The sequence below is a fragment of the Streptomyces sp. NPDC049887 genome, from assembly GCF_040656535.1.
Taxonomy (GTDB): Bacteria; Actinomycetota; Actinomycetes; order Streptomycetales; family Streptomycetaceae; genus Streptomyces.
Genome location: NZ_JBFAMM010000018.1, coordinates 1 through 115343 on the forward strand (window position 1 = coordinate 1; position 115343 = coordinate 115343).

Sequence of the window (115343 nt, forward strand, 5' to 3'; positions counted from 1 at the left end):
GCCCGCGAACCCTGGCAGCCCGGCGACCTCATGCTCGTCGACAACATCCGCACCGCCCACAGCCGCGAGCCCTACGACGGCCCCCGCGAGATCCTGGTCGGCATGGCGGCCCCGCAGAAGCTCGCCGACGACTCGTCGGCGGGCGGACGGGACGCGCGATGACCTCTGCGACCTCCGGTTCCCCCTCGGGCCGGACCGGTTCGGGCCACGGGGCCGCGTCCGCCACCGCGACCCGATCGAATCCCTCCGCCACCGCGACCGTACCCAGCAGCAGTTCCGTCTCCCGGGAGTCCTCCATGTCCCAGCCGACCGCCGTGCCGCCGTTCGCCGTGATCTCCGGCGCCCAGGTCCAAAGTGCCCTGCAGAATCGCGAGAAGCAGATCACCGATCTCGTCGAGGCCACGTACCGACTGCATGCCGCGGGTGACTCGGTGAACCCGCCCTCGTACTTCCTCCGGTTCCCCGACCGTCCCAATTCCAGGATCATCGCGCTGCCGGCCTCGATCGGCGGTCACGTCCGTGTCGACGGCCTCAAGTGGATCTCCAGCTTCCCCGACAACGTGGCGGCCGGTATCCCCCGGGCCTCGGCCGTGCTGATCCTCAACGACCACGACACCGGCTACCCCTTCGCCTGCCTGGAGAGCTCCATCATCAGCGCCACCAGGACCGCCGCGATGGCCGCGCTCGCCGCCGACCGGCTCGGCCGCGCCCTGCCCCAACGGCCGGCGCGGGTGGGGTTCTTCGGCACCGGACTGATCGCCCGCTACATCCACACCTTCCTCGCCGGCACCGGCTGGTCCTTCGACGAGATCGGCGTGCACGACCTGTCGGCCGACAGCGCCGCCGGGTTCGCCGGATACCTCCGGCAGACCGGCACCCCCGGGCGGGTCACCGTCCACCAGGACCCCGAGGAGCTCATCCGCTCCAGTGACATGGTCGTCTTCGCCACCATCGCAGCCAAGCCGCACGTCACCGACCCGTCCTGGTTCGGCCACAACCCGCTGGTGCTGCACGTGTCCCTGCGCGACCTCGCCCCGGAGATCCTGCTCGCCTCGGCCAACTTCGTCGACGACGTCGAGCACTGCCTCAAGGCCGACACCTCCCCGCACCTGGCCGAGCAACTCACCGGCAACCGGGACTTCCTCACCGGCACCCTCGCCGACGCCATGGCCGGCAAGGCGCAGGTGCCCGACGACCGGCCGGTGGTCTTCTCGCCCTTCGGCCTCGGAGTGCTGGACCTCGCCGTCGGCAAGTACGTGTACGACGAGACGGAACGCGCCGGTCGACTGCACGTCGTCGACGACTTCTTCCACGAACTGCGCCGTTACGGCTGAGGTTCCGACCCGCGCGGCCCGCCGGCTCCGTGCCTGCGGGGCCGCGCCGGGCAGCGGAAGCCGAACGGGTGAGGTCGCGGGCGCGTGCCCCGGGCGCCGGTACGGCCGGGCGGGCATGCCGCGTAAGGAGTAATGGGCAGTCCGCACCCATCGACCGTGTCACGCTGGGAGGATTCCGCAGCCGGTCACCCGCAGGACCAGGATGCCCGCGGCACGACGAAGGACACCACCTCGCATGAGCTCCGCACCGACCACCGCCGACGCGGTGCGCAGGCATCCGGTGCCTCGGGGGCGTCCGCCTGTGCCCGAGCCGTTCCTCGCGCCGGAGCCGAGACGGGAGTCGGGCCCGGGACCGGGATCCGGACCTCCGGTCGGCCGTCCCGGCAGGGTCCCGGCCGCCGGGCCGTCGTGATGGACGGGAAGGAGCCGCCGCAGCCCGGCGACGCACACCCGCCGCCTCCCGGCGACGACGGCTACACCGTCCCCGAACTCGGCCGGATCGCGAGGCAGTTCCAGGAACTGGTCCGGTCCAAGGACCGGCTCGAGGGCCTGCTCGACGCGGTGATGGCCATCAGCCGGGAGGTGGAGCTGCCCGCGGTGCTCCGCCGCATCGTCACCACCGCCATGGACCTCGTGGGTGCCCGCTACGGCGCACTCGGTGTGCTGCACGAGTCGGGCGGGCATCTGGAGCAGTTCATCACCGCCGGCCTGTCCGAACAGGAGCGCGCCGACCTGGCGGGCGTCGACTTCCCCCGTGGCAGGGGCGTCCTCGGCCACCTCATCCACCACCCCCAGCCGCTGCGCGCCGACGACATCGCCGCCCACCCCTCCTCGGTCGGCTTCCCACCGGGCCACCCGCACCTGCGCACCCTGCTCGGCGTCGCCATCAGCGTCCGCGGCGAGATCTACGGCGACCTCTACCTGTCCGAGCGGCGCGACGGCCGGCCCTTCGACGCCCACGACGAGAACATCGTCATCGCCCTGGCGAGCGCCGCCGGCATCGCGATCGAGAGCGCCCGGCTGTTCGAGCAGGTCCGCGCCCGGGCCGAGCAGTTCCAGCGGCTCCTGCTGCCGCGACTGTCCGACCTGAGCCCGTTCGAGGCCGCGGCCGTCTACCGGCCCGCCACCGAACCCAACTCCGTCGGCGGGGACTGGTACGACGCCATCATGCTGCCGGACGCCGCCGTCGCGGTCGTCATCGGTGACGTGGTCGGCCACGACCTGCACGCAGCGGCCGCCATGGCCCAGACCCGCAACATGCTGCGGGCCCTGCTTTTCGACCGGCGCACCCCACCCAGCGCCGTACTCGCCCAACTGGACCGAACCCTGCAGGCCATCACCGACAACCCCGTCACCACCACCAGCCTGGCCCGCATCGAGCCCGAGGGATCGGCGTGGCGGCTGCACTGGAGTTCGGCGGGTCATCTCCCGCCGCTGCTGGTCACCCCCGACGGGCAGGCGCGGTACCTGTACGCCGACCCCGGAGTGCCCCTCGGCGTCGACACCTCACTGCCCCGCCCCGACCACACCCACCCCGTGCCCCCGGGCGCCACCGTGGTCTTCTTCACCGACGGGCTGGTGGAACACCCCGCCCACCCCATCGACCGCAGTCTCCGGGACCTCGCCGAACTCGCCGTCACCCACGCAGCGCTCCCCCTGGAGGAGTACGTCACGGCGCTGGCCGACAACCACCCGAGCGACGGCCATGACGACATCGCCCTCCTCGCTCTCCGCACTCCGGCCTCCGGAGCGGGGCCGTAGCGGTCCCACTCCGCGCGAGTTCCCACTGCGCGCGTGCCGCTGCGCGGGGCGCCATGGGGCCGTCCCCGGAGGTGCGGGCTTCCGCGGTGTGCGCCCGCGGCCCGAGCAGTCCCCGGCCGTGACCAGGAGGCACCACCCCGGGTCGACGACCGGCCGTCCGTCGAAGGAGGCGCGGTCACTGCGTCACCCCCGAACCGTCTCCGGACGGCCCCGCACCGCACGGCCGCACTCGGGGCGGGGCGAGGCGGGGCGGGGCGACGGGGAGAACGCGTCCGGCGCGGCGAAGGGTTCAGCCGGTGGGCGCCTGGTAGAGACCGCGGCCTGCTCGGTGGGCGCGTGAGGTGGCGACGAGCCGGTCGAGGGTGCTGCGCACGGTGTTGATGTTCCCGGCGCTGTCGTCACGGCCGAGCGCCCGGGCCACGTCCCGGGCCCGCAGGGCGGTGTCCGCGTGACGGGTCAGCACGGCGACGACCTGCTCGGTCAGACCTCCGGACTCCTGGGCCGCCTCGCCCGCTGCCGTGTTCGCCACCGACTTCTTCGCCGTGCCCTCGGCCTTCGCCTTCGACTTCGCGGACTTGGCCGATGTGGTGGACGCCTTCTTCGCCGGACGTCGCCGGGAGTCGGAGGCGGCCGGCGGCTTGGCCTTGGACGGCTTCGAGGCCGCGGCGCTCTTGCGGGAGACACGAGGACGGCCGGACTTCGCCGCGGTCCCGTCCTCGACCGCGGAGGGAAGTTCACCCGTGTCATCCGGGACGGCCGACTCGGTGACGGGTTCCCCGGCCGCGGGGGCGACGTCCGTGACGGGCCCGGCCGGCTCCTCCTCGGCGACGGGGGCCGCCACGACCGGCTCGGCGCCGCGCGGCGCGGGGACCACCGTCGCCGACAGCGCGTTGAGCGCCGCCAGAGCCGCACGCACCGTCTCCAACCGCTCGGAGACCGCGGCGAGTTCCTTCTGCAGTGTGATCTGCTGCTCCTCCAGCTGGGGAAGCTCCGCCTGCAGCAGTGCGGTTGTCGCTTCGATGCTGTGTGTTGCGGTGGGCGTCGATGTCATGGTGCTCTCCTGACGCGGCTGTGCCTGCTGCCGGTGGTGGGAATGTTGTGATGCAGGGTACGCCGTTCGCCCGGAGTTCGGGGCATGTGGCGGTGACACCGTCCCTGAGTTCGAGAACACGATCGAGTGCGGTGGGACCGTCATCCACCGCGGGCACCGGGGTGTTGTGCCGGATTCCCGCCCGTTGGGCACCCGTCCCTGCACCGGTGCGGACCCTCGCTGCGAACACGTCCTGCCGTTGCGTCGCGCTGAGTTGGCCTTCGCCGGGAAGGCGCCCCAACAGCTACCTGCCCCTGGCGCCCTGCGGCAGTGTGCGGCGACGGGGACGACCGTCGTGTCACCGCGCCGGGGGACGGCCGCGGTGCTCAGAAGCCGATACGGGCGGCGACGGGCAGGCGGTCGCTGCCCGTCACGGGCAGCGACCAGACCTCCGCCACCGTGGCGTTGCGCGCCATGACCTGGTCGATCCGCGCCATCGGAAAGAACTCCGGCCGGCTGAACGCCATGCCCGTACGCGGCGGACCCAGTCGCGCAGAGCCGGGAAGGCCGACGCGAGCCAGGGGAGGAACGTCTCGAGGAGACTGCCCGGGTGGCCGGCCACGTCGGGCACCGCCGAGTGGAACGCCAGCAGCAGGCGAGGAGCACGGAGACCAGAACCGGCATCGCGCCCAGGGAGCGCACTCCGCTCCGGCGCCGCGCCCGGCCCCGGGGCAGGGGTGTTCGCCGTGCCTCGCCGAGTCGCGGGGACGTTCACCGGCGCACCCGCCCGGTTCCTCGTCACCACCGGGTCGCTCTCGCCCGCCACAGCCCGCTCCCCGCTCTTCGCCCGGGATCGTCCCCCTCGGCCGTCGTCCCCTCGCGGCCGGTCGTGATCGGCGACGCGTGCGGGCCCGCCTCCGGTTCCCACCGCCTGCCGGCCGGGGACGGCCCGGTGACAGCGCCGCGGTAGGGAGCTGCCGGCCCGTGCCCGGACGATGCGGGAGACGGACCTGGAGGACGGCATGGGCGAGGGTGTGACCGGAACCGCGGCGCGGGAGCCGGCAGTGCGCGGACCGCGCCGGCCCCGAGCCGCGCGGCGCACCGTCGCGGTCCTGGGAACCGGTGTCTTCGCGATGGGTACCGACATGTTCGTCGTGGCCGGAGTGCTCGGCGGCATCGCGACGGACCTCGGCGTCAGCGTCGGCAGCGCGGGACTGGCCGTGACGGTGTTCGCACTGGCGTACGCGGTGGGTGCGGTCCTGCTCGCTCCGTCGCTCTCCGTGCGGCCGCCCCGCCGTGTACTCGTCGTGTCCTCGGCGGCTTTCGCGGTGCTGAACGTATCGGCGGCCCTGGCGCCCGCACTTCCCGCGCTTCTCGCGGCACGGGCGCTGGGAGCGCTTGCCGCGTCGGCCTATGTGCCCGCGGCGTCCGCGGCCGCCGCCGCCGTCATGCCGGCGAGCCATCGAGGGCGCGCGCTCGGCACGATCGTGGGTTGCATGTCGGCCGCGACGGTACTCGGGGCTCCTGCCGGAGTCCTGCTGGCGTCGATGCTGTCCTGGCGGGCCGCGTTCGCCCTGCCCGCCGTCCTGGCCGCCGTCACCGGCCTGCTGCTCACCGGCGACGTGTCGCGCCCGCCCGCGCGCCGGGAACCGCCCGAATGCGGGGAGCCTTCCGCGTCCGGCGGCGAGGTCCCGGGTCCCGGGGGCGCCGGGCGCCGCGGCCGGCAACGGGTGTCACCCCGCCAACGGCAGCCCCGGCCACGGCCGTCCCTCCGTCACCGGCCGCCCCTCCCGCATGCCGACCCGGAGCTGGGCGCCCGTCGCCGTGCGGCGGTACGGGCACGGCTCCGGCCGATGGGGTCCCCGGCGGTCGCCGCGACGCTTGTCGTGACGTTCCTGCTGATGACCGCCTCGTACAGCACGTACACCTATCTCCCCCAGTTGCCGGCGGCCGCGGCGGTCCCGCTGGGGAGCGGGCTGTTCATCGCGGTGTTCGGCCTCGCGGGTACGGCGGGGACCTGGTGGGGAGGCTCGGCGGCCGACCGGCGCGGCCCGGGCCGCGTGGTGGGGCCGGCACTGGTCGTCTCCGCCGTCGCCTTCGCGGTGCTTCCGCACGCGACGGCGGTGGTCGCGGTGGTCACCGTGGCGGCCTGGGGAGTGGCGGTGTGGGGGTTCGTCCCCGCGCAGCAGCACCGGCTCATCGGCCTGGGCACGGCAGCGCCGCCGCTGCTGCTGGCGCTGCACAGCGGCGCCGTTCACCTCGGGTCCGCGGCCGGCTCGCTGCTGGGCGGGCTCGTCGTCGACACGGCGGGAGCGGCACGGCTCTGGACGGTCGCGGTCGTCTGCTGCGGAGCCGCCTGGGCCGTGCACACGGTCCTCGTCAGGACGGTCCTCGTCGGAAAGGAGAAAGGATCATGACCACGATCGAGACCGCGACGGAGGTCGCCGGGCTGGGAACGGTACTCGGAGTCTGGGCGCACCCGGACGACGAGGCGTACCTCTCCGGTGGGCTGATGGCGCTGGCCCGCGACGGCGGATCGCGCGTGGTGTGCGTGACCGCGACCCGCGGAGAGCGAGGTACGGAGCACCCGGAGGTGTGGCCGCCCGACCGGCTGGGCGCGGCCCGTACGCGCGAGCTGGGGCACTGCCTCGCGATCCTCGGCGTGCACGAGCACCATTGGCTCGGTCATCCGGACGGGCGGTGCTCGGCGGTGCCCCGCCCGCGCGCGGTGGCGCGGCTGCGGAACCTCATCGAACGCGTACGGCCCGACACCGTGCTCACCTTCGGCCCGGACGGCATCACCGGCCATCCGGACCACCGGGCGGTCTCGGCCTGGACCACGGCCGCGTTCGGGCAGGCCGCCCCGGCCGGGGCGAGGCTGCTGTACGCCACGTTCGCCGCCCGGCGGGGCCCGCGCTGGGCAACGCTGAACGAGCGCCTGGGGATCTTTCCGCCGGGCCTTCCGGTGCTCACCCCCGACCATGAGCTGGCGGTCGACGTGGTGCTGGACGCCGGCACGGCGGACCGCAAGGTGCGCGCGCTGGCGGCGCAGCGGACCCAGACGGCAGAACTCATGGCGCTCCTGGGGCGGGAGCGTTTCACGGCCTGGGTCGGTGACGAGTCGTTCGTCGAAGCCGAGGACGCCGAGGACGCCATGGAGGCGTGGGAGGCGGGAGACGTGCTGGATGCGGCGGACGCGGGAGGTGCGGCGCGCGCGGCGGGGGCAGCGCGCCTGGGCGGGAGCGGCTGCTGACCCGCCTGCCGGGATCGCGTAGGGCCGCCGGGGAGCGCCGACGAGTACCACCCGCCTCCGCGCGGCCGGCCCCTCGGGAAGGCCGGTGCCGTCGCCTCACGGCCGCGCGGCCCCGGACAGGTTCCGCTCGATCGCCCCACGGGCAGCGTCCAGCACCGCCGCCCGGCCGACGGCGGGAGCGCCGCGGAGCGGCATGCCGGACGTGACGGGCCGGTCATGCGGTCCGCCGTCTTCCCGGTGCGCGGCGTGCCTTTCGGGGCCCTCCAAGGCGTCCTCCGCGGCGTCCTTCCCGGCACCTTCCACGGCGGGCGCGTCGGGAGCCGCGTCGGCGGCCGTCTCGATCAGCGCCGCGGTCTCCTCGTCGCCGAGCCGGCGGAGAAGTCCGGCGAGGTTGCGCAGAGTGACCCAGAGGTGGGTCCAGTTGCCGTTGCGGGCGAAGTAGTCGATGACCTCCCGGTAACCGCCCAGGGCCTCGTGCACCCGGCCGGTGCGGGCACGCAGCGACAGCAGCCCCACCGTCGCGACCCCGACGAGGAACGTCGCCCCCGAGGCGCGGGCCAGTTCGACGGCTCGTACATACCGCTCCTCCGCCGCGTCGTTGTGCCCCGACAGACTGTCGATCTCCCCGGCGACATAGGCACCCCACGCCTGCATCGAGGGTGAGACCGCACCGGCCAACCCCCGCTCGTTCAGTCGGCGTGCCTGGTCCGTATCGCCCGCGTAGGCCATGGCCAGGGCCGCGATGCCCAGGTTCTCCCGTTGCGGGCCGACGAGCGCGACGGCTGCGAGGGAGTGCTCGACCACGTCCTCGTACGCGCCACGGGCCAGGTCGGCCACGGACAGGACCGACAGGCAGCGCCACGCGCCCGTGGTTCCGGTCGTCCGTTCCAGCCCGGTGCGGGCGAGCAGGTCGGCCCGGCGGTACTCCCCGCGGTGGTAGGTGGCTTCGGCCGCCGTCCCGAGTACCTCGCCGGCCAGGGGGTGGCCGTCGAGTGCGTCGTCCGCGGCCAGTTCCACCGCCCAGTCCCGGATTTCGACCAGGTCGCGGTAGGTGACGGCGTCATAGAGGGCCGTGACGACGGCGGCGGCGTCGTCCACGGCCCCCCGGGCCCGGGCCAGTCGCCAGGCCGCCCGGAGGTTGGGGAGTTCCCGGCGCAGCGCGCTGTCGGCCTCGCCCTCCCTCCCGGAGTCCAGGGTCCGTCCGATCCACGCCGTCAGCCCGCGGGCCCAGGCCAGCAGCCGGCCGGCCGCGGCGTCCTCCTCCCCGGCTGCCGCGAGCCGGTCCAGGGCGAACGCCCGCAGTGTCTGCAGCATCCGGTAGCGGGTGGCGCGTTCGAAGGAGGCTTCGATCATGGAGGCGTCGACGAGCCGGGCCAGTGCGGCTCCCGGGTCACCGCCGAGGCGCAGGTCGTCGGCGATCCGCTCGGCGGTGTCGGGATCGACACCGTCGGGGAAGACCGCCAGATGTCTGAAGAGCCGCTGCTCGTCCGCTGTCAGGAGTTCGTACGACCACTCGAGCGTGGCCCGCAGCGTGCGGTGCCTGCGGTCGGCGCTCGATGTGCCACCCGCGAGCAGGTCGAGCGAGCGTTCGAGCCGGCGCTGCAGGTCTTTCAGGGAGAACGTCGACAACCGGCCCGCCGCCAGTTCGATGGCCAGCGGCATCCCGTCGAGCCTGCGCACGATCCCCGCGACCGTCCGCAGATCCTCCTCGGTGGGCGGCGGACCGGGCCGGACACGGCGGGCCCGCTCCAGGAACAGGGCGGAGGACGGGACCCGGGCGGGGTCGTCACCGGGCCGGGGGAGGGCGAGGGGTGCCAGCCGGTGGAGGTGTTCCACGGGCAGGCCGAGGGGCTCGCGGCTGGTCGCCAGCAGGGTGGTCCCGGGGCAGGCGGTGAGGATGGTGTCGACGGCGTCGCGGACACCGTCGAGCAGGTGCTCGCAGTTGTCGACCACCAGGAGGCCGGGGTGGTCGGCCAGTACGGCGAGGCAGGCGGCGAGCACGTCGCCCCGGTCGACCTTCAGATTGAGTGCCGTGGCCAGAGCGTGCGCGAGGGCGGCGGAGTCCGTGACCGGGGCGAGCCTCAGCACCGCCGTCGCGCCGTTCTGCCGCGCGACCTCCAGCGCGAGCCGGGTCTTCCCGACACCGCCGGGCCCGACGAGTGTGACGAGTCGCTCGGCCGCGAGCAGTTCCCGCAGGGCCCTGAGTTGCGGTTCGCGGCCGATCAGGGCGGTGGCCGCCCGGTCCGGCGAGTCGGGTGCCGCCGGCGGGCCCGGTGGCCCCGTCGTCTCGGGTCGCTGCGGGGAGGGCGGTCGCTCCGCTGCTGCGGCCGGTTCCCCGGTCTGCCGTGCGGGCCCGGACGGCGTCGGCTCGGCGGTTGCCGGGGGCGCGGTGCTCGGCGGCGGAGGATGCGCGGGCGTCTCCGGTGCGGACGCCGTCTCCGGTGCGGACGCCGTCTCCGGTGCGGACGCCGTCTCCGCGAGGTGCGCCGTCTCCGTGAGGGGGACGGGGCCGGCGACGGGCACGGCGCCCGTGAGGATGTCGTGCTCGGTCGCGTCCAACGCGGGGGAGGGGTCGAGCCCGGTCTCCTCGATCAGCCGGCGCCGGTACTCCCGGGCCGTGCGCAGTGCCCGGGGCGCCTGTCCGGTCGCCGCGAGGGCCCGCATGAGGAGCAGGACGGCGGGCTCGCGCAGGGGATCGGCGGCCGAGGACGCGGCCGCCAGGCCGACGACCTGTTCGGCCCGGCCCGCGGCGACGGCCTGTGCGATCAGGGCGTCGGTCACCTCCTGCCGCAGCCGGGCGCAGTCCTCGACCGCGGCCGCGATCGGCCCGACGCCGGTGAGGTCGGGGAGGACGGGCCCCCGCCACAGTTCGTGCGCCTGGCGGAGCCGTGCGTAACCACCGGCCCGATCGTGCTGTGCCGCCGCGAAGAGCGCACGCGCCTGGGCCAGGTCGAGTTCGCCTTCCCCGAGGACGAGACGGTAGCCGTCGTGCCGGGTCTCGAGCCGGTCCGAGGCGGCGCCGAGGTGGCCGCGCAGCCGGGAGACGTGGTTGTGCAGGGCCTGGCGGCCGGAATCGGGTACCTGCGCCGGCCACAGCGCGTCCACGAGACGGTCGACGGTGACGATCCGGCTCTCGGCGAGGGCGAGCAGTGCGAGCACGGCCCGGCGTTTCGGCCCGGGCACGTCCACACCGGCGCCGTCGACGAGGAGCCGCAGGGGCCCGAGTACCTCCACCCGGACCGACGGCGGCTGACACTCGACTGCCATGGGACCCCCGGTACGAGGACGAGAAGCGGAAGGACGGACGAGGACGCTGAGGGGAGGCGAAGGGACGGGGAACACGACCGGGCAGCGGGCACGAGCGGAGCGCCGGTGGACGGTCAGGACGAGCGGGCCGCCGTCGAACCCCGGTCACCGGGACGGCCCGGTCAGGGGCGAACCCCGTTCACCAGGACGAGGCCCGGGAACGGGTCGTGCCTGTTAGCACGACGATAGTCCGTGCGAGGGCCGTGACAGGCGACGCGCCGAGGCTTTCTCCCGTGGCCGGTACGGGCCGGTCACGGGAGGAGAGGAGCCAGTGATGGATCAGGACAAGGTGACGGCGTTCCTGGAGCGGTTCGTGAGCGACCTCGGTGCCACCGGTGCCGCGGGTTCCGTGGTGATCGGCCACCGACTCGGCCTCTACCAGGCCCTCGCGGACGGCCCGGCGACCCCGGAGCAGTTCGCCGAGCGCACCGGATGCCACCAGCGGTACCTGACCGAATGGCTGTGCGGCCAGGCGGCGGGCGGCTACGTCGAGTACGACCCCGGAACGGGGACGTTCTCGCTGACCGAGGAGCAGGCGTACTGCCTCGCCGACCCGGAGGGCCCCAATCTGGCTGCCGCGTTCCGCGTGGTGCTGGGCTATCTGCGGGCCGAGCAGCGGATCACCGAGGCGTTCCGGACCGGTGAGGGGGTCGGCTGGCACGAGCACGACGAGGACGTCTTCATCGGGTGCGACGCGTTCTACCGGCCCGGATACGCGGCCGAGCTCGTCCGCACGTGGATTCCGGCGCTGGACGGGGTCGACGCCAGGCTGAGCGCGGCCGGCCGGGTCGCCGACCTGGGCTGCGGCCTGGGCTCGTCGTCGCTGCTGATCGCGGAGGCCTACCCGCGGACCACCGTCTCCGGCTCCGACTACCACACGCAGTCGGTCGAGCTGGCCCGGAAGAAGGCCGCCGAGGCGGGTGTCTCGGACCGGGTGTCCTTCGAGGTGGCCACGGCGCAGACGTTCAGCGGCACCGGATACGACCTCGTGGCGATGTTCGACTGCCTCCACGACATGGGCGACCCGGTCGGCGCCGCGCGCCGGGTGCGCCAGGCCCTGGCCCCGGACGGCACCTGGCTGCTGGTCGAGCCCGCGGCCTCCGACCGCGTCGAGGACAACCTCAACCCCGTCGGACGGCTGTTCTACAGCGGTTCCACGTTCCTGTGCGTGCCGAACGGCCTGTCGCAGCCGGGCGGCTACGCCCTCGGCGCCCAGGCCGGTGAGAGGGCGATCCGCGAGATCGCCACGGAGGCGGGCTTCACCCGCTTCCGGAAGGCCGCGCAGACCGGCTTCAACGCCGTGTACGAGATCCGGCGGTGAGCCTCCCGGCCGGGCGAGGACCTCGAACGTCGCCCGGCAACTCGACGGCCGCCCAGGCTGGACGCTCGGCCGGGACATCCCGGCCGAGCGTCCAGCGTGATCCACTCACCCCCTGGAACCAGTCGGTGCTGCAGAGACCCCTGGAACCCGAGCCCCACCGCAGGGGCCCACGCGTGGGCGCCGGGGATCGACCTCAGCGCAGTGCCCTGGCCCGGTCGAGGGCGGCGACCCCGACGGCGGCGAGGCCGATCTGGATGAGCCATTCGATCCAGTCGACGCCGTCGGTGTCCGCGACACCGAGAGCCGCGGCGATCGCCGTACCGATCAGTGCGGCGACGATGCCGACGAGGATCGTCCACAGGATGCCGATGCGCTGCCGCCCCGGCAGCACGAGCCGTCCGAGCACACCGACGACGATGCCGATCACGATTGCGCTGAGGATGCCGGAGATTTCCATCGCTGTCCCTCCCGAGTGTCCTGGACTCCGTATGCCCCTCATTCCCCCGCACACGCGTCCGTCGAGGCGCGCGGGGCCGCAGCGGCCGGTCGAGTCGTCCACCGCCCGTCCGCTCTCGGTGGCGGGTCCCCGACCGGGCCACGGCCCGGTCTCCCGAGGTGTCGTCTCTGCGGCCCCGTCCGCGTGCGAGCCGGGTGCGGGCCGGCGGCGCGGGACGTTCCCGCCCGACCCGGTCGTGGGCCGATGGCCGTCCCGCGCGAGCGCGCCGGCACACGCGCTCCAGGGCCTCCGCCCGCTACCCGGCCGGAGCGTTCTGCCCCAGGCGGGCGCCCAGGGTGGCGGCGAAGTCCTCGGCGCGGGCCAGCTGGACCCGCAGCTTCTCCACCTGCTCGGTGGCGGCCTGCTGGTAGCTCCGTACGCGGTCCAGGAGGGCTTCGCGCTCGTCGGCCCCGAGGGCGGTGCCGGCGTCGAGGCGGTCGGTGGCTTCCAGCAGGTCGCGCATCTGCTCCAGGGTGAAGCCGAGGGGCTTCATACGGCGGATGACCATGAGCCGGGCGACGTCGGCCTCGGTGTAGAGGCGGAACCCGCCCTGGGAGCGGGCGGAGGGGACGACCAGGCCGGTCTCCTCGTAATGCCGGATCGTGCGCAGGGACAGCTCCGTACGCGCGGCGACCTCGCCGATCTGCATGTGCCTGCCGTCCACGCCCGTGATCCTCCGGCCCTTCTCGCCGTCGGCGGTCTCGGCCCGGATGGGCGCCGCCGATCCCTACCCTAACGTTAGGGTAGAGTTGCCGGTGGTGAGGGCGGCCTTCCGCGTCCTCGCCGCTGCCGTGTCGGGGCCGATGGCGCCCCCGGCGAGCATCCGAGTCCCGCAGGAGAGAAGTGTGCGCGAGCCCTTGATGCCCGGCGCCGCCGCCTGCCCGCCGTGACGCTTCGCCCCCGGGTGTGAGGTGGGGCCGCGCAGGCCCGATCCACCCTTCTCCGACCTCCGGTTCCGCATGGCGCGGAGCCGCCCCGCCGGGTACCGGCCCGGCCCCTCCGCATCCTCCCGCACGCCCCGGCCCCGACGCCGGGGGTGTGCCCGAGCACGACGGGTTCCTTCTCCCTTGTCTTCTGCCGCCACTGCTGTGTCCCCGGCCGCGCGTCTGCGCGGACTGAAGCCCGACTGGATCTCCGACCCGAGGGTCTGGCGCACCGAGGTCCTCGCCGGCCTGGTCGTCGCCCTCGCGCTGATCCCCGAGGCGATCTCGTTCTCGATCATCGCCGGTGTCGACCCGGCGATCGGCCTCTTCGCCTCCTTCACCATGGCCGTGGTGATCTCGATCGTGGGCGGCCGGCGGGCGATGATCTCCGCCGCGACCGGCGCCGTCGCCCTCGTCATCGCCCCGCTCAACCGTGAGCACGGTCTGGGCTTCCTGGTCGCCGCCGTCATCCTCGCCGGCGTCTTCCAGGTCGTCCTGGGTGCGCTCGGGGTCGCCCGGCTGATGCGGTTCATCCCCCGCTCGGTGATGGTCGGGTTCGTCAACGCGCTCGCCATCCTGATCTTCATGGCCCAGGTCCCCGAGATGACCGACGTGCCGTGGGCGGTGTACCCGCTGATCGTCGGCGGTCTCGCCATGATGGTGTTCTTCCCGAGGATCACCACCGTGATCCCGGCACCGCTCGTCTCGATCGTCATCCTGACCGTGATCACCGTGGGCGCGGCCGTCGCGGTGCCGACCGTGGGCGACAAGGGCGCCCTGCCGTCCTCGCTGCCGGTACCGGGCCTGCCCGACGTGCCGTTCACCCTGGACACGCTGACGACGATCGCCCCCTACGCGTTCGCCATGGCGCTGGTCGGCCTGATGGAGTCGCTGATGACGGCCAAGTTGGTCGACGAGATCACCGACACCCGCTCCGGCAAGACCCGCGAGTCCATCGGCCAGGGCATCGCCAACATCGTCACCGGCTTCTTCGGCGGCATGGGCGGTTGCGCCATGATCGGCCAGACCATGATCAACGTGAAGGTCTCCGGGGCGCGCACCCGCCTGTCGACCTTCCTCGCGGGCGCGTTTCTGATGGTGCTGTGCATCGTCTTCGGCCCGGTCGTCTCCGACATCCCCATGGCCGCCCTGGTCGCCGTCATGATCATGGTGTCGTTCGCGACGTTCGACTGGCACTCCATCGCGCCGAAAACCCTCAAGCGGATGCCCGCCGGCGAGATCGCCGTCCTGGTGATCACCGTCGCCTGTGTGGTGTCCACCCACAACCTCGCCGTCGGCGTGGTCGTCGGCTCCATCACCGCCATGGTCATCTTTGCCAAGCGTGTGGCCCACCTCGCCGAGGTCACCGCCGTGACGGACCCCGACGGCACCACGGCGGTCTACCGGGTCACCGGAGAGCTGTTCTTCGCCTCGTCCAACGACCTCGTCGGCCAGTTCGACTACGCAGGCGACCCGGACAGGGTCGTCATCGACCTCAGCGCAGCACACGTCTGGGACGCCTCCTCCGTCGCCGCCCTCGACGCCATCGAGACGAAGTACGCCCAGCGAGGCAAGACCGTCGAGATCACCGGCCTGAACGACTCCAGCGCCGCCCTCCACGGCAAACTCACCGGCGAACTCTCCGGCAGCCACTGACCCACGGCACCCGGACCGTGAGAGGGCCCCGCCGGGCGCCGGGGCGGAAAGGGCCCGAGCCGGGGCAGCCGGACGGATGAACGGGCACGTTCTCGGTGTTTCGGAATTGAATCCGCGTCAGGCCGGAGGCGATTCTGTGCCGCACCCGAGGAGCCGACGGCATCAGGCGAGGAGAACATGCTTTCCCTTCCCAAATGGGGTGTGGTGGCGGCTGCGGCATTGTCCGTGGCCGCCTTCGTCAGCCCCGTCTCCGCATCCGACAACCCCTCCGACCCGTACCGCACCGCGGCACTGCCCCGCGTCCAGGTCATCAGTCTGACGTCGACCGGCACGGGAACGACGATGGTCGACAACGGAACCCCCGGACCGGGGGTCGGTGACCAGATCGTCATCACCGCCGATCTCTTCCGCAACGGAAGGAGCTACGGCACCGAAGCCGCCGTCTGCACCCGGGTGGCACCCGCGACCACGCACTGCACCGGCACGTTCAGCCTCCCTCTCGGCCAGGTGACCTGGCAGCACCTCAAGACCACTCCCACGGGCACCCCGCCCAGCGACTTCGACGTGGCCGTCACCGGCGGTACGGGTGTCTACCGGACCGCACGCGGCCACGCCCACATCGGCCGCATCGCGGAGGAGGGCGGCTCCTTCACCCTGTACCTCGTGCACTGACCTCCCGGCCCCGCCCCGGGTATCGGCCGGGGGCGAGGGCGGGGCCGTGCGGCCTGCGACGGAGGCGGCCGTGTGCGCGGGCGGTTGGTCCGGAAGGGTGCGGGCCCGGACAAGGATGCGCATCCGCGGGACGGGACGGGCGGGCCACCCCGGCCCGGCAGCCGGGTCCGCCCGCAGCGGGAACGGATCCCCCAGCGGCGATCGCCGTGGACCGTACCGTGACGGCGCCGCAAGCCGCGCCACCGCGCTGTCCCGGTGGCGCAGGCGTGGACCGGGGCTCGGCCGGCCGGTCTCAGACCCTGCGCCACCGGGCCATCAGGAACGAGAAGACACCGAACAGGACCAGCCCCGTGGCCGTCGCGACCAGCAGCCAGGGGCCGGCGGCCGTCGTGGCGAAGGTGCGGAGCGTGTCGTCGAGCCCCTTCGCGTCGGACGGGTCGTACGTGACCGCCGCGCGGGCGGCGAAGCCTCCCGCCACCGCGTAGACCAGACCCCGGGCGACACCACCGGCCACGCCCGCCACATCCATGGCGTTCCGGGACCACCGGCCCATGGCCCCCGTCCTGAGGTGCTTGCGGTACTTCCGCAGAGCGGCACGCACACCGATCCACACACCGGCGCACGCGATTCCGACACCGCCGAGAGCCACGATCCACTGGCCGGCCGGAAGTTCGAGGGCTCTGGCGGTGATGTCCCGGGACTGCCGGTCGCTCGAACCCGAGCCCCGGTCCCCGACGGCGAAGGCCAGCACCGAGTAGGCGACGAAGGCGTAGAAGACACAACGCGCCGCCGACAGGGCGCGCTTGCGGGCCTTGCGCCCGTCGGGGCCGGCCGCTCCGAACGCCGCCTCCGACAGTCGCCAGAGCACCATGCCGATCAGACCGACACCCACGGCCCACAGCAGAACCGCGCCGAAGGGCTGCGCGGACAGCTCCTCCAGCGCGCCGCCGCGGTCGGCCTCACGCCCACCGTCCGACCCGAGGGCCACCTGCAGGGCGAGCACACCGATGAGCAGATAGATCGCCCCGCGTGCCGCGAGCCCCCAGCGCGCTCCGGTCTCCACCGCGTCGCTGCGCGCCGCGCGCTGTGCCACCGTGCGGCTGCGGAATGTCCATGCGCGTGCATCCATGGCGCTCGCTTGCCCCCGAAACACCGGGACGAACGCGGTGACTTCGGGGCGCACGGCCGGGGAGGGCGGGTGTCCCCTGGAGCATGCACGGGTAGGGCCGAGAGGCACGGGGCCGGAGCCCGAGTACGGCGACCGCGCGCACAGGCCTTCGTGCAACGCCGGGACGGGGCGTGGCGTGACACCACAACGGACCCACGGGAAACCGCGGTGTCACACCACCGCCACCGCGCAGCAGGGGATGACGGGTGACCTGCCGCCGCCCCGCCCCGCGCAGCGACCGCGGCACCGCATGCATCAGGGGTTGCCGCCGTGCCACGGGGCGGGGGACGTGCCGTCGGCCCATGCCGTGAGAGCGCTCTGGTCCAGACAGAGGATGCCGCACTGCTCCGCGTAGTCCTCCGCGGGACCGGTGAACCCACCCGTGGTCACAACGGCGGCGACGTCCGCCTCGTGCACGGCGAAGCAGGTGCCGCCGAAGCGCTGCATGTCCTGCGAACCGACCTTGTTGACGGGCCCGTACCGCTTGCACTGGATGACCACACGCCGCCCGTCCGGCGCGACGGCCAGCACATCGGCGCCGAGATCCCCACTGCCGCCGACCACTTCGACGTCCGTGCAGCCGTCGCGTTCGCACAGGTCCGCGATCGCCAGCTCGAACGCCTCGGCGTCCATCGCGGCGAAGTCCCGGCCGCTCCCGGCCCCTGCCGTCGTCCCGCCCTGCTCGACGCCGGTCACCGGCTCGGTCTCCCACTGCTCCTCCGGTACGGGCTCCGGGCGCGGAACCGCCCGCCGCCCGCTGCCGGCACCTCGCAGCCCGATGAGTACGAAGGCCGTGCCGATCAGCGTGACACCGCCGAGTGCGCCGCCCACACCGGCTGCCTTCACCAGCGACTTGAGCATCAGTGCGCACCCGCAGAGCACGGCCGCGGTCAGCGCGAACCACAGGATCGTCTGCCTCATGCTGAAGACGGCTCGATCGGCGGACCGCGGACGCCGGACGGGTATCGTCATGTGCAGCGCTCACCTCAATCGGGATGGGCTCGTTCCAAGATCGTCCCGATCCTCTCTGCCCCGTCCCCGCCGCCTCTAACGGGCGGGTTCTCCCCGGTCGGCCTTCTCGCCGCGCCGGAGCACCACGTCCGGGCGGGGAACGGATTTCGGGAACCTCCTCCGTCACGCGGACGTCTTCCAGGAGGAGACCGACGGTCTTTGATGCGCGTGCGATGCCGACGGAGGAGATCTTTCATGGGGGAGAAGGACCCGGCGAAGGTGGAGACCGTGCTCGCCGACGGCAGGCGGATGACGCTGTCGCTCCCGCCGACCGAGGCGCAGTGGGCGGTCGAGGGCATCGACGCCCTGCGTGCGGTCCGCCCCACGCACACCGGCCGCGGCGAGGAACCGCCGGCCCTCCCCGCACGGCCCGTTCTGCCCCTTGAGGTGGCGCTTCTCGGCCTGGGAGCCTGACCCGCCTCCGCGTCACCGGGCCGCCTCAGCACCTCCGTGTGACCGGCGCCGCCTGCCCCGCGGCTCACCAGTCCCCGGTGGCGAGCCACTCCTCCACGTCCGCGCCCGCGAACCCCGTTCCGGCCGCCGCTCCTGCGCGGTCGCACCCGGCGGTCTAGCGTGGAAGGCGATGCCCTTGAACCGGCTGGGACTGGTCGTCCACCAAGGCCGTCCCGCCGCCGTCGCGGCGGCGCGGACGGCCCGGGCATGGGCTGCCGCACACGGCGTGAGCTGTACCGACATCGACGTGTGGCGGGAGGGCGAACCGAGGCGCGGGGGCCAGGCGGAGGCCGACGCGGCGGGTCACCCGGAGGTGATCATCACGTTCGGGGGCGACGGCACGTTCCTGCGGGGAGCCCGTATCGCGGCCAAGGACGGCGCGTCCGTCCTGGGGGTGAACGTGGGCCGGGTCGGCTTTCTCACCGAGATCACCACCGACCAGGTCGAGCAGGCCCTGGACGTCCTGCACGGCGACGAGGCCGTGATCGAGGACCGTATGGTGCTGACCCTGCGTGCGTCCCGCCCGCTCCGCACGCCGGTGGGCCTGGACACGCTGCTGTGCTACGGCCGCGGTCCCGCGCTCCCGGCCCCGGCCGTGCGCCCGGACGCGGTGGAAGCGGTGGACTGGGGGGTCGCGCTGGACGTCACCGCGGTGAACGACGTCGTCCTGGAGAAGCTCGCCCGCGACCGGCAGGCGAGTGTGGCCGTCTATCTGGCCGGACAGCTGCTCGCCTCCTACTCGGCCGACGCGGTGATCGTGGCCACCCCGACCGGTTCCACCGCCTACAGCTTCGCAGCCGGGGGGCCGGTGGTGGACCCGGCCACCGACGCCATCGTCTTCACGCCGGTCGCTCCCCACATGGCCTTCGGCAGGACGGTCATCGCCGCGGCCGACGAAGCGATCGCGATGCGCGTGCTGCCGCATTCGGGACGGGTGGCCGTCAGCATCGACGGACAGCACCGCGGCGTGCTGGATCCCGGGGACTGGGTCGCCGCCTACCGTGCGCCGTACCGGCTGCGTCTGGCGCGCCTCGCCCCCCTGGAGTTCTACCACCGGCTGCGTGAGCGCTTCCATCTGACCGACGCCCCGGCGGCGGCCGTCGACCAGGCGCCGCTCTTCCACCGGCCCGACACCCCGCCGCCCGACGATCTCGCCCACCTGCGTGATCTGCGCAGGCCCTTCCGTGATCGTGCCGTCGACGAGGCGCGTCGGGCGCTCTGACTCAACCGTGCCGCGGGCGCGCCGACGATCCGCCGGGCTGCCGAGCCGGAAGGCCGGCGAGCCACTGAGCCGAGCTGAACCACGGAGTCGCAGGGTCACGGAGCGAGGGGCCGGCGCCCCGTGCCCACCGGGCGCCGGCGGGCTGGGCGACCCGCGTGCCGCCGACCTCCGACCCGGGCCCATGGAAGCCGACGTCGGAGGCGGTCGTCAGGGGCTCTCCGAAGGGCGTGTGTTTTTGATCGATTACTCGTTCTTGTGGAGCGGGCCGCGGGGTCCGCTCGATCCTGCTTTGCGGTGCGATGCCGGGGTCCGGCGTGGGGGAGCCTCCACGCGCGTGGCCAGGCGCTGTCCGGTTGGCAGGGGTCGACTGCCGAAGGAGGATGCCATGCGCGATGAGCGCGATCAGTTCGCGGAGCTGTCGACGGTGCGGATGTGCTTCCGCGGCGAGGGAGACCCGTCGGGGGAGCCGCTGGTGTTGATCATGGGGCTCAGCTCGCAGCTGATCCACTGGCCGCAGGAACTCGTCGACGGGCTGGGCGAGCGGGGCTACCGGGTGATTCGCCCCGACAACCGCGACAGTGGCCTGACCGAATGGAAAGAGGCGCCGAGCCAGTACTACCTGCGCACCATCGCGCGTGACACGGTCGAACTGCTCGACCATCTCGGTATCGAGCAGGCGCACGTCGTCGGCGCCTCGATGGGAGGAATGGTCGCCCAACTCCTCGCGATCGAGTACCCGTCGCGTGTGCTCAGCCTGTGCTCGATCATGAGCACGCCGCACATCAGCATCGGTATGGCCGATGGCGAGGTGCTGGACGAGCTGACCAGGCCGCTTCCGCCGGACCGCGAGGCCGCGATCGAGCAGATCGCCGCGCTGTACGCGATCATCGGCTCGCAGACGTACGCGGACGGCGAGCGCGAGCGCCGCCTCGCGCTGGCGACCCAGGCGTACGACCGCGCGAAGAACCCCGACGGGGGAACACGCCAGGTGACCGCGGCCGTGATCGCCCCTGACCGCAGCAAGAGCCTCCAGGAACTGACGCTCCCGGCGCTGGTGATCCACGGGGCCGAGGACCCGCTGATCAAGATCGCGGGCGGCGAGGCGACCCACGCCGCGCTCGCCGACTCGACGTATCTGCCGTTCGACGCGATGGGCCACGAACTGCCCACGCCGCTCCTCGACCGGATCGTCGCGGGCATCGCCGAGAACGCCGCGCGCGCCTGAGCGGCGCGAGCCCGTTCCCGGGCCCGGCCCTGGCGGCCCGGCGTCCTGGAGGACGCTGCCCATGGGCTCGGGAACGGCGTTCCGGACGTTCATCGGTCCGCAGTACGGGGCCGGAAGGGGCCCCGGCGCGTCCGGGACCGGCGGCCGGACGGCGCTGACGGAGCACCGGTGCCCGCCCGTTCCCAGGTGGCCGAGCTGCCGGATCCGCCCGTCGGTCATGTCCGCGGGTGCCGTGTGCCGCCGGCGGTACGGTCGTCGACGGCCCCCGCGTTTGCTCCGTTGCCGTCGGGCAACCCATCACATGGGGTCCCGGAGCGGACCTCGCGCGCATGTGGCCGACGGGTTCCGCGCGGCCGCCGGCGAGACCCGCACGGGCACGAACCAGAGGAACCACCGCATGCAGACGGACGGCCCGCCGGACGGAGTCCCCGGCCGCACCCGCAGCGCCCGGGTCGCCGAGTGGGTGCTGTGCGGCGTACTCACCACGGCCGTGCTCCTGACCGCCGTCGAGGCGATCGCTCAACCGGCGGCGCCCTGGTGGCCGTTCGTCTGGCATAACGCCTGGACGCTCGGCGCCGTCACCCTCGGCTGCTGGGCCGTCCTGCGCGTCACCGAGCGGGCCGACGCCCGCGAGGCCGGTGGTCGCGCCGGGACACCTCCCCACCACGGTCCGGCGTCGCAGGAAGGCGACGAGGGTCCGCCCCGGCGCTCCGGTCCGTGAAGCGGTCCACGACCTGCCCACGCGGCCCCCGGCCATGGAACTCCGCGACGCGTCCGCGGCCCTCCGCGGCTTCTGGATACTCATGAATGTGCCTGGTCATATTCATGACTATGCTGAGTCCGTTCGCCCGTCTGCCCCCCTGGGGCACGGGTACAACGAGGAGGGGATTCCCGTGTCCGGTGCCGAACCGCGCCTGCTCCGCTACGTGGCGCTGGGTGACAGCCAGACCGAGGGCCTGGGGGACGGCGACGACGTGTCCGGGCTCCGGGGCTGGGCCGACCGGCTCGCCGAGCGGCTCGCAGGGCACAACCCCGGCCTGCGGTACGCGAACCTGGCCGTACGGGGGCGCCTGGCCGGCGAGGTCCGTGCCGGGCAACTCGCTCCGGCCCTCGCCCTGCGCCCCGATCTCGTCACCGTCGTCGCCGGAGTCAACGACCTGCTGCGGCCGCGGTTCGACGCCGACGAGGTCACCGGTCACCTCGAGGCGATGTTCGCGGCGCTCACCGCGGAGGGTGCCCGCGTCGCCACCCTCACCTTCCCCGACATCGCACGTGTCATCCCGCTGGCCCGGCCGCTCGGCTCCCGTGTGACCGCCCTGAACGACGGCATTCGCCGCGCGGCCCGCCGCCACGGCGTGGTGGTCGCCGAGACCGGACACCATCCCGTCGTCGCCGACCCGCGGCTGTGGAGCCCGGACCGGCTCCACGCCAGTCCCCTCGGCCATCAGCGGATCGCCGCCGCCATGGCGCACGCCCTCGCGCTGCCCGGCAGTGACGACACCTGGATGCTCGCCCTGCCCCCTCCGGTCGCTCCCCTCCCTGCCGGATGGCGGGCGGCCGCCGCGGAGTTCCGCTGGGCCGCCGGGTATCTCGGCCCCTGGCTGGGCAGACGCCTGCGCGGCCACTCGTCCGGGGACGGGCGGACCGCCAAGCGCCCGCACCTTCTGGCGGTGGAGAGCCCGACGGGTTCCGCAGGGCTCTGAGGCGCGCAGGCGCAGGCCGCCGGCGGGTCGGCGTCCTCGTCGTGGCCGGGTGCCGTCCCCGGGGGGCGTCACAGGCCGAGGGAGATGGCCAGCCGGGTGAGTTCCGCGGTGGTGTTGATGTTGAGCTTGGCCCGGATCCGCCGGAGATAGGCATCGACGGTGTGCTTGGAGAGGCCCATGTGGCGGGCGGTCTGTACATAGGTGTGTCCTGCGGCGATATGTCGCAGGGTCTCGCGCTCGCGCGGGGCCAGGGCGGGGGTCTCGACGTCCGGGGTGGTGAGGGTGAGGCTCATGGGATTTCCTCCGGCGAGATCGGATCGGTCCTCACTGCTCACACCCTCGGAAGCAGCGTGGGCATATGCCCGAAGAGTGCGTTTTGCCCTCTTTCCAAAAAGATTGCGGGTCCGTTTTCACCGTGATGTCCGCCGACTGTCACAGGCGCGTCACAGGGGATCCGTAGGCGCATCACGACCCGCTGTGCGGGGGAGTGGTGCGCGCCCAGGGGTGAGCGGCGCGGGGGGACCGTGCGCAGGCTCGGCGCAGGGCCGGTGCGGGTCCGAAAGCGCCTGCCGGCTCCGTCCGGCTCCCGGGCATGCGTTCGTCAAGGCCGCTCGCGGGTAGTGCGATCAGATGAGCTACGTGAACCCCGGCGGGGAATACACGCGGGACAGTCGGTACATCACCACGAGGATCACCGCCGACGGACGCGACGGCTTCCCGGTGGAGGCGGGCCGCTACCGCCTGGTGGTCAGTCGCGCCTGCCCCTGGGCCGGCCGCGCGGTGATCGTGCGCAGGCTCCTCGGCCTGGAGCGGGCGCTGCCGATGGCCATCGCCGGACCCACGCACGACGAGCGCAGCTGGACCTTCGACCTCGACCCGGGCGGACGTGACCCGGTCCTCGGCATCGAACGGCTACGGGACGCGTATCTGGCCCGGGATCCCGGCTACGACCGGGGCGTCACCGTCCCGGCGATCGTCGATGTGACGACCGGCAAGGTGGTGACCAACGACTTCGCGCAGATCACGATCGACATGTCCCTCGAGTGGACGGCGTACCACCGCCCGGGCGCTCCCGCGCTGTACCCACCCGCGTCACGCCCGGAGATCGACGCGGTGAACGAGGTCGTCCACAAGGACGTGAACAACGGGGTCTACCGGGCCGGGTTCGCCGGCTCGCAGAAGGCGTACGACGCCGCGTACGAACGCCTGTTCATGCGCCTCGACCGGCTCGCGGCCCGGCTGGAGCGGTCGCGCTACCTCGTCGGCGACACGGTCACGGAAGCCGACGTACGGCTGTTCACCACTCTGGTGCGCTTCGACGCCGTCTACCACGGCCACTTCAAGTGCAACCGGCGGAAGCTCTCCGAGATGCCGGTGCTGTGGGCGTACGCACGGGACCTGTTCCAGACGCCGGGCTTCGGTGACACGGTCGACTTCGACCACATCAAACGGCACTACTACGTGGTGCACCGCGACATCAATCCGACCGGAATCGTGCCTGCCGGCCCTGACCTGTCGAACTGGCTCGAACCGCACGACCGTGCCGCCCTCGGCGGAAGCCCCTTCGGTGACGGCACACCGCCCGAACCGGTCGCGCCCGAGGAGGCGGTACCGGCCGGCCATGCGCCGCCCGCTGCGTGAGTCCCGGGCGGACCTGGGTCGGCGACTCTGCGGCAGCCGCGGCCGGCCGTCGGCCGACGCCACGGCGCCGCCGGTTGTCCGTGTCGCGCGAAGGTGTGCCAACGGGCAGCGCCCGGCTGCCCGTTCCGGGCGCCCGGAGATCCTGGTCGGGGTTCGAGTGCGGTGGTCCGCCCTGTCGTCGTCCGTTCCTCCAATGCATCTCGCACATGCCGTGCGCATCGCATGAATGGTTTGCAGATAAGAGGCTGAGAGCCCTAATCTGGCGCGTATGCAGTCCTACACCATCGGACAGGCGGCGCGGCTGCTCGGCGTCAGCCCCGACACCGCACGCCGCTGGGCGGACGCCGGCCGGATCGCGACCCATCGCGACGAGGGCGGGCGGCGCCTCATCGACGGCCGGGACCTGGCCGCCTTCTCCATCGAACTCGCACAGTCCGGCGGAGTGGACGAGGACACCTCGTACACCTCCGCCCGCAACGCATTCCCCGGCATCGTCACCGCCGTGAAACTGGGCGACGTCGCCGCACAGGTGGAGATCCAGGCCGGACCGCACAGGCTGGTGTCGCTGCTGACCAGGGAGGCCGTCGAGGAACTGGAACTCGAGGTCGGCATGCAGGCCACCGCACGTGTGAAGTCGACCAGCGTGCACATCGACCGCACCTGAGCCTCTCGCACCAAGGCGACTTCGCCGTCCCGGCTCAACGCGACCCGTACCGACGGCCGACGCGCCGACCCCGTCCCCCAGGAGCCCCAGCCCCATGTCCCTCACCCTCGCCCGACGCCGCGCGGCCGCCGCGGTCCTGACGGCAGCCCTCCTCGTGCCGCTCGCCGCATGCGGCAACGAGGCCGCGAACCCCGACAGCGGCGCCCAGGCCACAGCGTCCGCCCGCGGCGTCGCCGAGGCCGACCTCACGGTGCTGGCCGCCGCCTCCCTCACCGATGTCTTCAGGACCGCCGGCGCGGCCTACGAGAAGTCGCACCCCGGCACGCGGATCACCTTCTCCTTCGCCGGGTCGCAGGAGCTCGCCGCGCAGGTCGAGCAGGGGGCGCCGGCCGATGCCCTGGTCACCGCCGACACCAGGACCATGGACGGCCTCAGGGCCGACACCGGTACGCCGGAGGTCATCGCCAGGAACCGCCTCGTGATCGCCACGGCCGAGGGCAACCCTGGGAAGATCGACGGCCTCGAGGACCTGGCCGATCCCGGGCTGAAGGTCGTGCTCGCGGCACCCGAGGTCCCCGTCGGGCGCTACAGCCGGAAGATCCTGGACGCCCAGAAGATCACCGTGAAGCCGGTCTCGCAGGAGCCCAACGTGCGCGCCGTGCTGAGCAAGGTCGAGCTCGGCGAGGCCGACGCCGGGCTCGTCTACAAGACCGACGTCGCCACCGCACCCGGCAAGGTCGACGCAGTCGAGATCCCCGACGAGCAGAACGCCATCGCCGAGTATCCGGCCGCCACCCTGAGGACCTCGAAGAACGCCGAGGCGGCCACGGCGTTCGTGGCGTGGCTCTCCTCGCCCGAGGCGCAGAGGATCCTGGGGGACGCCGGTTTCCAGCGGCCCTGATACCAGGAGCCGTCGTGAGGGGCCCGCCCGACGGGCCCACGGGCGGCCCCCGGCCCCGTCTCCTCACCCCTGGACCGTCTCCTCGTCCCTGGACCACGCCGATGCCACCGCTCCCTCGCCGCACAGGCCACCGTTCCCGCCCGCCGCTCGCCCTGACGGTCCCGGCCCTGCTCGCCGTGGCGTTCCTGCTGCTGCCCCTCGTCGGCATCCTCGCCCGTACGCAGTGGGGCGAACTCGCGGACCATCTGACGACCCCGGGCACCGTGGAGGCGCTGCGCCTCTCGCTCCTCGTCTCGTTCTGGGCACTGGGGCTGTCCCTGCTGCTGGGGGTGCCACTGGCCTGGCTGCTGGCCCGCGTCCCGTTCCGCGGCAAGGCGTTCGTGCGCTCCCTGGTACTGCTGCCCATGGTGCTGCCGCCCACCGTCGGCGGGGTCGCGCTGCTGCTCGCCTTCGGCCGGCGGGGCCTGCTGGGGCCGCTCCTGGAGGACTGGTTCGGCATCACGCTGCCCTTCCACACCTCGGGCGCGGTGCTCGCGGCCACCTTCGTCGCGATGCCCTTCCTGGTGATCAGTCTGGAGGGGGCGCTCGGCGGGCTGCGTCCGCGCTACGAGGAGACCGCGGCCTCGCTCGGCGCCTCGCCCGTGCGGGTGTTCTTCACCGTGACCCTGCCCATGGTCGCGCCGGGACTCATCGCGGGAGCCGCCCTGACCTGGGCCCGGGCCCTCGGGGAGTTCGGCGCCACCATCACCTTCGCGGGCAATCTCCCCGGCACCACGCAGACCCTGCCGCTCCAGGTGTACCTGCTCCTGCAGGAAGAGCCCGAGGCCGCCACATCCGTCTCCCTGCTCCTGCTCGCCATCGCGATGCTCGTGCTCATCGCGCTCCGGGGACGCTGGAGCGGTACACCCACCGACCGCGACCCCGCCGCGGAGGCCGCCGGGGAAGCGGCCGAGCCGGCAACCACGGACGGCCCCGAGACCGCCGCCCCGTCCGCCGCGGACACCCGGGAGACCTGGTCCCTGCACGCCGACGTCACCGGCTTCAACCGGCTGACGCTCGACGCGGGACCCGGCACGACCATTGCCGTGGTCGGCCCCAACGGGGCCGGCAAGACCACGCTGCTGCGTGCGCTGCTCGGTCTCACCCCGCGCGCGCACGCCCGGCTGACGCTGGGCGGCACGGACGTCACCGGACTGCCGCCCCATCGAAGGGGAGTCGCCTGGGTGCCCCAGGACGGCGCGCTGTTCCCGCACCTCACGGCCCTCGCCAACACCGCCTACGGGCTCCGTGCCCACGGCACCCCCCGTGCCGAGGCGCGCCGCGAGGCCCGGCAATGGCTGGACCGGCTCGGCGTGGGGCACCTCGCCCACCGCAGACCCGCCCAACTGTCCGGCGGCCAGGCCCAGCGCGTCGCCCTCGCCCGCGCCCTCGCCGCACGGCCCCGCGCCCTGCTGCTCGACGAACCCCTCGCCGCCCTGGACCAGACCACCCGCGCCCACGTCCGGCACACGCTCCGCCATCACCTCGACGGTTTCGGAGGCGTCTGCCTGATCGTCACGCACGACCCCGTCGAGGCGGTCGCACTCGCCGACCGCGTCCTCGTGCTCGACGACGGCCGGGCCCTTCAGGACGCGCCGCCCGCCGAGGTCACCCGCCACCCCCGTTCCCCGTGGGTCGCCCGCATGCTCGGCCGCAACGCCTGGCCGGGCACCACCACGTCGCAGGGGCTACTGCTCCCCGACGGAGGCACCCTCGTCGTCGCCGACCCTCTGCCGCCGGGCACCGAAGCCCTCGCGATCATCGCTCCCGAAGCCGTCTCCGTGCACCAGGAGCGGCCCTCCGGCAGCCCTCGCAACGTGTGGCGCGGCACCGTCCGCGAGATCATCGCCAGCGGGAGCCGGCTCCGGGTCCTGATCACCTCGGAGGCAGCCCCCGACCTGGTGGCCGAGATCACCCCGCAGGCCGCGGCCGAACTGGGCCTCGCCGACGGAACGACGGTGTGGACCAGCGTGAAGGCGACCGAAACGACACTCGTGCCGCGCTGAAGGTCCGCGCTGAAGGTCCGCGCTGAACGTCCGTGCCGAACCACCCGCGGCGGCGGACCCGGGGCGACGCCCGGGGTGCCGGTCAGCCGGGGTTCCCGGCGGCACCGGGCGTATCGCCGGCACCGTCGCCGTAGCGGCGTTCGAACCGGGCGATGCGGCCCTCGGAATCCACCGTCCGGGCCTTGCCCGTGTAGAAGGGGTGGCTCTCCGAGGAGATCTCCACATCGACGACCGGGTAGGTCCGGCCGTCGTCCCACTCGATCACCTGGTCGCTCGTCGCGGTCGAGCGGGTGAGGAAGGCGTAGCCGGCCGCGCGGTCGCGGAACACCACGGGGCGGTAGTCCGGATGCTTGTCCTGCTGCATGAGCGCTCCTTCAGGGGGCGGGGCCGGTCGCAGTGCCGTCGGAAGTGCGCGCAGAGCCGTTCCGAGCCGGCCCCGAGCGCGTCGCGGATGCGTGGTGACCGAACCGAAGTCCGCGCAGAGCCGTTGTGAACCGTGCGGGGGGCGGTCCGCAGCCCGCGTCCTCTCCGAGGCGCCCGCATTTCACCTTCCACCCCTGGGGAAGAGCCCGCAACACACCGCCGCCGGGCACCGCCCGCGGTCCACGGGGCGCAGGAGCGTCCCGGGCCGGTCCGACAGCAAGGCGACGCGGGGCTCGGCGACTCGGGACGACGCCCGACCCGGCTCGGCCTATGCGGTACCGGCGGCCCGCGCCCGTTCTCGGAGAGGTACGTCAGGGCCGGTGACACGCCGTCACGCCGGCCGTCGGTGGGCCGGGAGGACTCGGCGTGCCGACGCCTACTCCGTGTCGATGCCGGTGATCACCGGTTGCCCCAGGGGCACTTCGTCCTCGGAGACCCCCACCGACCTGAGCGCGTCCGTGGCGAGTTCGCGCGCCTTGGCCTCCGCGGAGGCGTTGTCGTGGGCCTCGACCTCGAGCCGGAGGCTGAACGCGGGGGAGTCCGGATAGAACGTGAGGATGTCGAGGTCCTCGGCCGCGCCGAAGTCCGTGGTGCGGGGGTCGGCCGGCCGGAGAGCCCGGACGAGATCCGTGCGGGCCGACGCGGAGAGCTCCTTGAGGAAGGTGCCGGGAATGGTGACGACGTAGACGGTCATGAAGATGGCCTTCCCGGTCGTGCCCCGGCGCACGCCATCCTTCTCGCCCGGGCTCCCCGCGCGCCGGGAGCCCGGGTGCGGGCCGGGAGCGGAATCACCCCTCGCTTTCCCGTCCGGTTTCCTCGGCTGCCGGAGTCTCCTCGGCTGCACGCCGACCGGCGGCGTCCCCCTCGCGCGCAGGGCGGCTGACATCCCTGTGGCCGGGGCAGTCCGGGGCCTCTCGCCCCTCCTCCCCGAAACGCCCGAACTCCTCGGTGTCCCGGTCCTTTCCCATGTCAGGCACCTTTCTGCGGCCGCACGCAAGGCCGGGCCGCGCATGATTCCAGCAGAACACGGTGGCAGGGTGGGTGCACCTCGCCGGACATGTCCGCCAGGCCACCACGGCGGCGCCGAGAGCCGGGTGGTGACGATCCACGCCGGCTCGTCGTCAGCGCAGCGTCTGTGACGCCGGCGGAACTGGTGGCACCATGGCGGTACGCACCGGTCCGCGACCGGATCCATCTTTCCTGGGGCGCACGTTATGAACACCTGGCTTCCGTTGCGGCACTTCGCCGCGGCAACAGCGGCCGCCCTGGCCCTGATCGGCTGCAGCGGCGCCGGCGGATCCCCGAGCGCAACGGGGTCGGCCTCCGCCGCACCGGGGACACCCGCGCCGTCGCCCACCACATCCGAGGGCTCGCCTCCTACGGCGGCCTCCCCGACCTCGTCGCCGACCCCCGCCGTACCGACGCAGACTCCCAACGCCGTACCGCCGCTGGGCTCGTGGAGCCTCCAGCCGGTGTGGCCCTTCACCACGCTCGCCCAGGCCCAGGCGTGGGAACGCTCCTACCGCTCGGGCGGTCACCAGCCGTGGCACCTCGACCCCGATCAGACCGCGCTCGCGTTCAGCCGCGACTTCCTGGGCTTCGAGGAGATCGACAGGGTCACATCGAGCAAGGTGAGCGGCAGGCACGCCCGTGTCGGTGTGGCGCCCTCGGGGACGGAGGGCGGCACCGCCGCGGTGATCCACATGGTGCGCTTCGGCACCGGCGCGGACGCGCCCTGGGAGGTCGTCGGTACCGACGACACGACGTTCTCCCTCACCGCACCGGCGTACGGGGCGCTCGTACGCTCCCCCCTGGCGACCGGCGGCCGGATCACCGGAGTCGACGAGAGCATCCAGGTCCAGGTGCGCCAGCCCTCGTCCGACGCGCCCCTGGGAACCTCCAAGTGCTGCACCTCCGCGGGCGGCGAGAACCAGCCCTGGAGCGTCGCGGTCCCCTTCTCCGGGGCCCGGGACCCCGTGCTCACCGTGGTCGCCTCCACCGGCGGGCATGTCGCCGCCGTGGAACGCTTCACCGTGACGGCGGTACGCACCCGCTGACCTGCCGGGGCATCCCCGCGTGCCCCACGGACGTCACTCCCGTGCGTCTCGTGCCTGCCGCCGGACGGTGCCGGACGGACTCACCTCAGCCGTGACGTCCATGACGACCGACCCCAGTCACTCCGGGGCGGCGGCCACACGCCCGCCATGCCGATCCCGGGTGCGCGGGACATGGCGGTGCGTCTCGGGGCCGAGGCGACCGCGGCCTCCGCGCCCGGCGCGGCGACGGCGATCCACCACGCCGCCGCGGAACGGAGCTGCGACCAGGACTCCTTCGTGAGACTCGAGGACCTGCGGGCGAGGATCGCTGCCCGCGACCGCGGGACCCGGACGCGCCAACGGCCCGCAAGCCGCAGACCGGCCGGCCACGCCTGCGCCGGCCGCCCCGCCCCACCCGCCGCGCACGTCGTCCGCCGGCGGACGGGGCGAGGTCCTAGGCTGCCCCCGGCACCCGCCCCGACCCAGGAGCACGTATGGCCCTCGAGCCCGCCCAGCAGCCCCCGTACCCCGACGCACACCGACCGGACGAAGCGCCCGAGCCGCACGCGCTGCTGGCGCCGCTGGTCGGATTCCTCGGGACCTGGCTAGGGCGGGGGCACGGCGGATACCCGACACTCGCCGACGACTTCGCGTACGGGCAGGAGGTCACGTTCAGCCACGACGGCCGGCCCTTCCTCCGCTACGAGGCGCGCGCATGGCTCCTCGACGCGGACGACACCCCGCTGAGGCCGGCGGCCCGGGAGAGCGGTTGGTGGCGGGTCCAGCCCGATGGGCGCGTGGAGGCGCTCATCACCCAGCCCACCGGTGTCGCGGAGATCCTGGTCGGCCGTGCGGACCGGGGCGCGGTCGATCTCACCACCCATCAGATGGCCCTGGCCCCGACGGCCAAGGAGGTCACCGCCACCCGCCGTCGCTACACCCTCACGGACGCCGCGACGTTCGACTTCGTCCACGACCTCGCGGCGGTCGGCCGGCCGCTGCAGCACCATCTCTCGGCGCGGCTCGGGCGTTGCGACCGGAACAGGGCCTCGTGATCGCGGGCGTCGATCGCCTGGAAGGTGTCGGCGCCCCGCCGTATCCGGGTGCGCGCGTCCTCGGAGCCTTCGAGACCCGGGTTCGTCACGCCGGCGTTCCCGGCGCCGGGTCCTCGCGTCAGCTGCGGTGTGCCGTCACGAGCAGATACTCCCAGTCCATGGCCATGCCGCCGTCCTCGGTGCCGCCCGTCGCGGAGGCCTGGTCGCGTACCAGCGCGGCCAGTTCCCGGTCCAGGGCCTCGACGCGTTCGGGGGCGTCGGCGATATTGCGGTAGACCGTGATCGTGGGGCCGTAGTTCTTCTTGAAGTAGTCGCCCACTTCCCCGGGGGTCGCGAACCGGTCCACCCGAACGGTCTCCCGACGGGCCTGTACCGAGGTGACTCGCTCTCCGAGCAGTGCCCGCACATGCCTCTCGTCACCCCACAGCGGCGGGGGCTGCGCACCGGGCGGCGGTGGGGGAGCGTAGGGCTTCATCGTCGAGAACATGCGGCCGATGAAGCCTTCGGGGGTCCAGTTGAGCAGCCCGATCGTGCCGCCGGGCCGGCAGACGCGCAGCATCTCGTCGGCGCCGGCCTGGTGGTGCGGTGCGAACATGACTCCCACACAGGACATGACGGTGTCGAAGGTGCCGTCCGCGAAGGGCAGCGCCTCCGCGTCGGCCTCGCGCCATTCGAGCTCCGCGCCGAGTCCCTCCGCGACCAGTCGGCCCGCGTGGAGGAGTTCCGGCGTCAGGTCCGAGGCGACGACGTCGGCCCCGGCCAGGGCCGCCGGGATCGCGGCGTTGCCGGTGCCGGCCGCCACGTCCAGTACCCGCGTCCCGGCGCGGATGCCGCATGCGTCCACCAGCACCCTGCCGAGTGCCGGGATCAGCTGGTCCGCCACCGCGGGGTAGTCGCCCAGGGCCCACATCGCCCGATGCCTGGCCTTCACCGCCCGGTCGGCGTCGCTCGCGCCCGTCGGGTCGCCCATGACGGACACACCTCCCTCGCCATACTGCCGCCGGCGGCACGAGACGGCCCCGCGGCCATGTCGTCGTTCCTCCCATCATCCGCCGCGGACCGTTCCGGCGCCGTTCGACGAGGAGGGAGGGCCGAGCGGGCGACGGCGCGCCCGACTACGGGCGCCGCGAGCCCTGCCCGCAGGTCTGGCACGGACACCGTGAACCGGGCCTCCCGCCTTCGGCTGAGGGCGCAGCCGGCACCGACGTGGCACGAGCAGCCCGGTCGCCGCCGTCCGCTCCTGCCGGCCCGGCCCGGACCTGCTTCCGTACGCAGCGTCGCCTTGCCGCGCGCCACGGCAGCCGGCGGGTGCCGCTGACCGGCGACGCCGCCCATGGGTGCGGCCCGGTCGGCGGGCAGGGCCTCGCCCCGGGTCTGCGGGACGCGGTCTCCCTCGCCGCCGTTCCGCCCGACGCGACCGCCCGCGGGGGCCCGGCCGACGAGGGGCTCACGGGCCGACGCCGGGCACGCCGCGCCGACGCGGTGGGCGTCCTCGTCCGGAGGGACCTCGCCACCCGTGCCCGGGCGCTGGGCTCGCCGCCCGTCCGCGCCGTACGGGACACCGTCCTGCGTGGCGTCCTCGCCACTCCGGTCGGACGCCGCCTGCTCGCGGAGGCGGTCGCCGGACCGCGCCGGTCCCGGTCCTGAGTCGTTCGCACGGGCAGGTGCCCTGCCATCGGGTCGAACTGCCGGAGGGGACCGCCCTCATGGGCGGGCCGTGCGAAGTGGCGCGTGATCGCGCGCTGCGGCAGCCTCCGGAAGCCGTGCCCGTGTCCTTGCTCCGTCGGCACGGCGCGGTGGGGCGGTCGCACGGCACGGTGCGAGGTGACCACACCGCACCGCGCGAGGTGACGCGGTGGGACCGGCACGGTGCCGCGCGGATTCCCGCAACGGCCGCGCGCCGCGTCCAAGTTTGTGAGGTACGGGCCCTTAACGTTTCCTCATGCGTGGAATTCTGCTGGCCGGTGGCAGTGGGTCGAGGCTGTGGCCACTGACCCGTTCGGTGTCCAAGCAACTGCTGCCGGTGTTCGACAAACCGATGGTCTACTACCCGCTTTCCACGTTGGTGATGGCGGGCGTCCGCGAGATCCTGGTCATCACGACCCCGGACCAGCAGGACCAGTTCCGCCGGCTGTTGGACGACGGCAGCAGGCTGGGCCTGCGTATCACCTACGCGGAGCAGGAACGGCCGGAGGGCATCGCCCAGGCCCTCCTGCTGGGCGCGGACTTCATCGGGGACGAATCCGTGGCGCTGATCCTGGGCGACAACATCTTCCACGGCAGCGGTCTCGACACCCGGCTGGCGCACTGCGCGCGGACGGCGGGCGGCCGGGTGTTCGCGTACCAGGTCGCCAACCCCTCGGCCTACGGCGTGGTGGAGTTCGACGAGCACGGAAGGGCCCTGTCGATCGAGGAGAAACCGGTCCGGCCCAAGTCCCGTTACGCCGTGCCCGGTCTGTACTTCTACGACAACCGCGCCGTGGAGATCGCCCGCGGCCTGCGCCCGAGCGCACGCGGTGAGTTGGAGATCACCGACGTCAACCGCGCCTATCTCGAAGCCGGTGAGCTCCAGGTCACCAGGCTCGACCGGGGCACCGCCTGGCTGGACACGGGCACCTTCGCGTCGTTGGTGCAGGCGTCGGAGTTCGTCCGGGTCATCGAGGAGCGCCAGGGTTTCAAGATCGGCTGTGTCGAGGAAGCCGTCTGGCGGGCCGGGCTGATCGACGACGACAGGCTCCGTGCCCTGGCCCGGCCACTGCTCAGGAGCGGTTACGGCGAGTATCTGCTGGGCCTGCTGAGCGAGGCCGGGTGCACCGTCGCATCCCGGCGCGGCAGCGGGCCACCGCGGCAGGAACCGCTGCGGACGGAACCGGTGCCGGCCGTGTGACGACGGAACGGCGGTCAGCACACGCGCACGTGCGGAAGGAACACCTCACATGAGACCACTGGGCATCGAGGGAGCCTGGGTCGACACCCCCCGGGTCTTCGACGACAGAAGGGGCCGCTTCCACGAGTGGTTCAGGGCCGACCGGTTCCGTACCGTGACCGGCCACCCTCTCCGGCTGGAGCAGGCGAACTGCTCCCGCTCCGTACCCGGCACACTGCGCGGCATCCACTACGCGTCGGTTCCGCCCGGACAGGCGAAGTACGTCACCTGCGTCAGCGGAGCGGTGCTCGACGTGGTGGTGGACATCCGTACCGGTTCCCCCACGTTCGGGCAGTGGGAGGCCGTCCGGCTCGACGACCGGGAGCACCGGGCCGTCTATCTGTCGGAAGGGCTGGGTCACGCGTTCATGGCCCTGGAGGACGGTGCCACCGTGGTGTATCTCTGCTCCGAAGGCTATGCGCCGCACCGTGAGCACGGGGTCCACCCCCTCGACCCGGACCTGGCCGTCGAGTGGCCCCGGGACCTCACCCCGGAGCTCTCCGAGAAGGACGCCGCGGCCCCTTCGCTCGCGGAGGCGGGGCGGTGCGGGATCCTGCCCTCCTACGCGGAGTGCGTCGCGTACCGCCGGGGGCTGCGGACGCGAGCGGACGTCGGTGCCGCGGCCATGACCACGGCATAGCCGGACGACCCGAACGGATGCAGGCCCTGCACGGTCCGCCATGTGGTCCGTCCTCACGGGAGGAACCCGGGTGCGTCGACCGCGGGCGCGGGGTCGGCGTGCCCGCAGGAGCCGGTGCGCGCGGAGGGCGGCGTCGCAGCCCGGTACCCCGTTCGCCGGAGTGCGCGGAGTCCGCCGGAACCCTGCAGAGTTGGTCGAGTTCCGAGGGTTCCGCCGGAACGGCCACCAGTGCCCGGATGCTGCCGGGCGACACAAGCATCGGAGGATCATGCGCGTCCTTGTGACCGGCGGTGCCGGATTCATCGGTTCTGAGTACGTCCGGCAGCGGCTGCGAGCGGATCCCACTCTGGGCATCACGGTCCTGGACAGCCTCACCTACTCAGGCGTCGAGGCGAATCTGGCATCGGTGGCCCGGCATCCCGGCTACCGGTTCGTACACGGCGACATCTGCGACCCCGAGGTCGTCGACCAGGTGATGGCGGACCACGACGCGGTGGTGCACTTCGCGGCCGAGTCCCACGTGGACCGGTCGATCGAAGGAGCCGGTCCCTTCGTCAGGACCAATGTCGTCGGCACCCAGGTCCTGCTGGACGCGGCACTGCGCCACCGCGTGGGACGGTTTCTGCACGTCTCCACCGACGAGGTGTACGGCTCGATCGGCGAGGGCTCGTGGACCGAGACGTCACCGCTCGCGCCCAACTCCCCGTACTCCGCCTCCAAGAGCGCCGCCGACCTCCTCGTCCTCGCCTACCACCGCACCCACCGGCTGGACGTGGTCGTCACGCGGTGCACGAACAACTACGGACCCCACCAGTTCCCCGAGAAGATCGTCCCACTGTTCATCACCAACCTGATCGACGGGAAGTCCGTCCCCCTCTACGGCGACGGCCGCAACATCCGGGACTGGCTGCACGTCTCCGACCACTGCCACGGCATCGACCTCGCCCTGCGCCACGGGAAGGCGGGGGAGGTCTACCACATCGGCGGCGGGACCGAGGTCAGCAACCACAAGCTCACCGGACTGCTCCTGGACGCCGTCGGCGCGGACTGGGACCGGGTCGAGTACGTGGCCGATCGCAAGGGCCACGACCTGCGCTACTCACTGGACGACGGAAAGATCCGCGAACAGCTCGGCTACGCACCGCGGGTCGCCTTCGCCGAAGGCCTGGCAGCCACCGTCGCCTGGTACCGAGAGAACCGGGCCTGGTGGGAACCGCTCAAGGCCGGGGCGGCGCTGCGATGACCGTGAAGTGGCTGGTGACCGGCGCCGGCGGGATGCTCGGCCGCGACGTCGTCACGGAACTCGCCGGCGTCCGGGGCGCCGACGTCACCGGACTGACCCGGCACCAGCTCGACATCACCGACCGGACAGCCGTGCGCGCGGCCCTCGACGGGCACCGCGTCGTCGTCAACTGCGCGGCGTGGACGGACGTGGACGGCGCCGAGGGCGCCGAGGAGACGGCAACCGCCGTCAACGGCACGGGCGTCCGTCATCTCGCGCGAGCGTGCGCGGACGGCGGGGCGGTTCTCTTGCACGTCTCCACCGACTACGTCTTCCCCGGCGACGCCCACGATCCGTATGCCGAAGGCGCGCCGACCGCCCCGGTCAACGCCTACGGGCGGAGCAAACTGGCAGGAGAGCGCGCGGTGGCCGAACTCCTGCCCGACACCGGTTACACCGTGCGCACCGCCTGGCTCTACGGCACCCACGGACGCAACTTCGTGACCACGATGCTCGAACTCGCCCGCCGACGCGAGACGCTGGACGTGGTCGCGGACCAGCACGGTCAGCCGACCTGGTCCTGCGCACTGGCCCGCCAGCTGATCGCGCTGGGCCGCGCCGCCCTCGCCGGCCTGGCGCCGGCGGGCATCTACCACGGCACGGCGACCGGTCGTACCACCTGGTACGGGCTTGCCCGGGAGACCTTCCGGCTGAGCGGTCTCGACCCCGAACGGATCCGCCCGGTAGGTTCCGTGGCCTTTCCGCGGCCGGCGGCCCGGCCGGCGTTCGCCGTGCTGGGGCACGCCCGCTGGCCGGCCGCCGGCGTTCCGCCCCAGCCCCGGTGGGACGACCAACTGCCGAAGGCGCTGAGCGCACCCGCGCTGGCCGCGCTGGCCGCCGCGGCACGCACCTCGCGCTGACGCCGGACCGGCGGCACCGACCGGCCCATGGCGCCCGGTCCCCGCCCGGCAGGCGTGTGGGAGCGCCGTCGCCGCCGTTCAGGGCGGCTCGCCCGCGGCCGCGACCCGCGCCGGCACTTGCGGACGACGCCGCAGCCGGGAGACTGCGACCTCGCTCTTCCCACACATCGAAGGGCGGCACTAGACCAGCAGCGGCCCGCCGCAGCGGGCCGCGCCCTCCTTCATGGCGATGAGGTTCGCCACCACGTAGGAGATGTCGTTCTTCGAGTGCCAGTCGGTCGGGAAGTACGTGACCAGGCGGGAGTTCTGGAAGCGCGCCTCGATCTCGGGGACGAAGGACCGGTACTGGTTGTCGGTGTAGTACCAGAACGAGTTCTCGTTGTAGAACGCGACGTGCGTGGGATCCTGGTAGGCACCTCGGCCGTCGGAGCTGGGTGTCATGGTCAGGAGCATTCCGCCGGGCGCGAGCAGCCGGTACAACTCGTTGATCAACGGCACCTTCGCGGGTACGTGCTCGAGGAAGTCGACCGCTCGCAGCAGGCCGACGGAGTTGTCCGGCAGGTCCAGCCTGGCCGGCAGGGTCGCGACGATGTCGACGCCGTCCCCCGGGCGCTGGTCCACCCCGAGATAGCCCGGCGGCTTGCGGTGGGCCGCTCCCAGGTCCAGCGCGAGCAGCCCGCGGCGGCGCGTCCAGGCGAGGGCGTTGGCCTCGATGTACTTGTCGTACAGCGCCACCGTCTCCCGCTGGATGTGCGCGTTGATCTGCGGGTCGCGCTGGGTGTTGGCGGTGTGGAGGCGCTGGAGGTACAGGCATGCCTCGATGTGGTGGAAGTCGCCGACCTGGAAGAGCCGGCACATCAGGTCCTGGTCGTCCAGTACGGTGCGGGTGGCGTCGTACCCGCCGACCTTCTCGTAGACGTCCCTGCGGAACGACCTCACGTGGTTCGGCGCGTACCAGATGTACGAGACGTTGTGCGGCGTCGGTGACATCGTCTTCGCGGCCAGCAGCCGGCGGCCGTCGACGTCCACCTCCTCGTACTGCCAGCCGTGGGCCTCGTTGAACCGGGTGTCGTCCCGCCCGCCGTCCTCGGTGATCTGGGCGGTGTTGCTGTAGACGAACACCGCCTCGGGCTGCTCGTCGAACGCCTTCCCCAGCTCGGCCAGGCAGTCCCTCGCCAGCAGGTCGTCATGGTCGAGTTCCACGAGGATCTCGCCCCGGGCGAGTTCGCACGCCCTGCGCTTCGCCGCTCCCACCCCCCGGAGCTCGTCCGCGATCTCCACCCGTACGCGGTCGTCCGGACGCTCCGGCCGCCACCTGGCGCCGTTGTTGAGCAGGACGATCCACTCCCAGTCGGAACAGGACTGTGCCTGCAGGGTCGCCAGGCACTCGTCCAGGAATCGCGGCCGGTGGCTGGGGGTGAAGACGGAGAACCTCGGTGTCGCATTCGGCGTCATCTGGGGGCTACCTGCCTGCGCTCGTCGTGGATGAGGGGCTCGGCCCCGTGGAGTCCCTGAACTTCTCCGGCACCTGGGAGTGCAGCGACGGATCGGCCGCGACGGCACGGCGGTAGGCGTCCCGGGCCTGGCTGTCCCGGCCCTTCCGCGACAGCGTGTCGCCCAGCTGGAAATGGGCCGTCGAGGCTTTCGGGTTGATGGTGACGGTCCGGTTCAGCAGTGCGATCGCCCGGTCGGGATCACTCGTCTTGAGCAGCACGGCCTGGTTGAAGAGGGCCGAGGTGAACGACGGATCGATCTTCAGCGCGGCGTCGTAGGCCTTGAGCGCGTCGGCCGGCCTGCCGTCCCGCGCGGAGACGACGCCGACGTTGTACCAGGCGAGCTTGTTGCGCGGTTCCATCTCCAGGACCCGCTTGAAGGTGGCCTCCGCTCCGTCGAAGTCATGGTGCTGCGCCTGCACATGGCCGGCCTGCAGCAGCGCATGCGCTGTGAGCGGGGTGAGGGGTGCCTCTTCGGACTTGCTGTCCGGGGTGGTCGCGGGATGGGACATGACCGCCCAGGTGACCGCCCCGGCGGCGACCGCGACCGATGCACCGAGGCCTGTCCACAATTGCCAACTCTTCACGTGGTCACATCTCAGGGAGTGGGTGCGGCCGTCCGGCTGCTGCCGAACGGCCGCAGGAGGGATGTCGGGGGACGGCACCGACGGGAGAGAACCCGAACCACCGTCACTGCCGCCAAAGTTACGAGGTGACCCGGTATGTCGTCATCTGTCATGGGTACTTGAGGCGAACAGACCACCCGAACGCACGCACTCCGGCACCGGCCCAGGTCCCTCTCGGCCCCGGCGAGGGGGCATCGCGCGGGCGGCACGGCCGGCGGCCGGTGCCGCTGTGTGCTCCCGAGGCTCGCAGGGGACCCGCAGCGGCGCGACCGTTCCGCCGCGCCCGCCGTCGCACCGGTACGACCGACGGAAAAGGTGCAGTATCACGGGACCATGCGGTTCCCGCGTCAGGACCGCCGCCCTGGATTCCGTGATGCGGGCGGTCCTCAGGGTGCGCGGCATGAGCCGGTTACCCGGCGCGGGGGACGCAGGGCGAGCCGGGGCCGCTGGGCGCCACCGCCGTGACCTCCGCGACGTGACGGCGGGCGGGCTTGGCCGGTCCGTGCGCCCGGGGCGGGTCGGGCGGGTGCCGCGTGCGGACCCGTCCGGCGATCTCGGGCGGTGCCGCGCCCCCGGGCGCTCCGGCGCACGGTGACGGCGCACGGTCCCGCGCCGCGCATCGCCGGGCCCGAAGCGCACGCCGCTTGGTGGACCGCCTACTTCGCGCCGACGGAGAACAGCAGATAGAGGAAGCCGGCCACGAGGTGCCCCGCCACGATGTAGGCGAACAGGCGCAGCGCGAACCCCTTGGGGAACCGGCCGTCCCCGCGTTCGACGCCCGTCCTCTCAGTCGGCACGGTCGTCTCCTTCCGGAGGGCTTGTGCGCCGTCCGGCGCCGCGCGTGGCCGGACGGTACCCGCCTCCCACGCACAGGTCACTCGCGTGGCTCTGCAGAAGGGTGTGGACGAAGAGAAGGTCCGCGCCTCCCGGTGGCACAGCGGTGATCCGGTGGGGGGTGAGGCTGTCGTAGTGGGCGGAGTCGCCCGGCTCGAGGGTGTGGTCCTTGCCCCCGAGCGAGAGCCGGAGCCGGCCCGTGAGCACGTAGAGCCACTCCTCGCCGGTGTGGACCCGGACCAGTTCGTCCCGGACGTTCGGTGGGACGTGCACGCGGAGCGCCTGCATCGCGCGCCGTGAGCCGCCGGCCTGCCGGTAGGTCCACCCGTCCGCTCCCAGCGACCCCGTCGCCGAGGCCCGGATCACGGGGTCCCGCTCGGGAGGGGGCTCGCCGAGCAGATCGGAGACGGTGGTGCCGTACGTACGGGCCAGAGTCAGCAGCACGGGCAGCGACGGCTGCCGCTGCCCGGTCTCCAGCCGGGAGAGGTGCGCCGGGGACAGCCCCAGCCGCACTGCGGCGGCCTCTACGGTCAGGCCGCTGCGTTTCCGCAGGTCCCGGAGCTGTGATGCGACACTGGAGAGTGCGGCGCCGGTCTCCCCGGTGCTCGTCGCCGTGGTGTCTTCGGGCATTCCGCCATTGAGCCACAGTCATTTCCTCCTGGGCAAACCTCTTGCCTCAGAGGCAAGAGGGCTCCGGGAGTGTCGACGACGCCGCGGTCGTGCCGGACCGGGTCACCCGGCGGTCCGCTTGCCGCCCGAGGTTGGGCCGGGGACTGGGCATGAGCCACGATCGGGGCCGCCGGGGAGGCGGCCTCGCGCGAGTGCGCCCGTCACGGTGGGCAGAGCCCCGCTCCGGTCCTCAGGCCCGGCGCCGGGGCGGGTGCCGAAGTGCCGACGGGCCGGGCGCGGCGGTGACCTCACGCGGTGTGAGTGCGTCGTGCCCCTCGCCGCAGGCGACGGAGAGCCGGACGGGGGCGCCGCAGTCGGTGTGGTGGAGGGTCACCGCCGGCCCCCCGGGGTCCGCGGCGTGTTTGTCACCCCACTGCATGAGCGCGACGACCACGGGCCACAGGTCCCAGCCCTTCGCGGTGAGCCGGTATTCGTGGCGAGTGCGGTCGCCCGGGTCCCGGTAGGGCGCGGTTTCGAGGATGCCGGCGGCCACCAGTCTGCGGAGCCGGTCGGCGAGGACGGCCTCGGAGAGCCCGACGTGCCGGCGGAAGTGGTCGAAGCGGCGGATGCCGTTGACGGCGTCGCGCAGGATCAGCAGTGACCACTTCTCCCCGACGAGGCCGACCGTCCGCTGGACCGAGCAGTTGTCGGTGCTGAAGTCGAGCCATTCCATGCCCGCATCGTACGCCTGCTGGCTTCGACATTGACAGTCAGGTGGGGACGCATCTAGCTTCGGACATCGAAGCCAGCGGACAGGGGGAATCGGACATGGGCAGGTCACGGACATTCGAGTGGGAGGACCCGGCGATCTCGTCGGCCGCCGTCGGGCTGCAGTCGGGCCTGGACTTTCTCCGGGACATGGTGGCCGGCCGTCTGCCGGCACCACCCATCAGCGCCGCCCTCGGCTTCACCCTGGACGAGGTCGAGCACGGGCACGCGGTGTTCTCCCTGGTCCCCGGGGAGGAGCACTACAACCCCATCGGCAGCGTGCACGGAGGTGTCTATGCGACCCTCCTCGACTCGGCAGCCGGCTGTGCCGTCCAGACCACCCTGGCCCAGGGCGAGGGGTACACCTCGCTCGATCTGTCGGTGAAGTTCCTGCGGCCCGTCTCCGCGGACACCGGGAAGGTCCGGGCGGTCGGCACCGTACTGAACCGGGGCCGCCGCACCGCGCTGGCGCAGGCGGAGCTGTACGACGGCGCCGACCGTGTGCTCGCCCACGCGACCAGCAGCTGCCTGATCTTCCCCGTGTGAGGAGTCGACGAACCCGCGGGTGAGGAGGCGACGTCCCGCGTGGGGACGGCCGTGGTCCCGCGGAGCCGGCACCTGAGGCGTCCCCGTCGGCCGGCCCGTGACCGGCGGCCTCGCCGGCCCGCTCGGGGACCCGCGCGCCGTCCTGGCGACGAGCGGGCCGGTTCGGATGTCAGCGCCAGCCGAAACGGCGGTCCACCACCGCCGCGAACTCCTCGAGGGTGAGCACCGAGTCCCCGTTCTGGTCGGCCGCGTCGAACAACGCCGAGGACGCATCGGCGTCCCCCACGCCCCAGAACGGGAGATCGCCCGCCGCGGCCAGGTGCGGACCCTTCGTCCGCAGGGCCGTGATCACTTCCTCGCGGGTCAGCGTTCCGTCGCCGTCCAGGTCGAGTGCCTCGAACAGCTTGCGGGCCTTGTCGCTCATCACGTCGTCCCCGTCCCCTTCGCCTTCGCGGATGGGCGGCGCGGCCCGCCGCTCAGAGGGTCGAACGCCGATCGCCGCGTCCCGGTTCCACCGTGCGGGCACGCGTGACCGGCATCGCACCCGTGAGGCACCCGTCTCCCGCGACCGCCCGGGCGGTGGGACGCCGTCGGCCGGTCCCCGGGGGCGGTGCCCGCGCTCGTGGCGAGAGGGCCGGACGCCGCTGCCCGGAATGCCGAACCCGGGACGGAGGAGCCGGGGACCCCGGCGGGCCGAACGGGCGGCGCTCCGGTTGCACGACCTCGACGGGGCGCGGTGCTCGCCGAACTCGCGGCGCCCGGCTCATGGTTCACCGACGAGGACGTGCGGGGAGGGTCGGCCGGGCGTGGGTGACGTACGGCAACGCGGGGGTGCCGCGGCAAGACCCCTGTCCTTGCCGCGGCCCCCCGGCGCAACCGCCCTCGCACGCGGAGCGGGATCGTTCGGCGCTCCGGCGGCCGCCGGAGCGCCGAACGACCACGGTCCGCGCCGGCTCCCCCGGGCCGGGATCGGCGTTCCGGGCGCGGTGGGCCGTTCAGCCCCAGACGCTGGTGCGGTCGTACCGACGGTCGTGGACCGTTGTCCAGAGGCTGGGACACGGCTCGGCGAGGTTCCCGCACGCGCCCGGCCGGATCGCACTGCGACGGCCGGCGTCCACCAGGCACTTGCCGCTCGCGGCCTCGACGATCTCCCGGCGGTTGCTGCCCCGGTCCACCCAGCGGCAGTGCCGGCCCGGTCCCCCGCAGTGGCCGAGCACGAGGGGAGTGCCGTCCGCGATCGAGGCGTTCCGGGCGCCGGCGCAGCACTTCCCGTACACGCCGATCACGAGGAGACCGGGAGTTCCGGAGGGCCGGCAGCGGAACCGCCGGCGCAGTCGGCCCTCGCGGTCGAGCCGCTGGACGACCGCTCCCGGGTTCTGGGAGCCGCCGAGTACGTCCATGCACTGTCACGAGCACGAGGCCCGCATCTCGTGGGTGGACGCACTGGTGATCCACGGCGCGCAGCGGACCGGCGGTCCGCCGCGGTGGCGGTACCGGGGAGCCGCAGCACGAGCGGTGGTGCCAGGACCGCGAGTACTCCCCCTCGGCGCACACTTCGAGCCACTTCGCCTCCTTCATTGCCTGAATTCCGGGCGGCGCGGGGACCCGGCGCGATGGTCTGATGACTCGGCGGGTCCGGTGCCGGGACGCTTGGCAAACTACGGGCCCCGGCGACCGGGCTGTACCGCCGTTTCAGGGGGGTTGCGTGGGCGGGGGAGACCTGCCGTGATCGTGGGTTCGGGGCTTCAGCGGGCCCAGGCGTTCATTGTCCTGGCGACCGGCCTCTACCGGGCCAGCCACTTGGTGGTGGGTGTGCTCGCGGTGGTTCAGCACCAGCGGGCAAGTGCCCTGTCCTGGGCCGGGATCGTGGTCGCCGTGTCGACGAGTCTGCTGGTCTTCGGCACGGCCCGGTCCAAGGGCTGGTTCGGCACCTGGCCGCCGCTGGTGGACCTGGTGCTGGTGGGATGCGTACTGCCGTTCCCGGTGTACGCGGGTGGTGCCCACCGGCCGGCGGACCTCGGCTGGTCGATGCTGCTCGGCGGGTCGGCGAGCGCGGTCGCGGCGGTCGCGTTCGCCAGGCCGGCGGCGGCGGCCGGCGCGGTCGTCGCGCTGCTGGCGACCCACACGGCGGGCTACCGGCCGACCGGTGCGGACGTCGCCGTGATCGCCGCGCACCTCAACGCGATCGTCTCGTCGGCCGTGCTGGCGCGCGTCTTCTGGTGGTACCTGCGGCGCCAGGGCAGTCTGCTCGACGCGGCGACGGCCCAGGCCCTCGCGGCCGAGGCCGAGCGGGCCCGGTACGCGGAACGCATCGCCCACCACCGGGCGTTGCACGACACCGTGCTGGCGACGCTGACCGCGATCGCGAGCGGGCGGGCCGACGCCGACGCCCTGCCCGTGCGGGAACGGTGCGGCAGGGAGGCGGCGTACCTGCGGCGCCTGGTGCTGCAGCAGCAGGCCCAGGAGGACCGCGCCCCGGGGACCGCGGCGGCGATCGAACGCGCCGTGCGGTCGGCGGAGAGCCTGGGGTTGCGGGTGAACGCCCAGTACGACCGCCTGGCGGAGATACCGGCTCCGGCCGCGGCCGCCCTCGGCGACGCGGTCACGGAGGCGCTCAACAACGTACTGCGGCACGCGGGGACCGACCGCGCCCAGGTGACGGTCACCGGCGGAGCCGGCCGGGTCGTGGTCACCGTGGTCGACCGCGGAGTCGGCTTCGACCCGGGCACCGTCCCCCGGGGACTCGGCCTGCGTTCCTCGGTGGGCGCCCGGATGCGCGAGAGCGGAGGCGCCGCCGACGTGGACAGCGCCCCCGGTGAGGGCACCCGTGTCGAACTCAGGTGGCCGGCGTGATCACCGTGGCGGTGGTCGACGACGACCGGATGCTGCTCGACGGGCTGCGGGTCTGGCTGGACGGAGTTCCGGACGTACGTCTGGCGGCGACGGCGTGCACGGTGGGGCAACTCCTCGCTCAGGGGTACCCCGTCGACGGCGCGGCGGCGCGACTGCCTTACGACGTCGTCCTGCTGGACCTGGTGCTCGGTGACGGATCGCAGCCACCGCAGAACATCCGGCGGCTGCGGGCCGCCGGACCGCGGGTCCTCGTCATCAGCACCGTGGCGGACCGCGGGCGGATCGTCGCCGCGATCGCGGCCGGTGCGGACGGCTACCTCACCAAGGACCATGATCTGCCGACGCTGGTGCGGGCGGTCGGGGAGGTCGCCGCGGGCGGTACGGCCCACTCCGCGGAGCTCGCCTTCGCCTGGGCGCACGACGACGGGCCTGCCCGTCCGAGCCTGTCCCCGAAGGAGCGTCAGGTGCTGGTGGAGTACGCCTCCGGGCTCACGCTGAAGGCCACGGCGCGCCGCGCCGGTGTCAGCCCCCACACGGCCAAGTACTACCTGGACCGGGTGAAGGACAAGTACCAGCAGGCCGGCCGCCCCACGTACACCAAGATCGACCTCGCGGCGAGGGTGCGGGAGGACGGCTGGGAGGACGGCTGACGCCGCTCACCGCCCCGGTCGGCCGGCGTTCTCCGGCCTGGCCGGCGGCGGGTCCGTCCGACCGTGTGATCAGTCCGAGGGGCCGCCGGGTGACCGGACGGAGGCCACGACCCGGCCGGCCATGACCTCGGGAGGGTTGGGGAGCAGCGGGGCGAGGTGGTCCCGCACGAAGTCCGCAGCCTTCCGGACCGACTCCTCGGCTCCCGCCTCGTCCTCGAAGACGCTGGTCGAGACCATGATCCCGTTCCCGGCGTCGACCCAGTAGTAGGCCAGGAGGCCGGGGATCCCCCGCATGAGCGGCACGAACCCCTCGTCCACGCGGCGGCCCGCCTCGACGGGATCGGTCACGCCCGAGTACCTTCTGACGGCTGCGTACACGGCTGGTCTCCTCACGGGTCCGGGGCTCCTGGTGCCCACGCCGTACCCCTGAGCCCCGGGTTGAGCCCGGGAGCCGCGCCGAGATCACCGGAACGGACCGGCGGCCGGCCCGAATGGCGGCGCGGGCGGACCCGGCCGCTCACCGGCGGGAGCCGTGACCGGCCGGGACCGGCACGGACCGTTCGGCGGGTGCCGGTACCGGAGCCGGTGCCGTGGGGGCGCGGAACTCTTCGACAACGCCGTTGCCGAAGCGGAGGGCGGGCGCACAATGAGAGTGTGCGTGCGCACTGGGCAGATGCCATCGGCCCGTCGGGCCGGGAAGCGCCCCTCCCGGCGGCCGCCGAGCAGGGCGGCGGCCAGGGCGGGAACCTGTCCCTGCTCCGGAACCACAACGCGTCGCTGGTGCCCGATCTGCTGCGGACGGCCGGGGAGGTCGGCATCAGCCGTCCCGAGATCGCCGACTACACGGGCCTCACCCCGCAGGCGGTCAGCAAGATCACGGCCCGGCTCCGCGAGGCGGGTCTCCTGGCGGAGGCCGGACGGCACGCGTCCACGGGGGGCAAGCCGCGCACGGCGCTGCGCCTGGAACCCTCGGTGGCGTACGCCGTGGGCGTGCAACTCGACCGGGACGAGATGACGGCGGTCCTGGTGGACCTGTCCGGTGCGCGGGTGGCGACGCGGGCGGTGTCCGCCGACCTCGGCGCGGGGCCGGACGTGGTCACCGACCGGGTGGCGGACCAGGTGCGCGCGCTGCTGGGCCAGTCGCCGGCCGGTCGCGCCGGAGGCGGCTCGGGTACTGCGGGCACCGGCGGGACCTTGGAGGCGGGGGAGTCCGGCCATGGGTGGCGGGGGCCCGAGGACCCCGCGGACGCCGGCGGCGAGGGGGCGCCGCGGGTGCTGGGCGTCGGAGTCGCGATGCCGGGGCCTCTCGACCACCGCGCGGGCGTTCCGCTGCGGGTCACGGGTTACCCGGAATGGGACGGGTACCCGCTGCGCGACGAACTGGCGGACCGGCTGGGTCTGCCGGTGGCACTCGACAAGGACACCAACGCCGCGGCCCTGGGGATACTGCTGCAGGGCGAGAGCGGCTCTTTCGCCTACGTGCACCTCGGCACCGGCATCGGCGCCGGCCTGGTGCTGGAGGGGGCCGTGTACCGGGGCGTGCGCACCGGGGCCGGGGAGTTCGGGCACCAGGTCGTCCAACTCGACGGACCCGCCTGCGCCTGCGGCAAGCGTGGGTGTCTCGAAGCGCTGTGCCTGGCCGCGATCGCCCGCGGTGACGTCGCCGACGCCGCCCGTGTCCTCGCCGTCGGTGTCACCAACCTGGCCGAACTGCTCGACATCGACGAGGTGCTGCTCGGAGGCCGGGCCGTCGCCGCGGCGGAAACGGAGTTCGTACGCGGCGTGCGGGCCGCGCTCCGGTCCCGGACGCACCTGATGGTCGCGCCGGCCGGAGGCAGCGCCTACCGCATCGCCGAGGGGGCGGCCCAGCTGATCCTCGCGCCCGTGTTCGGACGTACCGAGAACCCGTCCGGGCTGCCTAGGCGCTGAGCGCTGCCGCGTCCCGCTCGAAGGACCCCCCAACGGTCGCCGAAGGCGGCCGGGTGCGGATCGGTCCGCACCGCCCGAGCGGATCAGCCCAGACGGAAGTCCTTGCGGGCGGCCACGAACTCCTCGACCGAGCGGGCGGCGACGTCCGTCACGCGTTCCACGTCGTCGGAGGCCCGGTCGTAGCGGTTCTCCCGGTGGAGCCGGGCCATCGTGGCGATGTGCTGTTCGGTGTGCGGCGGAAGACCCACCCCGGCGAGCACCTCGGTCCGCCACCGGTCCAGGGAGACGTCCACGTACGCCACCGAACGGCCCAGCGCCCTGGAGGACTCCTCGGCCATCTCGCGCATGTCGACCGTCCGCGGCCCGGTCAGTTCGTACACGTACCCGATGTGCGGGGCGGGGTCGCGGAGAACCGTGGAGACGACCCGGGCGACGTCGGCCACGGCGACCGGCGAGGTGCGTCCCGCGCCGAAGGGCGGCACGATCGTGCCGTTCTCCCGGATCCCCTCACCCGCTGCCCCCGCCCTCCGCGCTCGCGGCGACTCCGGGCGCGCCCCAGAGGGGGAACCACCGGCTCAGATCGTCCTCGACGGGCAGGTCGTCCGCGAGCAGGGCCCGGACCTGGAGTTCCAGGGCGTTGTCGCGCTTCTCGACGGCTCCGGGGAGAGGGGCGAAGGGATAGAAGGTGCCCCGCTTGTAGAGATACACCAGGGCCAGGTCACGGTGTGCGGGGGTGTCACGGAACCCCACCAGCGAGCAGAGCAGTTGCGGGCCGAACCCGGCGTCCTGGAGGAGGACGTTGACGGCGTGCAGATCGTTCACCAGCGAGGCCGTGTCGTCGGCCGGGTGGCGGGCCAGGAGCCACGTGTACCCGTACGTGTCCCGCGTGAACTCCACGGGCGTCCCGCCCCGGCCGGTGTCGGCGTCGAGCAGTTCGCGTACGTCGTCCTGGATCCTCGCGAAGACAGCGCCCTCGACACCGGCGAAACACACCGAGCCGGCCCCGGTCGGGGCGAAGCCGGCTCCCGCCTGGAGGGTGATCGCCGCGGCGGGCAGGCCGAAGAGCCGGTCGAGGTCGGGCCGAACCGGCTTGCTGCGGCCGAGGATGGCGTCGAGGAGTCCCATGGGAGGTGTCCCCTTCCTCGGGCTCCGGCACCTCCCCGGGGTACGGGCCGGGAGGGCGCCGGTCCCGTCACGGGCGGCCGAGCCGCAGGGAGATCCTGCCGAGCTGGTCGAGGCGCTGCTCCAGCGTCGGGTGGAAGGAGAGCAACCGGCCCAGGCTCTCCTTGGAGGAGAACGCCGGGGCGAACCAGAAGGCGTTGAACGGCTCCGCCTTGCGCAGGTCCTGCGTCGGGATCCTCGCCATCTGGCCGGTCACCTTGGTGAGTGCCGACGCGAGCGCCGACGGGCGGCCGGTCAGGAGTGCGGCGGCACGGTCGGCGGACAGCTCCCGGTAGCGGGACAGCAGCCGGGTCAGCAGGAAGCTGATCACGTAGACCACGGCGCTCACCAGGGGTATCACGAGAACCGCTATGGCCGTGTTGCTGTCGCGGCTGCTGCGGCCGAGTCCGCTGTAGAGCCAGACCCGGGCCATCATCCCCGCGAGCACGCCGAGGAAGGAGGCCACGGTCATCACCGCGACATCGCGGTGGGCTACGTGCGACAACTCGTGTGCGATCACTCCCTCCAGTTCCTCCGGCTCCAGGCGGCGGAGAAGGCCGGTGGTGGCGCAGACGAGGGCCGTCTTCTCGCTGCGTCCGGTGGCGAACGCGTTCGGTATGTCACTGTCGGCGATCGCCACCCGCGGCTTCGGCATGTCGGCCAGGGCGCAGACGCGGTCCACGGCCCCGTGCAGCTCGGGCGCCTGCTCGGGAGTGACCTCGCGGGCGCCCATGCTGTACGCGGCGATCCGGTCGCTGAACCAGAACTGCGCGACGAACAGGCCGCCCGCGATCACCAGCACGAGGGGCCAGGAGTCGCGCAGGACGGCCAGCAGCACGCCCACGAAGACGACGTACAGGAGCCCGATCAGGAACATGGTCGTCACCATGCGGGTGGTCAGTCCCCGGTCGGCCGCATAACGTGAATGAGAACGGGTCCCTGGCATCGCTCACACTCCAGGCGGAATGGTTCCCCCACCCCTCGCTACCGAGTATGCGCCGATGCGGGCTATGGCGTGCATAAGGCCGTCCCGAGCCGCACCGTGCGGGGCGGTGCCGGCCGGGCACCGGCGCCGTGACGGCGCCGGTCAGTACGCGTCGTCGCCCTCCAGGAACGTACGGACCACCTCGATGTCGCCGATCCGCGAGGTCTCGGTCCGCCTGGGGTCGTCGCCCAGCACCACGAGGTCCGCCCGCTTCCCGGGCGTGATGCTGCCCGCGTCGGAGTCCCAGTGGCAGGCGCGCGCCGCCTCGACGGTGTACGCGCGCAGCGCCTCCTCCACCGTGGTCGCCTCGTCGGGGCCGATGGTGCGGCCGGACCGTGAGGCACGTTCGACCATGAACTGGACGGCCCGGAGGGGCGATCCGTCCGCCACGGGGCGGTCGGAACTCGCCACCAGGCGCACACCGTGGTCGAGGAAGGCACGGCCGCGGTAGAGCCACCCCTCCCGCTCCGCGCCCATGACGTCGGCGTAGTCGTCCCCGTGGTGGAGGAGGAAGCCTGGCTGGACGACGCAGGTCACGCCGAGCGCGGCCATCCGGGGAAGCTGGTCCGGGCGGACCAGGCCCGCGTGCTCGATGCGGTGGCGCGCGTCGGGGCGGGGCCGCAGCTTCTGTCCCTGCTCCAGGGCGTCCAGAGCGACGTCGACGGCCCGGTCGCCGATGGCGTGCACGGCGAGCTGCCAGCCCGCGAGGTGCCCCTCGACGATCGTGGCCGTCAGCTCCTCGGGTTCGCCCTGAAGCCGGCCCGAGGCGGAGCCGTGCCCCCGGTAGGGGCGGGTGAGGGCCGCCGTGCGGGCCATCATCCCGCCGTCCGCCCACACCTTCAGTGCGCCCAGGGACAGCGCCCCGCCGCCGAATCCGGTCCGCAGCCCCAGGGAGAGCGCGCGTGACGTGGTGTCCTGCCGTGCCGTGGCGACCGGGCGGAGCGCGTCGGAGGCCACCATCAGCTGGACCCGGACCGGCAGCCGGCCTGACTCATGGGCCAGTTGGTGGGCCGCTGCCTCGATCGGCCCCCGTCCGAACAGCTGTCCGCCGATGCCTGCCTCCGCGCAGCCGGTGATCCCCTCGGAGCGGCACACCCGGGCCGCGTGGGCCACCGCTCCGGCGAGTTCTTCGAGCGAGTGCGCCGGCCGGGACTGCAGCGCGGCCCCCATCGCCTCCTCGACGAGGAATCCGTCGGAGCGGACAGCCCAGGCGGGAAGTCCCTCCAGCACGGCGGTGTTCACCAGGCAGGCGTGACCCGAGACATCCCCCAGGAAGACCCTGCGTCCCTCGCTCACCGCGTCCAGGTCGGCGGCGGTCAGTGGCCGGTCGAGCGTCCGCCGGTCGTAGCTCCCGAGGTTCGCCCAGCCTCCGGCCGGTATCCGCGTCACCGCCTCCGCGACCGCCCGGAGCACGTCGTCGGCCCGGGTGCTGGGGGCCGCGGTCGGAGCCGACGCCTTGAGCCCGGCCCACGCCAGGTGCACATGGCTGTCGATGAAGCCCGGCAGCACCACGGCGCCGTCGAGGTCGACCGTGCGACGGGCCGTCAGCCCGCTGACGTCCTCGTCCAGTCCGACGACGCGCCCCCGCCAGATACCCAGTTCCGCGGCGCGAGGCCGGGCCGGATCCATCGTGACGATGCGCGCGTTGGTGATTCTCGTACACAGCACGGCAGTCCTCTCCTGCTTCGGGCGAGCGGGGGGCCACCCTGGCCACGGCACGTCGGCAGGGCCCCTAGGGGGCGCCGGCGGGGTGGAGCGGCCGGATCGGCGGCCCGGTCGGAGGCACGGGCCGATGGTGGGCCGACGCGGATCCGCGGCGCAAGACGACCTCGTCGGCCGCACCGCGTCACTCGCCGGGGTTCCGTCCGCTCCCCGCACCAGACGTGCCGGGAGCACCCGGGTCCGGCGCCCCGGTGCCGGACGCGCACCGGCCCCGAACGAGGCGGACCGAGCCGGTCCCGGGCGCCGGAAGCGCCTCACCCGGACGGTGGACTCCCCTTCCGGAGGGGTGGCCAGGGAAGTCGAATGTGGTTAGCCTTGCCTAAGTTGTCGTGCGGTTCCCGGGCACTTCTGAGCCGTATCCGGGGGGATGCGTGGGGGAGTCGGAGCTCCGGGGGCGGGACGTGCTGCGGAATGCGATCCGCGGCCAACGTCGCCCCGTCGCGCTCGGTGTGCTCCTCGGGGCGTGCCATCAGGGCGGCGAGGCGCTCGTGCCCGTCCTCATCGGGCTGGCCATCGACCAGGGGGTCGTCGAGGGGGATGCGGCCGGACTGATGCTGTGGCTCGGCGTACTCGCCGTCGTCTACCTCGGGCTCTCCGCCGGATTCCGGTACGGCGCGCGTGCCGGTGAACGCGCCTCGGTGACCGCGGCGCATCTGCTCCGCGTGGCACTCGTGGAACGCGTCCTCGCACCCGGGGGCGGCGCCGAGGACGGCCGGCTGCCCGGCGAGCTGGCGAACATCGCCACCGAGGACGCCAGACGGGTCGGCGCCGTGGCCATGGCCGTGATCGTAGGCGCGGGCGCGGCCGTGGGCCTCGTGGTCGGTGCCGTGGTCCTCCTCGGGGTCTCCGTCGTCCTCGGCCTGCTCGTGCTGCTCGGCACCCCACTGCTGCTGTGGCTGGGGCACCGCTTGAGCAAACCGCTGGAGCGGCGCAGCGAGACCGAGCAGGAGCGCGCCGCACGCGCCTCGGGCGTCGCCGCGGACCTCGTGGCCGGACTCCGGGTCCTGAAGGGCATCGGCGCCGAGCCGGCGGCCTCCGCCCGCTACCGGCGCATCAGCCGTGACTCACTGTCGGCCACCTTGCGCGCTGCCCGCGCCGAGGCGTGGCAGAACGGCGTCGTGACCCTCCTCACCGGAGCCTTCATCGCCCTTGTCGCGCTCGTCGGCGGCCGGCTGGCCGCCGACGGCGACATCGGCATCGGTGAACTGGTGTCGTGCGTCGCACTCGCCCTCTTCCTCATCGGGCCGCTCTCCGAGTTCTCCTGGGTCAACGCGGAACTGGCACAGGGGCGGGCGTCGGCCGACCGGATCGCCGGAGTCCTGGGCGCCCGCCCCGCCGTGACCGCGGTGCCCCCGGCCGGCCGCGAGACCGCCGCACGCCGCGTGCCCGTCGAAGGGCGGCTGCGGCTGCGCGACCTCACGTACGGCCCGCTGGACGCGGTCGACATCGACATCGACGCGGGGGAGACCGTCGGTGTCGTCGCCGTGAACCCCGCGGACGCCGTGGCGCTGCTGCACTGCCTGGGACGGCGCGCGGACCCCGAGCGCGGTGCCGTCGAGCTCGACGGGAGAGCCCTGACCACGCTGGACCTGGCGGAGGCGCGCCGCGCGATCCTCGTGGCAGAGCACGACGCGGACCTGTTCGAGGGCACGCTCCTCGAGAACGTCGTCGCCGTCGGTCCGGCCGAGGGGCGCGGAGCCGTGACCTCCGCCGCGGCGATGTCCGCTTCGGGAACCGACGAGGTCGCGCGCTCCCTGCCCGACGGCGTCGACACCGCCGTCACCGCCCGCGGACGCTCCCTGTCCGGCGGCCAGCGCCAGCGTGTCGCCCTGGCGAGGGCCCTGGCCGCGGACGCGCCCGTGCTCGTCGTCCACGAGCCGTCCACCGCCGTCGACGCCGTGACCGAGACACGGATGGCCGCCGGGATCAAGGCGGTCCGCAGTGGGCGCACCACCGTGCTCGTCACCAACAGCCCCGCTCTCCTGGCCGTCACCGACCGGGTCGTACTCCTGCGGGACGGCAGGGTCGCCGCCAGCGGCGTCCACGGGCACCTCGCCGGCACCCACGCCGACTACCGAACGGCGGTGCTCGCATGACCGGGACCCCCGCCGGAAGCGAGTCGGACGCGAGCCGTTCGCTGCTCCCCGTCGCCACCCCCGCCCGCACCCGTGCCGCCGTCGCCCGGTTGCTGCGGCCGCAACGCGCCCTGGCGGTGACCGCCTTCGCCGTCATGACCGGCGCCACCGCCGTGGGCCTCCTCGTCCAGCCGCTGCTGGGCCGGATCGTGGACCTCGCCGCCGACCGGGACCCGGCCGACGCCATCACCCTCACCGCAGTGCTGCTCGTCGCCGTCGCCCTGGCCCAGGGCGTCACCACCGGTCTCGGGCTGTCGCTGGTCTCCCGGCTGGGTGAGACGGCGCTCGCCCGGCTGCGTGAGCGGTTCGTCGAACGCGCCCTCCAACTGCCGCTGGACCGCGTCGAGAAGGCCGGTGCCGGGGACCTGACCGCCCGGGTCACCGCCGATGTGTCCCTGATCGCCGAGGCCGTACGCAACGCCCTGCCCGAACTGGCCCGTTCGCTCCTCACCATCGTGCTCACCTTCGGGGCGCTCGCCCTGCTCGACTGGCGGTTCCTGCTCGCCGCGCTCGTCGCGGTGCCCGTCCAGGCCCTCACCGCCCGCTGGTACGTCCGCTGCGCGATGCCGCTGTACGCCGAGCAGCGCGTGGCGGGCAGCGCGCAGCAGCAGCAGCTGCTCGACACCATCGCGGGCAGCAACACCCTCCGAGCCCTCCGCCTGGAGCGGGAGCACACCCGGCGGGTTACCGAACGGTCCCGGTCGGTGGTCGGGTTGACGATGCGCGGTGTGCGGCTCGTGCTCGGCTTCTACGGCAGGCTGCACATCGCCGAGTACCTCGGTCTCACCGCCGTCCTGGTCACCGGCTACTGGACGGTCCGCCAGGGCACGGCGTCCCTCGGCACCGCGACCACGGCCGCCCTCTACTTCCACAGCCTCTTCACCCCGGTCAACGCCGCCCTGGTGCTCCTCGACGACGCCCAGTCGGCCCACGCGAGCCTGGCCCGGCTCGTCGGCGTCACCGACGGGCCGGCGCCACGGGACCGTACGCGCATTGGCGTGGCCGGCGGCACCGAGGTCACCGTGCGCGGCGTGGGCCACGCCTACCGGCCCGGACACCCCGTGCTGCACGACATTGACCTGACGATCCGTCAGGGCGAGCGGGTCGCACTCGTCGGCGCCAGCGGAGCCGGCAAGACCACCCTGGCCAGGCTGGTCGCCGGCATCCACCCGCCGACCACCGGGACGGTCCTGGTCGGAGGAGTCCCGCCGACGGAACTCGGCCCCCTCGCCGCGGGCGGCACGGTGGCCCTCATCACCCAGGAGACCCATGTCTTCGCCGGCCCGCTCGCCGACGACCTGCGGCTGGCCCGGCCGGACGCCACCGACGACGAACTGCGCGCGGCGCTCGACCGGGTCGACGCACTCGTCTGGGCGGAGGAGCTGCCCGACGGCCTCGCCACCGTCGTCGGCGACGGCGGGCACCGGCTCGACGGGGCACGGACGCAGGCCCTCGCCCTCGCCCGGATGGTCCTCGCCGATCCTCCGCTCGTCATCCTCGACGAGGCCACCGCCGAAGCAGGCAGCGCCGGAGCGCGCGCGCTCGAGAAGGCGGTTGCGCGCGCCGTGGACGGCAGGACGGCACTCGTCGTCGCCCACCGGCTGGGCCAGGCGGCGGCGGCCGACCGCATCGTCGTCATGGAGTGCGGGCGGATCGTCGAGTCCGGCACCCACGACGAACTGCGCGCCGCCGGAGGGCCCTACGCATCGCTGTGGGAGGCGTGGTCGGACACCCGCGACACCGGCTCCTAGCCGCCGGCACGCAAACGACGCCTCCCCTCAACCCCTCACGACCGCCCACTCCACCGCCGTACCGCACGCTCCAGCCGCCACCCCCCGCACCACCGCTCCACCGGAGCCCGAACGAAGGAACGACCGATGCCCCGCTCCAGCAGAGCCCTGCGCCTCGCCGCCGTGCCGGCCTCCGCCCTCCTGCTGCTCGCCACCGCCGCGTGCGGCGGCCCCGATCCCGGTACCGGGGACTCCGGACCCGAGGCGGGCACGACCGGCGACGCGGGAGCCTTCCCGGTCACCATCGCGCACAAGTACGGCAGTACCACGATCAAGTCCGAACCCGAGCGCATCGTCACCGTCGGCCTCACCGACCAGGACGCGGTGCTCGCCCTCGGTGAGGTCCCGGTCGGCACGACCGAATGGCTCGGCGGCTACAAGGGCGCCATCGGCCCCTGGGCGCAGGACGAACTGGGCGGCGCAAAGGCCCCGACCGTGCTGAAGGACACCGGGACCGGCCCCCAGGTGGAGCGGATCGCCGCCCTCAAGCCGGACCTGATCCTGGCGCTCTACGGGGGGCTGACCAAAGAGCAGTACGCGTCGCTCTCCGCCTTCGCGCCCGTGGTCGCCCAGCCGAAGGAGCACAACGACTACGGCGTTCCCTGGCAGGAGCAGACGAGGACGGTGGGACGCGCGCTCGGCAAGGCCGAGGAGGCGGCGAAGGCCGTCGAGTCCGTCGAGGCGAAGATCGCGGCCACGGCCGACGAGCACCCCGGCTTCAAGGGCACCACCGCCGTCATGGCCACCCCGTACGAGGGCATCTTCGTCTTCGGCAGCCAGGACCCGCGCTCCCGCGTCCTCACGGGCCTCGGATTCGCCATGCCCGACGGTCTGGACTCGGCGATCGGCGACAAGTTCGGCGCCGGCATCAGCAAGGAGCGCACCGACCTGCTCGACCAGGGCGCCGTCGTCTGGATCGTCGGCGACGTGGCGAAGGACGCGCAGAAGCTGCACGGTGACGCCTCGTACAAGGACCTCAAGGTCGTGAAGGAGGGGCGCGAGGTCTTCGTCGACGAGACCAGCGACTTCGGTCACGCCACGTCCTTCGTGTCCGTGCTCAGCCTGCCCTACGTCGTCGAACGGCTCGCCCCGCAGCTGGCGGCGGCCGTCGACGGCTCGCCCGCCACCAAGGTCGAGCAGCCCACGTCCTGACCCCCGACCCGGACGCCCGGCCCGGCCGGTCGCGGTGAACTCCGCGCCCGGCAGGGCCGGTTCCGTGTGCCGCCGCCCGGCGGCGGGCCCTCGGGCTCAGCCGTCCGTCGACTCGGCCAGGCTCCTGGGGCGCATGTCCGTCCAGTGGGCCTCGATCCAGTCCAGACAGGACTGCCGGGACGCCGGCCCGTGGACGGCCCGCCAGCCGGCCGGCACGTCCACGAAGTCGGGCCACAGACTGTGCTGGTTCTCGTCGTTGACGAGCACGGAGTAGACGCCGTCGGCGTCCTCGAACGGATTGGTCATGTTCTCGATCTCCTCCTCGTGACATGTCCGCGGGCTCGGGTGCCGCCGCGCCTCCCGGCGGGGGCCGTTCACTCCCGTCCGCGCCGCTCGGCCCGGGTGATCAGCCCCTTCAGGGCCCGGAACCAGGTCTCGGCGAGGTCCTGGACCGTCTCGCGGGGCACCAGACCCTCCAGGTAGGACCAGTGGGCGGCCAGCACCGGCCCGTCCGCCCGGTCCTCGGTGACCACATTGATGCTCAGCGCGTGTCCCTCCCGCATCGCCGGCCCCGGGCCGATGTCGGCGTGCTCCTCCTCGGGGGCGTACGACCAGTCGGTCTCCTCCGGGACACCGAACCTGCCCAGGTAGTTGAACTCGATACGCGGGGGGACGCGGCTCGCCAGGACCTCCCGGGTCCGGGGGTTGAGATGCCGCAGCAGGCCGTAGCCGACCCCGCCCGTGGGCAGTGACGCGAGGTGCGCGCGGACCCGCCGCACGGCCTCCTCGGCCGCCGGACCGCCCGCCATCGCCTCGGCGGGATCGGCCGCGCCGGCGTCGAGCCGGACCGGGAAGACACTGGTGAACCAGCCCACCGTGCGGGAGAGCCCGACCTCGTCGCCCGCCGGCTCCTCCTCGCGGCCGTGGCCTTCGAGATCCACCAGGACCGACGTGCCGGACCCCCCGTCGCGGCGGTCGCGGTCCCCGAACGCCACGGCGAGCCCGGCCAGCAGCACGTCGTTGACGCCCGCGCCGAAGGCGGCAGGCACGGCCGAGAGCAGTGGTCCGGTCAGCTCCGAGGGCAGCCGCAGTGACAGCTCGCGCAGGGCCGCCGTCGTGTCGCGGTCCGGATCCGGCTCGCGGATCAGCGGGAACGGTTCCGAGCCGTCGTCCAGGACCGCCGTCCACAGCGGCAGCTCCGACTCCCGTTCCGGGGTCACGGCCAGCTCGGCCAGCAGCCTCGACCAGCGGGCGAAGGAGGTCTCCACGGGGTCCAGCCGCACGGGCCGCCCGGCGGACACGTCCCGCCATGCCGCTGCCAGGTCCGGCAGCAGCACCCGCCACGACACACCGTCCACGACGAGGTGGTGGGCCATCAGCAGCAGCCGTCCCGGTGCGCCGCCGGCGTCGAACCACACGGCCCTGACCATGACCCCGGCGTCCGGGTCCAGCAGGGCCCGGGCCGCACGGGCGTGTTCACGGACGGCCTCGCCCAGAGCCGCGGCGCCGAGGCCCGAGACGTCCACCCGCACGAGCCAGTCCGCGGCGTCGACCGTGCCGGGCCCGGGCACGTGCAGCGACCAGTCGCCGGTGTCGTCGCGGGACGGCCGCACCAGCGTCGCCCGCAGCATGTCGTGCCGGTCCGCGAGCGCCTGGAACACGGAGGTGAGCCCGCGCAGGTCGAGCTCCGCCGGGGTGCGCACCAGCGCCGCCTGGTGGTACGTCGCGATCGGGCCGCCGAGTTCCCGCAGCCAGTGCATGACGGGGGTGAGCGGCACGGCTCCGGTGCCGTCGTCCTCGGGCAGCGCGGCGATCGCGCCGGCATCCTCGGCGACGGCGCCCAGACCCGCCGGGGTGCGGTGCCGGAAGACCTGCCGAGGGCTGAACCGGACCCCGGCCGCACGGGCCCGGCCGACGAGCTGCATCGCCACGATGCTGTCTCCGCCGAGGACGAAGAAGTCGTCGTCGACGCCGACCCGTTGCAGGCCCAGCACCTCCGCGAAGACCGCGCAGAGGACCCTCTCCCGTTCGTTCCGGGGCGGACGGCCCGAGGACAGCGCGGAGAAGTCGGGTGCGGGCAGCGCGCTCCGGTCGACCTTGCCGTTCGCCAGCTTCGGGAAGCGCTCCAGCAGGACCACCGCCGCGGGGACCATGTGGCCCGGGAGGAGCGCCGCGACATGGGCGCGCAGCGCCCCCGCGTCCGGTGCCCCGCCCCCGGCGGCCACGGCGTAGGCGACGAGGCGCCGTGCCGTGTCGTCCTGATGAACCGTCACCAGGGCCTGGTCCACGTCGGGATGCCGGGCCAGCGCGGCCTCGACCTCCGCCGGCTCCACGCGGAAGCCGCGGATCTTCACCTGCTCGTCGGCACGCCCCAGGAAGTCGACGCGTCCGTCGGGGGTCCAGCGGGCCAGGTCGCCGGTGCGGTAGAGCCGGGACCCCGGCGGGCCGAACGGGTCGGCGACGAAGCGCTCCGCCGTCAGTCCCGGTCTGCCCAGGTACCCGCGGGCCAGACCGCCGCCGGCCAGGTACAGCTCTCCCGGCACTCCCGGCGGCACCGGCTGCAGCAGCCGGTCGAGCACATGGGCCCGTGTTCCGGCCACCGGCCGCCCCACAAGTGGACGTTCACTGTCGCCGACGCGCGCCACCAGCGCGTCCACCGTCGACTCGGTCGGACCGTACAGGTTGAACGCCTCCGTCCCCCGCAGTGACGCCAGCCGTCGCCAGAGTGCGAGCGGCACCGCCTCGCCGCCCACGCCGACGACCGCGAGCGGGCACTCGTCACCCCGCAGCAGTCCGCTCCCGGCCATCCGGGCGAGGAGGGACGGGGTGACCTCCAGGAAGTCGAACCCGTGCCGGACGACCGCCGCGGCGAGCAGTTCCGGATCGTGCCGGACCTCCTCGGACACGATGTGCACGCAGTGCCCGTCGAGCAGCCACAGCTGCGGCTGCCAGGAGGCGTCGAAGCAGAACGACCAGGCGTGGCCGGCGCGCAGATGCCTCCGGCCCGTCGACGCGACCGCGGGCGCGTACAGCGTCTCGCGGTGGCTGTGGAACAGGTTCCCGAGCGTCTCGTGGGTGACCACCACTCCCTTGGGGCGGCCCGTGGAACCGGAGGTGAAGATGACGTACGCGGGGTGCCGCGGGCTCAGCGGACCGGTGCGTTCGGCGTCGGTGACGGGGGTGGCGTCCTGGGCGGCGATCCGTTCGGCCGTCCCCGGATCGTCCAGGACCAGCCGGTCCGCACCGGGCGGCAGCGTGCCGGTGAGAGCGACGGTGGTGACGGTCAGCACCGGCCGGGCGTCCGCCAGGACGTGCGCGGTGCGTTCTGCGGGCGCGTCGGGGTCCAGCGGCAGATACGCGGCACCGGCCTTGAGGACCGCGAGGACCGCCTCCATGAAGCGGGCGGTCCGCGGCAGCGCCAGCGCCACGAGGCGTTCCGGACCCGCGCCGTGCCCGATGAGCAGCCGGGCGAGGCGGCCGGACCGCGCGTCGAGCTCTGCGTAGGTGAGTTCGGCCTCCTCCGAGGCCACGGCCGGCGCATCCGGCCAGGCGCGTACGCACGCGTCGAACAGTGCGGGCACCGTCGTCGGCGCCGCCGGCAGCGGACGGGAGCGCCGGCCGTCGGCCAGCCTGCGCCGCTCGTCGTCGCCGAGGATCCCGACACGTCCCACGGTGACGTCCGGATCCGCGGCCACGGCCCGCAGGATCCGCCGCAGCCGGTCCGCGAAGGACTGGGCGGTGGCGTGGTCGAACAGGTCGGCGCTGTACTCCAGCACGCCGTCGACGCCGTTGCCGTCGGCCCGTTCGACGAAGTCGAAGGACAGATCGAACTTGGCCGATGTCTGTGCCACCTCAGCCCGGCGCGACCGCAGTCCGAGGAGGTCCCCCTCCTCCTCGCCGGGCGCGAGGTGGACCACCATCACCTGGAACAGCGGATGGCGTGCGAGCGACCGCTCCGGGTTGATCACCTCCACCAGCCGCTCGAAGGGCACGTCCTGGTGGTCGAACGCCGACAGATCGGTCTCCCGCACCCGGGCGAGCAGTTCGCGGAACGTCGGATCGCCGGAAGTGTCGGTGCGCAGCACGAGGGTGTTGAGGAAGAACCCGACCAGATCCTCCAGGGCGGCGTCGGTCCGCCCGGACACCGGGCTGCCGATGGGGATGTCGTGCCCCGCGCCGAGCCGCGTGAGCAGGGTGGCCACCGCGGCCTGCAGCACCATGAACACACTGGCGCCGTGCTCCCGGGCCAGCCGGTGGAGATCCGCGGTGAGTCCGGCGTCGAGCGAGAGGTCGGCCGAGCCGCCCCGGTGGCTCGCCTCCGGGGGACGGGGCCGGTCGGCGGGCAGCGCCAGCTCTTCGGGGAGCCCGTCGAGGGCCTGCCGCCAGTAGGCGATCTGTCGTGCCGCGCGGCTTCCCGGGTCCCGCTCGTCGCCGAGGACCTCGCGCTGCCACAGCGTGTAGTCGGCGTACTGGAGCGGCAGGGGCGCCCAGTCGGGGGTACGGCCCGCGGCGCGTGCGGCATAGGCGACGCCCAGGTCCCGGTGCAGCGGGGCCTCCGACCACTCGTCACCGGCGATGTGGTGCAGCAGGAGCAGCAGCGCCCACTCCTGCTCGCCGGTGCGGAACACATGGACGCGCAGCGGGGGTTCGCGGTCCAGCTCGAAGCCGTACGCCCCCGCCTCCGTCAGCCGCTGCGCGAGGCGCTCCGGCGCGACGTCCTCCACCGCGAACGGGACACGGAGCCCGCCGGGTTCGAGCACCCGCTGGTAGGCCCGGCCGCCCTCCTCGGGGAAGACCGTACGCAACGTCTCGTGCCGCCGGGCCAGGTCGTGCACCGCGGCCCGCAGCGCCTCCACGTCCAGGTCACCCGTCAGGGACCAGGCGGAGGGGATGTTGTACGTCGGGCTGGGGCCCTCCACCTGGTGGAGCACCCACAGCCGCTGCTGGGCCGAGGACAGCGCGAGCCGCTCCGGGCGCGTCCGCACCGCGGGTGCCGGGCGGGCCCCGGACGCGTCCGAGCCGACCGCCGCCAGCCGTTCCGCGAGGCGCGCCGGTGTCGGTGCGTCGAACACCGTGCGCAGGGACACCTCCGTCCCGAGCACGGCGCGTACCCTCGCCGCCAGTCGCATCGCCAGCAGGGAGTGGCCGCCGAGCGCGAAGAAGTCGTCGTCGACGCCCACGTGGCGCACGTCGAGGACGGCGGCGAACGCCTCGCACAACACGTCCTCGCGGGGTGAGCGGGATGGCCGGCCCGGGCCCGACCCGGCGAACTCCGGTGCCGGGAGCGCCTTCTCGTCGAGCTTGCCGCTCACCGTACGGGGGAGGGCGGGCACGGCGACGAAGGCCGCGGGCACCATGTGCGCGGGCAGTGCGGACGCGGCCCGGACGCGCAGTTCGGCCGCGTCGGGAACCCGGTCCCCGGCGGGCAGGACGTACGCCACCAGCCTGGGCACCCCCGGGGTGTCCTCGCGCACCACCACGGCCGCGGAGGCCACCTCCGGGTGCCCGGCGAGGGTCGACTCGATCTCGCCGGGCTCGATGCGGAAGCCGCGCAGCTTCACCTGGCCGTCGGCGCGCCCCAGGAACTCCAGCCCGCCGTCGCCGTATCGCCGGACGAGGTCGCCCGTGCGGTACATCCGGCTGCCCGGCGGGCCGAAGGGGTCGGCGGTGAACCGCTCGGCGGTGAGCCCGGGCCGGTTCAGATAGCCGCGGGCCAGTCCCTCGCCCGCCAGGTACAGTTCGCCCGCCACTCCCACCGGCACGGGTCGCAGGGCGCGGTCCAGTACATGGGCGCGCACGTTGTCGAGCGGGGCGGCCCAGGCGTCGGACCCGTCCGGTCCCGGACCGTGCCGGCCGTAGGCGTCGACCGCGCACTCGGTGGGCCCGTACAGATCGTGTGCCCGCACCCCGGGCAGTCCGCACAGCCGTTCCCACAGCGGGGCGGGCGTCGCCTCCCCGCCGACGGCGATCACACTCGGCACCCGGCCGCCGGGCGCGAGGAAGCCGTGGTGGATCAGTTCGCGCAGATACGTCGGTGTGACGTCGAGGAAGTCGATTCGCTCCCGGTCCAGATACGCCATCAGCTCGGCCGGGTCGGCCATCGTCGACTCGTCCGTCACATGGAGTTCGTGCCCGGCGAGCAACCAGAGCAGCGGCTCCCAGGAGCCGTCGAAGCCGAACGAGGCGGCGTGCACGGCCCTCAGTCCGGCGCCTCCCGCTGCCTGCCGCGCGGGCCCGATCAGGTCGTCCCGATGCGCCGCGAAAAGATTGCTCAGGCCCCGGTGGGTGCCCACGACTCCCTTCGGGGTGCCGGTGGAACCGGAGGTGAAGATGACGTAGGCGGCGTTCGAGGGGGCGGGCCGTACCGGCGCCCCGCCCACCGCCGGACGCACCGGCTGTCCTCCGGCCGTCGGGTCGTCCGCAGGGGTGCCACCGGGTCCGTCCGGGGCGGCACCGGACACGTCCGGGACGACACCGTGCACCGGGCTGCCGGCGGCCGCGTCCGGGGCGTCACCCTCCACCGGGGCAGCGCCTCCCGGGGCGTCCGCGGACACGCCCCCGGGCACGCCCGGCCGCCCCACCCGGCTTCTGCTCGCCCGGGAACCGCGTCCGGGGGGTTGCGCAGCCGCCGTGTCGTCGAGCAGGACGTGCTCGCAGCCGTCCGGGAGCCGGGCCGCGAGGGCGGCGGTGGTCAGCACGCACAGCGCCCCCGCGTCCCTCAGCATGAACTCCAGCCGCTCGCCGGGACATTCGGGATCGAGTGGCAGATACGCCGCCCCCGACCGCAGCACGCCCAGGATCGCCGGCACCATCAGACGCCGGGGGAGCGCCAGTCCCACCACCGCCTCGGGGCCCGCGCCCCGGCCCGCCAGCAGTCGCGCCACCGTCTCGACCCGGTCGGCCAGTTCGCCGAAAGTGAGGCGCTCCCCGCCCGCGACCAGGGCCGGGGAGTCCGGTGCCGCACGCACCGCGTCGCCGAGGATCTCCGGGACCGAACGGGCCTCCAACGGCCGGTCCGTGGCGTTCCAGACCCCGGTCGAGGCGGCCTCCTCCTCGTCGGTGAGGACGCGCAGCGAACCGATCGGCCGCCACGGGTCGGCGGCGACCTGCTCCAGCAGGGCCACCAGCCGCCGGGCCAGCAGGGCGGCGGTCCCGGCGTCGGTGAGGTCGCCGGCGTACTCCAGCAGCAGGGCCATGCCCCGGCCCGGCCCGTGGTCGGCCACCGTGAAGTCCAGGTCGAACTTGGCCATGCCGGTGTCCATGTCGAACCACTCGGTCGGCAACCCGAACAACTCCGGATCGCCGTCCGGTCGACGGTGGTAACCGAGCATCACCTGGAACAGCGGGTTGCGGTCGGCCACCCGGGCCGGGTTGACCGCCTCCACGACACGGTCGAACGGCACGTCCTGGTGCTCGTACGCCGCCAGCGCCGCCTCCTTCACGCGCCCCAGCAACACGGCGAAGGACGGGTCCCCGGACAGATCGGTGCGCAGTACGAGCGTGTTGACGAAGAAGCCGACGAGGTCGTCCACCGCGCTGTCCGTGCGCCCCGCGATCGGTGCGCCGAGCGGGATGTCGTCGCCCGCGCCGAGCCGGTGCAGCAGTGCCGCCGTCGCCGCCTGGAACAGCATGAACACACTGACCTGGTGGGTGGCCGCCAGCTCCCTCAGCGCCGCGGCCGAAGCGTCCGGCAGGGCCGTCCGGACCATGCCGGCCCGGCCCGTGGCGCGGGCCGCGCCCGGCCGGTCCAGCGGCAGCGGGATCTCCTCGGGCAGCCCGCTCAGCGTCCGCGTCCAGTAGGCGAGCTGCCGCTCCCCGACCTCGGCGAGCAGCCGGTCCTGCCACAGCGTGTAGTCGGCGTACTGGACCGGCAGCGGGGGCCAGTCCGGCTCCCGGCCGGCGGTACGTGCGGCGTAGGCGCGGTCCAGATCGGCGAGGAACGGCCGGTCCGACCACTCGTCGGTGGTGATGTGGTGCAGTACCAGCGCCACCACGGTGTCCTCCGCCCCCAGCCGCAGCACCTGGGCACGGAGGGGCAGGTCCGCGGTCAGGTCGAACGGGCGCCGCTGTGCCTCCTGCAGACGCGTGGCGAGGTCTTCCGCGGGGCAGTCGTCCGTACGGAACTCCGGTTCGGCCTCATCGGCCGGCACGATCAGCTGGTACGGCTCGCCGTCCGCCACACCGAAGCGGGTTCGCAACGTCTCGTGACGACCCATCACATCGACGAGCGCGGCCCGCAGGGCGACCGGGTCGAGGGCGCCGCGGACCCGGAACACCAGTGGGAAGTTGTACGCGACCCCGCCCCCGGTGATCCGCTCCACCAGCCACAGCCGCCGCTGCGCCGCCGAGAGGGGAATCCGCGCGGGCCGTTCGGCGGGTGCGAGCACGGGCCGGGCCGGCCTCCCGGCACCGGCCCGCAGCGCCAGGGCCTCGGGCGTGGGGGCCTCGAACAGATCGCGGATCGCCAGCTCCGCGCCCAGTTCCGTACGGGCCCTGCTGATCAGCCGGGTCGCGAGCAGGGAGTGGCCGCCGAGGTCGAAGAAGCCGTCCTCGGCGCCGGTGCGCGGGAGCCCCAGGACCTCGGCGAACAGCCGGCACAGCACCTCCTCCGCCGGTGTGCGCGGCCCTCGCCCCTCCGAGAGCGCCACGGCCGGTTCCGCGTCCGGCAGCGCCCGCACGTCGAGCTTGCCGTTGCCGTTCATCGGCAGCGCGGGCACGACCACGAAGGCGGCCGGGACCATGTGGCCCGGCAGCCGCCGTCCCAGGCCCTCGCGCAGCCTGCGCACGAGGGCACCGTTGCCGCGGCTCGCGGCGGGAGCACTGGCGTACGGAGCCGTCCCCCGGTCCGGACGTGGCCGGTACAGTCCCGTCGTCCGGGTGCACCGCGCACCCCGGACGAACACGGCGTCGAAGAAGCCCGGTTCGTCCGACCAGGTGGTCAGCACCCGGTAGCCGTGCGACTCCCCGAGCTCCCGCAGCACGTCCGGTTCCACACCGGCCTCGGCCGATGCGGCGGGCGGCAAAGCGTCCACCGCCCTCAGCACGGCCAGGTCCGTGGCGGTCCGCGCGTCGGGCACCCGGCGCACCCGCAGCCGGTCCGGGGCGTGTTCCGCGGCGCCGAGACGGGCCGAGAGGTCCACGGACCCCGTCCAGTCGAGGACCGGCGCGTCCTCCAGGCGGACCGCGCCGGCCGTGTCCCCGCACAGGACGACGTCGTACCGGTAGCGCGTCAGCTCGTTGTGGTGCCGGCCGGCCTTGGTGCGCACCTCGGCGCCGAGACCGAGGGTGGTGAACCAGTCCGGGTGGACCAGGAGTTCCTTCTCCAGGGCGAGGCCCCGGTCGACCGCCGCCCGTAGTGAACGCGGATCGGTGCCCTCGTCGGCCCGGGCCCGCCGAATGCCCGCCTGGAAGGCCCGGGCCTGGCGAAGGTCGCGGACGTCACCGAGGAACAGGGCGCCCCCCGGGGCGAGCAGGGCCATGGCGCCCCGGATCACCTGGTGCAGATGCTCCAGACTCGGGAAGTACTGGACGACGGAGTTGATCACGACGGTGTCGAAGAACCCGCCGGGCAGACCGTCGGTCACCTCGGCCGACTGGCAGCGCAGCTCCACCTTCTCCGCCAGTTCCGGGTCCGCCCGCAGTTCCTCGCCGAGCTTGCGGATCGCGGGCTCGGCGAAGTCCGTGGCCCAGTAGGCCTCGGCGTCCGGGGCGAGCCGGGACAGCAGCAGACCCGATCCGACGCCGATCTCGAGGACGCGACGCGGCCGCAGCTCGCGGATGCTGCGCACGGTGGCCTCCCGCCATTCGCGCATGTGGGCGAGGGGGATCGGGTTCCCGTCGTAGGAGCTGTCCCAGCCGGCGAAGTCCTCGGTGAACAGGGCCGTGCCGATCTCCGCGTACTCGGCCGAGTAGATGTCCCGCCACTCGCCGACCTGCTCCCGCTCGGCCGACTCACGGGCCTCGGCTCCCGGCATGGCCGCTACGACGTACCCGACGAGCCGCCGGGTGCCGGGCGCCGCCGTGTCGTCCCGGGCGACCACCGCCGCCTGCGCCACCTCGGGGTGCTGTGCGAGCGCCGTCTCGATCTCGCCCAGCTCCACCCGGTGTCCGCGGATCTTCACCTGGTCGTCCGTGCGGCCGAGGAAGTCGAGATTGCCGTCGGCCCGCCGGCGCACCAGGTCCCCGGTGCGGTACACGCGCTCGCCCGGCCGGCCGTGCGGATCGGCCACGAACCGCTCCGCGGTGAGGCCCGGCCTGCGCAGGTAGCCGCGGGCGAGTCCCGCGCCGGCGATGTACAGCTCGCCCGCCACCCCGTCCGGCACCGGCCGCAGCCAGGTGTCGAGGATCCGTGCGCGGGTGGCGCGGATCGGGCGTCCCACGGTCGGGGCCGCGCTGTCGTGGGTACCGCCGCCGAGGGCGTTGATGGTGTACTCGGTGGGGCCGTACAGGTTGTAGCCGTACGTCCCCTCGGTGTCCCGCAGGGTCGCCCACACCGCCTCGGTGACCGCCTCCCCGCCGAGCAGCACCAGCGGCGGGCGATGGCCCTCCAGCAGGCCCTCCTCGATCAGCAGGTGCGCGTACGTCGGTGTCACGTTGACGACGTCGACGCGGTGTTCCTCGCAGTAGGCCACCAGGGCGGTGGCGTCACGCCGCAGCTCCTCGTCGCAGATGTGCACCTCGTGGCCCTCGACGAGCCACAGCAGCTCCTCCCAGGACATGTCGAACGCGAACGACACGGTGTGCGCGATGCGCAGCCGCCTCCCGCCGGCCGAGGCGACCGCCGGGGCGAAGATCTCCTCCTGGTGGTTGAGCTGCATGTTCGTCAGGCCCACGTACGGGGTGACCACTCCCTTCGGCCGCCCCGTCGAACCGGAGGTGTAGATGACGTACGCCGGGTGGTCCAGGCTGAACGACACGCGCACGGCGGCGGAGGAGAGGCCGGCCAGTTCGGTGGCCACCTCCGGGGAGTCGAGCAGCACCCGGGGGGTGCCGTCCGCGAGGGTCCGGGACACCGCCTGCGTCGACAGCAGGATCAGGGGGCGGGCGTCCGTCAGCATCAGGGAGAGCCGCTCGGCGGGATGGTCCAGCTCCAGCGGCAGGTACGCGGCGCCGGTGCGCAGCACGGCGAACAGGGCCACCACCATGTCGATCGAGCGCGGCAGGCCCAGCGCGACGACCCGCTCCGGCCCGGCTCCTCGGGCGAGGAGCAGCCTCGCCACGCGGTTGCAGCGGGCGTCCAGTTCGGCGAACGTCACCGTGGCGGAACCGAAGACCAGAGCCGTCGCCTCCGGTGTCCGGGCGGCCTGGGCGGCCAGCATGTCGGCCACCGTCAGGTGCGGCACCCGCTGACGGTTCCCCGACTCCTCCCGCGCCAGGGCGAGGGACTCGGCCGGGAGGAGCGGATCCAGCGACCCGACGGGTGCCGTCGGGTCGGCCGCGAGCCGGCCGGCCAGCAGCACGAACCGGTCGAGCAGACCCTGCGCGTACGCCCGGTCCAGCAGGTCCGGGCGGTGCGCGAGGGTGACGCGGATCCGCTCCCCGGGGGTGACGACCAGGTTGGCCGGGTAGTGGGTGGCGTCCACGTTCGCCACTGCGGTGGCGCCGTGCCGGTCGCGCAGCGCCGCGAGCCGCTCGTCCGTGTCGGCGTTGCGCAGCACGAACAGGGTGTCGAACAGGCGGCGGTGCCCCGTCTCGGCCTGGAGCACGCCGAGCCCCAGGTACTCGTACGGCATGAGCTCCATCCGCTCGGCCTGGACACGGCGCAGCAGATCCACGACCGGCTCACGCGGGTCGAACGCGATGCGTGCGGGGACGGTGTTGAGGAACATTCCCACGACGTTCTCGACGTCGGGCACCTCGCTGGGCCGCCCCGCCACGGTGGTGCCGAAGACGACGTCGGTGCGCCCGGTGGCACTGGCGAGGGCCAGCCCCCAGGCGGCGTTCAGCACCGTGTTGAGGGTCAGGCCGTGACCGCGAGCAGTCTCGCGCAGCCGGCCGGCCGTCTCCTCGTCGAGGACGGCGTCCAGGTGCTCCGGGAGCACCGGCTGCAGGTCCCGGTCGTCGACGGCCGGGACCAGCAGGGTGGGCTCGTCGAACCCGGCCAGCGCCGCTCGCCACGCCCCGGTCGCCCGTGCGTCGTCCTGGTGCTCCAGCCAGCTCAGGTAGTCGCGGTACGAACCGGGGGAGCGCAGTCCCGCCGCGTCGCCCCCGCTCGCGTACAGGGCGAACAGCTCGTCGAGGAACAGCCAGGCGGACCAGCCGTCCCAGAGGATCAGATGGCGGCCGATCACGAGCCGGTCCCCGCGCCCGGGACCCAACCGCACGAGCAGTATCCGGAACAGCAGCGGCCGGGACAGGTCGAAACGGCGGGACCGCTCCTCTTCCATCAACTCGGCCATTCGCCGGTCCTGTTCGGCCCGGGGGACCTCCGACAGATCCACCTCCAGGACCGGGACCTCGGCGTCGCGGACGATGAACTGCACGGGTCGCCGCAGACCCTCGCCGGTGAAGCCGGCCCGCAGACCCGGATTGCGGTCCAGCAGTGTGCGGGCCGCCGCCCGCAGCCTCGCGGTGTCCACCCCGGCGGCCAGGTCGAAGGACTCGTGGACCGTGTACACGTCCAGGGCCCCGTCGTCGTACGCCGAGTGGAAGAACAGGCCCTCCTGCAGCGGGGCCAGCGGCCACACGTCCTCGATCCGGCCGGGGGCCAGCCGCTCCACCCGCTCCCGTTCCTCGTCCGTCAGGGCGAACGCCGACGCGGCCGTGTCCCGGTCGGCCGCCGCGACGGTGCCCGCCACCGCGGCGAGCGCCACGGGTGTGCGGTGCTCGAACACCTCCCGCGGGCCCAGCTCCAGACCCGCGCGGCGGGCCCGGCTGGAGACGGCGATGGAGCTGATGCTGTCGCCGCCGAGCAGGAAGAAGTCGTCGTCGATGCCGACGTCCGGCACGCCCAGCACCGCCCCGAAGATGTCCGTCAGCAGCCGCTCACGCCCGTCGCGGGGTGCCCGGACTGCCGCGCGCACGGCACGCGGGGCGGGCAGCGCGGCCCGGTCCAGCTTGCCGCTGAGGGTGAGCGGCAGGGCCTCGAGGACCACCCAGCCACCCGGCACCATCGGGGCGGGCAGCAACTCCGCCAGCCCCGCGCGCAGTTCGGTCACCTGCGGGGCGTCCCCGCCGGTCACCGACGGCACCACGTACGCCACGAGCGCGTCGTCCCGCACCGTCACGGCCGCCTGGCCCACCCCGCGCAGCCGCAGCAGCGCGGCCTCGATCTCACCCGGCTCGATGCGGTTGCCGTGCAGCTTGACCTGCCGGTCGGTGCGGCCCAGGTACTCGACCACCCCGTCCGCGCGGCGCCGCACCAGATCGCCGGTGCGGTACATCCGGCTGCCGGGCGGCCCGTAGGGGTCGGCCGTGAACCGCTCGGCCGTCAGACCGGGGCGCGCGTGGTAGCCGCGCGCCAGCTGGACACCGGTCAGATAGAGCTCGCCCGGCAACCCGTCCGGAACCGGCCGCAGACACAGGTCCAGCACCCGCAGCCCGGTGTTCCACACCGGCCGCCCGATGGGCACGGCGTGGGTGTCGCCGCCCTCCCGCGGATCGAACGGATGGTGTGTGACGTCGACCGCGGCCTCCGTGGGGCCGTAGAGGTTGTGCAGGGGCACTCCGGTCAGCGCGTGCCACCGGCGAGCGGCGGCGAGCGGCAGCGCCTCGCCACTGCTCAGCACGCGGCGCAGCGACGCCGACCAGCCCGGGTGGCCCGCGAGTTCGTCCGACCCCAGGAACGCCTCCAGCAGGGACGGCACGAAGTGCATCGTGGTGACGGCCTGCTCCCGCACCAGCGCGGCCAGGTACGCAGGGTCGCGGTGGCCGTCCGGGCGGGCGAGGACGACGGCGGCACCTTCGAGGAGAGGCCAGAAGAACTCCCACACGGACACGTCGAAACCGGACGGGGTCTTCTGCAGTACGCGGTCGTCGGCGCGCAGGCCGTAGGCGTCCTGCATCCACGCCAGGCGGTTGACGACGGCCCGGTGGGTGACGACGACGCCCTTGGGCCGTCCGGTGGAACCCGAGGTGTAGATGAGGTAGGCGGGGTCGTCGGGGCGGGCGGCGCGGCCCTCCACCGGCACCGGGCCGGTACCGTTCCCGTCCCCGTCGTCCCCTGGGGAGTCGAGCAGCAGGACCGAGGTCCCGGCACGTTCCGGCAGGCCAGGGGCCGTAGCGGCGACCGCGACCACCGTTGTCGCACCGGAGTCGGACAGCATGTGGGCCACCCGGTCCGCCGGGTAGTCCGGATCCAGCGGCAGATAGGCGGCGCCCGACCCGAGCACGCCGAGCAGGGCCACCATCAGCTCCGCCGAGCGGGGTACGGCGACCGCCACGAAGTCGCCGGGTCCGACGCCGCGGCCCCGCAGCCGGGCGGCCAACGAAGTCGCCCGGGCGTCGAGTTCGGCGTAGTCGAGCCGTTCCCCCTCGAAGACCACGGCCGTGGCACCGGGGGTCCGGGCCGCCTGCGCCGCGAACGCGGCGGCCAGCGTGGTCTCCGGGACCGCGCGCTCCTCACCGGCCTGACCTGCGCGCAGCGCCTCGTCCGGTGCCGGCGGGTCGACGGAGCCCACCGCCCGGGAGGGGTCTGCGGCGAACGCCTCCAGGATCCGGACCAACCGGTCGCCGAGCGCCCGTACGGTGCCGGCGTCGAGCCGCTGTGCGTGGTGCTTGAGCCGCAGGTCCAGCCGAGGGCCCGGCCGGGCCACGAGCGCGAGGGGATAGTGCACCGCGTCGTGGAACACGTCACCGGTGATCCGGACGCTGCCCGACGGGTCCGTCAGCCCCCCGGCGGCGGGGTAGTTCTCGACCACCAGCAGTGTGTCGAAGAGTTCGCCCCCGCCGGAGTGGCCCGCGACCCGCTGGATCTCCGCGAGTCCGAGGTGCTGGTGGTCCAGCAGCAGGGCCTGCTCGTCCTGGAGACGGGACAGGACGCGCCCCAGGGACTCCCGCGGCGTCCAGCGCAGCCGGGTCGGCAGGGTGTTGATGAACAGCCCCACCATCGTGTCGATGCCGTCGACCTCGCTGTCGCGGCCCGACACCGTGGTGCCGAAGACCACGTCGCCGCGGCCCGTGAGCCGGCCGATCAGCAGCCCCCAGGCGGCCTGCAGCACCGTACCGAGCGTCACGCCGTGCTCCCGGGCCCGTTCGGCGAGACGCGCGGTGGTCCTTTCGGACAGCTGCACCCGGACGTGCGCGGGACGCACCGGCCCGCCCGCGGACGGGGCGCCCACCAGCCGGGTCGGCCCGTCCAGTCCGGCGAGTGCGGAGCGCCACGCCCCTCGGGCGGCGTCCCGGTCCTGCTCGCCCAGGCGGCGCAGGAAGGCACGGTACGGCGTGACCGGCGGGAGGGCGGGGGCGGACGTGCCGTAACAGGCCATCAGTTCGCGGTGCAGCACGGGCAGCGACCAGCCGTCCGCGATGATGTGATGGAACGTCAGCACCAGTCGGCTGCGCCGCTCGCCGAGCCGCACCAGGGCGCAGCGCACCAGCGGTGGCGCCCCCAGATCGAACGGGGCTTCCCGTTCCTCCGCGCACACCGCCTCCCCCAGGGCGCCACGGGCCGCGTCATCCTCGGCGGAGAGGTCGGCCTCACGCCACGGCAGCACGACGTCCCGGACGACGACCTGCACCGGAGTGCCGTCGGGGCGCTGCCGGAACCCGGCCCTCAGCGGCGCGTGCCGGTCCAGCAGCCGCTGGGCCGCCCGGCGCAGCGTGCCGCCGTCGACCGGGCCGGCCAGGTCGAGGACCTGCTGCACCACATAGGCGTCGCCGCCCGGTCCACCGGTCAGCGCGTGGAAGTGGAACCCCTGCTGGAGCGGTGTCAGGGGAAGCAGTTCCTCGATCGCGAGGGGATCCGGTCCCTGGACGGCGGCGAGTTCGGCGGTGTCCGGCACGGGCGGCGGGGCCGTGGCGGGGGAGCCGGACGCCACCGCCCGGTCGACGGCGGCCTTCGCCAGTCCCTCCACCGTGCGGTGCCGGAAGACCTCGCGCGGTGTGAGCCGCAGCCCCGCCTCCCGGGCCCTGATCAGCAACCGGACGGCGGTGATGCTGTCTCCGCCGAGCGCCAGGAAGTCGTCCTCGGCCGTGACCCGGTCCAGCCCGAGGACCTCTGCGAACAACCGGGCGAGCAGGGACTCGCGCGCGGTCCGCGGCGCACGGCCCGCACTCGTCGCCGCATGGTCCGGGACGGGCAGCGACCTGGTGTCGATCTTGCCGCTCGGGGTGACGGGCAGGGTGTGGACCGGGACGAAGGCCGCGGGCACCATGTAGTCCGGCAGCGAGGCGGACGCGTGTTCGCGCAGCGTCCTCATCAGGGCCACGGGGTCGCGGAAGGGCACCGGACGGTTGGCGCGCGGGTACGCCCCGCCGCCGCGGTACAGCCCGGCCGGGGAAGCGTCGAGGGCGAACACCGCGTCGAACGCCCCGTCGTCGGCAATGCCGTTCCAGGTGAGCGCCACCCGGTAGCCGTGCTCGGCGGCGACGGCGTGGTAGTCCTCCGGGTCCGCACCCGGATCCGCCGAGCCGCCCGCGCCCTCCAGCCGCCGCAGGTCCGCCAGGTCGTCGGCCAGGCGGGCGTTCGGCACGCCCGTGATCCGCAGCCGCCGGGGGCGCCGCGCCAGCAGCGGGCCCGGCCCGCCCGACTCCGCCGCCGAGGCCCAGCCGACCTCCCGCTCGCCCGTGACGGCCGCCGCCGGCTCGCCGGGACGCAGGACGACGTCGTACCGGTAGCGGCTCAGCTCGTTGTGGAACACGGCCCGTTTCATCCGGACCTCCGCGCCGAACCCGTCGAGGGCGGCGAAGAAGTCCGGATCGAGGAGCAGTTCGCCCTCCCAGCGCACCGACCGTTCCACGGCGGCGCGCAGCGCGGTCCTGTCCGGGTCGTCGGCCCCGCGGAGCGACGCGCGGCGGGTCTCGACCGCCGCGCGCAGCGTGCGCAGCAGCCGTAGATTGCGCACGTCCCCGAGGAAGATCCGGCCGCCCGGAGCGAGCAGCGCCGACACCTTCCGCAGGACGTCCTCGAGGTACTCGGCGCTCGGGAAGTACTGCGCCACGGAGTTGAGCACGACGGTGTCGAACCAGCCGGCGGGCAGCCCCTCGGTGTCGTGCGCGGGCCGGGTCAGCAGTTCGACCCTGCCCGCGAGTCCGGGGTCGGCGCCGACGTGGGCGCGCAGTGCCTCGACCGCCTCCCGGGACAGGTCGGTGGCCCAGTACGACTCGCAGCCGGGGGCGATCCGCGACAGGATCAGCCCGCTGCCGGCGCCGATCTCCAGCACGCGGCGGGCGGGCCCCGCGTCACGGATGCTCCGGACCGTCTCCCGGTGCCACTCGCGCATCTCCTCGACGGGGATGGGCCGTCCGTCGTACATGCTGTTCCAGCCGGCGAAGTTCTCGCGGAGACCGTCCGGTCCGGCCGCCCGGTGGAGGAGCTCGTGCATCTCCTTCCACTCCTCGATGCCGGTGTACGGGTCGGCGTCCGGTGGCGGGTCGAGCGCGGGCACGACGTAGGCGGCGAGTCGCCGGTCTCCGGGCCGGTCCTCGCGCGCGACCACCGTGACCTGGTCGACGGCGGGGTGGCCGCGCAGCACGGACTCGATCTCGCCGGGCTCGATGCGGAACCCGCGGATCTTGACCTGCGCGTCGGCCCGGCCCAGGAACTCCAGCCTGCCGTCGCCCCTCCAGCGGACCAGGTCGCCCGTGCGGTACAGCCGTTCGCCGGGCTCGCCGAACGGGTCGGCGACGAACCGCTCGGCCGTCAGGTCGGGACGGCCCAGATAGCCCCGCGCGAGGCCCGCACCCCCCAGGTAGAGCTCACCCGTGACACCGGCGGGAACCGGCCGGAGGCAGGCGTCGAGGACGTACGCCCTGGTGCCCGGGTCGGGCACGCCGATCGGCACGACGGACCCGGTGGGGATGTCCGGATCGCACAGCCCCAGTGTGGAGTTGGTGGTCGCCTCGGTCGGCCCGTACGCGTTGAACATCATGCGGCCGCGGGCATAGCGGCCCACCAGCTCCGGGGAGACCCGCTCCGTGCCGGCCAGCAGCGTCGCGTCCGCCGGCAGGTGCACGTCGCCGGGCATGGCGGCGAGCAGCGCCGGAGGCAGGATCATGAAGGTGATGCCGTGGGCGTGCGCGTAGTCCGCGAGCGGGGCGCCGGGCACCCGGAGCTCGGCCGGCACGACGACGAGCCGCCCGCCCGAGAGGAGCCCGAGGCACAGGTCCCAGAAGGCGACGTCGAAGCTCGGCGAGGCGAACTGCAGCACCCGACTGTGCGGGCCGATGCCGAACCGCTGGGTCTGGGTGGCGACGAGCTTGGCCACACCGCTGTGCGCGAGGACGACCCCCTTGGGCCGGCCGGTCGACCCGGAGGTGTAGATGACGCAGGCGGCGCCGAGGACGTTCAGCGGGGCGCCGCGATCGGCGTCGGTCGGGTCGTGCGCGGGCCGCCCCGCCAGCTCGGCGGCGGTGTCCGGCGCGTCCAGGGCGAGCACCGCCGTCCCGTCCCGCCCGGGGAGTTCGCCGGCGGTCTCCGCGGTGGTGACCGTGCAGACGGGAGCGGAGTCCGCAAGCATGTAGGCGACGCGGTCGACCGGGTAGTCGTGGTCGACGGGCAGATAGGCGGCACCGGACTTCAGCACCGCGACCTCGGCCACGATCAGGTCCACGGAGCGCGGCAGGGCGAGCGCCACGATCCGCTCGGGGCCCGCGCCGCGCGCGATCAGCGCGTGGGCGAGTCGGTTGGCGCGCGCGTCCAGCTCGGCGTAGGTCAGTGCCTCGTCGCCGAGTACCAGGGCGACCGCGTCGGGACGGGTGCGGACCTGTTCGGCGAACAGCGCGGGCCAGGTCGTCGCCGGCACCTCGTGCCCGGTGGCGTTCCAGTCGCGCACGACCTGCCGGTACTCCTCCGCGTCCATCAGATCGAGGGCTCCGAGAGGCGCCTCGGGACGTGCCAGGGCGTCCGTCAGCAAGGTCCGGTAGTGGCCGAGCATCCGCTCCACGGTGGCGCCGTCGAAGAGCGCCGTCCTGTACGTGGCCCGCACCGAGCCCTCGCCCACCTCCAGCAGCAGGTCCACGGAGTCCGGTAGGCCCGCCGCGGGCCGGGAGGCGGTCCCGAGAGCCGTGTTGAAGAACGCCCCCTCGCCGTCCCGCCCCGGCTGCGGGAGAAGTTCGTCGGCGAGGACGTCCAGAGGGGCGCGATGGGCCTCCGCCTCCTGCCGTGCCTGCTCGACCCGGCGCTCCAACTCGGCGAAGGACGGCTCGTGTTCGGCGGACACCCGCACCGGCAGACCGTCGTGGCCCACGGTGAGGTCGATGGCACCGCTGTAGCGGTGAAGCAGCGTCAGGAACGCGGCCAGCAGCACGGAGTCGGCGGCGTCCGGCAGCCCGGACAGGACGTGGGACTGCCGTTCCCACCCGACGGCCGGTGCGTACGGGCGGTCTCGGGGGAGCGAGATCTCCTGCGGAAGCGGCGTCAGTACCCGCCGCCAGTAGGCCAGAACTTCCTCGGAACCGCACACGTGCCGTCCCTCCCCAAGCGGGCCGGTCCCGGCACTGGGCCGGGGGATCGGCGTCATACTAAGGTAAGGGTTACCTAATTCACAGGGTGCCTGTGGGCTTCCCCCCGAGGGGGTGCGACGGCCACACTCGTCCTGCAGTCGGCACCGGAGCGACCGTGGAGGAAGACGACGTGGGGACCTTGGCGGTCCGGGCGGCGAAGGGCCCCCGCGCGGTGCTGTTGCTGTCGCTGACCGGTGCGCTGCTCCTGGCACTGTGCGGCGTCTCGATGACGTTCGGAGCCCTGAGCGTCCCGCTCGGCCAGGTGTGGGACACCCTGCTCGGCGACGCCCCCGACTCCCGTGTGGACAACGTGATCTGGTCCGTCCGGCTCCCGCGCACCGTCCTCGGACTCGCCACCGGCGCCGCCCTGGGGCTCTCCGGTGCGCTGATGCAGGCACTGACCCGGAACCCGCTCGCGGATCCGGGCATCCTCGGCGTGAGCGCCGGGGCGGCCTTCGCCGTCGTGCTCTCCGTCGGCGTCCTCGGCCTCGGCTCCCTCCACGGCCACATCTGGTTCGCGCTCGCCGGCGCCCTGGCCGCCACCGTCCTCGTCCATCTGCTCGGCGGCCTCGGCCGATCCGGGTACACACCCGTCAGACTCGCCCTGGCCGGCGTCGCCGTGACCTCCGTGCTCTTCTCCCTCACCAGCGCCGTGGCCCTGACCGATCCCGACGCCCTCAATCGCTACCGCTTCTGGTCGGCGGGCTCCCTCGCGGGGCAGGACGGCGAAGTCCTCGTACGGGTGCTGCCGTTCCTGGCCGTCGGTGCCGTACTCGCCCTCGCCTGCGCCCGCGGACTCAACAGCCTGGCCCTCGGCGACGACGTGGCCAGGTCCCTGGGACTGGGGACCGGCCCGCTGCGCGCCCAGGGCGTCGTCGCCGTCACGCTCCTCACCGGCGGGGCCGTCGCCGTCATCGGCCCGGTGGTCTTCGTCGGCCTCGTCGTGCCCCACGTCGCCCGCGTCCTCGCCCAGTACGCGGGCATCGGGCCCGACCACCGCTGGCTGCTGCCCCTGTCGGCGCTGCTCGCTCCCTGTCTGCTGCTGGCCGCCGACATCGCGGGCCGGCTGGTCGCCCGACCGGTCGAGATCCAGGCCGGAGTCCTGGTCGCCTTCGTCGGTGGGCCCTTCTTCATCGCGATGGTACGCCGCCGACGACTCGCGGAGCTGTGAGCCATGAGCACCGAACTCGCCCCCGGTCCCGGCCGGGACCTCACTCCCGGCGCACGGCCCCCGTGGCGGACTCCCGGCCGGCTCGCCTTCCGGCTCGCCGTCCCGCCCGTCTCCGGTGTCCTCAGGCCCCGGCTGGTGGGGGTGTGCACCGTCCTCGCCGCCACCGCGTTCGCCGCCTTCTGGGTGGGCGTCTCCGTCGGCGAGGTCTCGCTCCCGCTCTCCGACGTGCTGCGGGCGCTGGCGGGTGGGGGCGAGCCCGGCACCCGGCTGATCGTCCACGAACTCCGACTGCCCCGGGCGGTGGCGGGCCTGCTCGTCGGCGTCGCCTTCGGCGTCTCGGGCGCGCTGCTCCAGACCATGACGCTCAATCCGCTGGCGAGCCCGGACATGATGGGCATCACCCAGGGCGCGGGCACCGCCGTGGTCGCGAGCATCGTCCTCGGCTGGGACTTCGGCGCCGGTACGCAGCTCATGGGGCTGCTCGGGGCGCTCGCGGCGGCGTTCCTGGTGTACGTGCTGGCGTGGAAGCGGGGCACGACCGGCTACCGGATCGTCCTCGTCGGCGTCGGCGTCGCCTGGATCTGCACCAGCGCGACCGACTACCTCATGGCCCACGGGCGCCGGTTCGAGGCGCAGGCGGCCCTCGGCTGGCTCGTCGGCAACCTCAACGGCCGCACCTGGCAGCAGATCGGCCCGCTCGCCCTGACCGTCGTGGTGCTCCTGCCCGCGGCCCTGCTGCTCGGACGGCAGATGCGGACACTCCAGCTGGGCGACGACATCGCCCGGGGCCTCGGCACCCGCGTCCAGGCCGTCCGCGTCGCCGTACTGGTCTGCGCCGTCGGGCTGGTGGCCCTCGGCACGGCCGCCGCCGGCCCGGTGGCGTTCGTCGCCCTGGCCGCCCCGCAGATCGCCCAGCGGCTCGCGGGGACGGCCTTCCCGCCACCCGTCGCCTCGGGACTGGCCGGCGCCGTCGTCGTGCTCGCGTCCGACCTGGCCGCCCGGAAGCTGATCCCCGGCACCGAGTTGCCGGTCGGCATCGTCACCGGTGTGCTCGGCGCCCCCGTACTGCTGTGGCTGCTCGTCCGCGCCGATCGCGCCGGCTCAGGAGGTTGAGGAACGTGTCGTCGAGGTACGAGGACCCGTACGCTGCGGAGCCGCGCACACCGTCCCGCGAGACGCGGGACCGGAGCCCCGAGAACCGCCCGCCGGCACCGGGGTTCGGGGCGGCGCCCCCCGAACTGGGCGCGCGGGGACTGCGGCTGGCCTACGACGACCGGATCGTCGTGGAGGACCTCGATGTGACGATCCCCCCGGGGCGCGTGACGGTGATCATCGGAGCGAACGCCTGCGGCAAGTCGACGCTGCTGCGAGCCCTCGCCCGGCTGCTGAAACCCCGGGCCGGTGCCGTGCACCTCGACGGGCGTTCGCTGCACTCCCTCCCGACCCGCGAACTGGCCCGGCGGCTCGGCATCCTGCCCCAGTCGCCCGTGGCCCCCGAGGGGCTGACCGTCGTCGATCTCGTGGGACGCGGCCGCTCACCGCACCAGACGTGGTGGCGCCAGTGGTCGTCGGGGGACGAGCGGGCGGTCCACGACGCGCTGCGCGCCACCTCGATGACGGACCTCGCCCACCGCGCCGTCGACGAGCTCTCCGGCGGGCAGCGGCAGCGGGCCTGGATCGCGATGGCGGTCGCCCAGGGCACTCCCGTACTGCTGCTGGACGAGCCCACCACCTACCTCGATCTGGCGCACCAGATCGACGTCCTGGACCTCGTCACCGATCTGAACCGGCACCAGGGCAGGACCGTCGTCATGGTGCTGCACGACCTCAACCACGCCTGCCGCTACGCCGACCACGTCATCGCCATGAAGGCCGGCCGTGTCGTGGGCGAGGGCACGCCGGGCGAGGTCGTCACCGCCCCCATGGTGGAGGAGGTCTTCGGGCTGCGCTGCGTCGTCGGCACCGATCCCGTCAGCGGGACCCCCATGGTGGTCCCGGTCGGCCGCCACCACGTGCCGGAGCCCGGCGCCAGGGGAGCGCCCGTCCCCGGCGCCGTCGGATGACCCGGCACCGGGCCGGCCGGGCACCTGCGGCCGCCCGGCCGGCCCCCTGCCCGGGAGGCGGGCGGGTCAGGGACGGTCCGTCAGATAGCCGCCCATGGTGCGGAAGTACTCCGTCGCGGCCAGTTCCGAGCCCCCCTCGGTCCGCACGCGCCTGACCACCAGACCGGGGAGCCGTCCCGAGCGCGCCTCGGCGCCCGCGACGATGACGACCCCGTCGCCCTCGCGGATGAAGATCCGTCCGGGCGTCCCTCCGTAACGCCCCCGCGAGACGGCGGCGGAGACGATCCGCAGGCGCCTGCCGCGGTGATGGGTGAAAGCGTTGGGATACGGATCGGACTGTGCGCGGACGAAGCGTTCGAGCACGTCGGCGGGCCAGGTCCAGTCGATCCGACTGTCCTCCGGGGAGCGCTTGTGGAAGAAGCTGGACCGAGTGGTGTCCTGCGGCCTCCACACCGCCTTCCCGGAGGAGATGAGGGCGAGCGAGTCGTTGACCAGGGGGCCGATGAGGTCGACCGTGCGGTGGAAGAGGTCCGTGGCGGTGTCGGCCGGCCCGACCGGTACGGAACGCTGCAACAGCACGTCGCCCTTGTCGAGTTCGGCGTTCATGCGGTGGGCGGTGACGCCCACCTCCTGCTCGCCGTTGATGAGGGCCCAGATGAGCGGGGAGAAGCCGGCGTAGGCCGGCAGCAGGGAGTCGTGGACGTTGAGGGTGCCGTGCGGGGGGAGGCCGAAGATCTCCGGGGGGAGCCAGGTGCGCCAGTTGTTGGCCACGATGAGGTCCGGCTCGGCCGACGCGACCGCCTGGAGGAGTTCGGCGTCGTCGGGGCGGTTGCGCAGCATCACGGGCACGCCGTGCTTCTCGGCGAGGTCGGCCACCGAGTCGTTCCAGATCCTCTCGTAGGCGTGGTCGCTCCTGGGGTGCGTGACGACCAGGGGGACCTCGTGCTCCGAGTCCAGCAGCGCCTGCAGCGTCCGGTGTCCCCAGGTCTGATAGCCGAACATGACGACCCGCATCTGAGCCCTCCTCAGCCATTGAAAGGTAAGGCTTACCTTATCTAGTATGTCCCTGCTCAGGGGAGCCCGTGTTCCCGACTCGGGGCACTGTGAACCCCCTTGGGGGAGGCGATGACGCGGTGACGACATGGCACGGAAACCCGGAACACATCCACGACGTACTGGGCATCGGCTTCGGACCGTCCAACCTCGCACTCGCCATCGCCGTTCAGGAGCGCACCGCGAGAACCCCCGGAGATCCGTTCCGCGCTCTCTTCCTCGAACGGCAGGCGGGTTTCGGCTGGCACCGGGGCATGCTCATCGACGACGCCACCATGCAGGTGTCCTTCCTCAAGGACCTCGTGACCCTGCGCGACCCGACCAGCGACTTCAGCTTCCTCGCCTATCTCCACGAGCGAGGCAGGCTGGTCGACTTCCTCAACCAGAAGTCGCTGTTCCCCCTGCGCATCGAGTTCCACGACTACTTCGAGTGGGCCGCCTCGCGCCTCGCCCACCTCGTCGAGTACTCCGCCGAGGTCGTGTCGGTCCGGCCCGTGACCGCGGACGGCGAGGTCCGCTGGTTCGACGTCGTCAGCCGCGACCCCGCGGGCCCGGGGCGCACGACCGTCCGCCGCACCCGCGGTATCTGTGTCGCCACCGGCCTCGAACCGCATCTGCCGCCCGGAACCGTGCTGTCCGAACGCGTCTGGCACAACAGCGAGTTGCTGCCCCGCGTCGGTGAACTCCGGCGTTCCGGAGCTCCGGTGCGCCGCGCCGTCGTCCTCGGCGCCGGTCAGAGCGCCGCCGAGGCGGTCGACTACCTCCATCGGAGCTTCCCCGACGCCGAGATCTGTTCGGTGTTCGCCAAGTACGGCTACACGCCGGCCGACGACAGCCCGTTCGCCAACAGGATCTTCGACCCCGAGGCGGTCGACGTCTACTTCGGCGCGCCCGCCGACGTGAAGCGCTCCCTGTTCGACTACCACCGCAGCACCAACTACTCGGTGGTGGACATGGATCTGATCCAGTCACTGTCCCGGACGATGTACCAGGAGAAGGTGCGGGGCCGGCGACGGCTGCGCATGATGAACGTCTCCCGCATCAGGGAGGTCGGGACGCACCCGGGAGGCGTCCGGATGGCCGTGGAGTTCCTGCCCACCGGCGAGCGCGAGGTGCTGGAGGCGGACCTGCTCGTCCACGCCACCGGATACCGGCCGCGGGGCCTGGGGGAGGACCTCGGGGAGGTCGGCAAACTGTGCCTCAGGGACGAGGAGGACGCCCTCCGGGTGGGCCGCGACCACCGGGTGGAGACCGCGCCCAATGTGACGGCGGCCGTCTACCTCCAGGGGGGCACGGAGCACACCCACGGTCTCGCGTCGACCCTGCTGTCGACCACCGCGATCCGTGCCGGGGAGATCTGCGGCGCGCTCTTCGCGCGGCGGGGGGTGAGTGTGCCCGGAACGGGCTTCGCCGCCTGACCGCGCGGGCGCGGGCGGCTCCGTCGGCGCCCGCGCGGTCAGGGGGTCTGCTCCGGCGCGAGTTCCTCGATCAGTCCTTCGACGAGCTTCCTGATCTCGTCGCGGATCGGGCGTACGGCCTCCACGCCCTGGCCCGCGGGGTCCTCCAGGGTCCAGTCCAGGTAGCGCTTGCCGGGGAAGACGGGGCAGGTGTCGCCGCAGCCCATGGTGATGCAGACGTCGGACTCCCTGACCGCGTCCACGGTCAGGATCTTCGGCGTCTCGGCGGAGATGTCGATGCCGACCTCACGCATGGCCTCGACCGCGGCCGGGTTGACCTGGTCGGCGGGAGCGGAGCCGGCGGAGCGGACCTCGATACGGTCCCCGGCGAGGTGGGACAGCCACCCGGCGGCCATCTGGGAGCGGCCGGCGTTGTGGACGCAGACGAACAGGACGGAGGGCTTCTCGGCCATCGCGGGTCTCTCTCTTGTCTCGCGTACGGTGTCTTGCCACGTCACGGTCTTGCCACGTCACGCGGGGGTATCAGGCGCGAATGACGTCAGCACCTGGTGGCGTCAGCGGCCACTGATGTGACAGTATCAGTCCATGATGACGTCAGTCGACACTGACCTGGTTCGGGTTCTGGCCGACCCGCTCAGGCTCCGGATCGTGACCCTCCTCGCCCGGGAGACGCTCTGCACCACCCACCTCGTCGAGGAGACCGGCGCCAGGCAGACCAACCTCTCCAACCACCTCAAGGTGCTGCGCGAGGCGGGCGTGGTCGAGACGGAGCCCTGCGGGCGATTCACCTACTACCGGCTGAAGCCCGAGGTCCTCGACTCGCTGGCCGGCCAGTTCGCCGAGCTGGCCAGGACCGCCCACGCCACGGCCGCGGCCAACATCAAGCGTTCCTGCCCCTGACCCACCGCGCACCGCGCGACTGCACGCATCGAGGAGTTCCGTTGAGCGCCACCGAGGCCGCTTCCGCCCGCCCGGACGATTCCCCCATGGCTCCGGTCGCGGACCCGCAGCCCGCGCCGGGTGCCACGCCGCCCCGCACCCCTCTCGTCGCCCGCGCGGCCGCCGAACTGGTGGGCAGCGCCGCCCTGGTGGCCGTCGTCGTCGGGTCCGGTATCCAGGCCACCGGGCTCACCCGGGACGTCGGTCTGCAGCTCCTGGCCAACTCGCTCGCCACGGTCTTCGGGCTCGGTGTGCTGATCGCCCTGCTCGGCCCGGTCTCCGGAGCCCACTTCAACCCCGCCGTGACGCTCGCCGAGTGGTGGACCGCCCGTCGCGGAGGCGGCGGCGTCACCGCCCGCGAGGCCGCCGTCTACGTACCGGCCCAGATCACGGGTGCGGTCGCGGGCGCCGTCCTCGCCGACGCCATGTTCGGTGAGCCCCTTGTGCAGTGGTCCACGCACGAGCGGTCCGCCGGCAACCTGCTGCTCGGCGAGACCGTGGCAACGGCCGGACTGATCCTGCTCGTCTTCGGCCTGGCGCGCACCGACCGGCTCCGGTTCGCCCCCGTGGCGGTCGCCTCCTACATCGGCGCCGCCTACTGGTTCACCTCCTCCACGTCCTTCGCCAACCCGGCGGTGACCATCGGACGGGCGTTCACCGACACCTTCGCCGGTATCGCCCCCGCCTCCGTCCCCGGTTTCATCGCCGCCCAACTCGCCGGCGCCGTCGTGGGCCTCGCCCTGGTCGCGCTCATCTTCGTGCCCGGCCACCGCACCACCGAGGCGCAGCCGGCCGCATGACGCGGGCCGGCGCGAAGGCCCCGTTCGTGCCCGTCCGCTCCCGCCGCCTGGTGCTCCGTTGCCCGTTTGTGCCGCCGAGTCGGCCGGTGCGGTCCCCTCGCCGACGCGGCGTCCCGGACCGCCAGGCGGGCCGGGGTGGCGGGGGAGCCGCCGTGTCTGTCGCGTCGGAGCCGGTGCCGCGGGACGCCCGCCGGTCGCAGCCGCCGGTCCGGGACGGGGGCGACTCCCTGCCCTGGCCCGTCGAGGTCCGTGCCGGGCCGGGGCCCCGTCGCCGCCCGGCAGCCGCGTGGCGGGTGTTCTTCCATGCCGTCGCCGTCGCCGTCGCCGTCGCCGTCGGCCGGAGCGCCTGCGGTGCGCCCGCCGCCGGCCGGTGGTCCCGGGTCCGGCCCGGCGGTCACGCGGCCGGGGCCGCCGTCGTGGCCGTCGTGGCCGTCGTGAGGAGTCTGCCCATGGCCGCGAGGACCGACGGCTCCACGCGGTAGTAGACCCACGTACCGCGCCGCTCCGAGGTCAGCAGCCCTGCCTCCTTGAGCTTCTTCAGGTGGTGGGACACCGTCGGCTGGGACACGCCGACGTCGGAGATGTCGCACACGCACGCCTCACCGCCCTCGTGCGAGGCGACCGAGGAGAACAGCCGCAGTCGGACCGGATCGCCGAGCGCCTTGAACATGCGCGCGGCGGTCTCCGCCTCCTCGGCCGTCATCGGCCGCTCGTCCAGCGGGGGGCAGCACGGCACGGCGCCTTCGTCGGTGGGCTCGACCAGCGGCAACGTCTTGGCGTTCGACATACGTCTATGTTGACATGCGTCGAATCAATCGCCCAGTGGCGGGTGCGGCCCGCTCCGTCGTCCCCTGCTCCCCCCGGTGGCGATGGTGCGCCTGCGTCGCGCCGCTCCCACTCGCGCTGACGGCCCGCGCGGGCGTGTGTGACGGCGGTGCGGGGCTGTCACGCCGTTCCGGCCCCTCGTGGTGCCGGGGTGGGTCGTGGGGCGGTGGCCAGGATCGGCCCGCATTGCGCTCGATCGAAATCGATGAATGTCTATATTGACTCATGTCGAATCAGATGCCATGCTGGTGGAACAAGTCATCGACGGATGTCGAAACAGAAATGGGGAGTCATTGTGAACGTGCCCAACGCCACCCTGCCCGTCGTGGTGATCGGGGCCGGCCCGATCGGTCTGGCCGCCGCTGCCCACCTCGTCGAACGAGGTCTTGACCCCCTGGTCCTGGAGGCCGGGACGAGCGCGGGCAGCGCGGTACGGGAGTGGAGCCACGTGCGGCTGTTCTCCACCTGGGCCGAGGTGGTCGACCCCGCCGCCGAGAAGCTGCTGGCGCCCACGGGCTGGGTGAGGCCGGACGGGGCCACGTACCCGACCGGTGGCGACTGGGCGCAGCGCTACCTCAGGCCCCTGGCCGACGTCCTCGGTGAGAGGGTCCGGTTCGGTGCCCGCGTCATCGGTGTCTCCCGCGTCGGCCGCGACCGCGTCGTGGACGCCGACCGCGAACGGCAGCCCTTCTCCGTCCACCTCGTCGACGCCGACGGCACCGAGGAGCGGATCACCGCCCGCGCCGTCATCGACGCCTCCGGCACGTGGGCGACCCCCGGGCCCGTCGGCGGGGACGGCCTGCCGGCCCTCGGCGAGCGGGCAGCCGCCGACCGCATCTCCTACCGCGTGCCAGACCTGCGCGACGACGCCGTACGCGCCCGGTACGCGGGCAGGCGCACCGCCGTCGTCGGCTCCGGCGCCTCGGCCTTCACCGCCCTCGCCCAGCTCGCGGACCTCGCCACGGACGCACCGGGCACACACGCGGTGTGGGTCCTGCGGCGCGGCATCTCCGGCTCCACCTTCGGCGGTGGCGAGGCCGACCAGCTCCCCGCCCGCGGCGCACTGGGCCTGGCCGCGAAGGCCGCCGTGGACGAGGGACACGCCGACGCCGTCACCGGCTTCCGCACCGAGGCGATCGAGCGGGACGCCGACGGACGGCTGGTGCTCGTCGCCGAGGACGGCCGTCGGCTGGACCCGGTCGACGAGATCGTCGTCCTCACCGGCTTCCGCCCCGACCTGACCTTCCTGGCCGAGCTGCGTCTCGGTCTCGACGAGCGACTCCAGGCCCCGGTGGAGTTGGCGCCGCTGATCGACCCGAACGTCCACTCCTGCGGCACCGTCTATCCGCACGGCGTGGGAGAACTCTCGCACCCGGAGAAGGACGTCCACCTCGTCGGCATGAAGTCCTACGGCCGCGCCCCGACCTTCCTCGCCATGACCGGCTACGAGCAGGTCCGCTCCATCGCCGCCGCGCTCGCCGGTGACGACGAGGCCGCCGCCCGCGTCGAACTCACCCTCCCCGAGACCGGAGTGTGCGGCGGAGCCGGCCTGTTCGACGAGCCCGAAGCCGCCCGGACCGACGGCGCAGGCTGCTGCGCCGCGCCCGGCACCCTCCGCATCGGTGTCGGCGCCCCGGCGTCAGGCGGCTGCTGACCCACCCACCCGAGCAGGAGGCTCCCCGTGTCCCGCCTACAGCTTGCCCTCCGTGTCCCCGACCTCGCCGCGTCGGTCGCCTTCTACACCAGGCTCTTCGCCACCGAGCCCGCCAAACTCCGCGACGGCTACGCCAACTTCGCCGTCGCCGAGCCCCCGCTCAAGCTCGTCCTCGTGGAAGGGAGCCCGGAGGAGGCGACCCGCATGGACCACCTCGGCGTCGAGGTCGACAGCACCGACGCCGTCCACGCCGCCACCACCCGCCTGGGCGCAGCGGGCCTGGTCACCGAAGAGGAGAACGACACCACCTGTTGCTACGCCCTGCAGGACAAGGTGTGGGTGCACGGTCCCGGCCGGGAACCCTGGGAGTTCTACGTCGTCAAGGCCGACGCCGACATCCTGACCGAACAGCAGGGCAGCACCTGCTGCCCGGGTCCCGGACCCGCACCGTCCCACCCGCACCCCGCGTAGCCCCTCCCATCCGATCCGAGCCGTCGTCAACTGAGTGTCCCGGACCGCACCGCGGAGACCGGGACATCTCGGGAGACGCATTGGGCCTCGCCGCCCCCAGGTTCCTTACGAGGCGGCCCGGACCGTCACCGATGCGCCCGGCAGCGACGGGCAACGCAGAACGGGGCATGATGGGCGGGTGGATGAAGTGGCCATCAGTGACGAAGACCGCCGGCTTCTCGGCCGCTGGGCCGCCGACTGCGTCGAGCGGGCGCTCCCGCTGTTCGAGGCCCGGGCGCCCGGCGACACCCGACCTCGCGAGGCGATCGAGGGCATCCGGACCTTCGTGCGCGAGGGGAAGCGGACCGGGCGGCTGCGCTCCCTCGCCTGGGCAGCCCACGCGGCCGCACGCGCGGTCGACGACCCGGCTGCCGCAGCCGCCGCCCGCGCCGCGTGCTACGCGGCGGCGTCCCCCTACATCCACCCCCTGGCCACCCCCCACCAGTCGAAGCACGCCCTCGGACCTGCGGTCCATGTGGCACGGGCCCGCGAGCTCGCGTCCGGCGACGACACCGGGGTCGGCGACGAGGAGCTGAGATGGGCGATCGAGCACGCCCCGGACGAAGTCCGGGAGCTCCTGCGACGGATGCCGGCGCGCAGCCCGGGCCGCAGCCGCCTTGACACGCTCTACCACCGGCTCGACGCGGCGCTTCGCCGCTGACCGCGGCGATGTCGCTCCGCCTCGATCGCTCCGGAGTCCCCTCGGAGCCGTACCACTTCCGGTCCCGGCACCCGCTCCGCCCGCGTCGGCCGACCGGGGAGCGCCGCCCCACGGCGGCGGTGCCGTGGTCCGCGCCGCTTCAGCATGCCCGGCACCGAGTTCGAGAACCCCGGCCGGCGCCCTCGGCCGGTGCTCATGCCGTCACCACTGGTCCGGGTATCCCGCACCGGTGACGGTGAGTACGCATGCTCATGACCGCAGGGGACCCGCGCCCGACGATGAGGACCACCATCGCCGAGACCGGGAGACCACATGCTCAGCAGCCTCGCCGAGATCCTGGTGCCGGCCGTCGCACGGCTCACCGTGACCACGGACACCGGTACGGTCCTCGCACCGGGCAGCATCGTCGCCGCCAACCACACCTCGCTCGCCGACCCGGCCGTCGTCCTCGCCGCGCTGCACCGGCTCGGCGTCGAACCCGTGGTGATGGCGACCGCGGGTCTCTGGCGCATCCCCCTGCTGGGCCGTGCGCTCGCCCGCGGAGGCCACATCCCCGTGCACCGCAACGACCGGCGCGCCGCTCGGTGCCTCGACCTCGCCGCAGCCGCCCTGGCCGAAGGCCGGCTGGTCCTCATCTACGGCGAAGGGGGGCTCCCGCCCCGCACGGACGCCGCCGAAGCCCCGCCCGTCGCCTTCCGCAGCGGTTTGGCGCGGCTCGCCGGGCGCACCGGTGCGCCCGTCGTACCCGTCGGCCAGGCAGGTGCCCGCCGGATCACGTCGGGGAACGCCGCCAAACAGATCGCGGGACTGGCCACCGCGCCTCTGCGCCGCCCGGCCCTCCACGTCCATGTCGGGACACCGGTACGCCTCAGCGGCAACCGGTCCGCCCGCACGGCGGAGGCGCACGGTCTGGTCACAGCCGCCTGGCGGACGGCGGCGGCCCGCCTCGGCGAGCCCGCCGCGCGCCCGCCGCTGAAGCGGGCGCTGCCTCGGAACGAGGCCCGGCGTGGGACGGAGCGCGGCGCAGTTCACGATCTCGCGCGGCGGCGGTGACACCGCACTGTGCCGGTCCGTCCGGTCGGAGGCGCCCCGGCTTCCGGAAGGACGTGTCGAGGACGCCGTGACGACGTGCGCCTCCGGTCCGACAGCCACGGACGGAGCGCCGGCCGGCGTCGGCACCCCGTTCTCCCGCCGGACGGCCGCGCGGTGTTCGCCCGGACGCGGCCGAAGACGTGGGCACCCCACGTCAGCGCACCGCGAGAGCCTGACCCCGGGCAGACGGTCCGGCGCGCCCGTTCCGGAGCCGGAGGAACGGCGAGGGCCCCGGCCTCGACCGCATGACGGCGAATCGAGGCCCCGCGGTAATTCGCTACCGCGGCGGTCGGAACCGGCGCAGACTCTCCCCATGACTGACATGGGGGCGTTCCGGGAAGCGGTCACCGCATGGGCGGCGGGCGGTCCCGGCGACCCCGCGCGGGACCTGGCCGCGCGGCTGCCGGTCCGGGCAGTCGTCCTGCTCGAAGGGCCGAGCGACGTCGCGGCGGTCGACGCTCTCGCCGCCGGTCGAGGCCGCGACCTGGCGGCCGAGGGAGTCTGTGTCCTGTCGATGGGCGGCGCGATGAACGTCGGTCGCTTCGCCTCCCTCCTCGGGCCTCCCGGGCTGCGGCTGCGCCTCGCCGGGCTGTGCGACGAGAGGGAGCGCCGGTACTACGCCCGCGGCTGGGAGCGGGCCGGCGAAGCACGGCAGGGGTTCTTCGTGTGCGCGGCGGACCTGGAGGACGAACTCATCCGCGCACTGGGCGAGACGCGGGTGGTGGAAGTCGTCCGGGCCGAGGGCGACCTGCGTGCCCTGCAGACCTTCCTGCGCCAGCCCGCACAGCAGGACCGCCCCGCGCAGCAGCGGCTGCGGCGCTTCCTCGGCACGAAGAAGGGACGCAAGATGCACTACGGCCGCGCGCTCGTCGAGGCCCTCGATCCCGAACGCGTCCCCGCTCCCCTCGACGAGTTGCTGGCGCACGTCTGACGCCGGCTGAGTCGCTTCCGGCGGACAGCGGACAGCGGACAGCGGACAGCGGACACTGCGGTGCGTCGCCGGCCCCGTGCCGGGAGGGCCGCGAACCGCACGCTCGGCGACCGCCCGCTTCACCGGCTGCGGTCCAGCAATGAGGTGAACAGTGCGTCCAGATCCGCCGCCGCATCCGGCGCCGGTGCCGACCCCCGCAGCCCCTGGCGCGCGGCGTCCAGATGCCGGCGTGCCTCGGCGCGGGTCGCGGCCCGTCCGCCCGCCTCCTCCACCAGCGCGGCGGCACGCGCCGCAGTCGCGCGGTCCGGTCGCCCGGGCGACTCCAGCAGCGCCGCCAACTCCCTCGCCGCCGGCCCTTCCCCGGCGAGCGCGGCGAGCACCGGGAAGGTCTTCTTGCCTTGCCGCAGGTCGCCGTGGACGGGTTTGCCCGTCACCGCGGGCTCGCCCCAGATGCCCAGCAGGTCGTCCACCGCCTGGAAGGCCACCCCCAGATGCCGCCCGGCCCGGTCCAGCTCGGCCACCGTTGCGGCAGGCCCACCGCCCAGCACCGCGCCGAGTGCGACCGCGCAGCCCAGCAGGGCTCCCGTCTTGTGCTCCGCCATCGACCGGTACTGGTCCATCCCCACCGCACCGGGCCCGCTCCACGGCTGCCGCTCGAAGCGCAGGTCCTCCGCCTGCCCGCGCACGAGCGCGCCGAGTGCCCCGCACAACCGTCGGACCGCCTCGCCCGTCCGCGGTCCCGGCGCCCCGGCCAGGCACTGCACGGCGAGGGCGTGGAGCGCGTCCCCGGCGAGGACGGCCGGGCCCGTCCCGTAGGCCTTCCACACCGCCGGGCGCTGCCGTCGCAGCTCGTCGCCGTCCATGATGTCGTCGTGCAGCAGGGAGAACGTGTGCACCAGCTCCACGGCGACGGCCCCCGCGACGGCCGCACCACCGTCCGCCCCGACCGCCTCGGCACCCAGCACGGCGAGAGCCTGCCGCACCCCCTTGCCCTCGGTGCCGTCCGGGTCCGGCGTCCCCGCCGCATCGCTCCAGCCCAGCGCGTACGCCGCCATGTCAGCGATCCACGGATGAAGCCGCCCCACCGACTCCACCAGCGCGGGCCGCACCAGTTCCCGGCATCGCCGCAGAACATCGTCCACCGCGGTCTCGCGGGGGTGCGGCGCAGCTGCCGCAGCGGTGTCGGACGCTCCGGAAGGGGAGCACACCGGCGAGAGCGAGGAACTCATCGCGGCTCCTCCGCCGCCCGCAGCCCTTCCACGTCCGCGGCCCCCAGCGCCTGCGCACCGCCGGCGGGCAGCCCCCGCTTCCCGCCGGCTGCGGACAGGTGGCCGTCCGGCAGCGGCCCCAGTCCCAGCTCGGCCGCGGCCTTCTCGACCATCTCCCTGGCGTGCCGCAGCCCGATGCGGTCCAGGGCCGAGCGAAGCTCGACCAGTTCGGCGGCGCTCCGAACCGCGTCCCGGCCGAGCCGGGCGCGCGCCTTGACCAGCCCCAGCCGCGACAGTGCCGTCCCCCGCGGCTCCTCGATGTCGCGGAACTCGGCCAGCGCCCGTTCGTACAGCTCACGCGCCTCGGCATACCGGCCCGCCCGGTACAGCACGTTGCCCCGCATCTTGTGGTTGTAGGCGAGAGCGCTCGACAACCGCATGTCCCGGCAGACCTCCTCCGCCTGCGAGAGCAGCGACAGGGCACGCTCCGCATCACCGTCGCGCACGGACACCACGTCCGCGATGCCCCGCAGGGCCCACGCCCACCCGCGCCGGTCCTCCGCACGCAGCGCCGTGTCCGCCGCTTCCTCGAACAGCGCCAGCGCCTGGTCGTGGGCGCCGGTGTTGCGGTGCATCTGCGCTATGCCCTCCAGCGCCCACACCGTGTGCCTGGCCTCACCGCGCCGACGGGCCTCGGCCAGCAACTGCTCGTGCAGCCTGCCGACGGACTCGTAGTCGCCCTGGATACGTCCCGTCTCGGCAAGTCCCGCCAGCGAATAGCCCCGTACGACGACGTCGCCGCCCCGCTCGCCCATCTCGGCGGCCAGCCGCAGCAGCCGGTACGCCAGAGCGAATGCCCCGCGCTGGCGGGCCAGTGTGCCCCCACTCCACAGGGCCCACGCCATGGCGCCCTCGTGACCGGCCGAACGAGCCGCGCGGTAACTCGCCTTCCACGCCCGGTCGGCCTCCGCGATCCTCCCCAGCCTCCGGTTCGCCTCCGCGACCGCCAGCCCGCAGCGTGCAGCCTCCTGCCGGTCACCTGCCCGCTCCGCCGCCCGCAGTTCCTCGGCGCCCCGGGCGAGCACCTCCGGAAGGGAGGCGTTCACCGACAGCGACCCAAGAGCCCCTTGGTACTCCGGGGCCGACGCCTTCGCCCGCTGCGTCCCGCTCATCTGGCTGCCCATCAACTGCATCTCTCCTCCGCTCGATTCGGTGATCAAGATGCCGACGGAGAACGGAGGTTCCGCGCAGGACGCGATATCAGCCTGGATAGGGGGGCGGGGTCCTACTCGAGTGCTACGGGCGCGCCGCGAGGTCGTCAGCGAGATGTACGGAGGAACAGTGCCGGCCCGGCCGCGGCGTGGTACGCGACCGCCAGGTTCCGACGTCACGCCACGGGAGTGTCCTCAGGCACCTGCGGGGCCTTTCACGGACCGGCACACCGCCGCCCACAGGGGGGGAGCGGCCCGGAGCGGCTGCGGGTGCGCCGCCGATCTCCCGCCCTGGTCCGGTGCCCGGTCACACGACGTCGGTCGGTCCCGTGCCCGTCGGCGGCTCCCGCCCGGTCGTGACGACGGCGGCCACGTCCGAGCCCGCTCTGATCAGCGCCACGGTCCGTACCGCGATGCGGTCCAGACGCGCCCGCAGGACGCGTCGGGTCTCCTCCAGGCCGGCGGGCCGGTGCAGGGTGCCGAGCAACTCGCGTACGGCGGGAACGCCGTAGCCCGCGCTGCGCAGGGCCGCGACGATCCGGGCCGCCCCGATGTCCGATGGACCGTAGCGACGCGCTCGCAGCGAGGTCACCCGCTCGGGCGCGAGCAGCCCTTCCTGCTCCCAGAACCGCAGGGTCGAAGGGCGCACACCGAGTGCTCCGGCGAGTTCGGTGATCGTCATGGCGTCACCGTCCCGCTCGATTCCCGCAGTGTCGGCCTCGGCCCGTACCGCCTCCAGTGCCTGCTGGGCCCGCAGGGCTTCCTCCCGTTCCCGCGCGAGCCGCACGTGCAGTGCGCCGACCGCCGACGCCGCCTCGGTGAGCGTCGCGGTCCACAGCTCCGGCAGCATCCGACGCGCCTCGACGGGCCCGACGGCGACCGCGAGCCCTCGATACGCGCGAAGGGCTCGCACATGGACCGGTGCGTAGGAGCGGTAGCCGTTGCCCGACCGGGCAGCCGGCGGAATGACCCCCAGCCGCTCCAGGTCGCGCACCTGCTGCAGCGAGTAGCCCGACTCCCTCGCGACGTCCACCGTGCGCAGCGGCCCCCGGTGCGGGCCGCTCGGCTGCTCGTCCATCGCCAACCCCACACACGCACTTGAGGGTGATGCTCGAAGCATGAGTATGCAACAGATCGTCACGGTCGTTCGGGGTTTCCACGGCGCCCTCGTCCTCGTCCCGGAGCCGGGGAGCGACTTTCCCGAGCAGGCGTGGGGGGACGCCTTCTTCTACTACGCACCCGACGGGCGGATACCTCGGAACCAGCAGCCGTACGCAACCGTGGTCACCAAGAACCAGCCCGGCGACTCCGCCTCCGATCTCGACCCACCGCACCGGTGGCGGGTGAACATCCATGTCGACCGGGCGACCTTTCGTGAACTGACCGGGGAGGACCCGCGCAGCATCGGCCGGGACCGCGACCACGCGGCGGCCGACCGGGTGATGCCGCACCCCGTCCACGGTGCGCTGGGCTGGGTGGCGGTCGTCAATCCCGGAGAGCGCACGACGGACACGGTCATCCGGCTTCTCCACGGAGCCCACCAGGCCGCTCGGGCGCGATTCGAGCGGCGCCGCGCAGGAGGGAGGGCACCGGGGCGCCACTGACGCGGCCCGAGGGGGTGCGGAGCGCCGCAATGGTGGTCCCGTCCGCCGCGGGTGGTCGAGCGGCCCGCACCCGTGCGGGCCGACCTCCATGAGCGGCACCTCCGCAGCCACGGGAACAGCGTCCACGCGTCGGCTTCGGGGCGACGCGGCGCGTGCGGGGCCTCGGCCGAGTCCGCCTCGAAGGCCGGGGGTGTGCGTTCCCCTGGTGCCCGTTGAGCCCGACCGCGCCGCGGCCCGCCGCCCGCGCCTCGTCCGTGAAGCGCCGCAGCAGTGTCGATTTGCCGATGCCACCGGGGCCGGTGGGGAAGAGCGCCGCGAAGGAGTCCGACGGGCCGTCGAGGGCTGAGTGGAATTGAGCCAATTCCTCGCGCGGTCCGATGAAGGTGCACAGTCGGGACTCGCGCAAGAACTGGCCAAAGGTGGCGGGAAAACGGTCGCCACTGCGAGGCGTCTTCGCTAGGGCCCCGGGCGGGAGTGAGCAGCTTTGCGAACAAGACGGTCACTGCAATGACCAGCTTCCATGGGGCGCACTCGGGGAAGATTCCCTTGCGGGCAAGGGGTGCTGCCGCTGCAGGGTGGCGGGTCGTCCCACGTCGGCCGATGCTCTTCTTATTTTCGTCGAGCGGTTTTCCGAGCGGTTTCCGAGCGATTTCCGCACGGCGTCGGAGCGGTAAAGACACGCTATGGGTGGTCTTGCCTGTCGGGTGGCCTTATGATCGGATGTGAAATCGTATGATCGAAATCCTGGTCGATGAGGGAGATAATGCACGCCTCTTCGCGGTCGGTAATGGAGAGAAGCGAGAAAACGATTTCTGGCCCGGTGTACACGAGGGATCCCATTCCCCGGGCAGAGGTGCGCGGTCGGGAAGGGCAGCTGGCCCAGACCGGCGAGCATCTGCGCCTCGTGGCGCGCGGCGGGCGCAGCGCGGTCCTCCTGGTGGAGGCGGCACCCGGGGCGGGGAAGACCCGCCTCCTGGCGGAAGCCGCCAAGCTCGCCGACGCCGACGGCTTCGCGGTCGTGGGCGGCGCCCCGGCCGGCTCCGATGCCGCGATCGAAGCGGCACGGACACGGCTTCGCCATACCGGCGGCGCCCGCACCGCCGTCGTGCTCGACGATCTGCACCTGGCGAACCCGCCCGCCCTGACAACGTTGTGCGATCTCATGGTGGCCCTCAGAGGGCTCCCGATCCTCTGGCTGCTCGCCTTCACCGCGGACCGGGGCGACACTCCGCACGAGCCGCTGAAGGGCTGTCTCGACAGGCTCCGGGCCAGGCTTCCGGTGGAAACCGTACGGGAGTTGGGGCCGATCGAGGGCGAGGCGCTCGCGCATCTGGTCGCCGACTGCACCGGGGCCGCCCCCGACCCGGCGCTCCTCGCCCTGGCGGAGAGCGTCAACGACACGCCCCGTGCCGTGATCGAGCTCATGCGCGGGCTCTCGGACGACGACCTGTGCGTGGTCGACGGCGTCTCCCGGCTGCAGCTCGGCCCGCCCGGTGCCGCGCTCCTCGGGGGCGGTGTGCCCGCGCCGGTGCCGAAACGCTTCTCCGCGCTCGTCCAGCAGAACCTCAGGTCGCTCTCCGAGCCCACCCTGAAAGCGCTCAGGCTGGCCGCGGTGCTCGGGTCACCGTTCGCACCGGAGGACCTGTCGGCCCTGCTGGGCGAAGCACCCGTCGGCCTGCTCGCGGCGGTGGACGAGGCGGTCGACCGGGGGCTGCTGGTCTGCGGCGAACGCGACCTCGCCTTCCGGACCGAGCCGATCTGGCGTGTCCTGCTCGACTCCGTACCGCCACCGGTGTGCGCCCTGTTGCGCCGACAGGCGGCGAAGATGCTGCTGCCGCGTTCCGACGGCGTGGAACGCGCCGCCCTCCAACTGGTCCATGTCGCCCAACCCGGGAACACGGAGGAGATCCGCGTCATCTCCGAAGGGGCACGGAGGCTGCTCATCGCCGATCCGTCCACCGCGGCGTCGCTGGCGACCCGCAGCATGGAACTGCTGGCCCCAGGGCAGGCCGAACGCGTACGGCTGGCGCGCACCGCGGTCGAGGCGTGCACCAGGGCCGGCCACCTGGAGCGGGCGATCACCCTGGCCAGGGCCGCGATCGACGACGCGGCGCCACTGGCTCCCCCGTTACCGGCGGAGCACGCGGAGGACGTGGCCGCGCTGCAGGCGTCGATGTCGACCGCGCTGCTGCTGCTGGGAAACGTGCAGTCGGCGCGTCGTGCCGCGGGCGACGCGCTGGCGGCGCGACACGGCGGGGGCCAGCACCGCGAAGCCATGATCGCCCACCTTGCCGCCTCCTACCTGACCGGCGACGGTACCGCGGTGGACCGTGCGCGGCAGATACTCGACGCTCCCGACCGCCACACACGGGCCGTGCTGGTCGGCGCGATGACCTTCCACGCCTTCGGCCAGTGGCGCAACGGCGAGGTGGGGGAGGCGGTGAGCACCCTGCGGGAGGCGGCCGCGCTCGACCGCACGGGCGAGGAGGCGCAGATCCTCGATCCTCGCTGGTTCCTCGCCTTCGCCCTCACCAGGACCGACGAGTACGAGCAGGCGGCGGCCGTCATCCAGAGTGCTGCCACGACGGCCGCCCCGGAGACCGGCGCGCTGACCGCCGCCGTCCCGGCCGTGCTCCGCGCCCAACTCCACCTCGCCCAGGGACGACTGGACGAGGCCGAGGGGGAGGCCAGGACCGGTGTGGGCACCGATGGCTCCCACATCCCGATGCTCGCACCGCAGGCATGGCTGGTCCTGGCCTCCGCCGCGCTGCGCCGGGGGGCGCTCACCCAGGCCGAGGACCACGTCAGGACCCTGGAGAAGAACTTCCCCCAACACGCCTCCAGCCCCTGGTGGGCCGCGCGCCTCCTGCTGACCGCCCAGCTGGCCGAGGCCCAGGCCGACCCCGCGGCGGCGGCGGAAGTGCTCGCGGAGATCGGCGCACAGGCCGGAGCGCTCCGCGAAGCCGTCCTGGAGGACCCGGCCGTCGCGGCCTGGTGCGTGCGTTCCATGCTCGCCGCTGACCGGGCGGACCTCGTCGAGATGGTGATCGACACGACGGAGCACCTCCTTGTCCGCAACCGTCGTCTCCCCTCGGTGCTGGCCACCGCCATGCACGCCCGCGCGCTCGCCGAGGGCGACGCCGACGCCCTGGCCCGCGCCGGCCGACTGCACCGCAACCCGTGGGCCCAGGCCGCCGCGGCCGAGGACCACGCCGCTCTCCTGCTCGACCGCGGGGACCACCAGGACGCGATCAGCGAGCTGGACCGGGCCATGAGCGCCTACGGCGCGCTCGGCGGCGAGCGGGACGCCGCCCGGGTACGTGCCCGCCTGCGCCGGCTCGGAGTACGGCGCCGGCACTGGACGCACGCCAAGCGGCCGGTCTCCGGCTGGGAGAGTCTCACCAAGACCGAGCGCAAGGTGGCGGAACTGGTGGCCGGCGGCCTGACCAACCAGCAGGCCGCCCGCCATCTGTTCATCTCCCCGCACACGGTGGGGTTCCATCTGCGGCAGATCTACCGCAAGCTCGGGATCCGGTCCCGTACGGCACTGATCCGTCTCAGGGCCTAGTCTCCCGAGTCATGAGGGCCGCGACAGCCGTCCGGTGCGCAGGTGCTGTGTCGCCGGACGGCGGCCTCCCTCGTCGGGCGGCAGCGCGCCCCCGGGTGCGCTCGCTCCTCCGCCCGCGACCGCGTTCGACCCGGAAGGGCTCCCGCGGCGGAACAGCCAGGCGGCACGGCCCGTTCCGCCGCCGGGCCTTCGCCCCTCAGGGCGCTCCGCGCTTCTTCAGTGGCTCCCACCACTCGCGGTTGGCCGTGTACCACTGGACGGTCTCGGCCAGGCCCTGGTCGAAGGGGACCCACGGGGCGTACCCGAGGGCCCGCAACTTGGCGTCGGTCAAGGAGTAGCGGCGGTCGTGGGCCTTGCGGTCCGGGACCCGCTCCACGCGGCTCCGGTCGGCGCCCAGTGCGTCGAGCAGCCGGTCCGTGAGCTCCAGATTGGTCAACTCGGCGGTTCCGGCGACGTGGTAGACCTCACCTGGTTCCCCGCGGTCGGCCACCAGCCGAACGGCTCGGCAGTGGTCGGCGACGTGGATCCAGTCGCGTACGTTTGCGCCGTCGCCGTAGAGCGGGACGGTCAGGCCGTCGAGGAGGTTGGTGACGAAGAGCGGGACGACCTTCTCCGGGTACTGGTACGGCCCGTAGTTGTTGCCGCAGCGGGTGATACTGACCGGCAGCCCGTGGGTGCGGGCGTAGGCCAGCGCGATCAGATCACCGCCGGCCTTGGAGGCGGCGTAGGGGGAGTTGGGGTCGAGCGGGGCGGTCTCGTCCCAGGAGCCGCTGTCGATGCTGCCGTACACCTCGTCGGTGGAGACGTGGACGATCCTCGGGGTGCCCGCGTCGAGGCAGGCCTGCATGAGGGTCTGCACGCCGAGGACGTTGCTGCGGACGAACTCCTCGGCGCCGGCAATCGACCGGTCCACGTGCGACTCGGCGGCGAAGTTGACAACGGCGTCGTGGCCGGGCACCACCTCGGCCATGAGTGCCGCGTCGCAGATGTCGCCGTGCACGAAGGCGAAACGGTCCTCGACGGGCGCCAGGCCGGCCAGGTTCCCGGCGTAGGTCAGTTTGTCGAGGACGGTCAGCTCGTCCTCGTCGGCGAAGGACCGTACGAAGTGGGAGCCGATGAAGCCGGCCCCGCCGGTCACGAGGATCCTCATGACGCCACCTGCACCTTGCTGTGGTCGCCGAGGACGAGGCGGTGGGCCCGCAGGACACGGGGCGTCGACGTCACCTCGACCTCGCGTCCGATCAGCGAGCGCTCCACACGCCGCACCCCGTCGATGGACGCACCGCGCAGCACGATGGAGTACTCGACCTCGCTGTCGACGACCGAGCAGCCGCTGTCGATGGAGGTGAACGGACCGATGTAGGAGTTGTGGATGCGTGAGCCCGCCGCGACGACCGCGGGACCCACGATCCGCGATCCCGTGACGGTCGCGCCCTCCTCGATCACCACCCGGCCGATCAGCTCGCTGGACTCGACCTCGCCGGAGCAGTCGGTCTCGAGGCCGTCCAGGACCAGACGGTTGACCTCCAGCATGTCGGCGACGTTGCCGGTGTCCTTCCAGTAGCCGGAGACCGGCGTCGACTCCACCCGGCAGCCCGAGTCGATCAGCTCCTGGATCGCGTCCGTGATCTCCAACTCCCCCCGCCACGACGGCTTGAGCCTGCGCACGGCGTCGTGCACGCGGGCGGTGAACATGTAGACGCCGACCAGCGCGAGGTCGCTCTTCGGGTGCTCCGGCTTCTCCTCCAGGCCGATCACCCGGCCGCTGTCGTCGAGCTCCACCACGCCGAACTCGCGCGGGTCCGACACCCGGGTCAGCAGGATCTGCGCGTCCGGACGGTTCACCCGGAAGCGGTCCACGAGCGTGCCGATGCCGCCGACGATGAAGTTGTCGCCCAGGTACATCACGAAGTCGTCGTCGCCGAGGTAGTCCCGGGCGATCCCCACGGCATGGGCGAGCCCCAGCGGAGCCTCCTGCGGGAGGTAGGTGACGTCGAGACCGAACCGTGAGCCGTCGCCGACCGCTGACTCGATCTCGGCGGCCGTGTCGCCGACGACGATGCCGACCTCGCGGACGCCCGCCAGGGCGATGGATTCCAGGCCGTAGAAGAGGACCGGCTTGTTGGCGACGGGCACGAGCTGTTTCGCCGACGTGTGGGTGATCGGCCGCAGCCGGGAACCGGAGCCGCCGGCGAGCACGAGCGCCTTCATCGGCGCCCCAACGGTAGGTCGGCCGCATGGGTAGGAGCCATCATCTCCCCAACTGTCCATGGAAGGGCTGGATGTCCGAGCCGTCCTGGCGAGCGCCCGACGGCCGGATCCCCGGGGCGGTCGGCACGGGACCGGGCGTCCCGCACGGCCGCCCTCCGCCTCCCGGCGCCGAGAGGCGGGAAACGCCGGTGGGCATGTCGTCAGTCCAGTACCGCGGGCAGGGCGCTCAGCCGGCGGATCATCCACTCCGACTCCCACACGACGGCGGTTTCGCTGGTCAGCCGCGCCTTCGGGAAGCGCCGCAGGAACTCCCGCACGGCGATCTGTGCCTCCAGGCGGACCAGCGAGGCGCCGATGCAGTAGTGCATGCCGAGGCCGAAGCTGACGTGGCCGTGCCCGGCGCGTGCCGCCTCGAAGCTGTCGGCTCCCTCGCCCGGCTTCCGGTTCGCCGCCGCGATACTGACCTGCACCGGGGCGCCCTTCGGGATGAGATAGCCGCCGAGTTCGATGTCCTCGGTGGGGAAACGCCAGGTCGGGTGCGGGAACGGCGGGTGGACCCGGAGGGCCTCCTCGATCCAGCCCTTGATGTCCTCCTCGGACCGCGGCCGCTCCTGCGGAGGCCGGCGCAGCGCCTCGTACAGCGATGCGGAGATCAGGCTCCCCGTCGTCTCGTAGCCAGTGATGATCATGCCCACGGTCCAGACGACGACCTCGCCCTCGGTGACCGCGTCCGGCCCGTCAGCGGCGGCCAGGAATCCCGTGATCACACCCTCCCGCAGTGGGGCCGGGTCCTTCACCCAGCCCTCGACCGCCCCGAACAGCGCGCCGACCGCCTCTCGGCGGGCGGGGTAGTCGGAGGAGTAGAGCATGACGTCGGTGATGCTGCGCAGCCGTCGCTCGGCCTCCAGGGGGAGGCCGAGCATCTCGGAGATGAAGGCCAGCGGTACCCGGTGGGTGTAGTCGGTGACCACATCGACCTCGGCGGACGCCGCGGCCCGCGACTGCTCCAACTCGGTCAGGAAGCCGCCGACCTTGACGCCGACCCGTTCGCCCCACTTCTCGGTGTTGCGAGGGCTCAGCACCGGCTGGTGCACCCGCCGGATCCGGGCATGGTCCGCACCGTCGCTCATGATCATGGCGCGGGCGTACTCCGGGGGCGGCTGCGATCCCACCATCAGACCGGGTCGGCGCATGAAGTCGGGGACGAGGGTGATGTCCTTGGCCATCCTGGGGTGGGCGAGCGCGGTCCGCACCAGCTCGGGATCGCAGACGACCCAGGCGTGCTCGCCGAGGTAGGGGATGCGGACGACCGGCGCCACGCGTGCTGCGGCCAGCAGCTCCGGCATGCAGTCGAAGGGGCCCGGGTCCACGGGCATGCTGGTCTCGGGGGCTTCCTTCAGGTCGGTCTTCGTGGTGTTCAACGTGTGATACCTCCTCCGGTGGGGATCTGGCCCTGGGAATCGGCCATGGACTCGATGAGATCGGCGGCCCGTCGCGGAGCGTCGCAGCTCCGGTGCTCCTGGGCCAGGGCGCGTGCCCTCCCTCGGTGCCGACCGTCGTTCAGCACGGTGGCCACCGCGTCCCGCAGGCCGGCCCTCGACACGGGCCGCTCGAGGACGACACCGGCGCCTGCCCACTTGACCCGCGCGGCCACGTCGGGCTTCTCCTCCGAGCCCGGTACGACGACCAGTGGCACACCCTGGGCGAGGGCCGCGTTGACACCGTTGTAACCACCGTTGGTCACCATCACGTCCACGTGCGGCAGCAGATGGTGGTAGGGGATGAAGCGCTCCAGCCGTACGTTGTCCGGAAGCGGCCGGAGCCGGTCGACGTCCAGGTCGGTCCCGGTGGTGACCACGAAGAGGACGTCCTGGTCGGCCAGGGCCCGTACGGCCGGGACGAGCATCCCCTCGACGTCGTTGGCGGTGGTGCCCTGGGTGATCAGCACCACCGGCCGGCCGCCGTGGAGGTCCTCCCACCAGGCGGGTGGGTCGAAGTCCTCCGGGGGCAGCCCGAGGAGGGGGCCCACGAAGTGGGTGCCGGGCAGCAGATCGCTGCGGGGGAACTCGAAGGACGGCACGGTGCCCAGCAGGTAGAGGGTGGGGGGCCGGGCGATGTTCTCCATGGCGGGGGTGTTCAGCCTCGGCAGGTCCACGGAGGCCCGGACCCGGTCGGCCTCCCGGCGCAGGTCCCGCATCACCACCCGGTCCGAGACGAAGCGGAGCAGCGCGTTGCGTGCCCGGCCTAGCGGCGACGCGCTCGGCCCCAACCCCCGGCCGAGCGGGGCGGTGTCCCTGCTGCCGAGGATGTAGACCGAATTGGCCAGCCACGCCAGCGGGATGCCGGTGCGTTCGCTCGCGAAGCAGGCGCCGTAGCACATGTCGTCGGCGAGGACGCAGTCGGCCGGGAACCGTTCGAGGACCTCCAGGAGGTCGTTCATCTGGCGGGGTGCGGTCCGGTAGAAGATGTCACGGACACCGGTCTTGAAGTTCGCCAGTCCGGTCAGCCCGGCGTGGTCGGGATAGGCCTCCTCGCGGCTTCTGCCGCCGAAGTCCACTTCGGGGTGCATGGGTTCGAACTGCGCGCCGGCCTGTTCCACCTGCCGCTGGAAGGCCCGGCCGGTGTACCACCGCACCTCGTGGCCACGCCGGGCCAGTTCGCATGCGACCTCGAGCATGCTCACGACGTGTCCCTGCGCCGGTGTGGTAGCGATCAACACGCGCGCCAACGTCGCCTCCTCGGGGGTCTCGTGTCACGGATTGCGTCGGGTGCCGCAGGCGCCCGCGGGGGCCCGGGCCGAACGTCCACGCACGCCAGCATCACCCCGTCGGGGGGCGGGACGGCGGCGGTGGGAAAACCCCGCGCACTCGCGCAGGGTGGCGCAGCCGTGCCCACCCGACCACGCCGACGGACGGCTCGTCGAACCACTCGTGCGCAGGTCCGCCGGGGGATACGGGCGCACTGCCGCCCCCCGAAGAATTGCCGATGCGCAATCCCCGGCATCGCCCCTTCCGAAACACGGAAAGGCGCCGCGTTCATCCCGCACCGCCCCGGCCTTGGACTTCGCGTACTGGAGGAAACCTGTGACGGCACCCTTGCAGGACAGTGACGGGCCGGACGGCGCCATCGGTGGACCGAAGAAGGTGACCGTCATCGGCGCCGGCATCGCCGGTCTGGTGACCGCCTATGAGCTGGAACGCCTCGGACACGACGTCCAGATCATCGAGGGAAGCCGCGAGGTGGGCGGCCGGATTCACACCCACCGCTTCGCCGGTGCCGGCGAGGCCGGTCCGTTCGCCGAGCTCGGCGCGATGCGCATCCCCGCCGGGCACCGGCTGACCATGCACTACATCGCCGAACTCGGCCTGCAGAACCAGGTGCGCGAGTTCCGGACGCTGTTCTCCGACGACGCCGCCTACCTGCCGAGTTCCGCCGGATACCTTCGTGTGCGCGAGGCGCACGACACCCTCGTCGACAACTTCGCCGCCAAACTGCCGAGCGCGCACTACCGCTCCGACACCCTGCTGTTCGGGGCCTGGCTGGACGCCAGCATCAGGGCCATCGCGCCGCGCCAGTTCTACGACGGGCTGCACGACGACATCGGCGTGGAACTGCTCGACCTCGTCGACCACATCGACTTGACACCGTACCGGTGCGGTACCGCGCACAACAGGATCGACCTGCACGCCTTCTTCGCCGACCACCCCCGAATACGGTCGTCCTGCCCGCTGCGGCTGGAGCGCTTCCTCGACGACGTGCTGGACGAGACCAGCTCCAGCATCGTGCGGCTGCGGGACGGCATGGACGCGCTGCCCCGGCGGCTCGCCGCGCGGATCCGCGGCAGGATCTCGCTGGGCCAGGAGGTCGTGGGCATCGACGTGCGCGACGACACGGTCGTCCTGCGGATCCGGCAGGGCGTCACCACGGTCACCAGGACCTGTGACTACGTGGTGTGCACCATCCCGTTCACCGTACTCCGGAGGATGCGATTGACCGGCTTCGACCAGGAGAAACTGGATATCGTCCACCAGACGAAGTACTGGCCGGCGACGAAGATAGCCTTCCACTGCCGCGAGGCGTTCTGGGAGAAGGACGGCATCAGCGGGGGTGCCTCCTTCACCGGCGGCCACGTCCGGCAGACGTACTACCCACCCGCCGACGGCGACCCCGCCCTCGGCGCGGTGCTGCTCGCCAGTTACACCATCGGACCGGACGCCGACGCCCTCGCCCGGCTCAGCGAGCCCGAGCGGAACGCCCTTGTCACCCGGGAACTCAGCGTGATGCACCCGGAGTTGCGCGAGCCGGGCATGGTCCTGGGGGTGGCGGGCCGGGCCTGGGGCGCTCGCCGATGGTCCTGGGGAGCGGCCACGGTCCGATGGGGTCAGGAGGCCGCCCTACGCGAGGCCGAACGTCGCGAGGCCGCCCGGCCGCAGCGGGGCCTCTTCTTCGCCGGCGAGCACTGCTCTTCGAAGCCCGCGTGGATCGAGGGCGCCATCGAGTCGGCGATCGACGCCGCGCACGAGATCGAGTGGTGCGAGCCGCGCGCCCGGGGCGTGTTCGCCGCCTCCCGACCGAGCCGCTCGGACCGGTCGGCGTGAGCGTCTTCGACCTGCCCCGGCTGCACTTCTCCGGAACCGCCACGACCCATGCGCCCACCGGCGCCCGCAGCGGCCTCGTCGACCTGGCCACGAACACGGCACTCACCGCCGACGGGCAGCCCTTCCCGTCCCACCGTCCGCCGGGCGAGTACCACGACCACCTCGACCTGATCGGGCCGCGGTACGACAGCACCGGCCGCCCGGCGACCGACGGCCCCTTCAGTGCGGCCAAGGGCGAGGACTTCGCGGGCAACGGACACTTCGCCGTCGACGCGCGGATCGTCGGAGTCGAGTGCCGCGCGGGCGATCTGGACACCGAGGATCCGGTGATCGGGCGCGCCGTCGACATGTGGGGGCACTACAACGAGTATCTCGGCACCACGGTCAACCGGGCCCGCGTCTTCGACGTCGACCCGGCCTCCGACTGGACGACGACCCTCATGGTCGGACAGTTCTGCTTCGGGCGTGACGGCCGCTCCCACGACGTCGGCTACATGGCCAGCGGCGCCGTCCACGGCTTCCACCCCCCGAGGTGGCACAACACCCACCACGTGAGGGACGTCGGGGAGCACTGGCTGGCCGAACGGCTGCGCCGGTCCGTGGTCCACCAGTTCGTCGTGGCCGGGGAGGGGGAACCGACCTGGCTCGACGAGGCGGCCGTCTCACCGGCCGTACGGCTCCTGCGGGAGACCGCGGCCCGCGAGGAGGCCGGCGGGCTGGTCGTGCAGTTCTCGCTGAGCCATCTGTCCGCACCGGAGGCCCCCGACCGGCCGAGCCGCTGGCGACTGCGCGGCACCATCGCACCCTGGCGGCCGTGCGAGCCGCGCACCTACCCGGCGGGCCGCCTGCTGGTCCCGAGCCGCCCCGGGCCCGGCGGGCCGCACAACCTCACCGTCGAACTGACGGACGACCACGCCATGCTCAACATGATCACCGCGATGCCCGCCTCCGGTCCGGTGCGAGACGGCCGGTCCGAGCCCGTGCCGCTCGACCTCGGCGATCTCGAACTACGGACGGCGGACAGCGACCGGCTGGTCGCCCGGGTGCCCCGGCAGAGCTACCTCGGGGAGGCGTACGCCCTCGCCGGCGGCCTGGTGACGGTCCCCGTCGAGTTGCCGGCGAGGGAGGCCGCCGAGGAGGCGCTGCACCTGGTCGGGACCGGCCCCGACGGTCCGGTGGTGCACCTGCGCGAGAAGGAGGTCAACGTCCAGGCCGACGATGCGGCCCTCATGCTGGAGCACCCCCGGGACGCGGCCGACGCGGACCACGACGTCGAGGTGCTCGTGCGGTCCTTCGTACGGGGACGTCCGGCCGCCGTCGGCGGGATCGGCGTGCGGCAGTTCTTCAACCCCCGGGCCCTGCCGCGTGACCCGGCCGCGACCTCCCCCGACGCGCGGTGCTCGGACGTCGATGTCGTCCGGCTGCGTACGGGACGGCGGGGCGGTGACGGTGCATGGTCGGGCACATGTGTTCTGGGCACGGACGACGCGGGCCGGGGCTGGTTCACCCTGCGGGGCGCGGCGTCCGGGACCGCCCGAATCCTGCTGTCCACCGGCCCCGACGACCTGCCGTGCGACCCGGACCGGTCCGGCTCCGCCACGCGCGGCTACGACCACGACGACGCGCTCGGCTACTGGCCCGGCGCAGGGTATCTGACGGTGCGGGTGCTGCCCGACGACTGGCGGCTGGCCGGGACGGGCCAGGACGAGGCGAGCTTCGACCTGGTGTACGAAGAGGTCTTCGCGTTCTACGAGCACACGTACTCGTTCATGAAGGCGGAGGTCTTCAGCCTCGCGGACCGCTGCAAGGTCGAGACGTACGCCAAACTGATCTGGCAGATGTGCGATCCGCGCAACAAGGCGAAGACCTACTACATGCCGCCCACCCGGGAGTTGTCCGAACCGAAGGCCCAGCTCCTGCTGACGTTTCTGCGGGCCCAGCAGAAGCCCGACGAAGTCCTCTCGCCGGTGCGGGCCACGGGCCGCAGAAGCCGGAGGATCACCACCCGGGACCAACTCGTCAAGGTGCTGCGCGACGCCGCCGCGATCGAACTGGCCGTCATGCTCCAGTACCTCTACGCCGCCTACTCGGTGCCCACCCACGGTGCCGGCGTGGAGTACGTGCGGCGGGGGCGGTGGACGCCCGAGCAGCTTCGGCTCGCCTGCGGGGACGGCGGGGAGACCCTTGACGAGGGCATCCGCAGCATGCTTCTGGACATCGCCCGCGAGGAGATGATCCACTTCCTGCTCGTCAACAACATCCTCATCGCGGTGGGCGAGCCGTTCCACGTGCCCCGTATCGACTTCGGCACCGTCAACCACGAGCTCGCGGTCCCGCTGGACTTCTCCCTCGAGCGGCTGGGACCCGGCAGCGTGGAGCGGTTCGTGCAGATCGAGCGTCCGGAGGGCCTTGTCGAGGAGGTACGGCGCGGTGACGGACCGGCAGTCCTCGCCGCGTACGACGAACGGCACCCCTACGGCTCGCTGAGCGAGCTCTACGCGGACCTCCGGGAGGGGCTGCAGAGCGTCCCGGACCTCTTCATGGTGGACAAGGGCAGGGGAGGCGGGGAGCACCACCTCTTCCTCCGGAAGTCCCTCAACCGGACCCATCCCGACTACCAGCTCGAAGTCGACGACCTCGCCAGTGCGTTGTTCGCCGTCGACGTCATCACCGAGCAGGGGGAGGGAGGAGCACTCGGCCCGCGAGGCGACGAGACGTCCCACTACCACGCGTTCCTGCGCATCTCCGAGCTGCTCCGCAGCGGGCCGACCGACGGGCCGCACGCGGGGGCCGAACGGTGGAACCCGGCCTACCCCGTCGTACGGAACCCCACCCTCGGTCCGGGGAACCCGGCGATGGAGACGGTCACCGATGCCGGCGCCCGGGCGGTGATGGAGCTGTTCAACCGCGCCTACTTCATGGCGCTTCAGCTCATGGTCCAGCACTTCGGTGAGTGTCCCGACGCCGCCCTGCGGCGGTCCGACCTGATGAACGCCGCGATCGACATGATGACGGGCCTGATGCGCCCGCTGGCGGAACTGCTCGTGACCATGCCGTCGGGTCGCCGGGGCATGACCGCCGGACCGTCGTTCGAACTGCTCGAGCAGCCGATGGCCGTCTCCCGTCCGGACGTGGCCCGGCGCGGTATCGCCCGGCGCCTCGACGACCTCGCGGCGGAATGCGGCAAACATCCCGTCGTCCCCGCGCGGGTCGGCGAGATGAGCGCGTTCTGGGCCGATCACTTCCGGCCGCCGGGCCGCTAGCGGGGCGGCCCCTTCCGGCCGCCCCGCGGCCGGGGCGCCCCGAACCACACCGCCGCACTGCCGACCGAAGGAGATGGCATGCCCCGCGCGACGCTGCCGCGGTTCGACCTCATGGGCTGGGACAGCGAGGACATCAGGCACCCCTACCCCGTCTACCGGCGCTACCGGGAGGTCGCGCCGGTCCATCGCACCCCTCGGGGCCCGGGTGGGCCGGACACCTTCTACGTCTTCACGTACGACGACGTCGTCCGCGTACTGTCCGACCGGCGGTTCGGACGGAACGCGCGCGTGGCGTCCGGCGACACCGGCACCCCCACGGCACCCGTCCCGATCCCCGCCGAGCACCGGGCCCTGCGGAACATCGTCGAGAACTGGCTGGTCTTCCTGGACCCGCCGCGCCACACCGAACTGCGCTCCCTGCTCAACACCCGGTTCTCGCCCTCGATCGTCACCGATCTCCGTCCACGCATCACCCGGCTCGCGCGGGAACTCGTGGAACGGCTGCGAGGGCACCGCGAGGCAGACCTCGTCGAGGGCTTCGCCGCACCCTTCCCCGTCCTCGTCATCTCCGAACTGCTCGGCCTCCCCGAAGAGGACCGCGCATGGCTGCGGGCCGGCGCGGTCGCCCTCCAGGAGGCCAGCACCACCCGATCACGCGGCGCCGGCGGATACGCCCGGGCCGAGGCGGCCTCCCGGGAGTTCGCGCGCTACTTCCGGCAGGAGGTGGACCGGCGGAGCGGCGGCGACGGTGCCGACCTGCTCACCCTCCTCGTCCGGGCCCGGGACACCGGAGCACGGCTGAGCGTGGACGGGATCGTCGGGACGTGCGTCCATCTGCTCACCGCCGGACACGAGACCACCACCAACTTCCTGGCCAAGGCCGTGCTGGCCCTGCGGGCGCACCCCGAGGTCCTGGCGGAGCTGCGCGGCGCGCCCGAGGTGACACCGCCCGCGGTCGAGGAACTCATGCGCTACGACCCGCCGGTGCAGGCGGTGACGCGCTGGGCGTACGAGGACGCGCGCCTCGGCGGGTACGACGTGCCGCGCGGCAGCCGCGTGGTGGCCCTGCTGGGCTCGGCGAACCGGGACCCAGCACGCTTCCCGGACCCCGACGTCCTGGACGTCCACCGCGCCGCCGACCGGCACCTGGGCTTCGGCCTCGGCATCCACTACTGCCTCGGCGCCACGCTCGCCCGCGCCGAGGCCGAGATCGGCCTCAGCACCCTGCTGGACGGAATCCCCGGGCTCGGCCGCGGCCGTCACCGGGTCGAGTACGCCGACGACTTGGTCTTCCACGGCCCGACACGGCTGGTCCTCGACCCGTCCGACCTTCCGTGACCCGCGGCGAGGCATCGACAACGCACAACAGGAAGGCACAGCAATGACGCAGAAGTCCGACACCACCGCCGACTCGGTGGGCGAGGTGTACGACCAGTTCGCCGACGCCGGAGCCACCACCGCCATGGGCGGCAACATCCACGTGGGCTACTGGGACGACGACCCCGGCGTCCCGCTCGCCGAAGCCACCGACCGCCTCACCGACCTGGTCGCCGACCGCCTCGACCTCCGGCCGGGCCGGCACCTGCTGGACGTGGGCTGCGGCATCGGGGTACCGGCCCTGCGCATCGCGGTGGCCCACGACGTGCACGTCACCGGCATCACCGTCAGCCAGCAGCAGGTCGCCGAGGCGGCGGAGCGGGCGGTGGGGGCCGGCCTCGGCGGCCGGGTCTCCTTCCGGCTGGCGGACGCCACGGATCTCCCCTTCCAGGACGGCTCCTTCGACGGTGCCTTCGCGATCGAGTCGCTGCTGCACATGACCGACCAGACCCGCGCGCTGACGGAACTCCACCGAGTCGTCCAGCCCGGCGGCCGGCTCGTCGTCGCCGACCTGTGCCTGCGGCGGCCGTTCAGCGGCGACGACAAGGCCGTACTGGACGGGATGCTGCGCATGTACGAGATCGCCGGGATCAACACGCCCGACGAGCACCGCGCCCATCTGGCGGCAGCGGGCTGGGAACTCCTGGAGCTGACGGACATCGGTGAGCAGGTCCGCTCCAGTTACGGGCACGCCGCCGCAGCGTTCCGGGGGCTCGCCGACTCCCTCGACTCCGGCGCGGCGGAGCAGATGGCCGCGGCGGCCGACCTGATGGAGGGCGTCGGGAGGCACCCGCACACCGGCTACGTCCTGATCACCGCGCAGCGGTCCTGACCGGCGAGGAGCCCGCGATGTCGTCCCGGATCGTTCCACCGCCCGCCGCCCCGGCCGTACGTCCGCGCGAGGACGGCCGGCTGGCCGACCGCATCGCCCTCTCGGCCGCGACCGGGCGAGGGGCGCGGGTGCGGACCGAGGACGTGCGCGCCTGGCTGGCCGAGCGCCGCCGGGCCCACGCCTTCCACGTGGAGCGGATACCGTTCGCGGAGCTGGGCCAGTGGCGGTTCGAGCAGGGCACGGGCAATCTCGTGCACCGCAGCGGCCGGTTCTTCACCGTCGAGGGCATGCACGTGGTGGAGCGGGACGGGCCCTCCGGTGACGGCCCGTACCGGGAGTGGCAGCAGCCGGTCGTCAGACAGCCCGAGGTGGGCATCCTCGGGATCCTGGCCAAGGAGTTCGACGGGGTGCTGCACTTCCTGATGCAGGCCAAGATGGAGCCGGGCAACGCCAATCTGCTCCAGCTCTCCCCGACCGTGCAGGCCACCCGCAGCAACTACACCGGGGCCCACCGGGGTACGGACGTCAAGCTCATCGACCACTTCTTCCGGCCCGATCCCGATCGCGTCGTCGTCGACGTCCTCCAGTCCGAACAAGGCTCGTGGTTCTACCGCAAGACCAACCGCAACATGATCGTGGAGACCGTCGGCGACGTCCCCGAGCTGGACGACTTCCGCTGGCTCACCCTCGGCCAGATCGCCGAGCTGCTGCACGAGGACGACATGGTCAACATGAACGCCAGGACCGTGCTGTCGTGCGTGCCGTACCCGGACACGTCCACCGGCGCGCTGCTGCCGGACGCGCAACTCCTGTCCTGGTTCACGGGCGAGCGCTCCCGCCACGACGTGTGCGCCGAACGCATACCGCTCGCCGATGTGCGCGGCTGGAAGCGCGGCGCCGAGTCGATCGAGCACGAGGACGGCCGCTACTTCAAGGTCGTCGCCGTCTCCGTACGGGCCGGCAACCGCGAAGTGGTCAGCTGGGACCAGCCGTTGGTCGAACCCGTGGGGCTGGGGGTCACCGCGTTCCTCGTACGCGAGATCGACGGAGTCCCCCATGTGCTGGTGCACGCCCGGGCCGAGGGTGGCTTCCTGGACACCGTCGAGCTGGCCCCGACCGTCCAGTGCACACCCGGCAACTACACCCATCTGCCCCCGGCGGACCGCCCGCCGTTCCTCGACGCCGTGCTCGACGCCCCGCCGTCGCACATCCACTACCAGGCCGTCCTCTCCGAGGAGGGCGGGCGCTTCCTCAACGCGAGGAGCCGGTACCTCGTCGTCGAAGCCGACGACGCCTCGCTCGACCCGCCCCCCGCCTACACCTGGGCCACCCCGGCCCAGCTCAGGGCCCTCACCCGCCACGGCCACTACCTGAACGTGGAGGCCCGCACGCTTCTGGCCTGCCTCAACGCCACAGGGGCGCGGTCCCGGGGGAGGGGAGCGCCATGGAGGAAGGCACCGCTGACATGAAGAAGAGGAGCGCCATGGAGCGCACACCGTTGGTCACCGTACTCGGTGCCTCCGGCTTCGTCGGATCGTCCGTCACCCACGCACTGGCGGGCCGTCGGATCAGGCTGCGGGCCGTTGCGCGCAGGCCGAGCGCACCCGCTCCCGGCCCGGCCGAAACCACCGTCGTCACCGCCGACCTCACCGACCGGAGGGCTCTCGCCGAGGCGGTCGCCGGCTCGGACGCGGTGATCCATCTGCTGCTGGGGGAGGGAGGCTGGCGGGCCGCCGAGAGCGACCCCGGCGCCGAGCGCGTCAACGTCGGTGTCATGCGGGACCTCGTCGACGTACTGCGGCCGGCCCCCGGCGAGGTGGCGCCCCCGCTGGTCGTGTACGGCGGTGCCGCCTCGCAGGTCGGTGTACCGCAGCGGGAGCCGCTCGACGGCACCGAACCCGACCGCCCCGAAACCGCCTACGACCGGCAGAAGCTGGCCGCCGAACAACTCCTGCTCAAGGCCACGGCCGAGGGCCGGGTACGTGGCATCAGCCTGCGTCTGCCCACGGTGTTCGGCGAGAGCGCGGCGCCCGGTGCAGGCGACCGGGGTGTCGTGTCCGCCATGGCGCGGCGGGCGCTCGACGGTCAGACGCTCACCATGTGGCACGACGGCACGGTGCGCCGCGACCTGGTCCACGTCGACGACGTCGCGGCGGCGTTCACGGCCGCCCTGAGCCACCCGGACTCCCTGGTGGGCGGCCACTGGCTGATCGGTGCGGGCCGCGGGGACGCACTCGGTGACGTCTTTCGGCTCGTCGCCCGCACCGTGGCCGAGGCGTTGGGGCGGCCCCCGGTCGACGTGGTGTCCGTCGAGCCACCGGCGCACGCCCCCCCGACGGACTTCCGCAGCGTGACCCTCGACTCCTCGCCGTTCCGTGCGGCCACCGGCTGGCACCCCAGGATCCCGCTGCCCGAAGGAGTGCGCCGCGCCGTGACCGCCCTGGTCCGCGAGCGGGAGGAGCCCCGGTGACGGCCACCCCGCCACCACCCACCGCAGACGCACCGCCGTGCGTCGACGTTCTGGAAAGGCTGGAAGATGACGACGCGTGTATGGGACTACCTGGCGGAGTACGAGGCCGAGCGCCCGGACATCCTCGACGCCGTTGAGACGGTCTTCTCCTCGGGGCGGCTGGTGCTCGGCGCGAGCGTGCGCGGCTTCGAGGAGGAGTTCGCCGCCTACCACTCGGTGGGCCACTGCGTGGGTGTCGACAACGGGACGAACGCGATCAAGCTGGGACTGCAGGCCCTCGGCATCGGCCCCGGCGACGAGGTGATCACGGTGTCGAACACCGCGGCACCCACCGTCGTCGCCATCGACTCCACCGGCGCCACTCCCGTCTTCGTCGACGTCCGTGAGGACGACCACCTCATGGACACCGGCCAGGTCGGTGCGGCCATCACCGAGCGCACCCGATGCCTCCTCCCCGTCCACCTGTACGGCCAGTGCGTGGACATGGGCCCGTTGAAGGAACTCGCCGCCCGGCACGGACTGGCCGTCCTGGAGGACTGCGCCCAAGCCCACGGCGCCCGGCAGGGCGGGACCATGGCCGGGACCACCGGAGACGCCGCCGCCTTCTCCTTCTACCCGACCAAGGTCCTCGGCGCGTACGGCGACGGCGGCGCCACGATCACCTCGGACCCCTCCGTGGCGAAACGACTGCGCCGACTGCGCTACTACGGCATGGACGAGCGCTACTACACCCTGGAGACCCCGGCCCACAACAGCCGCCTCGACGAGCTCCACGCCGAGATCCTCCGCCGAAAGCTGGGGCGGCTCGACACCTACATCGCCGGCCGCCGCGCGGTCGCCCGGCGCTACGCCGACGGTCTCGCCGACACCGACCTCGTCCTGCCGCGCACCGTGCCCGGCAACGAGCACGTGTACTACGTGTACGTGGTCCGCCACCCCCGGCGCGACGACATCATCGAGCGCCTCAAGGCGTACGACATCCACCTCAACATCAGCTATCCGTGGCCTGTGCACACCATGACCGGATTCGCCCACCTCGGGTACGCCAAGGGGTCGCTCCCGGTCACCGAAGCGCTGGCCGGCGAGATCTTCTCGCTGCCGATGTACCCCTCACTCGCCCCCGACCTCCAGGACAAGGTCATCCATGCCGTGCGCGAGGTACTGGGGACGCTGTGACGCCCAGTCGCCCGCCCCGATCCACCGAGCAGACCACCGAGCCACGGGAGAAGATGTGAAAGCACGCGCACTCACCGTCGAGGGAGCCATCGAGTTCACCCCCCGCGTCTTCCCCGACGACCGGGGAAAGTTCGTCTCGCCGTACCAGGAGCGGGCGTTCGTCGAGGCCCATGGCGCCCCGCTCTTCCCCGTCGCGCAGACCAACCACAGCGTGTCCCGGCGCGGCGTCGTACGCGGCATCCACTACACGGTGACGCCACCGGGCACGGCGAAGTACGTCCACTGCTCCCGCGGCAGCGCGCTGGACATCGTCGTCGACATCAGGGTCGGCTCACCCACCTTCGGCCGCTGGGACGCGGTGCTGATGGACCAGAGCGACCACCGGGCCAGCTTCATTCCCGTGGGAGTGGGCCACGCGTTCCTGGCGCTGGAGGACGACACCGTCATGTCGTACATGCTCTCCGAGTGCTACGTCGCCGAGAACGAACTCTCGCTCTCCGTCCTCGACCCGGTCCTCGCACTGCCTGTCACCACGGACACCGAACCGATCCTCTCCGAGCGGGACCGAGCGGCGATCACCCTCGACGAGGCGCGGCGGAAGGGCCTGCTGCCGGACTACGCCCACTGCCGGCAGCTCGAGAGGGGGCTCGCGCCGGTGAAACCCGTGCCGTAACGCCCGGCCGGCCGTGGCGGACGCACGTCCCCACGCGAACGACTGGGTCCCGACCGGCGCCCGCCCACCGGGATGCCGTGGCCGGCCGGGGCCGCGCCCCGCCCGAAACCGCTGTCTGCACCTGCCAACCAGAGAGGCCGTTCCCATGACCGACCCCGTCCAGACCCTGCCCGAGCCGGAAGCCGTCGGCAGGCTGTACGACCGGCTGACGCTGAGCGCGATGAACGACGGAACCTTCAACCCCAACGTGCACATCGGCTACTGGGACACACCGGACTCCGATGCCACGATCGAGGAGGCGATGGACCGGCTCACCGACGTCTTCATCGAGCGGCTGAGGGTGGACGACTCCTCGCACGTCCTCGACCTGGGCTGCGGGGTGGGCGGCCCCGGTCTGCGGGTCGTGACGCGCACGGGCGCGCGGGTCACCGGCATCAGCATCAGCGAGGAGCAGATCAAGACCGCGGGACGGCTGGCGGCCGAGGCCGGGCTCGCCGACCGCGCGGTCTTCCAGCACGGCGACGCGATGGAACTCCCCTTCGGTGACGGGTCGTTCGACGCCGTGATGGCGCTGGAGTCCGTCTGCCACATGCCGGACCGGCAGCAGGTGTTCACCGAGGTGCGCCGGGTGCTCCGGCCCGGCGGCCGGATCGTCCTGACCGATGTGTTCGAACGTCACCCGCGCAAGGCGGTTCGGCACCCGGGTATCGACAAGTTCTGCCACGACCTGATGTCGACCACGGCGGACATCGACGACTACGTCGCCCTGCTGCACCGCTCCGGCCTGCGGCTGCGCGAGATCCTCGACGTCACCGAGCAGACCACGCTGCGCCTCGCCGACGAGTTGGGGAAGCTGGCGGCGGTCGAGGACCGCCCCGTGGCCATGGACGAGGGCAACTTCGACTTCGGAGACGGTGCCTTCAAGCCGTCCGACCTGGCGGGGGCCGACGACTTCGGCTGCCTCCTGGTCACCGCCGAACGCCCCTGACCGGAGGGCACGCGGGGAGGGCGCACCCGCGCACCCTCCCCGCGCGGTGCGGGCGGACCGTGAGCCGAACGTGCAGGACGGATCCACGAGGAGAGGCAGGAACGAGATGACGCATTCCGGCGAGCGGACCGATGTGCTGATCGTGGGCGGCGGCCCGGTCGGGATGGCGCTGGCGCTGGACCTGAGGTACCGCGGGATCGACTGCGTGGTCGTCGACGCCGGTGACGGACAGGTCCGGCATCCCAAGGTCAGCACGATCGGTCCGCGCTCGATGGAACTGTTCCGCCGCTGGGGCGTCGCGGACGCCGTCCGGGGGGCGGGCTGGCCCGCCGACCACCCTCTGGACATCGCCTGGGTCACCAGGGTCGGCGGTCACGAGGTGTACCGGTACCGCCGTGGCACCGCCGCGAGCCGACCGGCCTTCCTGCACACTCCCGAGCCCGACCAGATCTGTCCCGCACACTGGCTGAGCCCGGTGCTGGTGCAGGCCGTGGGCGTCCACCCGGACGGCCCGCTGCGGCTCCGCACCACCGTCGACCAGGTGCTGCCGGCCGACGACCACGTCGACGCCGTCCTCACCGACCGGGCCACGGGTGCGACCGGCACCGTCCGGGCACGCTTCCTGGTCGCCTGCGACGGTGCCGCTTCCCCCATCCGCCGGGCCTGCGGCATCGAGGCACCGGGCCGTCACCGTACGCAGATCTTCCGGAACGTCCTCTTCCGGGCCCCCGAACTGAAGGAGCGGCTGGGCGACCGCGCCGCCCTCGTGTACTTCCTCATGCTGTCGTCCACGCTGCGCTTCCCCATGCGCTCGCTGAACGGCAGCGACCTGTACAACCTGGTCGTGGGCGCGGACGGCGACGGTGGGACCCGTGTCGACGCGCTGTCCCTGATCCACGAGGCCCTCGCCTTCGACACGCCGGTGGAGCTGCTCGGCGACAGCCAGTGGCACCTCACCCACCGGGTCGCCGACCGGTACCGGGCCGGGCGTGTCCTCCTCGCCGGCGACGCGGCGCACACCCTGTCGCCCTCGGGCGGCTTCGGGCTCAACACCGGTATCGCGGACGCCGCCGACCTGGGCTGGAAACTCGCCGCCACGCTGAACGGCTGGGCGGGACGGCATCTGCTCGACACATACGACACCGAGCGCAGGCCGATCGCGCTGGAGAGCCTCGATGAGGCCAA

General features: G+C 73.2%; 88 protein-coding genes and 1 pseudogene (1 of these 89 running past the window's edge). 54 read left to right on the forward strand and 35 right to left on the reverse strand.

Annotation, left to right across the window (positions count from 1 at the left end):
* From AB0J10_RS21640 to AB0J10_RS21650, 3 genes are all read left to right on the forward strand, one after another.
* On the forward strand, positions 1-162 hold a 162-nt coding region (locus tag AB0J10_RS21640), incomplete at its 5' end, for a TauD/TfdA family dioxygenase (RefSeq protein WP_363064152.1).
* A gap of 134 nt (positions 163-296) precedes the next feature.
* Positions 297-1334 carry a 2,3-diaminopropionate biosynthesis protein SbnB gene (gene sbnB / locus AB0J10_RS21645; RefSeq protein ID WP_363063926.1) on the forward strand — a complete coding sequence of 346 codons (1038 nt, stop codon included), beginning with the start codon at positions 297-299 and terminating at the stop codon, positions 1332-1334.
* A 411-nt stretch (positions 1335-1745) separates the two neighbouring features.
* A complete protein-coding gene (locus AB0J10_RS21650) occupies positions 1746-3095 on the forward strand; it encodes a GAF domain-containing SpoIIE family protein phosphatase (RefSeq protein WP_363063928.1) in 1350 nt (449 codons plus the stop codon).
* A 289-nt stretch (positions 3096-3384) separates the two neighbouring features.
* On the opposite strand, the gene AB0J10_RS21655 is transcribed toward AB0J10_RS21650, so the two are convergent.
* Together AB0J10_RS21655 and AB0J10_RS21660 are read right to left on the reverse strand one after the other, a co-directional pair.
* Positions 3385-4146: a hypothetical protein gene (locus tag AB0J10_RS21655; protein ID WP_363063930.1), complete on the reverse strand. Its 762-nt coding sequence runs from the start codon at positions 4144-4146 to the stop codon at positions 3385-3387.
* A gap of 365 nt (positions 4147-4511) precedes the next feature.
* Positions 4512-4655: pseudogene (locus AB0J10_RS21660) on the reverse strand (endonuclease/exonuclease/phosphatase family protein); the annotation flags it as partial.
* A 465-nt stretch (positions 4656-5120) separates the two neighbouring features.
* On the opposite strand from AB0J10_RS21660, the gene AB0J10_RS21665 reads away from it, so the two are divergent.
* Together AB0J10_RS21665 and AB0J10_RS21670 are read left to right on the forward strand one after the other, a co-directional pair.
* A complete protein-coding gene (locus AB0J10_RS21665; protein WP_363063932.1) occupies positions 5121-6542 on the forward strand; it encodes an MFS transporter in 1422 nt (473 codons plus the stop codon).
* Positions 6539-7378 (forward strand): PIG-L family deacetylase, encoded by an 840-nt coding sequence (locus AB0J10_RS21670; RefSeq protein ID WP_363063934.1) that lies wholly within the window; start codon positions 6539-6541, stop codon positions 7376-7378. The genes AB0J10_RS21665 and AB0J10_RS21670 overlap by 4 nt, the downstream gene beginning before the upstream one ends.
* Before the next feature lie 96 nt (positions 7379-7474).
* Here the strand turns inward: AB0J10_RS21670 and AB0J10_RS21675 are convergent, their stop codons facing one another.
* On the reverse strand, positions 7475-10645 hold the full coding sequence (locus AB0J10_RS21675) for a BTAD domain-containing putative transcriptional regulator (protein WP_363063936.1): 3171 nt from the start codon (positions 10643-10645) through the stop codon (positions 7475-7477).
* Between the two features lie 313 nt (positions 10646-10958).
* Here AB0J10_RS21675 and AB0J10_RS21680 point away from each other — a divergent pair, with 313 nt between their 5' ends.
* Positions 10959-12005 carry a class I SAM-dependent methyltransferase gene (locus tag AB0J10_RS21680; protein WP_363063938.1) on the forward strand — a complete coding sequence of 349 codons (1047 nt, stop codon included), beginning with the start codon at positions 10959-10961 and terminating at the stop codon, positions 12003-12005.
* Between the two features lie 193 nt (positions 12006-12198).
* Here the strand turns inward: AB0J10_RS21680 and AB0J10_RS21685 are convergent, their stop codons facing one another.
* Together AB0J10_RS21685 and AB0J10_RS21690 are read right to left on the reverse strand one after the other, a co-directional pair.
* Entirely contained in the window at positions 12199-12462 is a 264-nt protein-coding gene (locus tag AB0J10_RS21685; RefSeq protein ID WP_363063940.1) for a GlsB/YeaQ/YmgE family stress response membrane protein, read from the reverse strand.
* 295 nt (positions 12463-12757) lie between these two features.
* A complete protein-coding gene (locus AB0J10_RS21690) occupies positions 12758-13165 on the reverse strand; it encodes a MerR family transcriptional regulator (protein ID WP_363063942.1) in 408 nt (135 codons plus the stop codon).
* Positions 13166-13568: 403 nt separating this feature from the next.
* Here AB0J10_RS21690 and AB0J10_RS21695 point away from each other — a divergent pair, with 403 nt between their 5' ends.
* Both AB0J10_RS21695 and AB0J10_RS21700 read left to right on the forward strand, forming a co-directional pair.
* Positions 13569-15080 carry a SulP family inorganic anion transporter gene (locus AB0J10_RS21695; RefSeq protein WP_363063944.1) on the forward strand — a complete coding sequence of 504 codons (1512 nt, stop codon included), beginning with the start codon at positions 13569-13571 and terminating at the stop codon, positions 15078-15080.
* A 177-nt stretch (positions 15081-15257) separates the two neighbouring features.
* Entirely contained in the window at positions 15258-15752 is a 495-nt protein-coding gene (locus AB0J10_RS21700; protein WP_363063946.1) for a hypothetical protein, read from the forward strand.
* 292 nt (positions 15753-16044) lie between these two features.
* Here AB0J10_RS21700 and AB0J10_RS21705 read toward each other — a convergent pair whose 3' ends face one another.
* The gene (locus AB0J10_RS21705) at positions 16045-16881 is read right to left on the reverse strand and encodes a DUF1206 domain-containing protein (protein ID WP_363063948.1); all 837 of its coding nucleotides are present in this window, start codon (positions 16879-16881) and stop codon (positions 16045-16047) included.
* Positions 16882-17175: 294 nt separating this feature from the next.
* Positions 17176-17892, reverse strand: a complete 717-nt coding sequence (locus AB0J10_RS21710; RefSeq protein WP_363063950.1) for a restriction endonuclease — start codon at positions 17890-17892, stop codon at positions 17176-17178.
* A 234-nt stretch (positions 17893-18126) separates the two neighbouring features.
* Here AB0J10_RS21710 and AB0J10_RS21715 point away from each other — a divergent pair, with 234 nt between their 5' ends.
* The 5 genes from AB0J10_RS21715 (at position 18127) to AB0J10_RS21735 (ending at position 22534) form a co-directional block, all read left to right on the forward strand.
* The gene (locus AB0J10_RS21715) at positions 18127-18345 is read left to right on the forward strand and encodes a hypothetical protein (RefSeq protein ID WP_363063952.1); all 219 of its coding nucleotides are present in this window, start codon (positions 18127-18129) and stop codon (positions 18343-18345) included.
* Between the two features lie 169 nt (positions 18346-18514).
* Positions 18515-19606 (forward strand): NAD(+)/NADH kinase, encoded by a 1092-nt coding sequence (locus tag AB0J10_RS21720; protein ID WP_363063954.1) that lies wholly within the window; start codon positions 18515-18517, stop codon positions 19604-19606.
* A gap of 385 nt (positions 19607-19991) precedes the next feature.
* Positions 19992-20831: an alpha/beta hydrolase gene (locus AB0J10_RS21725; RefSeq protein ID WP_363063956.1), complete on the forward strand. Its 840-nt coding sequence runs from the start codon at positions 19992-19994 to the stop codon at positions 20829-20831.
* A 397-nt stretch (positions 20832-21228) separates the two neighbouring features.
* The gene (locus AB0J10_RS21730) at positions 21229-21552 is read left to right on the forward strand and encodes a hypothetical protein (RefSeq protein WP_363063958.1); all 324 of its coding nucleotides are present in this window, start codon (positions 21229-21231) and stop codon (positions 21550-21552) included.
* Between the two features lie 166 nt (positions 21553-21718).
* On the forward strand, positions 21719-22534 hold the full coding sequence (locus AB0J10_RS21735; RefSeq protein ID WP_363064154.1) for an SGNH/GDSL hydrolase family protein: 816 nt from the start codon (positions 21719-21721) through the stop codon (positions 22532-22534).
* Between the two features lie 68 nt (positions 22535-22602).
* On the opposite strand, the gene AB0J10_RS21740 is transcribed toward AB0J10_RS21735, so the two are convergent.
* Positions 22603-22827, reverse strand: coding sequence for a helix-turn-helix transcriptional regulator (locus AB0J10_RS21740; RefSeq protein WP_363063960.1), 225 nt, complete (start codon positions 22825-22827; stop codon positions 22603-22605).
* A 337-nt stretch (positions 22828-23164) separates the two neighbouring features.
* Here AB0J10_RS21740 and AB0J10_RS21745 point away from each other — a divergent pair, with 337 nt between their 5' ends.
* The 4 genes from AB0J10_RS21745 (at position 23165) to AB0J10_RS21760 (ending at position 27785) form a co-directional block, all read left to right on the forward strand.
* On the forward strand, positions 23165-24175 hold the full coding sequence (locus AB0J10_RS21745; RefSeq protein ID WP_363063962.1) for a glutathione S-transferase C-terminal domain-containing protein: 1011 nt from the start codon (positions 23165-23167) through the stop codon (positions 24173-24175).
* A 268-nt stretch (positions 24176-24443) separates the two neighbouring features.
* Positions 24444-24839, forward strand: a complete 396-nt coding sequence (locus tag AB0J10_RS21750) for a helix-turn-helix transcriptional regulator (protein ID WP_363063964.1) — start codon at positions 24444-24446, stop codon at positions 24837-24839.
* A 94-nt stretch (positions 24840-24933) separates the two neighbouring features.
* On the forward strand, positions 24934-25740 hold the full coding sequence (gene modA, locus AB0J10_RS21755; RefSeq protein WP_363063966.1) for a molybdate ABC transporter substrate-binding protein: 807 nt from the start codon (positions 24934-24936) through the stop codon (positions 25738-25740).
* Positions 25741-25841: 101 nt separating this feature from the next.
* A complete protein-coding gene (locus AB0J10_RS21760) occupies positions 25842-27785 on the forward strand; it encodes an ABC transporter permease (protein ID WP_363063968.1) in 1944 nt (647 codons plus the stop codon).
* Between the two features lie 82 nt (positions 27786-27867).
* Here AB0J10_RS21760 and AB0J10_RS21765 read toward each other — a convergent pair whose 3' ends face one another.
* On the reverse strand, positions 27868-28149 hold the full coding sequence (locus AB0J10_RS21765; RefSeq protein ID WP_363063970.1) for a type B 50S ribosomal protein L31: 282 nt from the start codon (positions 28147-28149) through the stop codon (positions 27868-27870).
* A gap of 435 nt (positions 28150-28584) precedes the next feature.
* Positions 28585-28935 carry a hypothetical protein gene (locus AB0J10_RS21770; protein ID WP_363063972.1) on the reverse strand — a complete coding sequence of 117 codons (351 nt, stop codon included), beginning with the start codon at positions 28933-28935 and terminating at the stop codon, positions 28585-28587.
* 487 nt (positions 28936-29422) lie between these two features.
* Between AB0J10_RS21770 and AB0J10_RS21775 the strand changes: the two genes are divergently transcribed.
* Both AB0J10_RS21775 and AB0J10_RS21780 read left to right on the forward strand, forming a co-directional pair.
* Positions 29423-30265 (forward strand): hypothetical protein, encoded by an 843-nt coding sequence (locus AB0J10_RS21775; protein WP_363063974.1) that lies wholly within the window; start codon positions 29423-29425, stop codon positions 30263-30265.
* Positions 30266-30738: 473 nt separating this feature from the next.
* Positions 30739-31299: an FABP family protein gene (locus AB0J10_RS21780; RefSeq protein WP_363063976.1), complete on the forward strand. Its 561-nt coding sequence runs from the start codon at positions 30739-30741 to the stop codon at positions 31297-31299.
* A 118-nt stretch (positions 31300-31417) separates the two neighbouring features.
* Here AB0J10_RS21780 and AB0J10_RS21785 read toward each other — a convergent pair whose 3' ends face one another.
* Positions 31418-32269: a methyltransferase domain-containing protein gene (locus AB0J10_RS21785; protein ID WP_363063978.1), complete on the reverse strand. Its 852-nt coding sequence runs from the start codon at positions 32267-32269 to the stop codon at positions 31418-31420.
* Between the two features lie 236 nt (positions 32270-32505).
* Between AB0J10_RS21785 and AB0J10_RS21790 the strand changes: the two genes are divergently transcribed.
* The 5 genes from AB0J10_RS21790 (at position 32506) to rfbD (ending at position 37007) form a co-directional block, all read left to right on the forward strand.
* On the forward strand, positions 32506-32946 hold the full coding sequence (locus tag AB0J10_RS21790) for an FAD-dependent monooxygenase (RefSeq protein ID WP_363063980.1): 441 nt from the start codon (positions 32506-32508) through the stop codon (positions 32944-32946).
* A 295-nt stretch (positions 32947-33241) separates the two neighbouring features.
* The gene (gene rfbA, locus AB0J10_RS21795) at positions 33242-34186 is read left to right on the forward strand and encodes a glucose-1-phosphate thymidylyltransferase RfbA (protein WP_363063982.1); all 945 of its coding nucleotides are present in this window, start codon (positions 33242-33244) and stop codon (positions 34184-34186) included.
* A 49-nt stretch (positions 34187-34235) separates the two neighbouring features.
* Positions 34236-34865, forward strand: coding sequence for a dTDP-4-dehydrorhamnose 3,5-epimerase (gene rfbC, locus AB0J10_RS21800; RefSeq protein WP_363063984.1), 630 nt, complete (start codon positions 34236-34238; stop codon positions 34863-34865).
* A gap of 268 nt (positions 34866-35133) precedes the next feature.
* The gene (gene rfbB, locus AB0J10_RS21805) at positions 35134-36108 is read left to right on the forward strand and encodes a dTDP-glucose 4,6-dehydratase (protein ID WP_363063986.1); all 975 of its coding nucleotides are present in this window, start codon (positions 35134-35136) and stop codon (positions 36106-36108) included.
* Complete coding sequence (rfbD, locus tag AB0J10_RS21810; RefSeq protein WP_363063988.1) at positions 36105-37007, forward strand: dTDP-4-dehydrorhamnose reductase; 903 nt, start codon at positions 36105-36107, stop codon at positions 37005-37007. Before rfbB (AB0J10_RS21805) ends, rfbD begins: the two co-directional genes overlap by 4 nt.
* A 180-nt stretch (positions 37008-37187) precedes the next feature.
* Here the strand turns inward: rfbD and AB0J10_RS21815 are convergent, their stop codons facing one another.
* From AB0J10_RS21815 to AB0J10_RS21835, 5 genes are all read right to left on the reverse strand, one after another.
* On the reverse strand, positions 37188-38462 hold the full coding sequence (locus AB0J10_RS21815) for a glycosyltransferase (protein WP_363063990.1): 1275 nt from the start codon (positions 38460-38462) through the stop codon (positions 37188-37190).
* 7 nt (positions 38463-38469) lie between these two features.
* Positions 38470-39072, reverse strand: coding sequence for a tetratricopeptide repeat protein (locus AB0J10_RS21820; RefSeq protein ID WP_363063992.1), 603 nt, complete (start codon positions 39070-39072; stop codon positions 38470-38472).
* Between the two features lie 710 nt (positions 39073-39782).
* On the reverse strand, positions 39783-39923 hold the full coding sequence (locus AB0J10_RS21825) for a DUF6126 family protein (protein WP_363063994.1): 141 nt from the start codon (positions 39921-39923) through the stop codon (positions 39783-39785).
* On the reverse strand, positions 39913-40590 hold the full coding sequence (locus tag AB0J10_RS21830; RefSeq protein ID WP_363063996.1) for an XRE family transcriptional regulator: 678 nt from the start codon (positions 40588-40590) through the stop codon (positions 39913-39915). Before AB0J10_RS21830 ends, AB0J10_RS21825 begins: the two co-directional genes overlap by 11 nt.
* Before the next feature lie 229 nt (positions 40591-40819).
* Positions 40820-41302: a helix-turn-helix domain-containing protein gene (locus tag AB0J10_RS21835; RefSeq protein WP_363063998.1), complete on the reverse strand. Its 483-nt coding sequence runs from the start codon at positions 41300-41302 to the stop codon at positions 40820-40822.
* A 95-nt stretch (positions 41303-41397) separates the two neighbouring features.
* Here AB0J10_RS21835 and AB0J10_RS21840 point away from each other — a divergent pair, with 95 nt between their 5' ends.
* Complete coding sequence (locus AB0J10_RS21840) at positions 41398-41883, forward strand: PaaI family thioesterase (protein ID WP_363064000.1); 486 nt, start codon at positions 41398-41400, stop codon at positions 41881-41883.
* 169 nt (positions 41884-42052) lie between these two features.
* Here AB0J10_RS21840 and AB0J10_RS21845 read toward each other — a convergent pair whose 3' ends face one another.
* Positions 42053-42307, reverse strand: a complete 255-nt coding sequence (locus tag AB0J10_RS21845) for an EF-hand domain-containing protein (RefSeq protein ID WP_363064002.1) — start codon at positions 42305-42307, stop codon at positions 42053-42055.
* 571 nt (positions 42308-42878) lie between these two features.
* Positions 42879-43283 (reverse strand): hypothetical protein, encoded by a 405-nt coding sequence (locus AB0J10_RS21850; RefSeq protein WP_363064004.1) that lies wholly within the window; start codon positions 43281-43283, stop codon positions 42879-42881.
* 325 nt (positions 43284-43608) lie between these two features.
* On the opposite strand from AB0J10_RS21850, the gene AB0J10_RS21855 reads away from it, so the two are divergent.
* Both AB0J10_RS21855 and AB0J10_RS21860 read left to right on the forward strand, forming a co-directional pair.
* Entirely contained in the window at positions 43609-44736 is a 1128-nt protein-coding gene (locus AB0J10_RS21855) for an ATP-binding protein (protein ID WP_363064006.1), read from the forward strand.
* Positions 44733-45386, forward strand: a complete 654-nt coding sequence (locus AB0J10_RS21860) for a response regulator transcription factor (protein ID WP_363064008.1) — start codon at positions 44733-44735, stop codon at positions 45384-45386. The genes AB0J10_RS21855 and AB0J10_RS21860 overlap by 4 nt, the downstream gene beginning before the upstream one ends.
* Before the next feature lie 69 nt (positions 45387-45455).
* Here the strand turns inward: AB0J10_RS21860 and AB0J10_RS21865 are convergent, their stop codons facing one another.
* A complete protein-coding gene (locus AB0J10_RS21865) occupies positions 45456-45734 on the reverse strand; it encodes a hypothetical protein (protein ID WP_363064010.1) in 279 nt (92 codons plus the stop codon).
* Positions 45735-46064: 330 nt separating this feature from the next.
* Between AB0J10_RS21865 and AB0J10_RS21870 the strand changes: the two genes are divergently transcribed.
* Positions 46065-47315: an ROK family transcriptional regulator gene (locus AB0J10_RS21870; protein ID WP_363064156.1), complete on the forward strand. Its 1251-nt coding sequence runs from the start codon at positions 46065-46067 to the stop codon at positions 47313-47315.
* An 83-nt stretch (positions 47316-47398) separates the two neighbouring features.
* Here AB0J10_RS21870 and AB0J10_RS21875 read toward each other — a convergent pair whose 3' ends face one another.
* The 4 genes from AB0J10_RS21875 to AB0J10_RS21890 all read right to left on the reverse strand — a co-directional run bounded on the left by AB0J10_RS21875 (position 47399) and on the right by AB0J10_RS21890 (position 51129).
* Complete coding sequence (locus AB0J10_RS21875; protein ID WP_363064012.1) at positions 47399-47797, reverse strand: hypothetical protein; 399 nt, start codon at positions 47795-47797, stop codon at positions 47399-47401.
* 25 nt (positions 47798-47822) lie between these two features.
* Entirely contained in the window at positions 47823-48440 is a 618-nt protein-coding gene (locus tag AB0J10_RS21880; protein WP_363064014.1) for a hypothetical protein, read from the reverse strand.
* A gap of 67 nt (positions 48441-48507) precedes the next feature.
* Positions 48508-49422, reverse strand: coding sequence for a zinc metalloprotease HtpX (gene htpX, locus AB0J10_RS21885; protein WP_363064016.1), 915 nt, complete (start codon positions 49420-49422; stop codon positions 48508-48510).
* A gap of 141 nt (positions 49423-49563) precedes the next feature.
* Entirely contained in the window at positions 49564-51129 is a 1566-nt protein-coding gene (locus tag AB0J10_RS21890) for an amidohydrolase (protein WP_363064018.1), read from the reverse strand.
* Between the two features lie 425 nt (positions 51130-51554).
* On the opposite strand from AB0J10_RS21890, the gene AB0J10_RS21895 reads away from it, so the two are divergent.
* The 3 genes from AB0J10_RS21895 to AB0J10_RS21905 all read left to right on the forward strand — a co-directional run bounded on the left by AB0J10_RS21895 (position 51555) and on the right by AB0J10_RS21905 (position 56260).
* Complete coding sequence (locus AB0J10_RS21895) at positions 51555-53279, forward strand: ABC transporter ATP-binding protein (RefSeq protein WP_363064020.1); 1725 nt, start codon at positions 51555-51557, stop codon at positions 53277-53279.
* Positions 53276-55069 carry an ABC transporter ATP-binding protein gene (locus AB0J10_RS21900; RefSeq protein WP_363064022.1) on the forward strand — a complete coding sequence of 598 codons (1794 nt, stop codon included), beginning with the start codon at positions 53276-53278 and terminating at the stop codon, positions 55067-55069. Before AB0J10_RS21895 ends, AB0J10_RS21900 begins: the two co-directional genes overlap by 4 nt.
* Positions 55070-55195: 126 nt before the next feature.
* Entirely contained in the window at positions 55196-56260 is a 1065-nt protein-coding gene (locus tag AB0J10_RS21905) for an iron-siderophore ABC transporter substrate-binding protein (RefSeq protein ID WP_363064024.1), read from the forward strand.
* Between the two features lie 96 nt (positions 56261-56356).
* Here AB0J10_RS21905 and AB0J10_RS21910 read toward each other — a convergent pair whose 3' ends face one another.
* Positions 56357-56566, reverse strand: coding sequence for an MbtH family protein (locus tag AB0J10_RS21910; protein WP_363064026.1), 210 nt, complete (start codon positions 56564-56566; stop codon positions 56357-56359).
* Positions 56567-56634: 68 nt separating this feature from the next.
* Entirely contained in the window at positions 56635-75822 is a 19188-nt protein-coding gene (locus tag AB0J10_RS21915) for an amino acid adenylation domain-containing protein (protein ID WP_363064028.1), read from the reverse strand.
* A gap of 170 nt (positions 75823-75992) precedes the next feature.
* Here AB0J10_RS21915 and AB0J10_RS21920 point away from each other — a divergent pair, with 170 nt between their 5' ends.
* From AB0J10_RS21920 to AB0J10_RS21930, 3 genes are all read left to right on the forward strand, one after another.
* Positions 75993-77033 carry an iron chelate uptake ABC transporter family permease subunit gene (locus tag AB0J10_RS21920; protein ID WP_363064030.1) on the forward strand — a complete coding sequence of 347 codons (1041 nt, stop codon included), beginning with the start codon at positions 75993-75995 and terminating at the stop codon, positions 77031-77033.
* Between the two features lie 3 nt (positions 77034-77036).
* Positions 77037-78146 carry an iron chelate uptake ABC transporter family permease subunit gene (locus AB0J10_RS21925; protein ID WP_363064032.1) on the forward strand — a complete coding sequence of 370 codons (1110 nt, stop codon included), beginning with the start codon at positions 77037-77039 and terminating at the stop codon, positions 78144-78146.
* Positions 78147-78271: 125 nt separating this feature from the next.
* A complete protein-coding gene (locus AB0J10_RS21930; protein WP_363064158.1) occupies positions 78272-79096 on the forward strand; it encodes an ABC transporter ATP-binding protein in 825 nt (274 codons plus the stop codon).
* Between the two features lie 66 nt (positions 79097-79162).
* Here the strand turns inward: AB0J10_RS21930 and AB0J10_RS21935 are convergent, their stop codons facing one another.
* Positions 79163-80110 (reverse strand): methionyl-tRNA formyltransferase, encoded by a 948-nt coding sequence (locus AB0J10_RS21935; protein ID WP_363064034.1) that lies wholly within the window; start codon positions 80108-80110, stop codon positions 79163-79165.
* Positions 80111-80229: 119 nt separating this feature from the next.
* Between AB0J10_RS21935 and AB0J10_RS21940 the strand changes: the two genes are divergently transcribed.
* On the forward strand, positions 80230-81567 hold the full coding sequence (locus AB0J10_RS21940; RefSeq protein ID WP_363064036.1) for a lysine N(6)-hydroxylase/L-ornithine N(5)-oxygenase family protein: 1338 nt from the start codon (positions 80230-80232) through the stop codon (positions 81565-81567).
* Between the two features lie 38 nt (positions 81568-81605).
* Here the strand turns inward: AB0J10_RS21940 and AB0J10_RS21945 are convergent, their stop codons facing one another.
* Complete coding sequence (locus AB0J10_RS21945) at positions 81606-82019, reverse strand: arsenate reductase ArsC (RefSeq protein ID WP_363064038.1); 414 nt, start codon at positions 82017-82019, stop codon at positions 81606-81608.
* A gap of 133 nt (positions 82020-82152) precedes the next feature.
* Here AB0J10_RS21945 and AB0J10_RS21950 point away from each other — a divergent pair, with 133 nt between their 5' ends.
* Positions 82153-82467: a metalloregulator ArsR/SmtB family transcription factor gene (locus tag AB0J10_RS21950; RefSeq protein WP_363064040.1), complete on the forward strand. Its 315-nt coding sequence runs from the start codon at positions 82153-82155 to the stop codon at positions 82465-82467.
* Between the two features lie 86 nt (positions 82468-82553).
* Positions 82554-83306, forward strand: a complete 753-nt coding sequence (locus AB0J10_RS21955) for an MIP/aquaporin family protein (protein ID WP_363064160.1) — start codon at positions 82554-82556, stop codon at positions 83304-83306.
* Positions 83307-83700: 394 nt separating this feature from the next.
* On the opposite strand, the gene AB0J10_RS21960 is transcribed toward AB0J10_RS21955, so the two are convergent.
* A complete protein-coding gene (locus AB0J10_RS21960) occupies positions 83701-84093 on the reverse strand; it encodes a metalloregulator ArsR/SmtB family transcription factor (RefSeq protein ID WP_363064042.1) in 393 nt (130 codons plus the stop codon).
* Between the two features lie 333 nt (positions 84094-84426).
* Between AB0J10_RS21960 and AB0J10_RS21965 the strand changes: the two genes are divergently transcribed.
* From AB0J10_RS21965 to AB0J10_RS21985, 5 genes are all read left to right on the forward strand, one after another.
* A complete protein-coding gene (locus AB0J10_RS21965) occupies positions 84427-85785 on the forward strand; it encodes an NAD(P)-binding domain-containing protein (RefSeq protein WP_363064044.1) in 1359 nt (452 codons plus the stop codon).
* Between the two features lie 27 nt (positions 85786-85812).
* The gene (locus AB0J10_RS21970) at positions 85813-86256 is read left to right on the forward strand and encodes an ArsI/CadI family heavy metal resistance metalloenzyme (protein ID WP_363064046.1); all 444 of its coding nucleotides are present in this window, start codon (positions 85813-85815) and stop codon (positions 86254-86256) included.
* Positions 86257-86434: 178 nt separating this feature from the next.
* Positions 86435-86956 (forward strand): putative immunity protein, encoded by a 522-nt coding sequence (locus tag AB0J10_RS21975; RefSeq protein ID WP_363064048.1) that lies wholly within the window; start codon positions 86435-86437, stop codon positions 86954-86956.
* A 312-nt stretch (positions 86957-87268) separates the two neighbouring features.
* Entirely contained in the window at positions 87269-88009 is a 741-nt protein-coding gene (locus AB0J10_RS21980; protein WP_363064050.1) for a lysophospholipid acyltransferase family protein, read from the forward strand.
* Positions 88010-88361: 352 nt separating this feature from the next.
* A complete protein-coding gene (locus AB0J10_RS21985) occupies positions 88362-88979 on the forward strand; it encodes a TOPRIM nucleotidyl transferase/hydrolase domain-containing protein (protein WP_363064052.1) in 618 nt (205 codons plus the stop codon).
* Between the two features lie 119 nt (positions 88980-89098).
* Here AB0J10_RS21985 and AB0J10_RS21990 read toward each other — a convergent pair whose 3' ends face one another.
* The 3 genes from AB0J10_RS21990 to AB0J10_RS22000 all read right to left on the reverse strand — a co-directional run bounded on the left by AB0J10_RS21990 (position 89099) and on the right by AB0J10_RS22000 (position 92476).
* Complete coding sequence (locus AB0J10_RS21990) at positions 89099-90208, reverse strand: polyprenyl synthetase family protein (protein ID WP_363064054.1); 1110 nt, start codon at positions 90206-90208, stop codon at positions 89099-89101.
* Positions 90205-91371, reverse strand: a complete 1167-nt coding sequence (locus AB0J10_RS21995) for a tetratricopeptide repeat protein (RefSeq protein ID WP_363064162.1) — start codon at positions 91369-91371, stop codon at positions 90205-90207. The genes AB0J10_RS21990 and AB0J10_RS21995 overlap by 4 nt, the downstream gene beginning before the upstream one ends.
* A 334-nt stretch (positions 91372-91705) precedes the next feature.
* Positions 91706-92476 carry a MerR family transcriptional regulator gene (locus tag AB0J10_RS22000; RefSeq protein ID WP_363064056.1) on the reverse strand — a complete coding sequence of 257 codons (771 nt, stop codon included), beginning with the start codon at positions 92474-92476 and terminating at the stop codon, positions 91706-91708.
* Positions 92477-92522: 46 nt separating this feature from the next.
* Here AB0J10_RS22000 and AB0J10_RS22005 point away from each other — a divergent pair, with 46 nt between their 5' ends.
* Positions 92523-93002, forward strand: coding sequence for a DUF6194 family protein (locus AB0J10_RS22005; RefSeq protein ID WP_363064164.1), 480 nt, complete (start codon positions 92523-92525; stop codon positions 93000-93002).
* 853 nt (positions 93003-93855) lie between these two features.
* Positions 93856-96570 carry a LuxR C-terminal-related transcriptional regulator gene (locus AB0J10_RS22010; protein WP_363064058.1) on the forward strand — a complete coding sequence of 905 codons (2715 nt, stop codon included), beginning with the start codon at positions 93856-93858 and terminating at the stop codon, positions 96568-96570.
* Between the two features lie 196 nt (positions 96571-96766).
* Here AB0J10_RS22010 and rfbB (AB0J10_RS22015) read toward each other — a convergent pair whose 3' ends face one another.
* The 4 genes from rfbB (AB0J10_RS22015) to AB0J10_RS22030 form a co-directional block, all read right to left on the reverse strand.
* On the reverse strand, positions 96767-97720 hold the full coding sequence (gene rfbB / locus AB0J10_RS22015; RefSeq protein ID WP_363064060.1) for a dTDP-glucose 4,6-dehydratase: 954 nt from the start codon (positions 97718-97720) through the stop codon (positions 96767-96769).
* Positions 97717-98781 (reverse strand): glucose-1-phosphate thymidylyltransferase, encoded by a 1065-nt coding sequence (locus AB0J10_RS22020; protein WP_363064062.1) that lies wholly within the window; start codon positions 98779-98781, stop codon positions 97717-97719. The genes rfbB (AB0J10_RS22015) and AB0J10_RS22020 overlap by 4 nt, the downstream gene beginning before the upstream one ends.
* 200 nt (positions 98782-98981) lie before the next feature.
* Positions 98982-100202, reverse strand: coding sequence for a cytochrome P450 (locus AB0J10_RS22025; RefSeq protein ID WP_363064064.1), 1221 nt, complete (start codon positions 100200-100202; stop codon positions 98982-98984).
* Entirely contained in the window at positions 100199-101458 is a 1260-nt protein-coding gene (locus AB0J10_RS22030; protein ID WP_363064166.1) for a glycosyltransferase, read from the reverse strand. The genes AB0J10_RS22025 and AB0J10_RS22030 overlap by 4 nt, the downstream gene beginning before the upstream one ends.
* Positions 101459-101864: 406 nt before the next feature.
* Here AB0J10_RS22030 and AB0J10_RS22035 point away from each other — a divergent pair, with 406 nt between their 5' ends.
* The 10 genes from AB0J10_RS22035 to AB0J10_RS22080 all read left to right on the forward strand — a co-directional run.
* Complete coding sequence (locus AB0J10_RS22035; protein WP_363064066.1) at positions 101865-103379, forward strand: NAD(P)/FAD-dependent oxidoreductase; 1515 nt, start codon at positions 101865-101867, stop codon at positions 103377-103379.
* The gene (locus tag AB0J10_RS22040) at positions 103376-106642 is read left to right on the forward strand and encodes a ferritin-like domain-containing protein (RefSeq protein WP_363064068.1); all 3267 of its coding nucleotides are present in this window, start codon (positions 103376-103378) and stop codon (positions 106640-106642) included. Before AB0J10_RS22035 ends, AB0J10_RS22040 begins: the two co-directional genes overlap by 4 nt.
* A 78-nt stretch (positions 106643-106720) precedes the next feature.
* Positions 106721-107980, forward strand: a complete 1260-nt coding sequence (locus AB0J10_RS22045; RefSeq protein ID WP_363064070.1) for a cytochrome P450 — start codon at positions 106721-106723, stop codon at positions 107978-107980.
* Positions 107981-108023: 43 nt separating this feature from the next.
* Positions 108024-108851: a methyltransferase domain-containing protein gene (locus tag AB0J10_RS22050; protein ID WP_363064072.1), complete on the forward strand. Its 828-nt coding sequence runs from the start codon at positions 108024-108026 to the stop codon at positions 108849-108851.
* A 17-nt stretch (positions 108852-108868) separates the two neighbouring features.
* Positions 108869-110320 carry an NDP-hexose 2,3-dehydratase family protein gene (locus tag AB0J10_RS22055; protein WP_363064074.1) on the forward strand — a complete coding sequence of 484 codons (1452 nt, stop codon included), beginning with the start codon at positions 108869-108871 and terminating at the stop codon, positions 110318-110320.
* Complete coding sequence (locus tag AB0J10_RS22060; RefSeq protein ID WP_363064076.1) at positions 110317-111321, forward strand: NAD-dependent epimerase/dehydratase; 1005 nt, start codon at positions 110317-110319, stop codon at positions 111319-111321. Before AB0J10_RS22055 ends, AB0J10_RS22060 begins: the two co-directional genes overlap by 4 nt.
* A gap of 66 nt (positions 111322-111387) precedes the next feature.
* Positions 111388-112497: a DegT/DnrJ/EryC1/StrS family aminotransferase gene (locus AB0J10_RS22065; RefSeq protein ID WP_363064078.1), complete on the forward strand. Its 1110-nt coding sequence runs from the start codon at positions 111388-111390 to the stop codon at positions 112495-112497.
* Positions 112498-112552: 55 nt separating this feature from the next.
* Complete coding sequence (gene rfbC, locus AB0J10_RS22070; RefSeq protein WP_363064080.1) at positions 112553-113170, forward strand: dTDP-4-dehydrorhamnose 3,5-epimerase; 618 nt, start codon at positions 112553-112555, stop codon at positions 113168-113170.
* A gap of 145 nt (positions 113171-113315) precedes the next feature.
* Positions 113316-114158 carry a methyltransferase domain-containing protein gene (locus tag AB0J10_RS22075; protein ID WP_363064082.1) on the forward strand — a complete coding sequence of 281 codons (843 nt, stop codon included), beginning with the start codon at positions 113316-113318 and terminating at the stop codon, positions 114156-114158.
* 106 nt (positions 114159-114264) lie between these two features.
* Positions 114265-115343: the 5' portion of an FAD-dependent monooxygenase gene (locus AB0J10_RS22080; RefSeq protein ID WP_363064084.1), read on the forward strand. 562 nt of this gene lie beyond the right edge of the window; only the first 1079 of its 1641 coding nucleotides appear in the window; its start codon is at positions 114265-114267; its stop codon lies beyond the right edge, outside the window.

What these genes read in the sequence shown, in the direction of transcription:
- AB0J10_RS21685 (WP_363063940.1), bottom strand. Translation starts at nt 12,462, where the DNA reads ATGGAAATCTCCGGCATCCTCAGCGCAATCGTGATCGGCATCGTCGTC.
- sbnB (WP_363063926.1), top strand. Translation starts at nt 297, where the DNA reads ATGTCCCAGCCGACCGCCGTGCCGCCGTTCGCCGTGATCTCCGGCGCC.
- AB0J10_RS21675 (WP_363063936.1), bottom strand. Translation starts at nt 10,645, where the DNA reads ATGGCAGTCGAGTGTCAGCCGCCGTCGGTCCGGGTGGAGGTACTCGGG.
- rfbC (WP_363063984.1), top strand. Translation starts at nt 34,236, where the DNA reads ATGAGACCACTGGGCATCGAGGGAGCCTGGGTCGACACCCCCCGGGTC.
- rfbB (WP_363063986.1), top strand. Translation starts at nt 35,134, where the DNA reads ATGCGCGTCCTTGTGACCGGCGGTGCCGGATTCATCGGTTCTGAGTAC.
- AB0J10_RS21880 (WP_363064014.1), bottom strand. Translation starts at nt 48,440, where the DNA reads ATGGGACTCCTCGACGCCATCCTCGGCCGCAGCAAGCCGGTTCGGCCC.
- AB0J10_RS21910 (WP_363064026.1), bottom strand. Translation starts at nt 56,566, where the DNA reads ATGACCAATCCGTTCGAGGACGCCGACGGCGTCTACTCCGTGCTCGTC.
- AB0J10_RS21725 (WP_363063956.1), top strand. Translation starts at nt 19,992, where the DNA reads ATGCGCGATGAGCGCGATCAGTTCGCGGAGCTGTCGACGGTGCGGATG.
- AB0J10_RS21980 (WP_363064050.1), top strand. Translation starts at nt 87,269, where the DNA reads ATGCTCAGCAGCCTCGCCGAGATCCTGGTGCCGGCCGTCGCACGGCTC.
- AB0J10_RS21830 (WP_363063996.1), bottom strand. Translation starts at nt 40,590, where the DNA reads ATGCCCGAAGACACCACGGCGACGAGCACCGGGGAGACCGGCGCCGCA.
- AB0J10_RS21750 (WP_363063964.1), top strand. Translation starts at nt 24,444, where the DNA reads ATGCAGTCCTACACCATCGGACAGGCGGCGCGGCTGCTCGGCGTCAGC.
- htpX (WP_363064016.1), bottom strand. Translation starts at nt 49,422, where the DNA reads ATGCCAGGGACCCGTTCTCATTCACGTTATGCGGCCGACCGGGGACTG.
- AB0J10_RS22050 (WP_363064072.1), top strand. Translation starts at nt 108,024, where the DNA reads ATGACGCAGAAGTCCGACACCACCGCCGACTCGGTGGGCGAGGTGTAC.
- AB0J10_RS21720 (WP_363063954.1), top strand. Translation starts at nt 18,515, where the DNA reads ATGCCCTTGAACCGGCTGGGACTGGTCGTCCACCAAGGCCGTCCCGCC.
- AB0J10_RS21775 (WP_363063974.1), top strand. Translation starts at nt 29,423, where the DNA reads ATGAACACCTGGCTTCCGTTGCGGCACTTCGCCGCGGCAACAGCGGCC.
- AB0J10_RS21655 (WP_363063930.1), bottom strand. Translation starts at nt 4,146, where the DNA reads ATGACATCGACGCCCACCGCAACACACAGCATCGAAGCGACAACCGCA.
- AB0J10_RS21700 (WP_363063946.1), top strand. Translation starts at nt 15,258, where the DNA reads ATGCTTTCCCTTCCCAAATGGGGTGTGGTGGCGGCTGCGGCATTGTCC.
- AB0J10_RS22020 (WP_363064062.1), bottom strand. Translation starts at nt 98,781, where the DNA reads ATGAAGGCGCTCGTGCTCGCCGGCGGCTCCGGTTCCCGGCTGCGGCCG.
- AB0J10_RS21785 (WP_363063978.1), bottom strand. Translation starts at nt 32,269, where the DNA reads ATGGGCGACCCGACGGGCGCGAGCGACGCCGACCGGGCGGTGAAGGCC.
- AB0J10_RS21845 (WP_363064002.1), bottom strand. Translation starts at nt 42,307, where the DNA reads ATGAGCGACAAGGCCCGCAAGCTGTTCGAGGCACTCGACCTGGACGGC.
- AB0J10_RS21650 (WP_363063928.1), top strand. Translation starts at nt 1,746, where the DNA reads ATGGACGGGAAGGAGCCGCCGCAGCCCGGCGACGCACACCCGCCGCCT.
- AB0J10_RS21715 (WP_363063952.1), top strand. Translation starts at nt 18,127, where the DNA reads ATGGGGGAGAAGGACCCGGCGAAGGTGGAGACCGTGCTCGCCGACGGC.
- AB0J10_RS22005 (WP_363064164.1), top strand. Translation starts at nt 92,523, where the DNA reads ATGCAACAGATCGTCACGGTCGTTCGGGGTTTCCACGGCGCCCTCGTC.
- AB0J10_RS21995 (WP_363064162.1), bottom strand. Translation starts at nt 91,371, where the DNA reads ATGGGCAGCCAGATGAGCGGGACGCAGCGGGCGAAGGCGTCGGCCCCG.
- AB0J10_RS21780 (WP_363063976.1), top strand. Translation starts at nt 30,739, where the DNA reads ATGGCCCTCGAGCCCGCCCAGCAGCCCCCGTACCCCGACGCACACCGA.
- AB0J10_RS21760 (WP_363063968.1), top strand. Translation starts at nt 25,842, where the DNA reads ATGCCACCGCTCCCTCGCCGCACAGGCCACCGTTCCCGCCCGCCGCTC.
- AB0J10_RS21710 (WP_363063950.1), bottom strand. Translation starts at nt 17,892, where the DNA reads ATGACGATACCCGTCCGGCGTCCGCGGTCCGCCGATCGAGCCGTCTTC.
- rfbB (WP_363064060.1), bottom strand. Translation starts at nt 97,720, where the DNA reads ATGAGGATCCTCGTGACCGGCGGGGCCGGCTTCATCGGCTCCCACTTC.
- AB0J10_RS21840 (WP_363064000.1), top strand. Translation starts at nt 41,398, where the DNA reads ATGGGCAGGTCACGGACATTCGAGTGGGAGGACCCGGCGATCTCGTCG.
- AB0J10_RS21955 (WP_363064160.1), top strand. Translation starts at nt 82,554, where the DNA reads ATGGCTCCGGTCGCGGACCCGCAGCCCGCGCCGGGTGCCACGCCGCCC.
- modA (WP_363063966.1), top strand. Translation starts at nt 24,934, where the DNA reads ATGTCCCTCACCCTCGCCCGACGCCGCGCGGCCGCCGCGGTCCTGACG.
- AB0J10_RS21815 (WP_363063990.1), bottom strand. Translation starts at nt 38,462, where the DNA reads ATGACGCCGAATGCGACACCGAGGTTCTCCGTCTTCACCCCCAGCCAC.
- AB0J10_RS21925 (WP_363064032.1), top strand. Translation starts at nt 77,037, where the DNA reads ATGAGCACCGAACTCGCCCCCGGTCCCGGCCGGGACCTCACTCCCGGC.
- AB0J10_RS21670 (WP_363063934.1), top strand. Translation starts at nt 6,539, where the DNA reads ATGACCACGATCGAGACCGCGACGGAGGTCGCCGGGCTGGGAACGGTA.
- AB0J10_RS21740 (WP_363063960.1), bottom strand. Translation starts at nt 22,827, where the DNA reads ATGAGCCTCACCCTCACCACCCCGGACGTCGAGACCCCCGCCCTGGCC.
- AB0J10_RS21765 (WP_363063970.1), bottom strand. Translation starts at nt 28,149, where the DNA reads ATGCAGCAGGACAAGCATCCGGACTACCGCCCCGTGGTGTTCCGCGAC.
- AB0J10_RS21835 (WP_363063998.1), bottom strand. Translation starts at nt 41,302, where the DNA reads ATGGAATGGCTCGACTTCAGCACCGACAACTGCTCGGTCCAGCGGACG.
- AB0J10_RS21705 (WP_363063948.1), bottom strand. Translation starts at nt 16,881, where the DNA reads ATGGATGCACGCGCATGGACATTCCGCAGCCGCACGGTGGCACAGCGC.
- AB0J10_RS21990 (WP_363064054.1), bottom strand. Translation starts at nt 90,208, where the DNA reads ATGAGTTCCTCGCTCTCGCCGGTGTGCTCCCCTTCCGGAGCGTCCGAC.
- AB0J10_RS22065 (WP_363064078.1), top strand. Translation starts at nt 111,388, where the DNA reads ATGACGACGCGTGTATGGGACTACCTGGCGGAGTACGAGGCCGAGCGC.
- AB0J10_RS22075 (WP_363064082.1), top strand. Translation starts at nt 113,316, where the DNA reads ATGACCGACCCCGTCCAGACCCTGCCCGAGCCGGAAGCCGTCGGCAGG.
- AB0J10_RS21950 (WP_363064040.1), top strand. Translation starts at nt 82,153, where the DNA reads ATGATGACGTCAGTCGACACTGACCTGGTTCGGGTTCTGGCCGACCCG.
- AB0J10_RS22000 (WP_363064056.1), bottom strand. Translation starts at nt 92,476, where the DNA reads ATGGACGAGCAGCCGAGCGGCCCGCACCGGGGGCCGCTGCGCACGGTG.
- AB0J10_RS21680 (WP_363063938.1), top strand. Translation starts at nt 10,959, where the DNA reads ATGGATCAGGACAAGGTGACGGCGTTCCTGGAGCGGTTCGTGAGCGAC.
- AB0J10_RS21665 (WP_363063932.1), top strand. Translation starts at nt 5,121, where the DNA reads ATGCGGGAGACGGACCTGGAGGACGGCATGGGCGAGGGTGTGACCGGA.
- AB0J10_RS22030 (WP_363064166.1), bottom strand. Translation starts at nt 101,458, where the DNA reads ATGCTCGAGGTCGCATGCGAACTGGCCCGGCGTGGCCACGAGGTGCGG.
- rfbD (WP_363063988.1), top strand. Translation starts at nt 36,105, where the DNA reads ATGACCGTGAAGTGGCTGGTGACCGGCGCCGGCGGGATGCTCGGCCGC.
- AB0J10_RS22060 (WP_363064076.1), top strand. Translation starts at nt 110,317, where the DNA reads ATGAAGAAGAGGAGCGCCATGGAGCGCACACCGTTGGTCACCGTACTC.
- AB0J10_RS22055 (WP_363064074.1), top strand. Translation starts at nt 108,869, where the DNA reads ATGTCGTCCCGGATCGTTCCACCGCCCGCCGCCCCGGCCGTACGTCCG.
- AB0J10_RS22045 (WP_363064070.1), top strand. Translation starts at nt 106,721, where the DNA reads ATGCCCCGCGCGACGCTGCCGCGGTTCGACCTCATGGGCTGGGACAGC.
- AB0J10_RS21960 (WP_363064042.1), bottom strand. Translation starts at nt 84,093, where the DNA reads ATGTCGAACGCCAAGACGTTGCCGCTGGTCGAGCCCACCGACGAAGGC.
- rfbA (WP_363063982.1), top strand. Translation starts at nt 33,242, where the DNA reads ATGCGTGGAATTCTGCTGGCCGGTGGCAGTGGGTCGAGGCTGTGGCCA.
- AB0J10_RS21730 (WP_363063958.1), top strand. Translation starts at nt 21,229, where the DNA reads ATGCAGACGGACGGCCCGCCGGACGGAGTCCCCGGCCGCACCCGCAGC.
- AB0J10_RS21945 (WP_363064038.1), bottom strand. Translation starts at nt 82,019, where the DNA reads ATGGCCGAGAAGCCCTCCGTCCTGTTCGTCTGCGTCCACAACGCCGGC.
- AB0J10_RS21905 (WP_363064024.1), top strand. Translation starts at nt 55,196, where the DNA reads ATGCCCCGCTCCAGCAGAGCCCTGCGCCTCGCCGCCGTGCCGGCCTCC.
- AB0J10_RS21900 (WP_363064022.1), top strand. Translation starts at nt 53,276, where the DNA reads ATGACCGGGACCCCCGCCGGAAGCGAGTCGGACGCGAGCCGTTCGCTG.
- AB0J10_RS21850 (WP_363064004.1), bottom strand. Translation starts at nt 43,283, where the DNA reads ATGGACGTACTCGGCGGCTCCCAGAACCCGGGAGCGGTCGTCCAGCGG.
- AB0J10_RS21985 (WP_363064052.1), top strand. Translation starts at nt 88,362, where the DNA reads ATGACTGACATGGGGGCGTTCCGGGAAGCGGTCACCGCATGGGCGGCG.
- AB0J10_RS21745 (WP_363063962.1), top strand. Translation starts at nt 23,165, where the DNA reads ATGAGCTACGTGAACCCCGGCGGGGAATACACGCGGGACAGTCGGTAC.
- AB0J10_RS21935 (WP_363064034.1), bottom strand. Translation starts at nt 80,110, where the DNA reads ATGCGGGTCGTCATGTTCGGCTATCAGACCTGGGGACACCGGACGCTG.